Origin of the sequence: Streptomyces sp. HNM0645 (genome assembly GCF_030056615.1) — a bacterium.
Classification (GTDB): domain Bacteria; phylum Actinomycetota; class Actinomycetes; order Streptomycetales; family Streptomycetaceae; genus Streptomyces; species Streptomyces marianii.
On sequence record NZ_JASHLT010000007.1, the window covers coordinates 113,188 to 210,874 of the forward strand.

84 protein-coding genes and 2 riboswitches (1 of these 86 cut by a window edge) are annotated in these 97,687 nt (G+C 72.6%); of the genes, 52 read left to right on the forward strand and 32 right to left on the reverse strand.

Annotated elements, in window-relative coordinates:
* On the forward strand, window positions 1-719 hold the 3' end of the coding sequence (locus tag QMZ92_RS06470; protein WP_283296237.1) for a GMC family oxidoreductase. It extends 1,120 nt beyond the left edge of the window; 719 of the gene's 1,839 nt are visible here — the last part of the coding sequence; its start codon lies beyond the left edge, outside the window; the stop codon is at window positions 717-719.
* Between the two features lie 71 nt (window positions 720-790).
* Here QMZ92_RS06470 and QMZ92_RS06475 read toward each other — a convergent pair whose 3' ends face one another.
* A complete protein-coding gene (locus QMZ92_RS06475) occupies window positions 791-1,879 on the reverse strand; it encodes an LPXTG cell wall anchor domain-containing protein (protein WP_283296238.1) in 1,089 nt (362 codons plus the stop codon).
* A 336-nt stretch (window positions 1,880-2,215) separates the two neighbouring features.
* Between QMZ92_RS06475 and QMZ92_RS06480 the strand changes: the two genes are divergently transcribed.
* Window positions 2,216-3,874 carry a peptidase gene (locus QMZ92_RS06480; protein WP_283296239.1) on the forward strand — a complete coding sequence of 553 codons (1,659 nt, stop codon included), beginning with the start codon at window positions 2,216-2,218 and terminating at the stop codon, window positions 3,872-3,874.
* A gap of 331 nt (window positions 3,875-4,205) precedes the next feature.
* Here QMZ92_RS06480 and QMZ92_RS06485 read toward each other — a convergent pair whose 3' ends face one another.
* A complete protein-coding gene (locus QMZ92_RS06485; protein ID WP_283296240.1) occupies window positions 4,206-4,502 on the reverse strand; it encodes a chorismate mutase in 297 nt (98 codons plus the stop codon).
* 308 nt (window positions 4,503-4,810) lie between these two features.
* On the opposite strand from QMZ92_RS06485, the gene guaA reads away from it, so the two are divergent.
* The 4 genes from guaA to QMZ92_RS06505 all read left to right on the forward strand — a co-directional run bounded on the left by guaA (window position 4,811) and on the right by QMZ92_RS06505 (window position 9,611).
* Complete coding sequence (gene guaA, locus QMZ92_RS06490) at window positions 4,811-6,430, forward strand: glutamine-hydrolyzing GMP synthase (protein ID WP_283296241.1); 1,620 nt, start codon at window positions 4,811-4,813, stop codon at window positions 6,428-6,430.
* A gap of 407 nt (window positions 6,431-6,837) precedes the next feature.
* Window positions 6,838-7,626, forward strand: a complete 789-nt coding sequence (locus tag QMZ92_RS06495) for a class II aldolase/adducin family protein (protein WP_283296317.1) — start codon at window positions 6,838-6,840, stop codon at window positions 7,624-7,626.
* 134 nt (window positions 7,627-7,760) lie between these two features.
* The gene (locus tag QMZ92_RS06500; protein WP_502962001.1) at window positions 7,761-9,002 is read left to right on the forward strand and encodes a hypothetical protein; all 1,242 of its coding nucleotides are present in this window, start codon (window positions 7,761-7,763) and stop codon (window positions 9,000-9,002) included.
* Between the two features lie 90 nt (window positions 9,003-9,092).
* Window positions 9,093-9,611, forward strand: a complete 519-nt coding sequence (locus tag QMZ92_RS06505; protein WP_283296242.1) for a DoxX family membrane protein — start codon at window positions 9,093-9,095, stop codon at window positions 9,609-9,611.
* On the opposite strand, the gene QMZ92_RS06510 is transcribed toward QMZ92_RS06505, so the two are convergent.
* Both QMZ92_RS06510 and QMZ92_RS06515 read right to left on the reverse strand, forming a co-directional pair.
* Window positions 9,518-9,781, reverse strand: coding sequence for a hypothetical protein (locus QMZ92_RS06510; protein ID WP_283296243.1), 264 nt, complete (start codon window positions 9,779-9,781; stop codon window positions 9,518-9,520). The genes QMZ92_RS06505 and QMZ92_RS06510 overlap by 94 nt on opposite strands.
* Entirely contained in the window at window positions 9,768-11,066 is a 1,299-nt protein-coding gene (locus QMZ92_RS06515) for a PspC domain-containing protein (RefSeq protein WP_283296244.1), read from the reverse strand. Before QMZ92_RS06515 ends, QMZ92_RS06510 begins: the two co-directional genes overlap by 14 nt.
* A gap of 161 nt (window positions 11,067-11,227) precedes the next feature.
* Here QMZ92_RS06515 and QMZ92_RS06520 point away from each other — a divergent pair, with 161 nt between their 5' ends.
* The 3 genes from QMZ92_RS06520 (at window position 11,228) to QMZ92_RS06530 (ending at window position 14,630) form a co-directional block, all read left to right on the forward strand.
* Window positions 11,228-12,502 (forward strand): ATP-binding protein, encoded by a 1,275-nt coding sequence (locus tag QMZ92_RS06520; RefSeq protein WP_283296245.1) that lies wholly within the window; start codon window positions 11,228-11,230, stop codon window positions 12,500-12,502.
* Window positions 12,499-13,194 carry a LuxR C-terminal-related transcriptional regulator gene (locus tag QMZ92_RS06525; RefSeq protein WP_138053602.1) on the forward strand — a complete coding sequence of 232 codons (696 nt, stop codon included), beginning with the start codon at window positions 12,499-12,501 and terminating at the stop codon, window positions 13,192-13,194. The genes QMZ92_RS06520 and QMZ92_RS06525 overlap by 4 nt, the downstream gene beginning before the upstream one ends.
* A gap of 296 nt (window positions 13,195-13,490) precedes the next feature.
* Window positions 13,491-14,630 (forward strand): alpha/beta hydrolase, encoded by a 1,140-nt coding sequence (locus QMZ92_RS06530; protein ID WP_283296246.1) that lies wholly within the window; start codon window positions 13,491-13,493, stop codon window positions 14,628-14,630.
* Window positions 14,631-15,000: 370 nt separating this feature from the next.
* Here QMZ92_RS06530 and QMZ92_RS06535 read toward each other — a convergent pair whose 3' ends face one another.
* Entirely contained in the window at window positions 15,001-15,732 is a 732-nt protein-coding gene (locus tag QMZ92_RS06535; protein ID WP_283296247.1) for a hypothetical protein, read from the reverse strand.
* A gap of 781 nt (window positions 15,733-16,513) precedes the next feature.
* Entirely contained in the window at window positions 16,514-17,563 is a 1,050-nt protein-coding gene (locus QMZ92_RS06540; protein ID WP_283296320.1) for a C40 family peptidase, read from the reverse strand.
* A gap of 251 nt (window positions 17,564-17,814) precedes the next feature.
* On the opposite strand from QMZ92_RS06540, the gene QMZ92_RS06545 reads away from it, so the two are divergent.
* Window positions 17,815-18,168, forward strand: a complete 354-nt coding sequence (locus tag QMZ92_RS06545; RefSeq protein ID WP_283296248.1) for a hypothetical protein — start codon at window positions 17,815-17,817, stop codon at window positions 18,166-18,168.
* A gap of 225 nt (window positions 18,169-18,393) precedes the next feature.
* Here QMZ92_RS06545 and QMZ92_RS06550 read toward each other — a convergent pair whose 3' ends face one another.
* Entirely contained in the window at window positions 18,394-19,572 is a 1,179-nt protein-coding gene (locus QMZ92_RS06550) for a C40 family peptidase (protein WP_283296249.1), read from the reverse strand.
* Window positions 19,571-19,739: riboswitch (cyclic di-AMP (ydaO/yuaA leader) on the reverse strand. (Overlaps the previous gene by 2 nt.)
* Before the next feature lie 210 nt (window positions 19,740-19,949).
* Between QMZ92_RS06550 and pcrA the strand changes: the two genes are divergently transcribed.
* The gene (gene pcrA, locus QMZ92_RS06555) at window positions 19,950-22,427 is read left to right on the forward strand and encodes a DNA helicase PcrA (protein WP_283296250.1); all 2,478 of its coding nucleotides are present in this window, start codon (window positions 19,950-19,952) and stop codon (window positions 22,425-22,427) included.
* Window positions 22,428-22,786: 359 nt separating this feature from the next.
* Here the strand turns inward: pcrA and QMZ92_RS06560 are convergent, their stop codons facing one another.
* Both QMZ92_RS06560 and QMZ92_RS06565 read right to left on the reverse strand, forming a co-directional pair.
* Entirely contained in the window at window positions 22,787-24,412 is a 1,626-nt protein-coding gene (locus QMZ92_RS06560; RefSeq protein ID WP_283296251.1) for a M23 family metallopeptidase, read from the reverse strand.
* A 211-nt stretch (window positions 24,413-24,623) separates the two neighbouring features.
* Window positions 24,624-25,583: an esterase/lipase family protein gene (locus QMZ92_RS06565; RefSeq protein ID WP_283296252.1), complete on the reverse strand. Its 960-nt coding sequence runs from the start codon at window positions 25,581-25,583 to the stop codon at window positions 24,624-24,626.
* 409 nt (window positions 25,584-25,992) lie between these two features.
* On the opposite strand from QMZ92_RS06565, the gene icmB reads away from it, so the two are divergent.
* Window positions 25,993-26,400: a coenzyme B12-dependent isobutyryl CoA mutase small subunit gene (gene icmB / locus QMZ92_RS06570; protein ID WP_269732476.1), complete on the forward strand. Its 408-nt coding sequence runs from the start codon at window positions 25,993-25,995 to the stop codon at window positions 26,398-26,400.
* A 320-nt stretch (window positions 26,401-26,720) separates the two neighbouring features.
* On the opposite strand, the gene QMZ92_RS06575 is transcribed toward icmB, so the two are convergent.
* Both QMZ92_RS06575 and QMZ92_RS06580 read right to left on the reverse strand, forming a co-directional pair.
* Complete coding sequence (locus tag QMZ92_RS06575; RefSeq protein ID WP_283296253.1) at window positions 26,721-28,334, reverse strand: DUF5691 domain-containing protein; 1,614 nt, start codon at window positions 28,332-28,334, stop codon at window positions 26,721-26,723.
* 19 nt (window positions 28,335-28,353) lie between these two features.
* Complete coding sequence (locus QMZ92_RS06580; RefSeq protein WP_283296254.1) at window positions 28,354-29,697, reverse strand: SWIM zinc finger family protein; 1,344 nt, start codon at window positions 29,695-29,697, stop codon at window positions 28,354-28,356.
* A 131-nt stretch (window positions 29,698-29,828) separates the two neighbouring features.
* On the opposite strand from QMZ92_RS06580, the gene QMZ92_RS06585 reads away from it, so the two are divergent.
* The 8 genes from QMZ92_RS06585 to sucD all read left to right on the forward strand — a co-directional run bounded on the left by QMZ92_RS06585 (window position 29,829) and on the right by sucD (window position 39,913).
* On the forward strand, window positions 29,829-30,251 hold the full coding sequence (locus QMZ92_RS06585) for an MmpS family transport accessory protein (protein WP_283296255.1): 423 nt from the start codon (window positions 29,829-29,831) through the stop codon (window positions 30,249-30,251).
* A 110-nt stretch (window positions 30,252-30,361) separates the two neighbouring features.
* Window positions 30,362-31,474: an ATP-binding protein gene (locus QMZ92_RS06590; RefSeq protein WP_283296256.1), complete on the forward strand. Its 1,113-nt coding sequence runs from the start codon at window positions 30,362-30,364 to the stop codon at window positions 31,472-31,474.
* Complete coding sequence (locus QMZ92_RS06595) at window positions 31,471-33,858, forward strand: DUF5682 family protein (RefSeq protein WP_502962002.1); 2,388 nt, start codon at window positions 31,471-31,473, stop codon at window positions 33,856-33,858. The genes QMZ92_RS06590 and QMZ92_RS06595 overlap by 4 nt, the downstream gene beginning before the upstream one ends.
* A complete protein-coding gene (locus QMZ92_RS06600; RefSeq protein WP_283296257.1) occupies window positions 33,855-35,045 on the forward strand; it encodes a VWA domain-containing protein in 1,191 nt (396 codons plus the stop codon). Before QMZ92_RS06595 ends, QMZ92_RS06600 begins: the two co-directional genes overlap by 4 nt.
* A 212-nt stretch (window positions 35,046-35,257) precedes the next feature.
* Window positions 35,258-36,133: a hypothetical protein gene (locus QMZ92_RS06605; RefSeq protein WP_283296258.1), complete on the forward strand. Its 876-nt coding sequence runs from the start codon at window positions 35,258-35,260 to the stop codon at window positions 36,131-36,133.
* Window positions 36,134-36,221: 88 nt separating this feature from the next.
* Window positions 36,222-37,175 (forward strand): hypothetical protein, encoded by a 954-nt coding sequence (locus tag QMZ92_RS06610; RefSeq protein ID WP_283296259.1) that lies wholly within the window; start codon window positions 36,222-36,224, stop codon window positions 37,173-37,175.
* A 657-nt stretch (window positions 37,176-37,832) separates the two neighbouring features.
* Window positions 37,833-39,008, forward strand: a complete 1,176-nt coding sequence (sucC, locus tag QMZ92_RS06615) for an ADP-forming succinate--CoA ligase subunit beta (RefSeq protein ID WP_283296260.1) — start codon at window positions 37,833-37,835, stop codon at window positions 39,006-39,008.
* A gap of 20 nt (window positions 39,009-39,028) precedes the next feature.
* Window positions 39,029-39,913: a succinate--CoA ligase subunit alpha gene (gene sucD / locus QMZ92_RS06620; RefSeq protein ID WP_283296261.1), complete on the forward strand. Its 885-nt coding sequence runs from the start codon at window positions 39,029-39,031 to the stop codon at window positions 39,911-39,913.
* Window positions 39,914-40,025: 112 nt separating this feature from the next.
* On the opposite strand, the gene QMZ92_RS06625 is transcribed toward sucD, so the two are convergent.
* Window positions 40,026-41,615, reverse strand: a complete 1,590-nt coding sequence (locus QMZ92_RS06625; protein WP_283296262.1) for a sigma factor-like helix-turn-helix DNA-binding protein — start codon at window positions 41,613-41,615, stop codon at window positions 40,026-40,028.
* A gap of 116 nt (window positions 41,616-41,731) precedes the next feature.
* Here QMZ92_RS06625 and QMZ92_RS06630 point away from each other — a divergent pair, with 116 nt between their 5' ends.
* Window positions 41,732-43,798 (forward strand): cell division protein PerM, encoded by a 2,067-nt coding sequence (locus tag QMZ92_RS06630; RefSeq protein ID WP_283296263.1) that lies wholly within the window; start codon window positions 41,732-41,734, stop codon window positions 43,796-43,798.
* Between the two features lie 912 nt (window positions 43,799-44,710).
* On the opposite strand, the gene QMZ92_RS06635 is transcribed toward QMZ92_RS06630, so the two are convergent.
* The gene (locus tag QMZ92_RS06635; RefSeq protein ID WP_283296264.1) at window positions 44,711-45,550 is read right to left on the reverse strand and encodes a hypothetical protein; all 840 of its coding nucleotides are present in this window, start codon (window positions 45,548-45,550) and stop codon (window positions 44,711-44,713) included.
* 226 nt (window positions 45,551-45,776) lie between these two features.
* On the opposite strand from QMZ92_RS06635, the gene purN reads away from it, so the two are divergent.
* On the forward strand, window positions 45,777-46,394 hold the full coding sequence (gene purN / locus QMZ92_RS06640) for a phosphoribosylglycinamide formyltransferase (protein WP_283296265.1): 618 nt from the start codon (window positions 45,777-45,779) through the stop codon (window positions 46,392-46,394).
* On the forward strand, window positions 46,381-47,961 hold the full coding sequence (gene purH / locus QMZ92_RS06645) for a bifunctional phosphoribosylaminoimidazolecarboxamide formyltransferase/IMP cyclohydrolase (RefSeq protein WP_283296266.1): 1,581 nt from the start codon (window positions 46,381-46,383) through the stop codon (window positions 47,959-47,961). Before purN ends, purH begins: the two co-directional genes overlap by 14 nt.
* A gap of 147 nt (window positions 47,962-48,108) precedes the next feature.
* Here the strand turns inward: purH and QMZ92_RS06650 are convergent, their stop codons facing one another.
* A complete protein-coding gene (locus QMZ92_RS06650; protein ID WP_283296267.1) occupies window positions 48,109-48,687 on the reverse strand; it encodes a hypothetical protein in 579 nt (192 codons plus the stop codon).
* Window positions 48,688-49,047: 360 nt separating this feature from the next.
* Between QMZ92_RS06650 and QMZ92_RS06655 the strand changes: the two genes are divergently transcribed.
* The 3 genes from QMZ92_RS06655 to QMZ92_RS06665 all read left to right on the forward strand — a co-directional run bounded on the left by QMZ92_RS06655 (window position 49,048) and on the right by QMZ92_RS06665 (window position 52,154).
* Window positions 49,048-49,905: a bifunctional methylenetetrahydrofolate dehydrogenase/methenyltetrahydrofolate cyclohydrolase gene (locus tag QMZ92_RS06655; protein ID WP_283296268.1), complete on the forward strand. Its 858-nt coding sequence runs from the start codon at window positions 49,048-49,050 to the stop codon at window positions 49,903-49,905.
* A gap of 5 nt (window positions 49,906-49,910) precedes the next feature.
* Window positions 49,911-50,744 (forward strand): DUF3017 domain-containing protein, encoded by an 834-nt coding sequence (locus QMZ92_RS06660; RefSeq protein ID WP_283296269.1) that lies wholly within the window; start codon window positions 49,911-49,913, stop codon window positions 50,742-50,744.
* Window positions 50,745-51,122: 378 nt separating this feature from the next.
* Complete coding sequence (locus tag QMZ92_RS06665) at window positions 51,123-52,154, forward strand: XRE family transcriptional regulator (protein WP_283296270.1); 1,032 nt, start codon at window positions 51,123-51,125, stop codon at window positions 52,152-52,154.
* A 97-nt stretch (window positions 52,155-52,251) separates the two neighbouring features.
* On the opposite strand, the gene QMZ92_RS06670 is transcribed toward QMZ92_RS06665, so the two are convergent.
* Window positions 52,252-52,395, reverse strand: coding sequence for a hypothetical protein (locus tag QMZ92_RS06670; RefSeq protein WP_283296271.1), 144 nt, complete (start codon window positions 52,393-52,395; stop codon window positions 52,252-52,254).
* A 35-nt stretch (window positions 52,396-52,430) separates the two neighbouring features.
* Here QMZ92_RS06670 and QMZ92_RS06675 point away from each other — a divergent pair, with 35 nt between their 5' ends.
* The 6 genes from QMZ92_RS06675 (at window position 52,431) to QMZ92_RS06700 (ending at window position 61,242) form a co-directional block, all read left to right on the forward strand.
* Entirely contained in the window at window positions 52,431-53,420 is a 990-nt protein-coding gene (locus tag QMZ92_RS06675; protein ID WP_283296272.1) for a malate dehydrogenase, read from the forward strand.
* 617 nt (window positions 53,421-54,037) lie between these two features.
* Window positions 54,038-55,519, forward strand: coding sequence for an aldehyde dehydrogenase family protein (locus QMZ92_RS06680; RefSeq protein ID WP_283296273.1), 1,482 nt, complete (start codon window positions 54,038-54,040; stop codon window positions 55,517-55,519).
* A 27-nt stretch (window positions 55,520-55,546) separates the two neighbouring features.
* Entirely contained in the window at window positions 55,547-57,088 is a 1,542-nt protein-coding gene (locus QMZ92_RS06685; protein ID WP_283296274.1) for a GMC family oxidoreductase, read from the forward strand.
* The gene (locus tag QMZ92_RS06690) at window positions 57,085-58,209 is read left to right on the forward strand and encodes a quaternary amine ABC transporter ATP-binding protein (protein WP_283296275.1); all 1,125 of its coding nucleotides are present in this window, start codon (window positions 57,085-57,087) and stop codon (window positions 58,207-58,209) included. Before QMZ92_RS06685 ends, QMZ92_RS06690 begins: the two co-directional genes overlap by 4 nt.
* A gap of 67 nt (window positions 58,210-58,276) precedes the next feature.
* The gene (locus QMZ92_RS06695) at window positions 58,277-60,244 is read left to right on the forward strand and encodes an ABC transporter permease (protein ID WP_283296276.1); all 1,968 of its coding nucleotides are present in this window, start codon (window positions 58,277-58,279) and stop codon (window positions 60,242-60,244) included.
* A gap of 35 nt (window positions 60,245-60,279) precedes the next feature.
* Complete coding sequence (locus QMZ92_RS06700; protein ID WP_283296277.1) at window positions 60,280-61,242, forward strand: ABC transporter substrate-binding protein; 963 nt, start codon at window positions 60,280-60,282, stop codon at window positions 61,240-61,242.
* A gap of 179 nt (window positions 61,243-61,421) precedes the next feature.
* Here QMZ92_RS06700 and QMZ92_RS06705 read toward each other — a convergent pair whose 3' ends face one another.
* Both QMZ92_RS06705 and QMZ92_RS06710 read right to left on the reverse strand, forming a co-directional pair.
* On the reverse strand, window positions 61,422-62,135 hold the full coding sequence (locus QMZ92_RS06705; RefSeq protein WP_502962003.1) for an isocitrate lyase/phosphoenolpyruvate mutase family protein: 714 nt from the start codon (window positions 62,133-62,135) through the stop codon (window positions 61,422-61,424).
* A gap of 8 nt (window positions 62,136-62,143) precedes the next feature.
* Window positions 62,144-62,641 carry a carboxymuconolactone decarboxylase family protein gene (locus QMZ92_RS06710; protein ID WP_283296278.1) on the reverse strand — a complete coding sequence of 166 codons (498 nt, stop codon included), beginning with the start codon at window positions 62,639-62,641 and terminating at the stop codon, window positions 62,144-62,146.
* A 47-nt stretch (window positions 62,642-62,688) separates the two neighbouring features.
* Here QMZ92_RS06710 and pdxR point away from each other — a divergent pair, with 47 nt between their 5' ends.
* Window positions 62,689-64,125: a MocR-like pyridoxine biosynthesis transcription factor PdxR gene (pdxR, locus tag QMZ92_RS06715; protein WP_283296279.1), complete on the forward strand. Its 1,437-nt coding sequence runs from the start codon at window positions 62,689-62,691 to the stop codon at window positions 64,123-64,125.
* A gap of 185 nt (window positions 64,126-64,310) precedes the next feature.
* Here the strand turns inward: pdxR and QMZ92_RS06720 are convergent, their stop codons facing one another.
* Entirely contained in the window at window positions 64,311-65,189 is an 879-nt protein-coding gene (locus tag QMZ92_RS06720; protein ID WP_283296322.1) for a DMT family protein, read from the reverse strand.
* A 136-nt stretch (window positions 65,190-65,325) separates the two neighbouring features.
* Here QMZ92_RS06720 and QMZ92_RS06725 point away from each other — a divergent pair, with 136 nt between their 5' ends.
* Window positions 65,326-65,604: a hypothetical protein gene (locus tag QMZ92_RS06725; protein ID WP_283296280.1), complete on the forward strand. Its 279-nt coding sequence runs from the start codon at window positions 65,326-65,328 to the stop codon at window positions 65,602-65,604.
* Window positions 65,605-65,617: 13 nt separating this feature from the next.
* Window positions 65,618-66,826 carry a glutathionylspermidine synthase family protein gene (locus tag QMZ92_RS06730; protein WP_283296281.1) on the forward strand — a complete coding sequence of 403 codons (1,209 nt, stop codon included), beginning with the start codon at window positions 65,618-65,620 and terminating at the stop codon, window positions 66,824-66,826.
* A 192-nt stretch (window positions 66,827-67,018) separates the two neighbouring features.
* On the opposite strand, the gene rocD is transcribed toward QMZ92_RS06730, so the two are convergent.
* On the reverse strand, window positions 67,019-68,227 hold the full coding sequence (gene rocD, locus QMZ92_RS06735) for an ornithine--oxo-acid transaminase (RefSeq protein WP_283296282.1): 1,209 nt from the start codon (window positions 68,225-68,227) through the stop codon (window positions 67,019-67,021).
* Window positions 68,228-68,438: 211 nt separating this feature from the next.
* A riboswitch (ZMP/ZTP riboswitch) is annotated at window positions 68,439-68,529 on the forward strand.
* Window positions 68,530-68,559: 30 nt separating this feature from the next.
* On the opposite strand from rocD, the gene glyA reads away from it, so the two are divergent.
* The 3 genes from glyA (at window position 68,560) to QMZ92_RS06750 (ending at window position 72,175) form a co-directional block, all read left to right on the forward strand.
* The gene (glyA, locus tag QMZ92_RS06740) at window positions 68,560-69,837 is read left to right on the forward strand and encodes a serine hydroxymethyltransferase (RefSeq protein ID WP_283296283.1); all 1,278 of its coding nucleotides are present in this window, start codon (window positions 68,560-68,562) and stop codon (window positions 69,835-69,837) included.
* A gap of 627 nt (window positions 69,838-70,464) precedes the next feature.
* Entirely contained in the window at window positions 70,465-71,478 is a 1,014-nt protein-coding gene (gene trpS, locus QMZ92_RS06745; protein ID WP_283296284.1) for a tryptophan--tRNA ligase, read from the forward strand.
* A 109-nt stretch (window positions 71,479-71,587) separates the two neighbouring features.
* The gene (locus QMZ92_RS06750) at window positions 71,588-72,175 is read left to right on the forward strand and encodes a 2'-5' RNA ligase family protein (RefSeq protein WP_283296285.1); all 588 of its coding nucleotides are present in this window, start codon (window positions 71,588-71,590) and stop codon (window positions 72,173-72,175) included.
* A 164-nt stretch (window positions 72,176-72,339) separates the two neighbouring features.
* Here QMZ92_RS06750 and dprE2 read toward each other — a convergent pair whose 3' ends face one another.
* Together dprE2 and dprE1 are read right to left on the reverse strand one after the other, a co-directional pair.
* The gene (dprE2, locus tag QMZ92_RS06755) at window positions 72,340-73,095 is read right to left on the reverse strand and encodes a decaprenylphospho-beta-D-erythro-pentofuranosid-2-ulose 2-reductase (protein WP_283296286.1); all 756 of its coding nucleotides are present in this window, start codon (window positions 73,093-73,095) and stop codon (window positions 72,340-72,342) included.
* Window positions 73,096-73,138: 43 nt separating this feature from the next.
* Entirely contained in the window at window positions 73,139-74,563 is a 1,425-nt protein-coding gene (gene dprE1 / locus QMZ92_RS06760; protein WP_283296287.1) for a decaprenylphosphoryl-beta-D-ribose oxidase, read from the reverse strand.
* Window positions 74,564-74,808: 245 nt separating this feature from the next.
* Between dprE1 and QMZ92_RS06765 the strand changes: the two genes are divergently transcribed.
* Genes QMZ92_RS06765 through QMZ92_RS06780 form a run of 4 tightly spaced genes read left to right on the forward strand, consistent with a single transcriptional unit; the run spans window position 74,809 to window position 77,819 of the window.
* Window positions 74,809-75,441 (forward strand): phosphatase PAP2 family protein, encoded by a 633-nt coding sequence (locus tag QMZ92_RS06765; RefSeq protein ID WP_283296288.1) that lies wholly within the window; start codon window positions 74,809-74,811, stop codon window positions 75,439-75,441.
* Window positions 75,434-76,411, forward strand: coding sequence for a decaprenyl-phosphate phosphoribosyltransferase (locus tag QMZ92_RS06770; protein ID WP_502962004.1), 978 nt, complete (start codon window positions 75,434-75,436; stop codon window positions 76,409-76,411). The genes QMZ92_RS06765 and QMZ92_RS06770 overlap by 8 nt, the downstream gene beginning before the upstream one ends.
* Before the next feature lie 8 nt (window positions 76,412-76,419).
* A complete protein-coding gene (locus tag QMZ92_RS06775; RefSeq protein WP_502962007.1) occupies window positions 76,420-76,911 on the forward strand; it encodes a GtrA family protein in 492 nt (163 codons plus the stop codon).
* Complete coding sequence (locus QMZ92_RS06780) at window positions 76,899-77,819, forward strand: YihY/virulence factor BrkB family protein (RefSeq protein WP_283296290.1); 921 nt, start codon at window positions 76,899-76,901, stop codon at window positions 77,817-77,819. The genes QMZ92_RS06775 and QMZ92_RS06780 overlap by 13 nt, the downstream gene beginning before the upstream one ends.
* On the opposite strand, the gene QMZ92_RS06785 is transcribed toward QMZ92_RS06780, so the two are convergent.
* Window positions 77,767-79,026, reverse strand: coding sequence for a D-alanyl-D-alanine carboxypeptidase family protein (locus tag QMZ92_RS06785; protein WP_349307708.1), 1,260 nt, complete (start codon window positions 79,024-79,026; stop codon window positions 77,767-77,769). The genes QMZ92_RS06780 and QMZ92_RS06785 overlap by 53 nt on opposite strands.
* A 190-nt stretch (window positions 79,027-79,216) precedes the next feature.
* Here QMZ92_RS06785 and QMZ92_RS06790 point away from each other — a divergent pair, with 190 nt between their 5' ends.
* The gene (locus QMZ92_RS06790; RefSeq protein WP_283296293.1) at window positions 79,217-79,462 is read left to right on the forward strand and encodes an SCO4848 family membrane protein; all 246 of its coding nucleotides are present in this window, start codon (window positions 79,217-79,219) and stop codon (window positions 79,460-79,462) included.
* 12 nt (window positions 79,463-79,474) lie between these two features.
* Window positions 79,475-80,932 carry a metallophosphoesterase gene (locus QMZ92_RS06795; RefSeq protein WP_283296295.1) on the forward strand — a complete coding sequence of 486 codons (1,458 nt, stop codon included), beginning with the start codon at window positions 79,475-79,477 and terminating at the stop codon, window positions 80,930-80,932.
* 85 nt (window positions 80,933-81,017) lie between these two features.
* On the opposite strand, the gene QMZ92_RS06800 is transcribed toward QMZ92_RS06795, so the two are convergent.
* From QMZ92_RS06800 to QMZ92_RS06810, 3 genes are read right to left on the reverse strand one after another with little or no spacing between them, the layout of a single operon-like run.
* The gene (locus QMZ92_RS06800) at window positions 81,018-81,848 is read right to left on the reverse strand and encodes a TetR family transcriptional regulator (protein ID WP_283296296.1); all 831 of its coding nucleotides are present in this window, start codon (window positions 81,846-81,848) and stop codon (window positions 81,018-81,020) included.
* An 11-nt stretch (window positions 81,849-81,859) separates the two neighbouring features.
* Window positions 81,860-82,246 carry a thiol-disulfide oxidoreductase DCC family protein gene (locus QMZ92_RS06805; RefSeq protein WP_502962005.1) on the reverse strand — a complete coding sequence of 129 codons (387 nt, stop codon included), beginning with the start codon at window positions 82,244-82,246 and terminating at the stop codon, window positions 81,860-81,862.
* A gap of 19 nt (window positions 82,247-82,265) precedes the next feature.
* Complete coding sequence (locus tag QMZ92_RS06810) at window positions 82,266-82,700, reverse strand: hypothetical protein (protein WP_283296300.1); 435 nt, start codon at window positions 82,698-82,700, stop codon at window positions 82,266-82,268.
* Window positions 82,701-82,833: 133 nt separating this feature from the next.
* Between QMZ92_RS06810 and QMZ92_RS06815 the strand changes: the two genes are divergently transcribed.
* On the forward strand, window positions 82,834-83,664 hold the full coding sequence (locus tag QMZ92_RS06815) for an alpha/beta fold hydrolase (RefSeq protein WP_283296301.1): 831 nt from the start codon (window positions 82,834-82,836) through the stop codon (window positions 83,662-83,664).
* Between the two features lie 64 nt (window positions 83,665-83,728).
* Here QMZ92_RS06815 and QMZ92_RS06820 read toward each other — a convergent pair whose 3' ends face one another.
* From QMZ92_RS06820 to QMZ92_RS06845, 6 genes are all read right to left on the reverse strand, one after another.
* Window positions 83,729-84,196: a hypothetical protein gene (locus tag QMZ92_RS06820; RefSeq protein ID WP_283296302.1), complete on the reverse strand. Its 468-nt coding sequence runs from the start codon at window positions 84,194-84,196 to the stop codon at window positions 83,729-83,731.
* A gap of 131 nt (window positions 84,197-84,327) precedes the next feature.
* Window positions 84,328-85,095, reverse strand: a complete 768-nt coding sequence (locus QMZ92_RS06825) for a succinate dehydrogenase iron-sulfur subunit (RefSeq protein WP_283296304.1) — start codon at window positions 85,093-85,095, stop codon at window positions 84,328-84,330.
* Window positions 85,095-86,849: a succinate dehydrogenase flavoprotein subunit gene (gene sdhA / locus QMZ92_RS06830; RefSeq protein WP_283296305.1), complete on the reverse strand. Its 1,755-nt coding sequence runs from the start codon at window positions 86,847-86,849 to the stop codon at window positions 85,095-85,097. Before sdhA ends, QMZ92_RS06825 begins: the two co-directional genes overlap by 1 nt.
* A gap of 22 nt (window positions 86,850-86,871) precedes the next feature.
* Window positions 86,872-87,345, reverse strand: coding sequence for a succinate dehydrogenase hydrophobic membrane anchor subunit (locus QMZ92_RS06835; RefSeq protein WP_283296306.1), 474 nt, complete (start codon window positions 87,343-87,345; stop codon window positions 86,872-86,874).
* Between the two features lie 8 nt (window positions 87,346-87,353).
* Window positions 87,354-87,734, reverse strand: coding sequence for a succinate dehydrogenase, cytochrome b556 subunit (gene sdhC / locus QMZ92_RS06840; protein ID WP_026165064.1), 381 nt, complete (start codon window positions 87,732-87,734; stop codon window positions 87,354-87,356).
* Window positions 87,735-87,907: 173 nt separating this feature from the next.
* A complete protein-coding gene (locus tag QMZ92_RS06845) occupies window positions 87,908-88,486 on the reverse strand; it encodes a 2-oxo-4-hydroxy-4-carboxy-5-ureidoimidazoline decarboxylase (protein WP_283296307.1) in 579 nt (192 codons plus the stop codon).
* 254 nt (window positions 88,487-88,740) lie between these two features.
* On the opposite strand from QMZ92_RS06845, the gene QMZ92_RS06850 reads away from it, so the two are divergent.
* The 3 genes from QMZ92_RS06850 (at window position 88,741) to QMZ92_RS06860 (ending at window position 91,772) form a co-directional block, all read left to right on the forward strand.
* Window positions 88,741-90,333: a beta-N-acetylhexosaminidase gene (locus tag QMZ92_RS06850; protein ID WP_283296325.1), complete on the forward strand. Its 1,593-nt coding sequence runs from the start codon at window positions 88,741-88,743 to the stop codon at window positions 90,331-90,333.
* 103 nt (window positions 90,334-90,436) lie between these two features.
* Window positions 90,437-91,141 (forward strand): DUF4328 domain-containing protein, encoded by a 705-nt coding sequence (locus QMZ92_RS06855; RefSeq protein ID WP_283296308.1) that lies wholly within the window; start codon window positions 90,437-90,439, stop codon window positions 91,139-91,141.
* Between the two features lie 112 nt (window positions 91,142-91,253).
* Window positions 91,254-91,772 carry a hypothetical protein gene (locus QMZ92_RS06860; RefSeq protein WP_283296309.1) on the forward strand — a complete coding sequence of 173 codons (519 nt, stop codon included), beginning with the start codon at window positions 91,254-91,256 and terminating at the stop codon, window positions 91,770-91,772.
* A 15-nt stretch (window positions 91,773-91,787) separates the two neighbouring features.
* Here the strand turns inward: QMZ92_RS06860 and QMZ92_RS06865 are convergent, their stop codons facing one another.
* On the reverse strand, window positions 91,788-93,455 hold the full coding sequence (locus QMZ92_RS06865) for an FG-GAP-like repeat-containing protein (protein WP_283296310.1): 1,668 nt from the start codon (window positions 93,453-93,455) through the stop codon (window positions 91,788-91,790).
* Window positions 93,456-93,604: 149 nt separating this feature from the next.
* Here QMZ92_RS06865 and QMZ92_RS06870 point away from each other — a divergent pair, with 149 nt between their 5' ends.
* The 4 genes from QMZ92_RS06870 (at window position 93,605) to QMZ92_RS06885 (ending at window position 97,534) form a co-directional block, all read left to right on the forward strand.
* Window positions 93,605-94,282, forward strand: a complete 678-nt coding sequence (locus tag QMZ92_RS06870) for a hypothetical protein (protein ID WP_283296311.1) — start codon at window positions 93,605-93,607, stop codon at window positions 94,280-94,282.
* Between the two features lie 324 nt (window positions 94,283-94,606).
* Complete coding sequence (locus QMZ92_RS06875; protein WP_283296312.1) at window positions 94,607-95,158, forward strand: hypothetical protein; 552 nt, start codon at window positions 94,607-94,609, stop codon at window positions 95,156-95,158.
* Window positions 95,159-95,744: 586 nt separating this feature from the next.
* Window positions 95,745-96,440, forward strand: a complete 696-nt coding sequence (locus tag QMZ92_RS06880; RefSeq protein ID WP_283296326.1) for an RNA polymerase sigma factor — start codon at window positions 95,745-95,747, stop codon at window positions 96,438-96,440.
* Window positions 96,440-97,534 (forward strand): hypothetical protein, encoded by a 1,095-nt coding sequence (locus tag QMZ92_RS06885; protein WP_283296313.1) that lies wholly within the window; start codon window positions 96,440-96,442, stop codon window positions 97,532-97,534. The genes QMZ92_RS06880 and QMZ92_RS06885 overlap by 1 nt, the downstream gene beginning before the upstream one ends.
* The last annotated feature ends 153 nt before the right edge of the window (window positions 97,535-97,687 follow it).

Consider the following 97,687-nt stretch of genomic DNA (forward strand, 5'->3'; position numbering starts at 1 on the left):
AGCCGGTCCGCTACGGCAAGGGCTCCAACGCGATGGGCGGGATGACCGTCCTCCAGGTCCCGTACAGCTCGCGGCGCGTTCTGGGCTGGCTCGCCAACTGCGCCCGGCACCCGTGGCGCACCGTCCGGGCGCTCTCCAACCGCCGCTGGTCGGAGCGGACCATCATCGGACTCGTGATGCAGTCCCTGGACAACTCGCTGACGACCTACCGCAAGCCCAAGGGCGTCGGCAAGGGCCTGCTGACCGCCCGCCAGGGGCACGGAGCCCCGAACCCCGGCCAGATCCCCGAGGCCACGCGCGCCGCGACGCTCCTCGCCGAGGAGATCAACGGTTTCGCCGGATCCAATATCGGCGAGCTGATCGGCACCCCGCTCACCGCCCATTTCCTCGGCGGCTGCCCCATCGGCGCCACGGCGGAGACCGGCGTCATCGACCCGTACCACCGCCTGTACGGCCACCCCGGCATCTCGGTCGTCGACGGCGCCTCGGTGTCCGCGAACCTGGGTGTGAACCCGTCCCTGACGATCACGGCCCAGGCCGAGCGAGCGATGTCCTTCTGGCCCAACAAGGGCGAGTCGGACCCGCGCCCCGAACAGGGCGCCGCCTACGAACGCCTGGCCCCGGTCGCGCCCAAGGCCCCCGCCGTTCCCGCGGACGCCTTCGGAGCCCTGAACCTGCCGTTCCTCGGCATGCCGACGGTCCCGCCGAAGTCGTCCTGACCGCCCCTGAACAGACGAGAGGCGCTGCACCCCCCTCCGAGTGCAGCGCCTCTCTTGCTCGGTGCGGTGCGTTACGCGACGGCGTCGCCCTTGCGGCGCTTCATCGCGAAGACGACACCGGCGCCGGCGACGACGGCGATACCGCCGGCGATGCCGATGGCCGGGAGCACGGAGGAGGAACCGGTCTCGGCGAGGCTGCCGGTGACGGGGATCTCCTTGATCTCACCCTGGGGCCTGGTGTCGGGGCCCTTGTCCCCGGGCTTCTGGTCGCCCGGCTTGGCCTCGCCCGGGTTCTCGTTCGAGGAGCCCGGCTTCAGGACGACGAAGTCCACGACCTGGCCCGCGTTCTCGGCGATGCACTCCTGGCCCTTGACGTCACCGAGGTAGCCGCCCGAGCCGAAGGAGTAGCTGTCGCCTGCCGGAGCGTTCTTGTCGATGGCGAGACGCAGGTCGATCTTCACGAAGTCCTGGGACTTCATGGTCTCGACGCCCCAGAAGTAGTCGCCGGCCCACTCCTCGTTCCCGATGCCAACCCACTCGTTGGTGCCGGGAAGCTTGAACTCCAGGTCGACGTACTTGCTGAGGAACTTGTCCGCGTCCTCGTACTCGTAGTTCTCAACCTCGGCGTAGAAAGCGACCTGCTTGAGGTCGGTCTCCGACTTGTTCGTGATGGTGAGGTTGAACTCCTCGGGGGCGCTGCCCGCGACGATCTTGCCGGGCAGGCCGGAGATCTGGACGTCGAGAGCCTTCTCCTCGAAGTTCTCGTCGACCTCCTCGCAGTACGGCAGGAACTCCTCGTCGTCGCCCGGCTCCTCGTCGGCGTTCTCGTCCTTGCCGGCGTCGTCCTTGGAGGTGTCCTCCTCGGTGGCGTCGTCCTTGGTCGAGTCGTCCTTGCCGGCGTCGTCCTTGGAGGTGTCCTCCTCGGTGGCGTCGTCCTTGGCCGTGTCCTCTTCCGTGGCCGGGTTCTCTGCGTTGTTCGCGTCGTCCTCAGCGGAGGGCGTCTCGGTCTTCGCCGCGTCGTCCTCCGTTGTCGGGGTCTCCGTGTCACCAGTTGAGCCGGCGGTGGACGTCGTGCTGGTGGTGCCGTCAGTCGCGTAGGCGGCCGGCGCCGCCAGGAAGGCGGCAGGGGCTATGACAGCGGTCGCGGCAGCGACAGCCATAGCGCGGCGAAGCTTCATCAAGACCTCAGTGAAGTCCGGCGTGCCGCGTCACGCGGCACGGAGTCTGTGGGGCCCTCCCGGCTATGGGGGTACGGGTGTGGCCGTTGGTTCCGCATGCATGACCTGTGACCAGTGCAATTGGTTGCACAGGAACTCACACAGAATTTATGTGACGCCCGACACAGTGCCGCGGGCATATGGCGGTCGAGGTGCCCGCTCCGCGCGGCGTTCCGATCCGTGATCTGTACATGCACAACCGTGCGCGCCCTCTCCTGGTCGAATCGGCTGCCGTGTCACACGGCCCACAGGATTCCTCCGAACAGGAGGTCGTAGTAGATGAGACGTCGTTCCGTGGATCAGTCCGCACTGCGCCGCACCGCAGCCGGCCTCGCGACGGCCGGACTGCTCGCAGCGGCCGGGATCGGCGCGGCACCCGCGTACGCCGTCGACCCGGTGTTCACGCTCGGCGGGCCGGCCGAGGTGGCGCTGCGGCCGCATCCGGGCAGTGGGGAGCCGCACAGCACGACCGTCGACTTCACCGTGAACAACCCGTCCGAGGACGTGGAGAACGGTGACTTCGACGGCGAGCACACCGTCACGTTCGACCTCAGCGGACTCGCCGGCGTCGCCGACGTCAGGTTCGGCGAGACCGGGAGCTCCGACTGCAGGATCACCGGCACCAAGGGTGTGTGCACGGACTGCGGCGTCTGGGTCGGCCTGAGCAGTGTCGCCGAGCTGGAGGTGTCCGCGGCCAAGGGCGGCGAGATCGGCGCAACCGGTGACATCGAGGTCACCGGCTCCGCCGAGGGCGCGACCTTCACCACCGCCTCGACCCGAATCGTCATCGGCGGTCCGGACCTGGTGATGGAGCCGCTGAACCTCGAGCAGGAGGTCGCGCCGGGCGACGCCCAGCCGGCAAGGATCACCTTCGCCAACGCCGGCACCACCGCCGCCGAGGGCGTCCTCCTCACGCTGATCTACTCGCGCGGCATCGAGATCCCCGAGCGCTACTCCAACTGCGAGTACACCAAGGGCGTCGACGGCTCGTTCGAGACCGCCTACGCGAAGGCGATCTGCGCCTTCGAGGGCACCTTCGAACCCGGCGAGGTGTACGAGCTGTCCCGGCCGCTCACGGTCAAGGCCGCCGAGCACGCCTACATCGAGGACTTCATCCACCGAGTGAACGAGGACAGCCCCGCGGAGCGCGCCGCGCAGCGCACCGGAGCGGCCTTCGACAAGGGTGCGGGCGTCGAGCTCTCGCTGAACAGGAAGACCGTGAAGGCCCGTGCCACGGACCTCGACCCGTGGAACAACCAGCAGGAGCAGCCGATCCGGGCGAGGAACACAGCGGACTTCGCGGCCTACGGCGGGAGCGTCCCGAAGGCCGCCGAAGGTGAGACGGGGACGACGGTCGGCTTCCGCAACAACGGTCCCGCGTGGGTCGGGTACCTCCGTTCCGGCGAGAACATCGGCACCGTCGACGTCACGATCCCGCAGGGTGCCGTGGTCACCGAGAAGCCGGCGAACTGCGACGGCGTGACCTCTGCGGGCGAGGAGCGCGAGAAGCAGCTCGGCGCGCCGCGCTACCTGTGCGCGGTGCCGTCCATCGTGCTGGAGGACGAGAACTTCGCGCTGCCGTTCGCCATGAAGATCGAGAAGGTCGTCGAGAGCGCGACCGGTACCGTCACCGTGCGGAACTGGTACGAGTCCCGGCCGGCGCTGGCATTCGACCCGGTGAAGGGCAACAACACGGCCCAACTGGTGCTGAACGGCAAGGACTCGGGTTCCTCCGCGTCCGGCGGAACCTCCGGCGGTACGTCGGGCGGTTCCACTGCGGGCGGTTCGACCGGTGGAGACGGTGCGCCGTCCACGGGCGGCGCGTCCGGCGAATCGGCCGTGGGCGACACCACGGTCGACGGGGATCTGGCCTCCACCGGCTCCTCGGCCGGATGCGGCCGGTTCCGGGCGTCCCCGGAACCGGCCGCCTTGGGGTGACCGGGCTGCTGTCCCCTGCCGACCGGTCACGCTCGCCGGGGCGAGGTCCCAAGACGTACCTCCGGTACGTCACACGCCCCGGCGGAGCCACGCGTGGATCTTTCCTTCGGGGCCCGCCCCTGGCTGGCACGGACATCGGTACCAACGAAGCGCTCAGGGACCGGACACGGGCCGTACGGGTGAGAGCGCGCCCGTACGGATGTGCGTACAACGTGCGGCGGGAATCCGCGCAGGCACGGCGGCCGCGCACGGCGCGCCCCACCGGGCAACGCGCAGCATCTCCGGGCGGGAACTGCGCGCATCCTGGGGACCACGGCGCACGGCGTACCGTTCAGACGCGGCCGCGGCACAGCTCCAGCAGCGTCATCGCCAGCGCCGTCCCCGGCTTGCCGAGCGCCTCCCTGTAGTGACCGAGCACCTCCATCTCACGCGAGAGGTTCACCCGGCGGCCCCCGGACGTGATCCGGGCCTCCTGGATGACGGCCGAGACGGCCATCCGTTCCTGGATCAGCCCGATGATCCGGTCGTCGAGGGAGTCGATGCGGTCGCGGGCGCCGTTGATCAGGTCCGCGGCCTCGTCGGTGCGGGCGCTGGTGTCGGGACGGGCTGCGGTGTCGGTGGCGGGCACGGAGGCTCCTTGGGTGCAGGCCCCGTACCGACCGGGCCCGGAAACGACAGGACGCCCCGGGCCTTGTCGGCCCGGGGCGCCTGGGAAGTCGCTTGTCAGTTGCTCAAGCAGCACGTCCATGGCAGCCGGCGGGCCGGGTGCCATAGGTAAAGAAGAAGGTCGAGTGCTTGCGCATGGGGGTCAGTATGACCCCCATGCCCCCGCCGGGGCCAACGCGGGTTCGGATGGTGAGACGAAGAGCGGTACCGCGGCGCCGGTAGAATCGACTGACAGAGCCCCCCTCCATCCACCGCCGGAAGGCCGCCGTAGTGTCATCTGCGTCCCCCGCTGCCGCGCCCGACGTCACCAACCCGGACACGACCCCGGACGTGGTCCTCGTTGTCGACTTCGGCGCCCAGTACGCCCAGCTCATCGCCCGCCGCGTCCGTGAGGCGCGCGTCTACAGCGAGATCGTCCCGTCCACCATGCCGGTGCAGGAGATGCTGGCCAGGAAGCCCGCGGCGATCATCCTCTCCGGCGGCCCGTCCTCCGTGTACGCGGAGGGTGCCCCGCGCCTCGACCGTGCGCTGTTCGAGGCCGGAGTCCCCGTCTTCGGCATGTGCTACGGGTTCCAGCTGATGGCGCAGACGCTCGGCGGCACCGTCGACAACTCCGGCGCCCGTGAGTACGGCCGTACCGACCTGCACGTCAGCAAGGCCGGCTCGACGCTCTTCGAGGGCACCCCGGCCGAGCAGCAGGTCTGGATGTCGCACGGCGACGCCTGCTCCGCGGCTCCCGAGGGCTTCACCGTCACCGCCTCCACGGCCGTTGTGCCCGTGGCCGCGTTCGAGAACGACGAGAAGAAGCTCTACGGCGTCCAGCACCACCCCGAGGTGATGCACTCCACCTACGGCCAGCAGGTCCTGGAGCACTTCCTCTACCGCGGCGCGGGCATCGAGCCGACGTGGACGACGGGCAATGTGATCGAGGAGCAGGTCGCCGCGATCCGTGAGCAGGTCGGCGACAAGCGCGCCATCTGCGGACTGTCCGGCGGTGTCGACTCCGCCGTCGCGGCCGCGCTCGTGCAGAAGGCCATCGGCTCACAGCTGACCTGCGTGTACGTCGACCACGGCCTGATGCGCAAGGGCGAGACCGAGCAGGTCGAGAAGGACTTCGTCGCCGCGACCGGCGTCTCCCTGAAGGTCGTCGACGCCGAGCAGCGCTTCCTCGACGCGCTCGCCGGGGTCTCCGACCCCGAGGAGAAGCGGAAGATCATCGGCCGGGAGTTCATCCGAGTCTTCGAGCAGGCGCAGGCCGAGATCGTCGCCGAGGCGGCGGGTGAGCACGGCGAGCAGCCGGTGCAGTTCCTGGTCCAGGGCACGCTCTACCCGGACGTGGTGGAGTCCGGCGGCGGCACGGGCACGGCGAACATCAAGTCGCACCACAACGTCGGTGGTCTCCCCGAGGACCTCGAGTTCGAGCTCATCGAGCCGCTGCGGAAGCTGTTCAAGGACGAGGTCCGGATGGTCGGCCAGGAGCTGGGCCTGCCGGAGGAGATCGTCCAGCGCCAGCCGTTCCCGGGCCCCGGTCTCGGCATCCGTATCGTCGGCGAGGTCACCAAGGAGCGCCTGGACCTGCTGCGCGAGGCCGACTCGATCGCCCGCGAGGAGCTAACCGCCGCCGGTCTCGACCGCGACATCTGGCAGTGCCCGGTGGTCCTGCTCGCGGACGTGCGCTCCGTCGGCGTCCAGGGCGACGGCCGTACCTACGGCCACCCGATCGTGCTCCGCCCGGTCTCGTCCGAGGACGCGATGACGGCGGACTGGACGCGGATGCCGTACGACGTCCTGGCGAAGATCTCGACCCGTATCACCAACGAGGTCGCCGACGTGAACCGCGTCGTCCTCGACGTGACGTCGAAGCCGCCGGGCACCATCGAGTGGGAGTGACCCCCGCTCCGTAGGTCAACACCGACGCCGTCGCTCATACGTTCGGGTGGCGGCGTCGGCGGTCACGGTTGGTAGTCGAGCCGCACCGGTACGCGGGCGCGGGCATCCCGTACTTCTGGCGCGTCGAGATGGCCGCCGACGAACGGCCGGTGGTCCACGTCCTCGAGCTCGACAAGGAGTCGCGCGTCTATGTGCCGGGCGGCACCTCCCGCGACCGGCTCAAGGTCTCCGTCCCCTTCGGCATCGACATCGACCTCGCGGACATCGACCGTCTCCGAGCCGGCCGCCACCGCGGGGCCAGGCCCGTCCCCCACCCCACCTCCCACGTGCGGCCGTGCACCTCCGGTCCCGTGCAAGGTGCGCGCCGTATATGGCCAGTTGGCGCACTCGGAGGTACCTTCCGCGCCATGACCGACATGCCGGAGCCGATACCCGCCGAACGGCTGCACTTCGCCATGCCGCCCGTGCACGAGTCCTTGGCGGATGAACGTGTGTACCGGAAGCAGCGGCTGGCCGGCGCGCTGCGGCTGTTCGCCCGGTTCGGGTACGAGGACGGCGTCGCCGGGCACATCAGCGTGCGGGACCCGGAGGTGCCGGACTGCTTCTGGGTCAACCCGTTCGGGGAGCCGTTCGCCACGATGACGGCAGGCAGGCTGATCCTGGTCAACGGGGACGGACAGGTCGTCCTCGGCACCCGGCACGTCAACCAGGCCGCGTTCGCCGTGCACGCCGCCGTGCACCGGGCCCGGCCCGAGACCGTCGCCGTCGTGCACAGCCACTCCGTCCACGGCCGGGCGCTGGCCGCGCTCGGTGAACTGCTGGACCCGATCTCCCAGGAGGCGTGCGCCTTCTACCAGGCCCACGCACTGTACGACGCCTACACGGGCGTGGCCGTCGACGCGGAGGAGGGCAGGCGCGTCGCGGCCGCGCTCGGCCCGTACAAGGCGGTCATCCTGCGCAACCACGGGCTCCTCACGGTCGGGGACTCGGTCGACGCGGCGGCCTGGTGGTTCGTCTCCATGGAGCGCTGCGCGCAGGTGCAGCTGAGCGCCCGGGCCGCCGGGAAGCCGGTGCTCATCGACCACCGCGACGCGCTCGCCACCCGTGAGCAGCTCGGCGGCGATCTCGTCGCATGGATCAGCTACCAGCCCCTGTGGCGTCGGATCGCCACCGAAGAACCCGAACTCATGTCTTAGTACGTCAATTTGATCGTGCGGAAATCACCCCCGCGCCTGCTTCCCGAGGCTCGCGCAGCCTCGTCCGTACGGCACAATTCCTTTGAATCACGGGTTGGTTGCCGAAGCTGCCTACCGGGGAAGGGTGCGTCGCCGTGGCGGTGCAGGAAGCGGGACAGAGCGTGCACGGCGGTGGATGTACCTGTGGCGACTGCCCGCACGGCAGACGCGAGGGGCACCGGAGGGCCGTCGCCCGGTTCCTGGCCAGGCGCGACGAACTCGCCGGGGGACGCGGGCTGCCCGCCCAGGTCGCCTCCTCCGCGGGCGGCACCCGTCAGTGGATCTCCGACGAGCTGACCGAGTCGGCCCGTGCGGTCGCCGAGCGCAGCCGCGCCGCCGGGGAGTCGTGGCTCACCCGCGTCTGGCGGCGCACCCTGATGGTGCTGTGGGGCTGGGTCGTGCTGCTCCTCCTGGTGCAGGCCGTGACCGCGATCGGCTCCGGCTGGACCGTGGCCCGCACCGCCTGCCTCGCCGCCGCCGTCTGTCTGGCCGGGCTGCTCACCGGGGCGGCCCGGCTCCACCGGGCGCACGGCGGACTGCTCGCACCGCTCGTCGGCGAGGACAACCGGCTGTCGACCTCGCGGGCGGTGGCCGCCGCGTGGGTGTTGTTCGCCGCCTACACCGTGCTGTTCCTGGCGTTCCGGCTCGCCGCGTCGGCCCCCGCCGGACTCGGCCTCGCCCAGGGCGCCGGACTGCTCACGATCACGGCCGCCGTCTCCCTGATCGCCGTCGTCGTCCGCCGTGTCGTCACCGTGCGCATCATCACCCAGCGGCTGCAGAAGGTGGAGGCGGACCGGCCCCGGCCCGCGGACCTGGTGTGTGACGACGCGGGTCGCGGCAGCTTCCCGGACGCCCAGTACGTCCTCGTCGGCGGGGTCGCCCTCGTCTGCGCGACGGTGCTGCTGGCCCGCCGGCCCGACCGGTTGCCGGAGCTGCCGTGGGGTCTGACCGTGCTGGTCCTGGTCTCGGCGGGGGTCTACCTCGCCGGGAAATACGCGGAGGGCGGCCGCCCGGTCGTCCTGTCCGTCGTCCGCGCCAGGGAGCCCGGCGGCTTCGACGGTCCCGTCCGCATCGGCGACGACATCGAGATCCGGGGCGCCGGGTTCGTGCCGCCGGGCGCCGGGAACCCCGACCGGCTCGCGCTGATGACCGTCCGGATCGGCTCGGTCCACGTCCATGTGCCGCTGGTCCCGGTCCCCGGCGGATTCACCAGCCCCAGTGATACGAGCATCACGGTCCCGGTGCCGGCCGAGGTCGAGCCCGGAAGGGTCGAGGTGCAGGTCGTGACGGCGGCGGGTGCCGAGTCGAACCGGATGGCCGTCGACGTCGTGGACTGACCGGGCTGAGCCGTACGGCCGCCGCCCCCGTGTTCACGGGGGCAGGAGGTGGGGACAATCGTCGCAGCCGGGTGAGACACGGAGGCGACGATGACGCATGTGTACCGGACGACGGCGACGTACGCGACCGACGACGTGGGCACCGACTGGAAGGAACGCGCGGCGCGCTACTCGCTGCTGCCGCTGCGGCTGTTCCTCGGAGTGACCTTCGTCTACGCGGGACTGGACAAGCTCCTCGACAGCGCGTTCATCTCCGCGAGCGGTACCGGCTCCATCGGCGAGCTGATGACCAACGTGCGGAACAGCTCCGCCGTGCCCGCGCTCGTGGACATGGCCCTGAAGAGCCCCGAGGGCTTCGGCTACGCGATGGCCTTCGGTGAACTGGCCGTCGGCGTCGGCACCCTGCTGGGGCTGCTCGCGCGGCTGGCCGCCCTCGGCGGGGCGCTGATCTCGCTGAGCCTGTGGCTGACCGTCAGCTGGCAGACCGAGCCGTACTACTACGGGAACGATCTGGCCTACCTGGTGGCCTGGCTGCCGCTGGTGCTCGCCGGCGCCTCCGTGTTCTCGCTGGACGCGGCGATCGCGGAACGGCGCCGACGCAGCCGGTAGTGGACGAAGGTGGCGACGGCGGCGAGGAAGAGGCCGCCGGACATCAGCGGAAGGGCCGTGAACCACGGGGCCTGCCAGGCTCCGGCCGCGTCACCGAGATAGGCCGCGGCGGTCCCCAGGGCCGCCGTGCCCGCGATCAGCCTCCCCGGACGGAACTCATGAAGCAGCACGGGTGACCTCCACCTGTCCGAGCGCGACCGTCAGATCGAGGTCGAGCGTGCCCGCGGGCCCCGCACCGGTGGGCGGAGCGAGCGTATCCGTGCGGTGCCTGTCCGGGGCGACGTCCACGTCGTTCACCGGATCCCCGGGCAGCCGGACGTCACCGACGCCGGCGCGGGCCCGGATCCGCACCGTGGCGTTCGGGGGCAGCACGACCCTCAACCGGCCCGCGCCGACCTCCGCGACGGTGCTCACCGTCCCCTCCGGCGGCACCGCCACCCGGCTCAGGTCGAGCGTGGCCGTGCCCGAGCCCAGCTGGTACCGCGGAGCGACGGCGGCGGCCGTCGCGGGCCGCCACTCCGTCCGCGTCCACTGGGTGCTGATCTCCTCGGGCAGGACGGAGGCACCCGTCAGGAGCACGGCCGTGACCACGGTCAGCAGGACCGTGCCACCGCCGATCCGGCCGAGGAGGCTGCCGACCACCAGGCCGAATCCGAACACGGCGAGCGCGCAGGCGAGCCCGGTCTGCAGGCTGGTGCCCAGCGGCTGCGACTCCCAGGACAGACCCGTGCCGAGACCACCCGCCACCAGAGCGAGCAGGAAGACGGTTCCGGCGATGCCCCGGGGCCCGCGCGGGCGCGGTGACGGGGTGGCGCGGTGCTGCTCGCGGGGCAGTGCGGCGGTGCCCGGCGCGGCGTCGGCCGGCCCCCACAGGTAGCCCGTCGCCACCGGCCCCGTGGTGCCGTCCTTGACGATCGGGTCCCGCCACCAGGACGGGCTGTCGGGTGTCGGGGGCGCCTTGGCCTCCGGTGGGGCCTCCGACACGGCGTGCGCGGTCGCCGCGTCCAGCGGCCCGCCGTCCGGGGCGGCGGTGGTGCGCCGCCGCGACCACACAGCGGCGCCCGCGACGGCGAGCGACAGCAGCGCGGAGAACGCGAGCGTCCCGTCGTTGCCCAGCATCGACAGGAACAGCCCGCAGCCGAGCAGTGCCAGCAGCACGGCGACCAGGGCGGCCCCGTCGACCCGGCCGGACAGGGCGCGCCGCGCCTCGTTCTCCTCCTCGCCCTCCAGCGGGATCAGCAGCCAGGCGAAGCCGTAGAAGATCAGACCGATGCCGCCGGTCACCGCAAGCACACCCGTGGCGATACGGAAGACCACCGGGTCGACGTCGCAGTACCGGCCGAGACCCCCGCAGACCCCGCCGACGACCTTGTGCCGCGCGGTCCGGCGCAGCAGCACTGGCGGGAACCGCGGCTGCGGCGGCGGCGCGGCGGGCGGGGCGGTCGGCTGAGTCATGTCTCCATGGTGGCGGTCCGCCACGGCGGGCGGCAGCCGTCCCGACCCTGGCCCTTCCCTGATTTCGCACCCCGGGGCCCGGCGCGGGACCCCGATGCTCAGGGTCTCTCTCAGGGACGGCCCTGATGTCCCCACGGCCGGGCCCGTGTGACCATCGGGGCATGCCCGTCGCCACCGCCCGTCCGCCCGAGACCGAAGAGCCCGCCGCCCGCAGGCTGTACCGCAGCGCGGAGGGCCGTTGGCTGGGCGGCGTGGCGCGCGGGCTGGCGGGGCACCTCGGCCTGCCGGTGATCTGGGTCCGGCTCGTCTTCCTCGGGCTCTTCATGGCGGACGGCCTCGGCGCGTTGCTCTACGCGGTGTTCTGGATCGCCGTGCCGCTCGGCGTCGGGGGCAGGTCGGCCGAGCCCAAGCCCGTCTTCGAGACGGCACCCGACGGTAGACGACGACTGCGCAAGCCCGACAAGGGGCAGCTGTTCGCGCTGGTCGCCCTGCTGATCGGCGCGGTCGTGTTCGTCGCCAACATCGACCTCGGCGGCCCCGCGAACCGCTACGTCTGGCCGGTGCTGCTGACGGGCGCCGGTGTCGTGCTGGTGTGGCGGCAGGCGGACAACGCCCGTCGGGCGCAGTGGACCGGCGACGAACGGCGCCGCGGACTGCTGCAGCTCGCGCGCGGCCTGGCGGGCGTCGCGCTGGTCGGCATGGGACTGACCGTCTTCGTGGTCGTCCGGGGCTCCGCCGCGCAGCTCGGCAACGTCCTGACCGCCGCCCTGGCCGTGATCGCCGGTGTGGCCCTGCTGGCCGGCCCGTGGCTGGTGCGGATGACCCAGGACCTCTCCGAGGAGCGCCTCATGCGCATCCGCGCCCAGGAGCGTGCCGAGGTCGCCGCCCATGTCCACGACTCCGTGCTGCACACCCTCACCCTGATCCAGCGGAACGCGGACGACGCGGGCGAGGTGCGCCGGCTCGCCCGCGCCCAGGAGCGCGAGCTGCGCAACTGGCTGTACCGGCCGGAGGGCACCGGCAAGGAGGAGGACGAGGAGCCCACCATGCTCGCGGACGCGGTGAAGCGCGCCGCGGCGGAGGTCGAGGACAAGCACGGCGTCCCGCTGGAGGTCGTCGTCGTCGGTGACTGCCCGCTCGACGAGAAGCTGACGGCGCAGATGCAGGCCGCGCGTGAAGCAATGGTCAACGCGGCGAAGTACGGTGGCGAGGGCGGACCCGTACAGGTGTACGCGGAGGTGGAGGGCCGTACGGTGTTCGTCTCGGTGCGCGACCGGGGGCCGGGGTTCGACCCCGACGCGGTACCGGAGGACCGCATGGGCGTACGAGAATCGATCGTCGGCCGTATGCAGCGCAACGGAGGGACGGCGCGCCTGCGGTCGGTGCCCGGCGGAGGCACCGAAGTGGAGCTGGAGATGGAGAGGGCGGACGGATGACCGAGCAGACCGACGCAGCCGAGGGGACGGAGCGCCGGGTACGGGTCGTGCTCGTCGACGACCACCGGATGTTCCGCGCGGGTGTGCAGGCCGAGATCGGCAGGACGGAGGAGACGGGCGTCGAGGTCGTCGGCGAGGCCGCCGACGTCGACCAGGCCGTCACCGTGATCACTGCCACCCGTCCCGAGGTGGTGCTCCTCGACGTCCATCTGCCCGGTGGCGGCGGCGTGGAGGTGCTGCGCCGCTGCGCAGGACTGGCAGCGGCCGCCGAGCGCCCCGTCCGCTTCCTGGCGCTGTCCGTGTCGGACGCCGCCGAGGACGTCATCGGCGTGATCCGCGGCGGCGCACGCGGCTATGTGACGAAGACGATCACCGGTGCCGATCTGGTCGACTCGATCTTCCGGGTCCAGGAGGGCGACGCGGTGTTCTCGCCGCGGCTGGCCGGATTCGTCCTCGACGCGTTCGCCTCGACGGACGCGCCTCCTGTGGACGAGGACCTGGACCGGCTCACCCAGCGCGAGCGCGAGGTGCTGCGGCTGATCGCCCGGGGCTACGCGTACAAGGAGATCGCCAAGCAGCTCTTCATCTCGGTGAAGACGGTGGAGTCGCACGTCTCGGCGGTGCTGAGGAAGCTGCAGCTGTCGAACCGGCACGAGCTGACGCGCTGGGCGACGGCACGACGGCTGGTCTGAGCCCGCGAGCCCCGGCGGGCACCACGCGGCCGGTGAGGACCCGGCCGGGTACGACGGGGCAGGCGAGGACCACCGGGCGGGACGGGGTCGTCGCGGTCCGCCGGACGAGACGACCGGTCGGCGAGGCGTACGGGCGGCGGCGACGGGACGCGCGCCCGCGCGGCCGGCCTGCGCCTCCAGCCTGCACCGGGCCCGCTCACCCCGTGTCCACGAATCCGGCATGAGGCGGATGTGTGACGAAAACGCCCCGCGTACGCGGCAACCGGGGAGGGGTCCGCTCCCTCTAACCGTCCGTGATGAGCTTGACCGGTACCTCCTTCTTCGTGACCTCGATCGTGCTGGCCGCGGTCGCGGTGCTGCTGCCGCTGGTCCTGTGGAGCAGGGTGCGCGGCCCGGCCCTGGTGCGGGTCGCCGTCCGGCTGGCGATGCTCGGCTTCGCGCAGGCGACCGCGCTGGTGGCCGTGTTCGTCGCCGTGAACAACAGCAACGGTCTGTACGGCAGTTGGGAGGACCTGCTCGGCACGGGCGACCACGTCGAGGCCGCGTCCGACCTCGGAACGGACGGACTGGGCGGGGTGCGCTTCGCCGACCTCCCCAAGAGCAGGGTGACGTTCGGACGCGTGACCGATCCGCTCCTGGGCGAGGGCGTCCAGGTCACCGAACTCACCGGGCAGGTGTCGGGCGTCCGCGGCGAGGTCTACGTCTGGCTGCCCCCGCAGTACGACGAACCCGCCTACCGGAACACGAAGTTCCCGGTCGTCGAACTGTTGCCGGGGTACCCGGGGTCGGCGAAGGCGTGGTTCGCCACGCTCGAGGTGCAGGAGCAGTTGCGGCCGCTGATGGAGAGCGGAGAGATCGCCCCGTTCATCCTCGTCGCCCCGCGCACGACCCTGCTCGGCCGGGTCGACACGGGCTGCGCGAACATCCCGGGCCGGATCAACGCCGACAGCTGGCTGAGCGTCGACGTCCGCAGGATGGTGATGGACAACTTCCGTGCCATGCAGCGCCCGGAGGGCTGGGCCGTGGCCGGCTACTCGGCGGGCGGACACTGTGCGGCGAAGCTCGCCGTCGCCCACCCGGACCGCTACGGCGCCGGGGTGAGCCTGTCGGGCTACAACGACCCGGCAGCCGAGAAGGCGTCGCTCGCGGGCTGGGACGGGGAACTGCGCCGCGCCAACGACCCGCTCGCCATCCTGCGGTCCGCGACGACGCCGCCGCGCACCGCCCTGTTCGTCTCCGGCGCACGCGGCGACGGCTTCGAGTCGGGCCTCGCACTGCGTTCCGCCGCCATGCCCCCGACGACGGTCGAGGTTGTCGAGATCGGCGGTGCGCACGACACGGGCGAGTGGCGGCGGCAGGTCCCCGACGTCTTCTTCTGGCTGACCCGCCAGGTCGGCTACGAGCGAGGGACGACGCCGTCGGCGGCGGGCCGCTGACGGCCGCGCGCCGCTGCGACCTCACCCCCGGCCGTGTCGGCGAGACGGATCCGACTCTCAGCATGCGCCCAGTGGCCGCTCCCGTGCCCGCGCTGCCCCTGACCTGCACAGACACGCCAGCGATCAAGACTTCAGCTGCCGTGTCGGTGAACTCGACACCCCGTGATCACCGGAAGCCGTGCCTGCACGCGTATCCGTCACCCGTCACGAACCGCTCACCGTCCCCGACTTGGGACGTCGGGTCCGTACCCGCGGCTCCAGGGCCGACCGGGAGAACGACGGAGCCCTGGACGCCCCCACCTCGACTCCAGCGACAGCGATCACATGTGAAGATGTCGCTGGAGTCGAGGGTCGGCCGATGCGGCACCCCTTACTGCAGCTGCTGCCTCAAAAGCTTCTCGTCCTTGTGCGCCACAACGAATTTTCCGCTGTCGTCCTCGACCCACGCCGTAAGGCCGGCATCATGGGCCCACCCTGTCAGCGCCACGACCTTTTCGATGTCCTTATCGGTGTACTTCTCTCCCCGGTAGATGAAGGAGTGACCTGTCTTTCCGTGGGATTTCGCCACAACGCCAAGCAGCTTGAAGATGCCGATGGTGTGCGCTCTTTTGTCGAACTTGCTTGGAGGTCCAACCACTCCGAGGCCGTTATCGGACAGTACGTCGGCCTTGATCGTGGCTGATTCGTCCTTTTCCCCGCCGCTGGTCTTGGCGTATATGTCGGGATCGCGGTCGTCGAAGGTACTGCTGAACTTCTTCCCGACCCAGTCCGGCAGCCACTTGGAGTTCGCGCGCTGTCCGTTGATCGCGGCGGCGGCGGCAAGCTCCTTATCCGCGCCACCGTCCTTGACTCTGTCGCCGACTAGCTTAGTCTCCAAGAGCCTTTCGGCGAAAACTTTCCATGTGGTGAACTCTAAGTCTTCCTGCCTGTGCTGCCCGAAGAACTTCCCCACCCTTTCTTGTGCTAGTGCGGCATTGTCCACTGACTCCTGCTTTGTCCACCCTTTCTCGTCCCCCATGTCAATCACGGCATCGTGTACATTCTGGGACGCCGTGCTGATGTTGCCGCCTTGCAGTTCGACTCCTTGGACCTTGATCGGCATGAGAGTCTCCTTTCGTCTCACCTTGCAGCCGCGCGTGCGCGTGTCGCAGGCACGGCACTTGTGGGGTGTTTCCCGGTCCCGGCGATGTCTGTTGTGCGCGGGGGTCAAGGCGTATGCATGTTCACGACTGGCCGACCCCGGTAACATCTCAACTCGGGTATATGGAAAGACCGTTGGGACACCAAGAAGCGTAGGTGGGCACTTCTGCCGCGTCCAGCGACGTCGAGAAGCTGTGTGAAATTTGAGGTTACCGTTGGGTAGTTCGGCGGTAGGGTCCTGCCGTTCCCACCCGGTACTCGAAGTCCCCACGCAGCGCTCCCGGTTGACCGAGCTGCCGCGCACGACCGTGCCGTACGCCAGGGCGATTCGGGGGCTGGCACGGTGACGTGTGACCTCCCTCTCAGCCCCGCCGCTTCGATCCGTGCATGCGTTGGGTAGGCGGCCGGCGAACTGGACGGAGCTGGAACGGCGCAACCGCTGGGCACTGGCCGAGGCGCTGGGGCATGGCGGGCCGCACAGGCTGCAGCACTTCCCCTCCCGCGGCACGGGACCGCGACCTGGCCCGGGACCTCGCGGCCCGGTCGGCCGGTGAACTCACCCGTGTGGAAGCGGTGTCAGGGCGCTTGCCCCCTGATCGATCTGCGAGATCTGCTTTCGTGGCGGGACCTGGAGCGGTGCTGTGCCGAATCTCCCGAATGTACCCGGTACGGGGACGACTCTCCGCCTTCCGACGCACTGCATCCGACGCAGCGCGCCGGTCCCCGGGGTCGCGGGACAGCCCTCAGGCGATACGCGTCGCTCCCGCGTAGGGCATCTGGTCGATCGGCGCGATCCGTACGGGCGCTCCCGGACGAGGGGCGTGGATCATCCGGCCATCGCCGATGTACAGCCCCACGTGCGAGACGCCGGAGTAGAAGAACACCAGGTCTCCCGGCGCGAGCCGGGACCGCGGCACCCGCTGTCCCGCGTTGATCTGGGTGTACGTGGTACGCGGCAGCGCGACCCCGGCGGAGCGCCAGGCGGCCTGGGTCAGCCCCGAGCAGTCGAAGGCGGACGGCCCCGTCGCGCCCCAGACGTAGGGCTTGCCGAGTGCCCCGTAGGCATAGGCGACGGCCTGTGCGGCACGGGGGTTGGGCGCGTCGACGGCGGGCGCGGTGCGGACCGTGGCGCGGTCCGCACGGCCCGTGGCGGTGCCGTCCCGGCCGGCGTAGGCGGCGCGCTGCTCGGCGGTGAGGCGTGCCAGCAGGGCCTCGGCCGCGGCCAGCTTCTTCCGTACCTCCGCGCGGTGGTGGGCCACGCGTGCCCGCTGCTCCTCGAGCTCGGCGAGCCGCTCACCGGCCTCGGCGCGCACCTGCTCGAGCTCCCTCATCTGCCGCCGCACCGCGGCGAGGGCCGCGGCCTGGCGGTCGCCGACCCGCTCGGTCAGCTCGGCGCCCGCGAGGTATCGCGCCGGGTCGGAGTCGAGGACGAGCCGCAGGGCGGGATCGAGGCCGCCCGCCCGGTACTGCGCCGTCGCGAAGGAACCCAGCGCGTCGCGGGAGGCGTTCAGGCGCTCCGTGCGCCGGGCGGCCTCGTCACGGAGTTCCCCGGCCTCCCTCCGTGCCGTATCGGCCTTCTCCTTCGCCCCGTTGTACTCCTCGGTCTCGGCCTCCGCCTCCTGGTAGAGCCGGTCAGCCCCGGCCCGGACCTCGTCCGGAGCGGGCACCGGCTCGGCGTGCCCGGCGCCCTCGAAGGCGGTGGCGGTGGCCGCACCGGCGAGCGCGAGAGTGGCGGAGAGGCGTGCGGCGGTTCCGGGAAGCGTGCGCTGCCTGGGTTTGCGGTGCGCTGCCACGAGGGCCTGTCCTTCCGTAGGGGCCCGCCGGTACGGGTACCGGCGGCGGACCGCACAGGGGGAGCGGCCCGCCACCGGCTCTTCCGGCGGGGGCGGTCGGCAGCCGTCCGGGTAACGGACGGTGGTGAAGCCGGCCACCTGGGTGAGGACGCTAGAGCTCCCGGTCACGGAGAAGTGGCACCATGAACGGAATTGGCATGAGATGGACCGCCCGGGTTCGCTTTGGGACCGTCCGGCTAGGCTCCGGTGCCATGGACGTACTCATCAATGTCTTCGTCGCCCTGCACATCATCGGTATCGCGGCGCTGCTCGGCGGCTTCCTCACCCAGATGAAGGCGATGGGGGCGGGGACGGCGCGCTTCACCCCCGGGATGCTGCACGGCGCGCTGACCATGCTGGTGACGGGCGTGGCGTTGGTCGGACTGAACCAGGCGGACGACCAGCCCGTGAACAACCTCAAGATCGGCATCAAGCTCGCCGTGCTCCTGGTGATCCTTGCCCTGGTCTACGTCAAGCGGGACGAGGAGACCGTGGACAAGGGGCTGTTCGGGGCGGTCGGCGGCCTGACCCTGGCGAACGTCTTCATCGCGACCCTCTGGACCTGAGTGGTCCGGAGCCCCCGGGCGTCCCGCCCGCGGCGGCGGCATCACGGCCGCGCGGCCCCGAGCCGCCCGGGAGCCTCCGTGACGGACCGGGCCCCGGGACCGGTCTCCGCCGCACCGCCCTCCCGTACACGGCTCGCGCCGCAACCCCCCTCTTGCGAAGGGCCTTGTGGCGCGAGTCCGTGACTCCGCGAGTGCGGCGGTGCGGGTCTCCGGCCCGCGTGAACGCTACGCGGGCCGGATGCTGCTGTGGATCGGCATGTAGTAGATCGACTCCTCGCGGACGTTCGCGCCCGGCTTGGGGGCGTGGATCATCTTGCCGTCACCGATGTAGATCCCGACATGGCTGATGTCGTCGTAGAAGAAGACCAGGTCACCCGGGAGCAGGTCGGCCGTCGCCACACTCTGTCCGGCCTTCACCTGGTCCCAGGTGGTCCGGGGCAGGTCGACGCCCGCCGCGCGCCAGGCGGCCTGGGTGAGCCCGGAGCAGTCGTACGAGCTCGGGCCCGTCGCACCCCAGACGTACGGCTTGCCGATCTGGGCCCGCGCGAAGGACAGCACCTTCTCGGCCTTGGCCGCGTACGTGCCGCCGGTCGTTCCGGAGACCGTCCCCGTGCCGGTGTCCGTGCCGGTGCTGGTGTCCGTGCCCGCCTGTTCCCGCTCCTCCCGCTCACGCTCCTGGAGCTGCCGCTCGGCCTCGGCCTCGGCCTCGGCCTCCGCCTTGGCCCTCGCCTCGGCCTTCCGGCGGGCCTCCTCCTCCTTCTTGCGCTCGAGTTCGGCGAGCCGTGCGCGCTCCTCGGCGGTCAGCTGCGACAGCAGCTCCCGCGCCTCGGCGAGCTTCTTCTGGACGGCCTGCTTCCTGACGCGCAGCGAATCTTGCGAGTCCGTGAGCGTCTCCAGGCTCCTGGTGGCCTGGGCGCGTTGCTTCGCCGCCTCGGCCCGCTGGGTCTCGTAGTCGGTGACGGCGCCGCGCTGCTGTTCGGTCAGCCGGTCCATCAGTTGTGTCTGGTCGGCGTAGGACTGAGGGTTGTCGGCGAAGAGCAGCGCGGCGGTCGGGGTGACGGCGCCGGTGCGGTACTGGGCGGTCGCGTACGAACCGAGGGCGCGCCGGGACTCGTTGAGGGCCTCCGTGCGCTCGGCGGCCTCGTCGAGGGCCCGGTCCACCTTGCGGCGCTGCTGCTCGGCGGCCTCCTTCGCCTTGTTGTACTCCTGGGTCGACGAACCAGCCTGGCGGTAGAGGTCGTCGACCTTCTTCTGGACTTCCTCGATGCTGGGCTTCGGATCGGCTGTCGCATTCTGTGCCGAGAGGAGCGAGACCCCCGCTATGGCGGCCGTCGTGATCCCGACGGCAGGTGTGTTCGTACGTGTGCGGCTGCGCGGCTTGCGGTGCGACGCCAAGGCCGGCATCTCCTTCCGTGGAACGCCTACCGGGTTAGCTGTCGGGTTCGGACGGAACGGAAGGTTTGCCCTACGGGCCAGGTGAAACCAGGCCCGATTCACCCCGGTTGTGCTTGTGAGTGGGTCCCCGGTTCCGAACTCCTCTGTGAGGGGCACGGATTCGGCGCGGCTGCCCGGCCGGCGTGGTTCGCCGAAGGGGGTACGGGCCGCCTGGGCGAGCACGCTAGCCAAAGTGTGGTGCTGCTGTGAAGGAGAGTGGTCGATTTGCCCGATACATTTCCGTGACCTTGGCACTATGTGTCCGTGTCATGACTGGAGGTGTCCGATGGTGATTCCCGCGAAGGCGGCGGCGGGCCGTCGGTGGGGCCGCCTAGACTCGGAGAGCGATGAGCAGCCTCTTTGACGACAGTTTCCTGGCGGACCTCCAGCGCACCGCGGCCCCGGAGGAGCCCCCGCCACCGGAGGACGACGAGCACCTGCCCGCGGACGAGGTCCCGCACGACCTCTTCGAGGGCAGGTTCGACGCGCCCCCGTCCGGTGACACCCACTACCGCAACGGTGCCCCGCGCCCCGCCATCGACCCGGCGGCCCTGCTCGACGGGCTGAACGAGCAGCAGCGCGCCGCCGTCGTCCACACGGGATCGCCGCTGCTCATCGTCGCCGGCGCCGGCTCCGGCAAGACCCGGGTGCTGACCCACCGGATCGCCCATCTGCTGGCGACCCGCGACGTCCACCCCGGCCAGATACTGGCCATCACGTTCACCAACAAGGCCGCGGGCGAGATGAAGGAGCGCGTCGAGCACCTCGTCGGCCCGCGCGCCCGCGCCATGTGGGTCTCCACCTTCCACAGCGCGTGTGTCCGCATACTGCGCCGCGAGAGCAAGCGGCTCGGCTTCACGTCGTCCTTCTCGATCTACGACGCCGCCGACTCCAAGCGGCTGATGGCACTGGTCTGCCGCGATCTGGACCTCGACCCGAAGCGCTACCCGCCGAAGTCGTTCAGCGCCAAGATCTCGAACCTGAAGAACGAGCTGATCGACGAGGAGGCCTTCGCCGACCAGGCAGGCGGGGGTGACTCCCAGGCCGAGGGCTCCGGGGGAGGTTTCGAGAAGACACTGGCCGAGGCGTACCGGATGTACCAGGCCCGCCTGCGCGAGGCCAACGCGCTGGACTTCGACGACATCATCATGACCACGGTCCATCTGCTCCAGGCGTTCCCGGACGTCGCCGAGCACTACCGGCGCCGGTTCCGTCACGTCCTCGTCGACGAGTACCAGGACACCAACCACGCCCAGTACACGCTCGTGCGCGAGCTGGTCGGCACGGGCTACGACGACCTCGGCCCCGCCGAACTGTGCGTGGTGGGTGACGCCGACCAGTCGATCTACGCGTTCCGCGGCGCCACGATCCGCAACATCCTCCAGTTCGAGGAGGACTACCCGGACGCGACCACGATCCTGCTCGAGCAGAACTACCGCTCGTCCCAGACGATCCTCTCCGCGGCCAACGCCGTGATCGAACGCAACGAGAGCCGCCGTCCCAAGAACCTGTGGACGAACGCGGGCGCCGGAGCGCAGATCACCGGCTACGTCGCGGACACCGAGCACGACGAGGCCCAGTTCGTCGCCGACGAGATCGACCGGCTGACGGACGCGGGCGAAGCCAGGGCCGGCGATGTGGCGGTCTTCTACCGGACCAACGCCCAGTCCCGTGTCTTCGAGGAGATCTTCATCCGCGTCGGCCTGCCGTACAAGGTCGTCGGCGGTGTGCGTTTCTACGAGCGCAAGGAGGTCCGGGACGTCCTGGCGTACCTCCGGGTCCTCGCCAACCCCGAGGACAACGTGCCACTGCGGCGGATCCTGAACGTCCCGAAGCGCGGCATCGGCGAGCGCGCCGAGGCGATGATCGACGCGCTCGCCCTGCGGGAGAGGATCACGTTCCCGCAGGCGCTGCGCCGCGTCGACGAGGCGTACGGCATGGCAGCCCGCTCCGCCAACGCCGTGAAGCGCTTCAACACGCTCATGGAGGAGCTGCGCACGATCGTCGACTCGGGCGCGGGCCCCGCGGTGGTGCTGGAGGCCGTGCTGGAGCGGACCGGCTATCTCGCCGAGCTGCAGGCCTCCACCGACCCCCAGGACGAGACCCGTATCGAGAACCTCCAGGAACTCGCGGCGGTGGCCCTGGAGTTCGAGCAGGGGCGCGGCGCCGAGGAGGGGGCGGGTACGCTCGCCGAGTTCCTGGAGCAGGTCGCGCTCGTCGCCGACTCCGACCAGATCCCCGACGAGGACGAGGAGGGCAGCGGCGTCATCACGCTGATGACCCTGCACACGGCGAAGGGCCTGGAGTTCCCCGTCGTGTTCCTCACCGGCATGGAGGACGGCGTCTTCCCGCACATGCGGGCGCTCGGCCAGACCAAGGAACTGGAGGAGGAGCGCCGTCTGGCGTACGTGGGGATCACCCGTGCCCGTGAGCGCCTCTACCTGACGCGTTCCTCGATGCGCAGCGCCTGGGGCCAGCCCGCCTACAACCCTCCCTCGCGCTTCCTCGAGGAGATCCCGGACGCACACCTGCAGTGGAAGCGGACGGGCCCGGTGGCGGCGCCCGCGGGGCCGACGTCCGGCATCGCCTCGGCGCTCTCGTCGTCCCGGTCCCGCTCCGGCCCGTCGGGCTTCGCCACGCGGCGGACGACGGACAAGCCCGTGATCACCCTGGCCGTGGGGGACCGCGTCACCCACGACCAGTTCGGACTGGGGACCGTGACGGCGGTGACGGGCTCGGGCGCTGACGCCCAGGCGACGATCGACTTCGGCGACGCCAAGCCGAAGCGGCTGCTGCTGCGGTACGCGCCGGTGGAGAAGCTCTGACGGGCTGAGAACCGGTCGGAATCCGGAGCGATCCGCAGGGACACGGCGTGCCGCGGGGTGCCGCGGGGCTCTGCGGCGGGCGCCTGCGCGGCACCTGAGCGGGCCGGTGCACCGCCCACCGCAACGCGCGCAGGTGCGATGGGCGGCGCCGGCTCGACCTGACGGGTGCGGGCGGCCCGGGGTGGGGCGTGAACCGGCGGGCTCGGCAGGCCCTGAGGGTTGCGGCCGTGGCCGACGGACTCGCGCGGGGCCGGCGGTGCGCCGGTCCGGGAGCGGGCCGAGGGCTCACGTGCGGTCGCGGAAAGCGCACGACGGGCCGGGTGGTTCGGGCCGGGGCGTACGTACGGGCGCCCGCCGGATCAGGTCGGGCTGAGACCGTGGCTGCGCAGCCACGACAGCGGGTCGATCGCGGCCCCTCCGCCGGGCCGTACCTCGAAGTGCAGATGTGGACCGGTTGAGTTGCCCGAGTTGCCCGAATAGGCGATGACTTCACCGGCCTTGACCTTGCCGGAGCGGATCTTGGTGCTGCTCAGATGGCAGTACCAGGTCTCCGTGCCGTCCGCGGCGGTGACGATGGCCATGTTGCCGTACGCGCTGTTCCACTGCGTCCGCACGGTGCCGTCGGTCGCGGCCATCACCGGCGTCCCGTACGAGACGGGGAAGTCGATTCCGGTGTGCATGGACATCCAGTTGACACCGGCCTGGCCGTAGTAGGCGCTGAGTCCGCGCTGGGCGACGGGGAGGGCGAACTTGGGGCGCAGCCGCTCGCGGAGGGCGGCTTCCTCCTCGCGCTTCTTGCGCTCCGCCTCCTGGCGCGCCTTGAGGTCGATGCGTTCCTGGGTCCGGCTCGCACGGTCGCCGAAGTCACGGACGTCGGCGTTGAGCGCGGCGAGCTGGGTGTCGAGGGCGTTGTTCGCGGCGACCGGCTTCACGGACGACGCATCGGCTGCCGTGACCGCGGTGTTGGCGTCCTTCTGCTGCTCGCCGTCGGTGAGTCCGCCGACCGAGGCCGCCGCGACACCGGCGACCCCCATCACGCAGACGGAAGGCACGGCCACGGTGAGGAGTGCTGAACGCTTGGCGGGAGTGCGGCGGCGGCCGCGGGCGCCGCCGGCCCTGCGCACGGGGCGGGCCGAGGCGGCGGAGGGGAGGGTGACGGCGGGTGCCGCGACGGTGGCTGCGCCGGCGATCAGCTCGGCTTCGTGGTCGTGGCCTGAATCCGGCTCCCCGTCGTGCGCGTCCGATGCCGCCGGCCGCTCCGGCTCGTACTCGGAGTATTCCGAGCGATCGGAGTGCTCCGCCGCGGAGTCGATCGCGGCCTCGCCGCCGAAGCCGGGCTCGGCTCCGTGCTCGGCTTCGGTTTCGTAGCCGGACGCGGTGCCGGGCTGCGTCTCGTGGGAGGTGCCGAACTCGGCTGCGGGGGTGAGCTGTTCGTGGGCGAAGGTCCCGGCGGGGTCGTGCTGCTCGCCGTACCCCGGGTACTCGGAGTGCCCGGTTCCGGGCAGCTGCCCGGTGTGGTCGCCGTACTGCGGGTGAACGGCGGTGGCGTCAGCGCCGGCCGAGTTCCACGCGGTGGCGTCGTAGGCGCCGGTCTCGTACGACGTCGCCGCGCCGTAGCCGGCCGTGGTCCACTGGCCGCCCGTGTCGTAGGTCTGCGCCGCGCTCTCGAACTGCGTCGCGGTGAACTGCCCCGCCTCGTTCCAGGCGTTGGCGTCCCACTGGCCGGTGGCGTCGTACTGCGCGCCGTCGAAATGCGTTGCGTCGTACTGCTGCCCGTACGCATGCTGGGCGTCGCCGTAGACCTCGTGGCCCGTGGAGGAGGCGGAGGACCACTGCGTCGCGTCGTACTGGCCGCTGTCGTACTGGCCGCCGTGGGTGAGGTGACCGTCCTCGTGACCGCCCGGCATGACGCCGAAGAGCGGGTCGGTGTCGAAGCTGCCGGTGGCGTACGCGTCGTACCCGGCGTGGGGGTGCTGGTCGTTCACCAACTTCTCTCTCGCCTCGGCAGCAGGACCAGGGTCTGGGGGCCGTCCCGAACGGGGGGTCCCAGAGGCAACGCAGTGGCGCGACTGTACCCGGCGGTATGCGACGCCGACAATCTTCGGAAGGTTTTGGTGAAGCGGGAAACGGGCATTCGGCCGTGTTTCGGCGGACTGCGGGCAGAGCTTTGGCCTTACGTTCGATCGTTGTTCGACTTCACGCCACGGAAACGGCGCCGGGCGACTCGGCTTCCGCACCGGGCGCCTCGAGTGCCTCGCGGATGCCCGCCGCGACCGCCGGATGGACCGGGAGTGCCAGATGGCCGATGCCGCTCACGTGGACGTTCCGCACGATCAGATCCGGATGCTCCAGCCTTGCGGTCTCCAGCGGCACCATGATCTGGTCCAGATCGCTCCAGAAGCTGACGAACCTGGTCCGGCAGCCAGGCGCGGGCGCCCGCAGCTCCTCGATCACGGCGGAGTCCGGGCGCATCTGGCGCACGATGGGGTGCGCGCTGGCGAGCGGGGCGACGCGCGTGCCCGCGTGGGGCGTGCCGAGGGTGACGAGCGTCCGGACCCGCCGGTCGCCGCCGAGCCGCTGGACGTAGTACCGCGCGATGAGACCGCCGAGGCTGTGGCCGACGATGTCGACCCGTTGCCGGCCGGTGCGTGTGCAGGTCTCCTCGACATGGCGGCCCAGCAGCTCGGCGGCGGTCCGGATGTCGCATGTCAGCGGTGAGTAGTTGAGCGACTCCACATGGCGCCCGCCCTGGCGTACCAGGCACCGCCGCAGCACGACGAACACGGACCGGTTGTCCACGAAGCCGTGGAGCAGCACGGCCGGCGGATACGGGGATGACTGCGCGGGGAGCGCGGCGAGCGTCGGAAGCTTGTGGGAGTCCGGGGAGTCCGGGGAGTCCGGGGAGTCCGGAGGGGCGTCGGGTGTCCCGGCGTCAGGGGAGCCGGGGAGCGTTGGTCCGTCGGCGTGCGGGGTCGTGCCGAGGTGCGAGGGTCCGTCGGGGTGCGGTGATCCCGCGGCGGGTCCGGGCGAGCGACGCTCCGGAAACAGGCCCGAGGGGTAAACGATCATGCGCGCGGTGAGGATGGCCAGCTCCAGGGCCGTGGCGCGCAGCAGGGCGACCGACATCCTCAGCGGCAAGAGCGGCAGGAACCCCATGGCCCGACCTCCCGACTGGCGCACGGGGTCGCGGCTCCGTCCCCCGTGTGCCCTCATGGGGCTGCCCACGGCGCCGACCGCCGGGCCGCGCGGCTGGCGACACGGTGATCACGGCGACCGAACAGCGGCTCCCTCGCGGCGTCCCGACCGCGGCCCGAGGTCCTCCGGCGGGTACGGCGCGTAGCGAATATGTCCCATGTGTGATTTCCCCCTCGCCGTCCACCGCGAAACGACTGCTTGCGGGATGCTGTAGATCTGTAGATAACGTTCGTTCACCTCCCGGGCCCGCGTCGGCACGGGCCTGGCACGGGATCCGTGCCAGGACGGCACACAGCGCGTCGATCGGGGCGGCTGGGTGCCAATGAGGGCACAGTGCCCATGGCGGCACAGTCGGTATGTGGAGGCAGTGATGGGTGTGACCGGTCCGATCCGCGTGGTGGTGGCCAAGCCGGGTCTCGACGGCCACGATCGCGGCGCGAAGGTGATCGCACGAGCCCTGCGGGACGCCGGTATGGAGGTCATCTACACCGGGCTGCACCAGACCCCCGAGCAGATCGTCGACACCGCGATCCAGGAGGACGCCGACGCGATCGGCCTCTCCATCCTCTCCGGCGCGCACAACACGCTCTTCGTGAAGGTGCTCGAACTGCTCAAGGAGCGGGACGCGGAGGACATCAAGGTCTTCGGCGGCGGGATCATCCCCGAGGCGGACATTCCTCCGCTGAAGGAGAAGGGCGTCGCGGAGATCTTCACTCCGGGAGCGACGACGGCGTCGATCGTCGACTGGGTCAACGCGAACGTCCGCCAGGCGGCGTAGGCACGCACGGCGGGACGCGGCGGCTTCCGCGGGTCCGGCCCTTCCGCTGCCCTTCGGCCGGCGGATGTTCCTCCGCACCTGGGGGCGGCGACGTGGCCGTGCCCTTGGCCTTTCGGTGCCGGCGGCCGCGCCGGAGTGCTTCGGCGCGGGGCCGGGTGCCTCGCCCGGTACGGAGGTGCCCCCACGGAAGCGCGGCGTGTCGCCGCCGCGCGTGGAACGAAGCCCCGGGCACCGCCCGCGGGGAGGCGGTGATCGCGGTGCCCTTCCCGGAGGTACGGCCCCCGGGCGCCGCGGGCGGAGCACCACCGCGCCCGCCGCGATCAGCGCGGCTGCGCCGACAGCTCGGCGTGCATCTCCGCGCGGAGCCTGAGCGTCGAGACCAGTCGCCGGAAGGCTTCGGACCAGTAGCTGCCCGCCCCCGGTGACGCTCCTTCGGGCTCGTCCGGGATGGCGGTGAGGAGTTCCAGCCGGCTCGCCTCGACGGGATCGAGGCAGCGCTCGGCGAGGCCCATGACACCGCTGAAGCTCCACGGGTAGCTCCCCGCGTCCCGTGCGATGTCCAGCGCGTCGACGACGGCGCGGCCGAGCGGCTCCGCCCACGGAATCGCGCAGACACCGAGCAGCTGGAACGCCTCGGACAGTCCGTGCGCGGAGATGAACCCGGCGACCCACCCGGCTCGCTCCGCCGCCCGGAGCGTCGCGAGAAGCTTGGCCCGCTCGCCGAGCGAGGACGTCCCGGGGCCGGTCGCGGGCGGCTGGGAGGGCGCCCCCAGCAGTGCCCGGGCCCACTGCGCGTCGTGCTGCCGCACAGCGGCCCGGCACCAGGCGGCGTGCAGCTCGTCGCCCCAGCCGTCGGCGACCGGCAGCGCGACGATCTCCTCCGGCGTCCGCCCGCCCAGCCGCTCCGGCCAGGTGGCGAGCGGGGCCGCCTCCACCAGCTGCCCTAGCCACCAGGACCGTTCGCCGCGTCCGGAGGGGGCGGTCGGGACGACCCCGTCACGCTCCATCCCGGCGTCGCACTCGTGCGGGGCCTCGACGGCGACCGTCGCGACGGCCGCCGTGAGGTCCAGGCCGACGCAGCACGCCGCGCGCGCCGCCATCCGCCCCGCGAGCGCGGAGCCCGGCAGAGCGGACAGCAGCTCGGCGGCCGTCGCCCGGACGTTGCGGCTGCGGTCGGACAGGGCCTGGTCCAGGAAGGGCTCGTCCGCGTCGGAAAGTCCGGTGCGCAGCGAATCCAGGAACAGCAGCCGGTCCTCCGCGCGCTCGGTCGGCCAGGTCTCCGCCAGCAGTGCCACCGCGGCTGCCGGGTCGTGGGCGCGCAGCGACCCGAGCAGCGAGACCCGTTCCGCGAACAGGCCCTCCTCCCACAGCCGGCGGACGGCCCGGCCGTCCCCCGGCGCCGGCAGGGCGGTGCCGGGCGCCGTGCCGCGGAGGGCGAACTTCCACTCGGGGTTGAGGCCGGCGAGCCAGCTGCCGCGCGGGCCGGCGAAGCGCAGCGCCGGGGCCCGCAGATCGGTGCGGGCGCGGGCGGCGTCCAGCAGCGCGGGCAACGCGGACGCCGGGGCGCGGTAGCCGCGCTCGTTGGCGGCGGCGAGCCACTGCGGCAGGAGCTCCGTCAGATCCGGCGCGGCTCCCCGCCGCCCTCCGGAGCCCGCGGGGGCGGCCCGGTCCGCGAGCAGTACGGCCAGCCGCCGGCGGGCCGGTTCGGGCAGCTCCCGCCGGTCGTCCGGCGGCGCGGGCTCCGGCCGGGGCCGGGCCGCCGCGGGCCGCAGTCCGGCTCGCCGGCGTACCGTGTGCACCGCGGCGGCGTCGAGCAGAGCGACGGGCGCCTCGCGGCCGGGCGCCAGGACGTCGGCCGGCAAGGTGCGCCGGTCGGTGCCGAGCAGCGCGGAGGTGACGAGTTCGTCCCAGGCGTTCGTGCGGATGCTGGACATCAGGGCCTCCGGGGGCGTTTCAGGTGAGGGTGACCGTCTCGGGGCTGTCGCCGGACCAGGCGGCCAGCGGTGTGAAGCCGCGGTGGCCGCACTCGCCGAAGACCGTGACCGGGCCGCCGCCGGAGAGCGCGACGAGCCTCCACGACCCGGGCCGGGAACGTGCTGCCGGTGTGAGCGGCAGTGCCTGCGGCCCTGCGGCGTCGGCCAGTTGCCAGCCGTCGTCCGAGGGCACCGGCACGACGTCCTTCAGAGTGACCGGCCACGAGTCCAGCCAGGGGTCGTCGCGCAGCGCCTGCCCGTACGCGGCGAGCGCGTCCGCCGCGGAGCCACCCGGTGGCGGTGCCTTGACGGGCATCGGGGTACCGAACCGCTCGCGCAGTTCGGCCCGCAGCTGTCCCGCGCCTCCGTGCGGCACGATCTCGGCGTCGATCACGAGCCCCGGGGGCAGGGCGAGCTGCGGTGCCCGCCCGGCCGCGCCGAAGGAGAGGAGCAGGGCCGTGCGGCCCGTCTCCCGGCCGTGCAGCCAGACCCGGCGGGTGGTCAGTCTGGCGTCCGCGGAGTCGTACTGCGCGAGGACCAGCCAGTCGTCCCGGACCGCGGGGCCCTCGGCGGGCGCGGTCAGACCGACCCGGGCGCGCACGGTGGCGGCGAGCGACTCCGGAAGCCGGTCCATCTCGAGCCATGCGCGGTCGAGGAGGTGCACCAGCGCGGCCTCCTCCAGCAACCGCACCGGCCAACCCCGACCGGAACCGGGTATGGCACCCAGTTCCCTGACTCGCGCGGCCAGCCCGGGGGCCTGGGCGTCGACCATGCGGGCGGCGGTCTCCTCCCACAGGCCGTACCCGGGCCGCTCCGCGGAGGCCAGTCCGCCCCGCAGCAGGTCCGCGAGCCGCTGCTCCAGCTCGGTCGCGCCGGCGGTGATCCGGGCAGCCCTGCGCTCCGCCCTGCGTCTGGCGGCCTCCGGGTCGGCTGGCCTCGCGGGCCGGTCCTCCGCGGCACCGCGCTCCGCCGCCGCCCGCCCGCGGCGGTCCGCGAGCCACTCGCCGGCCCAGCCCGGTACCTCGACGTCCCCGACGGCTTCCGCGCCGCCGGCCCAGAGCAGCAGCAGCCCCAGCGCGTGCTTGCACGGGTACTTCCGGCTCGGGCAACTGCACTTGTACGCCGGGCCGGTCGTGTCCACGACCGTCTGGTAGGGCTTGCCGCCGCCGCCCTCGCACAGCCCCCAGACGGCACCGGTGCCGCTGCTGCCCGTACCGGACCACGCTGCGGCCGCGCCGAGTTCGCCGCCCGCCTTGCGTGATGTGGCGTCAGGAGCCAGGGCCAGCACCTGTTCCGCCGTCCAGCGCTCCCCCTGCTGATTCATGGGGACGACGCTAGGGGGCGGCACTGACAGTCGTTGTGACCTGGTGGTTCACCGCGTCGGCGACGACTTGACCTTGTCTGCTCCTTGCGATTCGCTGCGGATCGCCAACCGACGATCCAGGGGGGATCCGCATGAACAGAAGCGTCCGTACCGCCGTGTGCGCACTCGCCGCAGCCGGCCTCGCCGTCGGCCTCACCGCCTGTTCCGGGGCCGCGGACAAGGCCGTCGACCAGGTCGACAAGGCGGTGAGCGAGACGTACCAGGTCACGTACGAGGTCACGGGTAAGGGCGTCGACTCGATCGACTACCACGCCGACGGTGGCACGGCGATGGAGCCCGAGATCGAGACCGTGCGGAAGCCCGAGCTTCCGTGGAAGAAGACCGTGACGCTGAAGGGCGTCATGCCGCCCGCCGTCATGCCGGTCGCGGTGGACGCCGCGGGCGCGGAGGTCACCTGCTCCATCACGTACAAGGGCGAGGTCATCAAGGAGTCGAAGGGCGAGGGGATCGCGACCGCCGGCGGCTGTGTCGCGGTCTCGCCGATCGCCCGGTAACACCGCTCACAAGCCGTTGACTTCGGCCTCCGGCTGCGGAAACGGGCCGTTGTCAGTGGTGTGGTGCACGGTGGGTCCCACACCCGGTCGAACGATCTGGAGGGGGATCCATGACCGTGCCCGAAACCACCGCGGAGTCCGGCGCCCCGGCCCTGCGCCCGCACGCCGAGGCCGCGTTCGCCGGCGAGCTCGCGGCACTGGCCGCAGCGGACGACCGGCCGCGTCCGGCCCGCTGGCGGCTCTCGCCGTGGGCCGTGGCCACCTATCTGCTCGGCGGCACGCTGTCCGACGGCACGGTGATCACCCCGAAGTACGTGGGCCCGCGCCGGATCGTCGAGGTCGCCGTCACGACGCTCGCCACCGACCGGGCGCTGCTCCTCCTCGGTGTGCCCGGCACGGCCAAGACCTGGGTGTCCGAGCACCTGGCCGCGGCGGTGAGCGGGGACTCCACGCTGCTGGTGCAGGGCACGGCCGGCACTCCGGAGGAGGCGGTCCGGTACGGGTGGAACTACGCCCGGCTGCTCGCCCACGGCCCGAGCCGCGACGCCCTCGTGCCCAGCCCGGTGATGCGGGCGATGGCCGACGGCATGACCGCGCGGGTCGAGGAGCTCACCCGCATCCCCGCGGACGTGCAGGACACGCTCATCACGATGCTGTCGGAGAAGACCCTCCCGATCCCGGAGCTGGGGGAGGAGGTTCAGGCGGTCCGCGGGTTCAACCTCGTCGCCACCGCCAACGACCGCGACCGCGGCGTCAACGACCTGTCGAGCGCGCTGCGCCGCCGGTTCAACACCGTGGTCCTGCCGCTGCCCGCGACCGCCGAGGCGGAGGTCGACATCGTGTCCCGCCGCGTGGACCAGATGGGTCGTTCGCTGGATCTGCCGGCGGCGCCCGAGGGCGTCGACGAGATCCGCCGGGTCGTCACGGTCTTTCGCGAACTGCGGCAGGGCGTCACGTCGGACGGGCGCACCAAGCTCAAGTCCCCCTCGGGGACGCTCTCCACCGCGGAGGCGATCTCCGTCGTCACCAACGGGCTGGCCCTCGCCGCACACTTCGGCGACGGAGTGCTGCGGCCCGGCGACGTGGCCGCCGGGATCCTCGGGGCCGTCGTCCGCGACCCGGCGGCGGACCGGACGGTCTGGCAGGAGTACCTGGAGACGGTCGTCCGCGAGCGGGACGGCTGGAAGGACTTCTACCGAGCATGCCGAGAGGTGAGCGCATGACGACGCCGACGGCGCACCCGCCCCGGGCGGCCGCGGACTCCCGTCGCCCGGACCGGCTGCGGCCCTGCGCGGGGCCGATGGTGCTCGGCGTGCGGCACCACGGCCCGGGGTCCGCCAGGGCGGTGCTGGCCGCGCTGGACGCGGCGGAGCCGCGAGCCGTGCTGATCGAAGGACCTCCGGAAGGGGACGCGTTGCTGCCGCTCGCGGCCGACGAGGCCATGGTGCCGCCCGTGGCCCTCCTCGCCCACGCCGTGGACGATCCGGGACGCGCCGCGTTCTGGCCGTTCGCCGAGTTCTCCCCTGAGTGGGTGGCGATCCGCTGGGCGCTGGCGCACGACGTGACCGTGCGGTTCATCGACCTGCCCGCCGCGTACTCCCTGGCCGCGGCCGCCGACCCCTCGTGGGGCGACGAGGAGGACGTCGTGGCCGGCGAGGAGCCGACCCTCCGTGTCGACCCGATCGGAGCGCTCGCCGAAGCCGCCGGGTACGACGACCCGGAGCGCTGGTGGGAGGACGTCGTCGAGCACCGCGGCGAGCCGGACCCGAAGGACCGCGCGGGTCCGGCGGACGGCGTTCTCGCGCCGTTCGCCGCCATCGGCGAGGCCATGGCCGCCCTCCGTGAACGGTACGGACACGGGGGGCACCCCCGCGACCTCCTCCGCGAGGCCCATATGCGGATCCAGCTGCGGGCGGCGCGCAAGGAGTTCGGGGACGAGGTGGCCGTCGTCTGCGGTGCCTGGCACGCGCCGGCGCTGACGGCCCGGTCGACCGCCACCGCGGACCGCGCCCTCCTGAAGGGCCTGCCGAGGGTCAGGACCGAGACGACCTGGGTGCCCTGGACCCACCGCAGGCTCGCCCGCCTGGGGGCGCCCCCCGGGCGAGGCTCCGGGGGAGGATACGGCGCGGGCGTCGAATCGCCCGGCTGGTACGCCCACCTCTTCGGCGCCCCGGACCGGCCTGTCGAACGCTGGATGACCAAGGTGGCCGGGCTGCTCAGGGAGGAGGGCCGGATGGTGTCCTCCGCCCATGTCATCGAGGCGGTCCGGCTCGCCGGGACGCTCGCGGCCGTGCGCGACCGTCCGCGGGCGGGACTGGGCGAGACGACCGACGCGGTCCGGGCCGTGATGTGCGACGGCTCGGACGTGCCCCTGGCCCTGGTCCGGGACAGGCTGGTCGTCGGGGACGTCCTCGGCGAGGTCCCGGACACCGCGCCCGCGGTGCCGCTGCAGCGCGACCTGGCCCGCCTCCAGCGCGGTCTGCGGCTCAGACCGGAACCGGCCGAGCGGGAGCTGGAGCTCGATCTCCGCAAGGCCAACGACGCGGCGCGCAGCCGGCTGCTGCACCGGCTGCGGCTCCTCGGCGTGGGTTGGGGACGCCCGGAGGCGGGCCGCGGTTCGACCGGCACCTTTCGCGAGACCTGGCGGCTGCGCTGGGAACCCGAAACGTACGTCAGGGTCGCGGAGGCGGGCGTCTGGGGCACCACGGTGCTCTCCGCGGCCACCGCCAAGGCCGAGTCGGAGGCCGTCTCGACGACGGCGCTGGCCGAGGTCACGTCCCTCGCCGAGCGCTGCCTTCTCGCCGAACTCCCCGACGTGCTGCCGGTGGTGATGAGGGCACTCGCGGACCGGGCCGCGCTCGACGCGGACGTGGGCCGTCTCGCGGACGCACTGCCGGCGCTCGCCCGCTCGCTGCGGTACGGGGACGTGCGTGCGACGGACACCGCCGCACTCGGCGAGGTGGCGGCCGGACTCGCCGAGCGCATCTGCGTCGTGCTGCCGCCCGCGTGCGCCGGACTCGACGCCGACGCCGCGGCCGGGTTGCGCGTCCGACTCGACGCAGTGCACTCCGCGATCGGACTGCTTCCGCAGTCCCGGGAGCTGGGCGGCCGGTGGGCGGACGTGCTGCGCAGGCTCGCCCTGCGGGACACCGTGCCCGGGCTGATACGGGGGCGTGCGGCCCGGCTGCTGCTGGACGACGGCCGTCTCGCCGAAGGGGAGGCGGCACGGTTGATGGGTCTCGCCCTGTCGCGGGGTACCGCGCCCGCCGACGCGGCCGCCTGGATCGAGGGCTTCGCCGGCGGTGCGTCGGGGGGCGGGATGCTCCTCGTCCACGACGAGCGCCTCCTCGGCCTCGTCGACGCCTGGCTGACGTCGGTCGCGGCCGACGCCTTCACGGACGTTCTCCCGCTGCTGCGCCGCACGTTCTCGGCCTACGAGCCGGGTGTGCGCCGCACCCTCGGCGAGCTGGCGCGGCGGGGTCGGACCGCCGGGGGGCCGGTGCGCGCGGAGACCGGGGTGCCGGGGTTCGGGGCCGGTACCGACGAGCGACGCGCCGACGCGGTGCTGCCCGTGCTGCGGCTGATTCTGGAGGGGGAGCGGGTATGAGCGCGCCGGACGCGGCGGCGGACTCCGCGGTGGCGGGGAGGGCGTCCGACGAGAGGCTGCGACGCTGGCGGCTGGTGCTCGGCGGGGGACCGGCGGACGGCACGGGCCGCGCTCTGACGGGCACGGACGCGGCCATGGACGACGCGTTGTCCGCGCTCTACGGAGCCGGCGACGGCAAGGAGCGGCGCGCCGGCAGGCGTTCGGCCGGACTGGAGGGCTCCGCGCCGTCCGTCGCACGCTGGCTCGGAGACATCCGTACGTACTTCCCGAGTTCCGTGGTCCAGGTCATGCAGCGGGACGCCATCGACCGGCTCGGACTGTCCACGCTGCTGCTGGAGCCGGAGATGCTGGAGGCCGTCGAGGCGGACGTCCATCTCGCCGGCACGCTCCTGTCGCTCGACAAGGCGATGCCGGAGACGACCAAGGAGACCGCCCGCATGGTCGTCCGGAAGGTCGTCGAGGACCTGGAGAAGCGGCTGGCGACGTGCACCCGCGCGACCCTCACGGGCGCGCTCGACCGCAGTGCGCGCACCAGCCGGCCGCGGTACCGGGACATCGACTGGGACCGCACGATCCGGGCGAACCTCGCGAACTACCTGCCCGAGCACGGCACGGTGGTGCCCGAGCGGCTCATCGGCCACGGCCGTGCATCGAGGTCGCTGAAGAAGGACGTCGTCCTGTGCATCGACCAGTCCGGGTCGATGGCGGCGTCCGTCGTCCACGCCGCGGTGTTCGGCGCGGTGCTGGCCTCGATGCGGTCGATCGAGACCCGGCTCGTCGTCTTCGACACCGCGGTCGTCGACCTGACGGACCGGCTGGACGACCCGGTGGACGTCCTGTTCGGCACCCGGCTCGGCGGCGGTACGGACATCAACCGCGCGCTGGCGTACTGCCAGTCGCAGATAACCCGACCCGCCGACACCGTCGTCGTGCTGATCAGCGATCTCTACGAGGGCGGTATCCGAGACGAGATGCTGAAGCGGGTGGCGTCGATGAAGGCGTCGGGGGTGCAGTTCGTCGCCCTGCTCGCCCTCTCCGACGAGGGAGCGCCCGCGTACGACCATGACCACGCGGCGGCTCTGGCGGCCCTGGGCGCCCCGGCGTTCGCGTGCACGCCCGACCTCTTCCCCGAGGTCATGGCGGCCGCGATCGAGAAGCGGCCGCTGCCGGTGCCGGCCGGCATATGAGAGCGGACACCAGGTCACCGTGCATACCGGACAAGGCGACTCATCGGTAACAAGGGACTTGCGTAACCCCGGGAGCCTCGTGCGAGCATCGTCACCGTCGCCCCGGAGGGGCATGTTCCGCAACTGGGAGGGCTCGCCCCATTTCGACTGCCACCGCTGCTGAGACCCCTGCCGCCGGGCGCCCCGCGCGCCGCGCGGCCGGGCGTCATGCGGTGCGCGCCGCAAAGGCGTTGCTCCTCCTCGGCGGGCTCGTGGTGCTGGGGTTCGTCCTCGGTGGCCAGGCTCACGCGGTGGAGCGGCCCGGGGTGCCCGCAGGGGTGCCGTCGGCAGGCTCCGCCGGTCCGGTGCGCCAACTGAACGACGACACCCGGTCGGTTGCCGGGGAAGCGGTGAACGGGACGCTGCGTCTGGTCACCGAGCGCACCGAGCGCACCGAGCGCGACGTGGTGCGGCCGGTCGCCGAGCCCGTGGTGGAGCAGGTCGTCCGGCCCGTCGCGCAGCCCGCTGACGATGCGGTCACCGAGGCGACGGAGTCCGTCGGCGACGTGGTCGGCGAGGTCGTGGAAGGCACGGCCGCACGGCCGTTGCCCGCCCCGGCGCCCGGATTGCCCGGCGCGGGCCCCCGGCCCGTCCCCGGACTCGACCTGACCGGTGGCGGTGTGCAGTACGGCCCTCAGACCGGATTCCCGGCCGGTCCCCGGCCCGGCGTCACCCTGGCGGAAACGCCCGGAACCGAGCGGTCCGCCGCCACCGCGCGCTGCTCGGGTCCCGTGGGCCTCCGGCAGTTCGGGCCCTTCCATGACGCCCGTGCGCTCGCCGACGCCGCCCGCGACGACCGTTCGCCGATCCTGGCAGGCGGCCCCGGCGACGTCCCGTTCCCGCGGTACCCGGGCCGTTCCCCGGCCGCGCCGCACGGCGCCGCCGTGCTGCAGACCGCCGGCGACAGCCACCCGCCCCGCCCCGGTGACCAGCCCGCAGCCTGGTTCCAGGACGCACCGGCGTCCACGCTCCTGCCCGGTTCCGGGCAGCCCGAGGCCGCTTCCGGTGTGCCCGACCGCCGGCGCGAGATTCCCGAGTTCCCCGGATAGGGCAGGCCGATCCCCCTGCCCTTGACCTGCCGCGCGGGGGCGGAGCAGGTCTGCCCTATCCCTCGGAACCCGAAGGACTTTCCCGATCATGAACAAGAACATCCGCCGCTCCATAGCCGTCGCCGCCGGCGCCGCGGGCATGTGGGCCGTCGGCACCGCCACCGCGTCCGCCGACGAACTCCCCTCGCTCTCCCTCTCCACCGCCGACAAGGCCACGGACTCCGTCGAGGACACGGCCGCCGAGGTCGCCGAGGCACCGGCCGCCGCCGCAGGCAAGGCCAAGGCCGCGGGGGCCACCGCCGCCACCGCCGGACAGGCGGAGGACGTCGTGCGGGAGGGCGCCCAGGCCCCGGTCCGCACCACCGCGGACCAGGCCCGTCAGTACGCCGGGAGCGAGGTGGCCGAAGCCGGCGACGAGATCGACTACCTCTTCGGCCCGCTGTCCTCCTTCGCGCCGGAGCTGGTGGACCGGGCCCCGGCCACCGTCCAGGGCCACGTCCGGGACGCGGTCGCCCATGCCACCCCCGTCGCCGAGGAGGCGGCGCAGGACGTCCTGCCCCCCATCGCCGGCCGCGCGGTCGACGGTGTGCTTCCGGTGGCCGGCCAGGCGGTCGGAGACGCCGGCGGGCTGGCCACGGGCGTCGCCGGCGATGTCGCGCCCTTCGCCGACGGCGTGCTCTCCGCGGTCCAGCCCTTCGCGGGCGACGTTGCCGGAGAGGTCCAGCCCTTCGCCGGGGGCGTCGTCGGATCCGTTCAGCCGCTCGTCGGGACCGTCGTGGACCACGTCCAGCCGGTCACCCACGGGGTCGGCGGCAGCGCCGGCGAACGGCGTCTTGGGCGACGTGACGCCGTTCGCCGGCGGCGTGGCGTCCGGGGTCCGGCCGTTCACGCAGGACGTGTACGGCACGGTCGCCGCTTCCCCGGTCGCCGGCAACGCCGCCGCCGGTGCGCAGGGCGCGGCGGACACGATCACCCCGGGATATGTCGACTCCCTCGGCCGCTACGCGACGCAGGGCTTCTGAACGGCGAAGTCCACCGGTGACCGGCGGGTCACGTGCTTCGGCGGGCGGTCCCCATTGGGGTGGGGGCCGCCCGTCCCCGTCCCCGTCCCCGTGTCCGGGTGCGGACGCGGGGACGGGGACGGCAGGCGCGCAGGATGAGAAGGAGCGGCTCATCGGGCGCACGCGTACGCACGAACGCCCGGGTGCGCGCCGGAAGGAGGGCCCACCCATGACACACCACAAGCCGAACCGAGCGGTCGAGGGCGGCCCGGACCACGGCCATGGCAGGGGAATGCCCCGGCGGCCCGACGAGGACGCGCTCGAACAGCGCACGGCGCGCGACCGGGCGGAAGCGGGTCTGCCGCCGCGTCCGTGGGCATCATCGAGCGCCGTGCCCGTACGCTCCGCGGGGGTCGTGAGCGCTCGGTGCCCGGACCGTGCCCGGCGCGTGGCCGTCCCGTAACCGGGGGTCCCGCGGCGCGCGCGATCTGTGACCGGTATCACCGCTCGGTTGTGATCTGCGATTTAGGGAGCCACGGCTCACGGGGATAACCTGCGAGACGGACATGCCGCGTGCCCGGACACCGTGTACGCCTCCCCAGTGACTGCGCAGTCACGTTGCCCTTCGCGGCACGCCCACGCAGACAACGAACCGCGAATCACTACTGCGACGATTAGAAGCAAAGGGACGGACGCGCGTGGACCTGTTCGAGTACCAGGCGAGGGACCTCTTCGCCAAGCACGGTGTACCGGTGCTGGCCGGTGAAGTCATCGACACGCCTGAGGCGGCGCGCGAGGCGACCGAGCGACTGGGCGGCCGTTCGGTCGTCAAGGCGCAGGTGAAGGTCGGCGGCCGCGGCAAGGCCGGCGGCGTCAAGCTGGCAGCCACGCCGGACGAGGCCGTCGCCCGCGCGACGGACATCCTCGGCATGGACATCAAGGGCCACACGGTCCACAAGGTGATGATCGCCGAGACGGCTCCCGAGATCGCCGAGGAGTACTACGTCTCCTACCTCCTCGACCGCACCAACCGCACCTTCCTGGCCATGGCCTCGGTCGCGGGCGGCATGGACATCGAGGAGGTCGCCGCGACGACCCCCGAGAAGCTCGCCAAGATCCCGGTCGACGCCAACGAGGGCGTCACCGCCGAGAAGGCCCGCGAGATCGTCGAGGCCGCCCGGTTCCCGGCCGAGGTGGCCGAGCAGGTCGCCGAGATCCTGGTGACCCTGTGGAAGACCTTCGTCGCGGAGGACGCCCTCCTCGTCGAGGTGAACCCGCTCGCCAAGGTCGCCGACGGCCGTGTCATCGCCCTGGACGGCAAGGTGTCGCTGGACGCCAACGCCGAGTTCCGCCAGCCGGAGCACGAGGCGCTCGAGGACAAGGCGTCGGCCAACCCGCTCGAGGCCGCCGCCAAGGCCAAGGGCCTCAACTACGTCAAGCTCGACGGCGAGGTCGGCATCATCGGCAACGGCGCGGGTCTGGTCATGTCGACCCTGGACGTCGTCGCGTACGCCGGTGAGAAGCACAACGGCGTCAAGCCCGCCAACTTCCTCGACATCGGCGGCGGTGCCTCCGCCGAGGTCATGGCGAACGGCCTGGAGATCATTCTCGGCGACCCGGACGTCAAGTCCGTCTTCGTCAACGTCTTCGGCGGCATCACCGCGTGCGACGCGGTCGCCAACGGCATCGTGCAGGCCCTGGAGCTCCTCGAGGCCAAGGGCGAGGCCGTGACGAAGCCGCTGGTCGTGCGCCTCGACGGCAACAACGCGGAGCTGGGTCGCCAGATCCTCGCGGACCGCAACCACCCGCTCGTCGAGCGTGTGGACACCATGGACGGCGCGGCCGACAAGGCCGCCGAGCTGGCTGCGAAGTAAGGGACGAGGGACACCACACCATGGCTATCTTCCTCACCAAGGAATCCAAGGTCATCGTCCAGGGCATGACCGGCTCCGAGGGTCAGAAGCACACCAGGCGCATGCTGGCCTCCGGCACGAACGTCGTCGGTGGCGTGAACCCGCGCAAGGCGGGCACGACCGTCGACTTCGACGGCTCCGAGATCCCGGTCTTCGGATCGGTCAAGGAGGCCGTCGAGAAGACCGGCGCCGACGTCACCGTCATCTTCGTGCCGGAGAAGTTCACCAAGGACGCGGTCATCGAGGCGATCGACGCCGAGATCGGTCTCGCCGTCGTGATCACCGAGGGCGTCGCGGTCCACGACACCGCGCAGTTCTGGGCGTACGCCGGTGCCAAGGGCAACAAGACCCGGATCATCGGCCCGAACTGCCCCGGTCTGATCACTCCCGGCCAGTCGAACGCCGGCATCATCCCGGCCGACATCACCAAGCCCGGCCGCATCGGTCTCGTGTCCAAGTCCGGCACGCTGACCTACCAGATGATGTACGAGCTGCGCGACATCGGCTTCAGCTCCTGCGTCGGCATCGGCGGCGACCCGATCATCGGCACCACCCACATCGACGCCCTGGCCGCCTTCCAGGCGGACCCGGACACCGACCTGATCGTGATGATCGGCGAGATCGGCGGCGACGCCGAGGAGCGTGCGGCCGACTTCATCAAGGCCAACGTCACCAAGCCGGTGGTCGGTTACGTCGCCGGCTTCACCGCGCCCGAGGGCAAGACCATGGGCCACGCCGGCGCGATCGTCTCCGGCTCCTCCGGCACCGCACAGGCCAAGAAGGAGGCCCTGGAGGCCGCGGGCGTGAAGGTCGGCAAGACGCCGACCGAGACCGCCGAGCTGGCGAGGGAGATCCTGCTCGGCTGATCCCCTGTCGCGGCCACGACGGCCGCCGCTGCGGACCGGCATGCGACTGGGCCCGCACCCCGGACTTCCGGGGTGCGGGCCCAGTCACGTTCCCGGGCGCGTGCGGCGGGGATCAGCGGGCCAGGGGGACGAGGCGCGCCGGCCCGGCGCCGGGGTGGGAGTGGAGCTGGACGCGGAGGCGGTAGTCCTCCTTCGACCACGGCTCCGGGCCGCTCTGCGGAGGCACCCCGCCGACCCGCTCGCCGGGCGCCTGCGGCGGCTCGTAGTGGTCCTCGGTGACGGCCATGGTCACGGCGGCGGCACCGAGGATCAGGACGGTCAGTCCGATCGCGGCGCGCGTCCAGAGCTCGGCACGGCGCTCGCTGCCGCCGCGCACGTCGCGGGCCGAGGCGATCCGGGGTGTGGAGAGGTTCGCCACCAGATCGCTCAGCTCGTGCTGGAGCGCCTCGGGTTCGGCCAGCTCGGGGATCTGCTCGGCGATTGCCGCGCGGGCGTGCAGCAGCCGGTTCGCGGCGGCGGGTGTGCTCGCCTCGGTCTCGGCGGCCGTTTCGGGGAGGTCGAGGCCCAGACCGTCGTACAGGAGCAGCGCGCGGCGGTACGACGGCGGCAGCCCGAGCACCGCCTCGCGGAGCGTGCGCCCGCCGGGGTACGCGACCGAGGCGGGGCGGGCCGACGAGACCGGGTCGTGGCGGCGGTGGGCGCGGCGCAGGCGGTGCCAGGGCGACATGGCGTACTCGTACGCCGCCGCCCGCACCCAGCCCGCGGGGTCCCGGTCCACGGCGACCTCGGGCCAGCGCTGCCACGCCAGGTGGAAGGCACGTTCGACGGCCTCCCGCGAGAGCGACTGCCGACCGGTGAGCAGCAGCGTCTGGCGGGCGAGACCGGGGGCGGCGCGGGCGTACAGCTCGTCGAACGCCTGCTCAGCGGTGAGCGCGGCCCCGTCCCGGGCGGGCGGACGCGCGCAGGGTTCTGCGGGACGGCCGCCGGCCGCGGCCTCCATCGGGCCCGCCGGTCCGGCGGCGGCCGCGTGCCGGGCCGCCGCCGGGGCTTCGGTGCGCTCGACCGGGGCCTGGGCCGGGGCCGTCGCGGGGTAGGGGCGCGGGGGTTCGAGGGGAGGGGGTGGTGCGGCGTTCCCGGGCCGGACGGCGGGCGCCTTCCGGGACCCGGTGGCGGGGGCCCCGGCCGGGTATTCGGCGGCGGGATCGCCGGAGGTGCGGGTGGCGGGGCTTGCGGCGGTGGCGTCCCCGGAGGTGGTGCCCGGGGTGTCTGGCCCGGCAGGGGCGTTCCCGGACGGTTCCTTCCGTCCGGTGGGCCGGCCTTCGCCGGGCCGGCGATCCGGTGCGGACGAAGGGTTGCCGGACCGCTGCTCGTCCCTCCGATCCGCCCCGTCCCTCCGATCCGCCCCGTCCCTCCGATCCGCCCCGTCGGACGGCCGGGCCCCGCCCTCGTCCCCGGGCGTGGACTCGCGAGCCGAGAGCTCGGCCTCGTAGATGGCGAGCAGTTTGGCGTACGCCTCGCGCTTGCGGCCGCGAGGGTCGCTGCGGCCCGTCTCCCAGGACCTGATCGTCGCTCTGGTGACGCCCAGGGCCTCCGCGAGCTGCTCCTCGGACAGCGCCTTGCCCTCGCGCAGCCTGCGGCGTTCCCTGGGTGAGGGCAACGGAGGCGCGGCCGCTTCGGTGCTGTCCGAGGTGCTCTTCGTCATGAAGACCTCTCCGGGAGGGCGTACTGGTCCGGAAAGTACATAAGCGTATTTTTAGCGACACAGCGAGCAATCTCCTGTTACGCGGATAAAGCGCGTGTCGTTGGCAGCATGGCCGCGTGACCCAGACGACCGATCGCGGCGCCACGCGCGTGGCCGTGCAGGGCGGCCGGTCCGCGCCCGCGATGCCCCTGATGCGCGGGGCGATCGCCGCGGGCCTCGGGCTCGGCGCACTCGCCGCGCTGGTGACGGTGATGTGGATCAGCTCCCCGTACCCGGACAGCGGACCCGACGGAGCGCTCCACGCCGCCGCCGGCATGTGGCTTCTCGCCCACGGGACCGAGCTGATCAGATCCGAGACGCTCTCCGAGGTGCCGGCCCCGGTGGGCCTCGTCCCGCTGCTGCTCACGGCACTGCCGGTGTTCCTGGTGTACCGGGCCGCCCGCGATGCCGTCGAGACGGCGGAGCGCGGGCGGCAGCCGTCCGCGTCCGCGGCGGTCCTCGGCGTGAGCAGCGGATATCTGGTGGTGGCGGTCGGCGCGGTGCTCTACTCCCGGAGCGGTGAACTCGCCGCGGAACCGCTCAGCGCGCTGCTGCACGTACCCGCGCTGGTTGTGATCACGGCTGCGGCCGGCGTCTGGACGGCGTACGGGTGCCCGCTCGGGCCGCTGCCCCGCTGGGTCCCGGAAGCCGCTCGGATCGCGCTGGCCCGCTCGTGGGTGATCGTGGCGTTCCGGGCCGCGGGCCGCACGGTCGTGGTGCTGGTCGGCGGCGGAGCCCTGGTCGTCGGCGCCTCGCTGGTGGTGCACGCGGGTGCGGCACAGGAGGCGTTCGTGCGGCTGGCCCACGACTGGCAGGGCAGATTCGCGCTGCTGCTGCTCGTGCTGGCGCTGATGCCGAACGCCGCGGTCTGGGCGGCTGCCTACGGACTGGGCCCGGGTTTCGTGCTCGGTACGGGCGCGGCGGCGACACCGCTGGGGCTCGCGGGTACGCCGGCGCTGCCGCCCTTTCCCCTGCTCGCCGCGGTACCGCTCGACAGGGCGGGCATGCCGCTGGGCCTGGCCGCGACGGTGGTGCCGGTCGCGGCGGGGCTGACGGTGGCCTGGTGCACTGCACCGACGGCCGAGTCCCCGGAGGCGGAGGCCCGGGGCGCGGGCGCTTCCGTCACCGGCGGCAGCACCCCAGGCGCCGACGCCGGCGCAGCCGCCGGGCGGGTACCGGTGAGCCGCGGCGAGACCGCGCTCACCGCGGTGCTGGCGGCGGCCGTGTGCGGGGCTCTCATGGCCGGCCTGTCGGCGGCTGCCGGCGGGGCGCTCGGCACGGGTGCCCTGGCCTCCTTCGGTCCCGTCTGGTGGCTCGCGGGCCCGGCCGCGTTCCTCTGGACGGCCGCCGTGGGTGTGCCCGTCGCCCTTGCCCTCCGCGCCTGGCGCTTCCGCGACGCCGACCGTCGGCTGAGGGTCCCTCGCTGGCGGGCCATCAAGCAGGCGTCGGGCGGGCTGATGGCGGCGTTCCCGTTCCCGTCCCCCGGCGCGCCGGCGTCCCCGGCCGGGCCGACTCCGCCGGCATCCGCGGCGCCACGGAAGTCCGACGGGCCGTCCGTGCCCGGAGCCGGGCCCGGGGCGCGGGCCGTGTCCGGAGCCGATGCCTCGCCCGGGGGGACGGGTCCGTCCGGCGCGGCGGACGAGGCCGGACCGCCGACGAAGGCGCCTCCGGGTGCCCGGACGGGCCCGCTTGCCTGGCCCGCGATGTCCGTCGGAGGCCCCGGGATCAACGGCGGCGTCTGGGACGAACTGCCGCCCGTCCTGGCGATGCCGGGCCCCGCGCCCGCCGCCCGCGCGCCGGGGCCGCCGGCTCCCGGTTCCTCGCCGGCCGCATCCACCGCCGGTTCCTCGCCGGCCGCACGCGGTTCCACACCGGGGCCGCCGGCTCCCGACCCCGGGCCAGTGCCGGGCGCGCCCGCCCCGAGCCCCGGTGCGGGCCCGCCGTCCGGAGCCGTACCCGCCCCGGACGGCGGGCCGGGAGCCGGAGGTCCGCCCGCACCCGGTCCCGTGGGTCCCGTCGGCGGCAGCGGACTCGGTAGCTGGCCGGGTCTCCCCGGTAGTGGGGGGACGCGCGGGTCCGATGGTTCGGCGCCGGCGGATCCGTCTGCCGAGCCGGGGGCCTCGGAGGGTGCGGCCGCCACGTGACGGGTGTCCGGCGGCCGGCCGGGTCTCCCCGGTAGTGGGGGGACGCGCGGGTCCGCTGGTTCGGCGCCGTCGGATGCGTCTGCCGAGCCGGGGGCCTCGGAGGGTGCGGCCGCCACGTGACGGGTGTCCGGCGGTCGGCCGGGTCTCCCCGGTAGTGGGGGGACGCGCGGGTCCGATGGTTCGGCGCCGTCGGATCCGTCTGCCGAGCCGGGGGCCTCGGAGGGTGCCGCCGCCACGTGACGGGTGTCCGGCGGTCGGCCGGGTCTCCCCGGTAGTGGGGGGACGCGCGGGTCCGATGGTTCGGCGCCGTCGGATGCGTCTGCCGAGCCGGGGGCCTCGGAGGGTGCCGCCGCCACGTGACGGGTGTCCGGCGGTCGGCCGGGTCTCCCCGGTAGTGGGGGGACGCGCGGGTCCGATGGTTCGGCGCCGTCGGATGCGTCTGCCGAGCCGGGGGCCTCGGAGGGTGCCGCCGCCACGTGACGGGTGTCCGGCGGTCGGCCGGGTCTCCCCGGTAGTGGGGGGACGCGCGGGTCCGATGGTTCGGCGCCGTCGGATGCGTCTGCCGAGCCGGGGGCCTCGGAGGGTGCCGCCGCCACGTGACGGGTGTCCGGCGGTCGGCCGGGTCTCCCCGGTAGTGGGGGGACGCGCGGGTCCGATGGTTCGGCGCCGTCGGATCCGTCTGCCGAGCCGGGGGCCTCGGAGGGTGCCGCCGCCCCGCGGCTGCGGGTACGGAGCGAAGGTCGTCCGCGCGTCCCGTGCGGGCGGCCGTGTGACGCCGTCCGGCGAACCCGTGGCCGCTGCCGCGGCCGCGACGCACGAGCTGGCAAAGCGGGTACGCACCAGTCCGGGAGGACCGCCGCTCGCGCCCCTCGCGCTCGGCTCCGAGTCGGCTGCCGCCTCGCCCGCGGGCGGCTACTCCTTGACGCCGATGACGCCGCGCAGCGGTTCCGGAAGGCGCTCGTTGCAGGAGATCTGGCCGGCCTTCGTCAGCGAGTCCGCAACGCATGTGTAGAAGTCGCGGTACACCAGCTGCATCGTGAACGTCATCGCCACGATCGTGAGTGCGATCCCGGCCATCACCAGTCCGCTCACCGCGGCCGTGACCTGCGGTCGGCCCGCCGGCTGCCCGGGCGCCCGGGAGGCCGGGGCCGTCGCGGCCGACGCGTCACCCGGCGTCGTGCGGCGGGACTTGGAGCGGAGCGAGCTGCCGCCCCAGTAGATCGCCAGGGCCCCGAGAAGAAGGGCGATCTCGGGGAAGTCGAACAGGGCGAAGAAGAAGGCCCACATACCGCCGAGCAGCGCGTACCGGGCGCGGCGCTGGACCGGGTCCGTCGGATCCCAGCGCAGGCCGGTGCCCTGGCCGGGGCCGCCTTCCGGGCCGCCCCCTCCACCCTGGCCGCCCCCTCCACCCTGGCCGCCGCCTCCGCCCTGGTTGCCCGGCCGGCCTCCGAAGCCGCCCGGGGAACGGCCCGGCTGGCGGCTGCTCCACTGGCTGCCCCAGGGCGTACGCCCGTCCTCCGGTTCGCCCTCGTCACCAGGGCCGTGCCCGTCCCCACCCGAGGAGTCGTCCCCCGACCCGTGCCGCGGCTGCCACGGCCGGTCCGGCGAGCCCTCCGGCGGAGGCGCGAACGGATTGCTCTCGTCCTTGGGCGACTCCGTGGGCTCCGTGGACTGGCGGTCCCGCAGCAGCAGGGAGCCCCGCTCGGCGGCGAGCGGGAGGCGGAGTGCCGTGCGGCGGCGTCGGTCCGGCATGGTGGTGAACGTCTTCCCCTCTTGTACCTCGGTACGCGGGTACTCCGTCTGGGACGGGCCCTGCCCCCCAGACGCTACCTCCCGGCCCAGCCCCCGTCCCGCGGGGGCCGCTCGGTGTGCCGGTATCGTTGCTGACGGTCGACGGCTTCGTAGAGTTCCCCTATCGCCGGACTCTTTTCATTCGTACGACCATACAAATACGAACCACAACGCGAAAAGAGTCCCTGTGGCTGCCGCCCGCCTCGTCGTCCTGGTCTCCGGATCCGGCACCAACTTCCAGGCGCTGCTCGACGCCATCGGCGACGATCCCGAGGGCTTCGGTGCCCGGATCGTGGCCGTGGGCGCGGACCGGGACGGCATCGCCGGCCTCGAGCGGGCCCGCGCGGCCGGGATTCCCACCTTCGTGTGCAGGGTCAAGGACCATGCGACCCGTGAGGAGTGGGACCGCGCGCTGACCGGGGCCGCGGCCGCGTACGAGCCCGATCTCGTCGTCTCGGCCGGCTTCATGAAGATCGTCGGCAAGGACTTCCTCGCCCGGTTCGGCGGCCGGTTCGTGAACACGCACCCCGCTCTGCTGCCCAGCTTTCCCGGTGCCCACGGTGTGCGCGACGCGCTCGCCTACGGGGTGAAGGTCACCGGGTGCACCGTCCACTTCGTCGACGACGGCGTCGACACGGGGCCGATCATCGCCCAGGGCGTGGTCGAGGTCCGCAACGAGGACGACGAAGCCGCTCTGCACGAGCGCATCAAGGAAGTCGAGCGCCAGCTGCTCGTCGAGGTCGTGGGGCGTCTGGCCCGCAACGGCTACCGCATTGAGGGACGAAAGGTTCATGTCGGTGAATAAGCCCATCCGTCGCGCGTTGATCAGTGTCTACGACAAGACGGGGCTGGAGGAGCTCGCCCGGGGGCTCCACGAGGCTGGCGTCGAGCTCGTCTCCACCGGTTCCACCGCGGGGAGGATCGCCGCGGCCGGGGTCCCGGTGACCAAGGTCGAGGAGCTGACCGGCTTCCCGGAGTGCCTGGACGGCCGCGTCAAGACGCTGCACCCTCGCGTGCACGCCGGAATCCTCGCCGACCTCCGCCTCGACGCGCACCGCGAGCAGCTCGCGGAGCTCGGCGTGGAGCCGTTCGACCTGGTGGTCGTCAACCTGTACCCGTTCCGGGAGACCGTCGCCTCGGGAGCGAGCCCCGACGAGTGCGTCGAACAGATCGACATCGGCGGCCCGTCGATGGTCCGCGCCGCAGCCAAGAACCACCCCTCGGTCGCGATCGTCACCAGCCCGGCGCGCTACCCCGACGTGCTCACCGCGGCCGCCTCCGGCGGCTTCGACCTCGCCGCACGCAAGCGCCTGGCCGCCGAGGCGTTCCAGCACACGGCCGCCTACGACGTGGCCGTCGCGTCCTGGTTCGCCTCGTCGTACGCCCCGGCCGACGCCGCGTCCGACGGCAGTTCCGCCACGGGCGCTTTCCCCGACTTCCTCGGCGCCACGTACCGGCGCTCCAACGTCCTGCGCTACGGCGAGAACCCGCATCAGAACGCCGCGCTGTACGTCACCGAGGAGGGCGGCGGGCTCGCCCAGGCCGAGCAACTGCACGGCAAGGAGATGTCGTTCAACAACTACACGGACACGGAGGCCGCCCGCCGTGCCGCGTACGACCACGCCGAGCCGTGCGTGGCCATCATCAAGCACGCCAACCCGTGCGGCATCGCGATCGGCGCGGACGTCGCCGAGGCTCACCGCAAGGCCCACGCCTGCGACCCGCTGTCCGCGTTCGGCGGGGTGATCGCGGTCAACCGCCCGGTGTCGGTGGCGATGGCCGAGCAGGTCGCCGACATCTTCACCGAGGTCATCGTGGCCCCGGACTACGAGGACGGCGCCGTCGAGGTGCTGGCCCGCAAGAAGAACATCCGCGTGCTGCGCTGTCCCGACGCCCCGTCAGCGCCGGTGGAGGTCAAGCCGATCGACGGGGGCGCGCTGCTCCAGGTCACCGACCGGCTCCAGGCCGACGGCGACGACCCGGCCGGCTGGACCCTGGCCACGGGCGAGGCGCTGTCCGCGGACGAGCTCGCCGAACTCGCCTTCGCCTGGCGGGCCTGCCGCGCGGTGAAGTCCAACGCGATCCTCCTCGCCAAGGACGGGGCGAGCGTGGGCGTCGGCATGGGCCAGGTCAACCGGGTCGACTCCGCGAAGCTCGCCGTCGAGCGTGCGGGCGAGGAGCGGGCGGCCGGGGCCTACGCCGCCTCCGACGCGTTCTTCCCGTTCCCCGACGGACTGGAGATCCTGACGGGCGCCGGTGTCAAGGCCGTCGTCCAGCCTGGCGGTTCGGTCCGTGACGAGCAGGTCGTCGAGGCGGCGCGCAAGGCCGGTGTGACGATGTACTTCACGGGCACGCGTCACTTCTTCCACTGAGGGGTCCCGGCGACGCACCGTCTCGCCTGCCGCAGACATGACAGACCGAAGGCCGTAACGCCCGCTCATCGGCGGGGGTTACGGCCTTCGTGCGTGCAGCCCGGTCGCCCGGGACGGACCGGTTCGGTCCTCCGGGCCGGAGGGGGATCAGTAGCGCGGGCGGTTGAACCACGCGGAGGCGCTGCTGTTGACCATCGCGGCGAGGATGATGCCGCCGATCGCCAGACCGATGACGCCGCCGACCGCGGAGCTCGTCTCGCCGCCCGCGAAGTTGGTGAGGCTGCCCAGGATGAAGAGGGAGGCGTAGACGATGGTCGTCACCCGCACACCGTTGCCGCCCTTGGCGAACTTGACACCCAGGACGATCGCCCAGGCCGCGAAGGCCAGGAGGATCAGGACGACGACGAACCCGAGACCGGCGAGCGGGCCGGTCTGCTCGCCCGCTCCCACGGAGTCGGCCACGTCCTGGGCCGCGGCGATCGCGAAGGCGGCGACGATGCCGACGATGATCTGCAGACCGGCGACGATGAAGAGCAGGACGCGGGCGGTCTGCATCAGGCCGGGCATGGACAAGGGGGCGCCGGGATGACCGCCACCGTAGGGCTGGACGGGCGGGGCCTGGGGGTAGCCGTAACCGGGCTGGGGCTGCTGCTGGCCCTGCGGGTAGCCGTAGCCCGGCTGGCCCTGCTGCTGGCCGTACGGGTTGTTCGGGTCGCCGAAGCTCATGGCGGGTTTCCTCCGTCGGGGTTCTGCGGGGACGACGCGGTCCTGACGGAGGAACGTCACATCTGACTAAGCGGTCTGCCCCCCGACACTGCCCGCGGTACTGCGCGGCTCATCGTCGTATTACCGTCGACTTCTTGTCCAGTCGATATGCCGATGTGTTGTGCAAGTGCAACCTCGTGTACCGCTCAGCGAACCGTGCGGCGGTATGCCGGGAGGATTCCGGGGATGGCCGGCGCGAACTCCTCCGGCGCGAACTCCTCCGGTGCGAACTCCTCCGGAGCGGGGACGGCGGAGCGGAGCACGGCGGCCCGAGCGGAACCTGATTGGAACCGGGGCGGGGTCATCCGCGAGGATGGGGGTATGACCGCCCAGATTCTCGATGGCAAGGCCACCGCGGCCGAGATCAAGTCCGAACTGGCCGCCCGCGTGGCGGCGCTCAAGGCCAAGGGGTCCACGCCCGGCCTCGGGACCGTCCTGGTCGGTGACGACGTCGGCAGCCGCAAGTACGTGGCCGGCAAGCACCGTGACTGTGCGGAGGTGGGCATCGCCTCCATCCAGCGCGAACTGCCGGAGACCGCCACGCAGGAGGAGATCGAGGCGGTCGTCCGCGAGCTGAACGAGAACCCGGAGTGCACCGGTTACATCGTGCAGCTGCCCCTCCCGAAGGGCATCGACGAGAACCGGGTGCTGGAGCTGATCGACCCGTCGAAGGACGCGGACGGCCTGCACCCGATGAACCTGGGCCGTCTGGTGCTGAACGAGCCCGCCCCGCTGCCGTGCACGCCGAACGGCGTGATCCGGCTGCTGCGCCGGTACGAGGTGGAGCTGAAGGGCGCGCACGTCGTCGTCGTGGGCCGCGGCACCACCATCGGGCGTTCCCTGCCGCTGATGCTGACCCGCCGCTCCGAGAACTCCACGGTCACCCAGTGCCACACCGGTACACGGGACCTCTCCTCGCATCTGCGGCAGGCCGACATCATCGTGGCCGCCGCGGGCTCGGCCCACCTGGTCCGTCCCGAGGACGTCAAGCCGGGCGCCGCCGTGCTGGACGTCGGCGTCAGCCGCGACGGCAACGGGAAGATCGTCGGAGACGTCCACCCGGACGTGGCGCGGGTCGCCGGCTGGCTCTCGCCGAACCCGGGCGGTGTCGGCCCGATGACCCGCGCCATGCTCCTCGTCAACGTCGTCGAGGCGGCCGAGCTCGCAGCCGCGGTCTGAGATCCATGGACACCCCGGACAACCACGCGGACTCCGCGGCCGGCCGCCGGCCGGCTCGCGCGGACGGCTCGTCCCGCGGCCCGCGGGACGAGCCGGCGGGTGCCCCGGGCACGCCCGGTACGGCCCCGCCGGCGAACGGCGCCGAGCGTGCGGACCGGTCGGCACCCGGCTCGAACGGCACCCGGCCCGAAGCGGCGGGCGAGCCCGCACCGCCGAACGGCGAGGGCGCCTTCCGGCGTGACCGCGGTGCACCGGACGGCTCCGCCCCTGCCGCGGACCGCGCCGCGCCGAACGGTTCCGCGAACGGCGTGACCGGCGTCGCCGACCGCGCGGACCGGACGGCGACCGGTGGCGGGGCCGCTGCCACCGGGGAAGGGCCGTCGAAGGACACCCGTCGGGAGCCGGCGGAGGACCCGGCCGGCGCGGGCGAGCGGGCCACGAGCAGGTCGCGTCGCCCGCCCGCCGTCACCCGGGACACCGCACGTCCGGAGGGCGGCGGACGCGCCGCCCCCGGTGACGCTCCGGCGCCCGCGCGTCAGTGGCCGCTGCTGACGGTCCTCGGGCTCGCGGCGCTCGGTCTGCTGATCGTCGGCACGGACCCGTTCGAGCAGGCGTTCAGGGTTGGCACGATGCTCGTCGGAGTCGCGCTGCTGACCGGCACGGTACTGCGCCGGGTGCTGCCGTCCGTGGGCATGCTGGCGGTGCGCTCGCGCTTCACCGACATGGTCACGTACGGGCTCCTCGGCACCGTCATCGTGCTGCTCGCCCTGATGGTCCAGCCGCAGCCGTGGCTGGAGATCCCGTTCCTGGAGGAAGCGGTCCGCTTCACCGTGCGGTAGTGGGCCCCGTCGGCCCGGCCCCGCGGGCGAGGGCGGCCGTCCCCTCCCCCGAGGAGGACGGGCGCCGTCGCCTGGTCCAGGGTCATGCACGCGCCAAACAGCCACAAGGGAACACGGGAGCCTGTGGCACGGAAGTGACCGTTCCGCCATGGTGTGATCGTCGGCAACGGATGCGAGACTGAGGCCGGCTTTCGGAACGGCGGCGCACGCGGGGTACGGCATCGTCCCGAACGCCCCCGTGCGCCCCGGCGCCAGGAACTGTCATCCTGGCTTCGCGCATCCCTCCGGGTAGTCCACGCGACGAGGACCCGGAGGCGTGGCGGGGGCACCACTGCGCGGGGCACATCAGGCACGTACTCGGGGGACAAGGGGGAGGCAATGCCTCGTTGGAAGGCGCTACCGGAAGAACTCGATCCGCAGGTACGGGAGTTCGCGAGCCAACTGCGCAGGCTCGTCGACCGCAGCGGGCTGAGCATCGCAGCGGTCGCTGACCGGACCGGCTACAGCAAGACGTCGTGGGAGCGCTTTCTCAACGGACGGCTGCTCGCGCCCAAGCGCGCGATCGTCGCGCTCGCCGAGGTGACCGGCACCAATCCGGTACACCTCACGACCATGTGGGAGCTGGCCGAGCGCGCCTGGAGCCGTGCCGAGATGCGCCACGACATGACGATGGAGGCCATCCGGATATCCCAGGCGCGGGCCGCGCTGGGCGAGTCCGGACCGAACGGGCCGGCGGCCCCGGGCGGCCGCGCCGGCGGATTGACCACCGCAGCGCCCGACGGTGACGGTCCGCGCGACCGGCCTCACGTGCCCGCCCAGCCCGGCAGCGGGCCGGGACGGGCCGGGAAACCGTCGGGGTCCTCGTATTCCGGTGCCTCCGCCTCGCCGGGCGGTCGGGGCCGGGGGAGGGGACGGCGCGGTACGACGGTGTTCGTGGCCGGGCTCGTCGGTGCGCTGCTGGTGATCGCGGCAGCGGTGCTGCTGGCCGACCTCGGCGGTGGCGGTGACGAGCCGGGCGGCGACGTGGCCAAGTCGCCCTCAGCGGCCCCGACGACGCAGGCGCCGGAGCTGCCCGCGGGCGTGAAGTGCGCCGGCGCCGACTGCACGGGTCAGGACCCCGAGAACATGGGGTGCGGCGGACAGTTCGCCACGACCGCTTCCCGGGCGACCGTCGGCACCGCCGTCGTCGAGGTGCGCTACAGCAGGACCTGCGGCGCCGCCTGGGCTCGGATCACCCAGGCCACACCGGGCGACAAGGTGCGGATAAGCGCCGGCGGGGAAAGCGAGGACGGACTCGTCAACGCGGACAAGGACGCCTACACCCCGATGGTCGCCGTGGCCGCGGAGTCCGAGGCGAAGGCGTGCGCCACGCTGACGACCGGCACGGAGGGCTGCACGGCGGAGCAGTAGCCCGCTCCAGTGAGCCGCACCACAAGGGTCCGGGGGTTCCGGGTGGCCCGGGTCGGATAGCCTGACCGCTGGATATCTCTTCACGTCGAGAGATCGATCACCGCGATCGGTGCCGTCGGTGCCAATCGGCGCGGACCGGTCCCACCCCGGCGCCGCATGCGTCGATCACGCCGATCACGCCGATCGCGTCGATCGCGGCGGTGCCGATCACTACGGTGGAGATGTCCAGCACCTGGGGCACGGAGCCCCACCGCCAGCTGTCTTACGGAGATCGCCATGACCCGCACTCCCGTGAATGTCACCGTCACCGGCGCCGCCGGCCAGATCGGCTACGCGCTGCTCTTCCGCATCGCCTCGGGCCAACTGCTCGGCGCGGACGTGCCGGTCAGGCTCCGCCTCCTCGAGATCCCGCAGGGGCTGAAGGCCGCCGAGGGCACGGCGATGGAGCTCGACGACTGCGCCTTCCCGCTGCTGCAGGGCATCGACATCACCGACGACCCGAACGTCGCCTTCGACGGTGCCAACGTGGCGCTGCTCGTCGGCGCCCGGCCGCGCACCAAGGGCATGGAGCGCGGTGACCTGCTGGAGGCCAACGGCGGCATCTTCAAGCCGCAGGGCAAGGCCATCAACGACCGTGCCGCGGACGACATCAAGGTTCTCGTCGTGGGCAACCCGGCCAACACGAACGCGCTCATCGCGCAGGCCGCCGCCCCGGACGTGCCGGCCGAGCGCTTCACCGCGATGACCCGCCTCGACCACAACCGCGCGCTGTCGCAGCTGGCCGCCAAGACCGGTGCCCCGGTCTCCGAGATCAAGCGCCTCACCATCTGGGGCAACCACTCCGCGACCCAGTACCCGGACGTCTTCCACGCGGAGATCGCGGGCAAGAACGCCGCGGAGGTCATCGACGACCAGGCATGGCTGGCGGACACCTTCATCCCGACCGTCGCCAAGCGCGGTGCCGCGATCATCGAGGCCCGTGGTGCCTCCTCGGCCGCCTCCGCCGCGAACGCCGCGATCGACCACATCCACACCTGGGTGAACGGCACGGCCGAGGGCGACTGGACCTCCATGGGCATCCCGTCGGACGGTTCCTACGGCGTCCCGGAGGGTCTGATCTCCTCCTTCCCGGTCACCTGCAAGGGAGGCACGTACGAGATCGTCCAGGGCCTGGACATCAACGAGTTCTCCCGCACCCGCATCGACGCGTCGGTGAAGGAACTGGAGGAGGAGCGCGAGGCGGTCCGCGGCCTCGGTCTCATCTGACGTCCGGTACCCGGTCGAGCGCCTGTGGGGCGCCGCGCGATCGCGCGGCGCCCCACAGGCGTTTTCCGTTGCCGTCCGTGCCGGGCCGGCCCCGCACGTGGGCCGCGGCGTCGGGCGGCGGCAGCGTGTGCTCGGCGGCCGGCGGTCATCCGGAAGCGGCAGCCGGCCCGGGAGCAGGCCCCGGAACAGAACAGTCCCCGGTGATCCGGACGATTTCCTGCGGACCGGTCGTCGCCGGTCCCGCTGGTCCTCGCTCTTCTCGCCGGGGGCCTAGCCAGAGCCGAGGGGGTCACGCCCGTCGGCAAGACGTCTCTTCCGAGGGAGTGCGGCTCTCTGCGGTTTTCTGGTGTAAAGAACAGTCTCCTCCCGATTTGACGGAAGTCAAGAGCGGTTGGAGGCGGCCCGATCCGTGGGTGCGGGTGCGCGTCCACCGGGCGTTGCCCTCCCGGCACCCCGACTCACCGTCCGTGACGAGCCGGACGGAGATCTGCCCCGGAGAGTGACACGCGTTACTTCCGGCCACCCGTCGCGCATGCTTTCCGCCCTCCGGGGCAGGCGATCCGCTCGCCAGTCCTTGCTGGTGAGAGACATAACGGGAATGGAAGGCCAAACGCGACGTGTCGGCACAACTGACCATCCACGTGGCCGGGGAATGGCGCAAAGCCGTCTCCGGCGCCACGCGCGAGATCCTCGACCCCGCTGACGCCACGCCCTTCGCGGTCGTGGCGGAAGGCGGGGCCGAGGACACCGATGCCGCGATCGCCGCCGCGCGCCAGGCGTTCGACGAGGGGGAGTGGCCCCGTACGCCGGTGGCCGAGCGGGCGGCGCTGCTGCGCCGGGTCGCCGGACTGCTGGAGCGGGACCGCGAGGAACTCGGGCGGCTGGAGAGCCGCGACGCCGGAAAGACCGTGGAGGAAGGCCGCGTCGACGTCGACTGCGTCGCCGACGCCTTCCGCTACTTCGCCGACCTCGTCGTCAACGAGAACGGCCGCGTCGTGGACGCCGGCTCGCCGGACGTCCACAGCGTGGTCGTGCACGAGCCGGTCGGCGTGTGCGGTCTGATCACGCCGTGGAACTACCCGCTGCTGCAGGCGAGCTGGAAGATCGCGCCCGCCCTGGCGGCCGGCAACACCTTCGTCGTCAAGCCGAGCGAGATCACCCCGCTGAGCACCGTCGCGCTGATCCGGCTGCTGTCGGAGGCCGGGCTCCCGGACGGCGTCGCCAACCTCGTCACCGGCCCCGGCGACCCGGTCGGCGCCCGCCTCGCGGAGCACCCCGACGTCGACCTCGTCTCCTTCACCGGCGGGCTCGCCAGCGGCACCAAGGTCATGCGGGCCGCCGCGGACAGCGTCAAGAAGGTCGCCCTGGAGCTCGGCGGCAAGAACCCCAACGTGGTGTTCGCCGACGCCTGCGCGGACGACGAGGGCTTCGACACCGCCGTCGACCAGGCGCTGAACGCCGCGTTCATCCACAGCGGCCAGGTCTGCTCCGCCGGCTCCCGCCTCATCGTCGAGGAGTCCCTCCGCGACCGTTTCGTCGCCGAGCTCGCCCGCCGAGCCGAACTGATCCGGCTCGGCCGCGGCACGGACGACGGCGTCGAGTGCGGACCGCTCGTCTCCGCGCAGCAGCTGGCGAAGACCGAGGAGTACGTGGCCTCCGCACTCGCCGAGGGGGCGGTGCTGCGCGCCGGCGGCAAGCGCCCCGACGGGCCCGGGTACTTCTACCGGCCGACCGTCCTCGACCGCTGCGACCGCACCATGCGCGTCGTGCGTGAGGAGGTCTTCGGCCCGGTCCTCACCGTCGAGACCTTCCGTACCGAGGACGAGGCCGTCGCGCTCGCCAACGACACCGAGTACGGGCTCGCCGGCGGCGTCTGGAGCGGCGACGCCGGACGGGCCCGGCGGGTGGCCGCACGGCTGCGCCACGGCACCGTCTGGATCAACGACTTCCACCCGTACCTGCCTCAGGCGGAGTGGGGCGGATTCGGCAAGTCCGGCATCGGCCGGGAGCTCGGCCCGGCCGGGCTCGCCGAGTACCGCGAGACCAAGCACATCTATCAGAACCTCGCCCCGCGCCCCGTGCGCTGGTTCGCGGGCTGACCACGGCGAGCAGGAGCAACCACCACCATGACCGAGCACGACTACGAGTACGACTATGTCGTCGTCGGGGGCGGCACCGCAGGATCGGTGATCGCCTCCCGCCTGACGGAGGACCCGGATGTCACCGTGGCCGTCATCGAGGGCGGCCCGAGCGACGTGGACCGCGAGGACGTCCTCACCCTGCGCCGCTGGATGGGCCTCCTCGGCGGGGAACTCGACTACGACTACCCCACCACCGAGCAGCCGCGCGGCAACTCCCACATCCGGCACAGCCGCGCCCGGGTGCTCGGCGGCTGCTCCTCGCACAACACGCTGATCGCGTTCAAGCCGCTGCCGTCCGACTGGGACGAATGGGCCGAGGCAGGGGCGGACGGCTGGGACGCCGCAGCGATGGACCCGTACTTCGGCAAGTTGCTCAACAACGTCGTCCCGGTCGACGAGGCCGACCGCAACGCCATCGCCCGGGACTTCGTGGAGGCGGCCCAGTCGGCGCTCGGCGTACCGCGCGTCGAGGGCTTCAACAAGAAGCCGTTCCACGAGGGCGTCGGATTCTTCGACCTCGCGTACCACCCCGAGAACAACAAGCGTTCGTCGGCGTCGGTGGCCTACCTCCACCCGGTGATGGACGAACGGTCCAACCTCACCCTGCTGCTGGAGACCTGGGCGTACCGGCTGGAGCTGGACGGCACCCGGGCCCGCGGTGTGCACGTCCGCACCGGGGACGGCGAGGAGCGGCTGGTCCGGGCACGGCACGAGGTGATCGTCTGCGCCGGGGCCGTGGACACCCCGCGGCTGCTGATGCACTCCGGCATCGGGCCCAAGGGCGATCTGGAGGCCCTCGGCATCCCCGTGGTCCACGATCTGCCGGGTGTCGGTGAGAACCTGCTCGACCACCCCGAGTCGGTGATCGTCTGGGAGACCCACGGGCCGATCCCGGAGAACTCGGCGATGGACTCGGACGCCGGTCTGTTCGTGCGCCGCGACGACGACGAGCGCGGCCCCGACCTGATGTTCCACTTCTACCAGATCCCGTTCACGGACAACCCGGAGCGGCTGGGCTACGAACGGCCCGCGCACGGCGTGTCGATGACGCCCAACATCCCCAAACCGCGCAGCCGCGGCCGCCTCTACCTGACCAGCGCGGACCCCGAGGTCAAGCCCGCGCTGGACTTCCGGTACTTCACCGACGAGGACGACTACGACGGGCGGACCCTGGTCGACGGCATCCGGATCGCCCGGGAGATCGCGAAGTCCGAACCGCTGGCCGGCTGGCTGAAGCGGGAGGTCTGCCCGGGGCCGGAGGTCACCGGCGACGAGGAGCTGAGCGAGTACGCGCGCAAGGTCGCGCACACGGTCTACCACCCGGCCGGCACCTGCCGGATGGGCTCCCACGCCGACGAACTGGCCGTGGTCACCCCGGACCTGAAGGTCAGAGGGCTCGAAGGAATCCGGATCGCCGACGCGTCCGTCTTCCCGACCATGCCGGCCGTCAACCCGATGATCGGGGTGCTGATGGTCGGCGAGAAATGTGCGGATCTGCTGACGCCGACGGGAAGTGAGGCACGATGAACGGCGACACCAAGGAAACGACCGACACCGGCACCGAGGCCGGCGGCACCGCCGGCGACAACGGCGCGGTGCACCCGGAACCGCCCGTGTTCGAGGTGCGCGGCCTGTGGAAGGTGTTCGGTCCCAAGGCCGACCGCGTGCCCGCTTCGGCCGAGCTCGCCGGGCTGAGCCCCGCCGAGCTGCGCGAGCGCACAGGCTGCACGGCCGCCGTCCGGGATGTCGGCTTCGACGTGCGCAAGGGCGAGGTCTTCGTCGTCATGGGCCTCTCCGGCTCCGGCAAGTCCACGCTCGTGCGCACGCTGACCCGGCTGATCGAACCCACCTCCGGCTCGATCTCCATCGACGGCGAGGACGTGCTCTCGATGGACAAGACACGCCTGCGCGAGCTGCGCCGGCACCGCGCCTCCATGGTCTTCCAGCACTTCGGCCTGCTGCCGCACCGCACCGTCCTCGACAACGTCGCCTACGGGCTGGAGATCCAGGGCATGGGCAAGGCCGAACGGCGCGCCAAGGCCGCCGAGGTCGTCGCCAAGGTCGGCCTCGGCGGGCTGGAGGAACGCCGTCCGGGACAGCTCTCCGGCGGTCAGCAGCAGCGCGTCGGCCTCGCCCGCGCCCTCGCCGTCGACCCCGAGGTGCTGCTCTTCGACGAGCCGTTCAGCGCGCTCGACCCCCTGATCCGCCGCGACATGCAGGAGGAGGTGATCCGGCTGCACCGCGAGGAGGGCCGCACGATGGTCTTCATCACCCACGACCTGAACGAGGCGCTGCGCCTCGGCGACCGGATCGCCCTGATGCGGGACGGGCGCATCGTCCAGCTCGGCACCCCCGAGGAGATCGTCGGCTCGCCCGCCGACGACTACGTACGGGACTTCGTCCGCGACGTACCGCGCGAGCAGGTCATGACCGTCCGCACGGCCATGCGCCCCGCAGACGACCCGGCCGGGGCCGAGCACCTGCCCGCGGTCGCTCCGGGCGCGACGGTCTCCGAGGCGATCGAGGCGGTCGCCCGCTCCGGTGGCCCCGTCCGCGTGGTCGAGGGCGGACGCTGCCTGGGCGTGGTGGACCACGCCGCGCTTCTCGCGGTCGTCGCGGGCGTTCCGGCGCAGGGGGTGGCGGCATGAGAGAGGCCGTCCACGCGGGGTGCCGCCCCGCGCGCGAACCCGCCGCCGGCACCGGGAGGTGGGGCCGGTGAGCGCCACCGTCACCACCGTCTCCAAGGCGGGCCCCACCGCGGGCGAGGCACGGACCGGGGAGTCCGGCGGCCTGCGCGACGCCGTACGGCGCCGTCGCAAGCTGCTCGCGGGCGGCGGCGTGCTCGCCGCGCTCCTCGTGCTCGGCGCCGTCCTGCTCGGCGGCGGTGGCTGGCCCGCCGGGCTGACCGCCGACATATCCGGGCCGCTCGACGCGGCCAACGAGTGGGTCGTCGACAACCGCGACACCCACCCGCTCTTCCTGTACTTCCTGCTGCACCTGTCCAACACCGCCACGGACGCCGTCAACGGGGTCTACCAGGGGCTCGACGCCCTCGGCTGGCTCGGTGTCATGGCCGCCGCCGTACTCGTCGCCTGGCGGTCGGCCGGACTGGGCCGGCGGGGGCTGCGCGTCGCGCTGACCGCGTTCGGTGCGTTCGCCGTCTGCGGACTGCTCGGGATGTGGGACGCGACGCTGCTCACCATCGCGCTGATGGTGGTGTCCGTCGCGATCGCGGCCGTGCTGGGCGCGCTGATCGGTCTCGCCGCGGGTCTCTCCGACCGGGTGGACCGGGCCCTGCGCCCGGTGCTGGACACCATGCAGGTGATGCCGGCCTTCGCGTACCTCCTGCCGTTCGTGCTCGTCTTCGGTACGGGGACGCCCGCCGCGCTGTTCTGCACCGTCATCTACGCCGCCCCGCCGATGGCCCGGCTCACCGCGCTCGGACTGCGCGGGGCCGACCCGGCGGCGCTGGAGGCGTCCGTGTCGCTCGGCGCGAACGGCCGGCAGCGCCTGTGGACCGCGCGACTGCCGCTCGCCCGCAGGCAGATGCTCCTCGGCCTCAACCAGACGATCATGATGGCGCTGTCCATGGTGGTCATCGCCGCGCTCGTCGGCGCCGGCGGTCTCGGCGAGGAGGTGTACTCGGCACTGGCGACCACGGACGTCGGCAAGGCGTTCGCCGCGGGGCTGCCGATCGTGCTGATCGCGGTCTGGCTGGACCGCACGACGGCGGCCGCGGGCGACGGCACCGGCACACCGGGCGCCGCCGGGAGCTGGCTGCACGGCGGCCGGGCCTGGGCACTGGTGGCGGCCGCGGTGGCCGCCGCGGCGGCCGTGCGCACCACGACCTGGCCCGACACCTGGACGTACGACATCTCCACGCCCGTCAACAAGGCGCAGGAGTGGATCACCACGAACCTGACCTTCACCGAGGTCTGGGCGCGCGAGTTCACGCTGTGGGTCCTCAACCCCCTGCGGGACGGACTGGTCTGGCTGCCCTGGTGGTCCGTCCTGCTGCTGGTGGCCGCCGCGGCCTGGCTCGTCGGGGACTGGGTCTCCGCGGTCACCGCGACCGCGGCGATGGCTGCCATCGGCGTGCTCGGCGTCTGGGCCAAGTCCCTGAACACGCTCTCGCAGGTGCTGGCCGCGCTGGTGCTCACACTGGTGCTCGGCTTCCTCGCGGGCGTGCTGTGCGCCCGCGCCAAACGCCTGGAACGATGGGTGCGGCCGCTGCTGGACGCCATGCAGACGATGCCGCAGTTCGTGTACCTCATCCCGGTCGTCGCGCTCTTCGGCGCCACCCGCACCTCGGCGATCGTCGCGGCCGTCGTGTACGCGCTGCCCGCCGTCGTGCGCATCACCACCCAGGGCCTGCGCGAGGTCGACCCGGCCGCCGTGGAGGCGTCCCGCTCGCTCGGTGCCTCCACGCGCCAGCAGCTCCTCGGCGTCCAGCTGCCGCTGGCCCGTCCCGCACTGCAGCTCGCCGTCAACCAGGGCGTGGTGCTGGTGCTCGCCGTGGTCGTGGTCGGCGGGCTCGTCGGTGGAGGCGCGCTCGGCTACGACGTGATCAAGGGCCTGTCCCGGGGCGAGATGGGCCTCGGCATGACCGCCGGAATCGCGATCGTCTGTCTCGGGTTCGTCCTGGACCGTGTCACCCAGCGGACCTCCCGCACCCCCCGTTGACCCCACCCCCTCTCAGAACACTCGACAGGAGCACCATGCGCACCGTAAGAACCTTCCGTACCGCCGTGGCCGTTGCCGGAGCCCTCGGCGTCCTCTCCCTCACCGCCTGCGGAGCCGCCGAGACCGGTAAGAGCAACACGGCCGGCGGCGACAAGACCGTCAAGCTGACCGTGCCGTCCTGGGTCGGTGCCCAGGCGAACGTCGCCGTGGCCAAGCAGATCCTCGAGAAGGAGCTCGGCTACAAGGTCAAGACCCAGCAGATGGGCGAGGTCCTCGCCTGGGACGCGCTCTCCAAGGGCGACATCGACGCGATCCTCGAGGACTGGGGCCACCCCAAGGAGGAGAAGCAGTACGTCGACACGAAGAAGACCGTCGTCAAGGGCGGCGACCTCGGCGTCACCGGGCACATCGGCTGGTTCGTCCCCAAGTACTTCGCGGACGAGAACCCCGATGTGACGGACTGGAAGAACCTCAACAAGTACGCCAAGGAGTTCAGGACCGCGGAGAGCGGCGACAAGGGCGAACTGCTCGAGGGCTCGCCGGACTACGTCACCAACGACGACGCGATCATCAAGAACCTGAAGCTGAACCTGAAGACCAAGTACGCGGGCTCCGAGGCCGCGCAGATCACCGCCATCAAGAAGTACGCGGCGGCCAAGAAGCCCTTCATCACGTACTGGTGGACCCCGCAGTGGCTGAACGCCCAGATCGACATGGTCGAGGTCAAGCTGCCGGAGTACAAGGAGGGCTGCGACGCCGACCCGGAGAAGGTCGCGTGCGCCTACCCGAACACACCGCTGCAGAAGTTCCTCAACGCGGACTTCGCGAAGGAGGGCGGCGAGGCCGCCGAGTTCCTGAAGAACTTCAAGTGGACGACCGAGCAGCAGAACGAGGTCGCGCTGATGATCGCCGGCGAGAAGATGTCGCCGGAGGCCGCGGCCGAGAAGTGGGTCAAGGAGAACGAGGCCACCTGGAAGGCGTGGCTCCCCAAGAAGTGACGCGGAACCGACGGGGCCCTCGGGCCGCGTCGGCCGGGCCCCGGGCGCGGTGCGCGGCCCCTGCACGTCAGGGCCGGGCACCGCGCCCGGCCGCGCTCCGGTCCCGCCCGGTGAGGCGCGGGACCGGCCGGCTCGGGGCGGACCGTGCCGGGCGTTTCCGCTCGTGCGCGCGCCGGCGGTCAGCCGCGCAGCTCCGCCGCGCGCTCGCTCAGTACGTCGAGCGTCCGCGGGAGGAAGCCGGGGCCGAAGGTGACACGGGTGGCTCCCGTACGCCCCAGGGCCGGGACGCCCGGGCCGCCGGGTGACTTCACGGCGTTGATCGGGCCCGTGACCTCCCGGCGCAGCCGCGCCGGCGCGTCCGCCGGAGCGGCGATCGGATGGACGCAGTCCGCTCCCGCCGCCACGCACGGCTGTGCCCGCTCGATCGCGGCCCCGGGGCCGGGCACCCCGCGCAGGAACATGTCGACGCGCGCGTGGACGAACAGCGCGTCGCCCGCCTCCGCCCGGACCTCCGCCGGGCGGTCCGCCCGTCGCCGCGGGTCCACGAGCGTCCCGCCGGGCCCGGAGTCCTCCAGATCGATCCCTACGGCGCCGGTCCCCAGGACGCGCCACGAGTTCCCGCACCGGCAGGCCGTACCCCGTCTCCACGTCCGAGGAGACGGGGACGTCCACGGCCCGGACGATCGGGGCGACCGCCGCGAGCATCCCGCCCGGCGGCGTCCGCCCGTCCTCGTCCCCAGTGACGCGGCCACGCCCGCGCTGGGCGTGGCCGGCGCGGGGAAGCCCGCTTCGGCGAAGACCCGTGCGCGGGCCGCGTCCCACGGTCCGGACCGGACCAGAGGGTCCTCGGGTGCCCGTCCGTGGTGCAGGTCGCGGAAGTCGTCCACGGACATCGCGGCACTCAGCGCTTGTACTGGCCGGGCGTGTAGTGGCCGGGCGCCATCCGCGTCGTCACGGCGAAGCGGTTCCACGTGTTGATGACGGCGATCGCCGCGATCAGCTGCGCCAGCTCCGCCTCTTCGAAGTGCTTCGCGGCCCTCTCGTACACCTCGTCCGGGACGAACCCGTCCGTCAGTACCGTCACGGCGTCCGTCAGCTCGATCGCCGCGATCTCCCGCGCCGTGTAGAAGTGCCGCGACTCCTCCCAGGCGCTCAGCTGGATGATCCGGTCCACCGACTCGCCCGCCGCGAGGGCGTCCTTGGTGTGCATGTCGAGGCAGAAGGCGCAGTGGTTGAGCTGGGACGCGCGGATCTTCACCAGCTCCAGCAGCGTGGGGTCGACCCCACGCCGGGCGGCCGCGTCCAGCCCGACCATGGCCTTGTACACCTCGGGAGCGTGCTCGGCCCACTTCATGCGCGGGCTGTGCTCGTGGTTGAAGTCGTTGTCGGTCTCAGTCATGCCGTCGACGGTACGCGGAACATGGCACATCGCTATGGTCCATTTCCATGACGAACGACTGGGCCACTTTTCGATCCGGCGCGGGCGCCGACCTCCATGTCGAGCTGCGCGGCACCGGCCTGCGGACCGGGCTGATGGACGCCCTGCGGGACGCCGTCCGCAGCGGCAGGCTCGCCCCCGGCACCCGGCTGCCGTCCTCGCGGACGCTCGCCGCCGACCTCGGCATCGCCCGCAACACCGTCGCCGAGGCCTACGCGGAACTCGTCGCCGAGGGATGGCTCACCGCCCGGCAGGGCTCGGGCACGAGGGTGGCCCGGCGCGCCGCCCCGAGCAGGCCGGCACCTTCGCCGCCGCGCCCAGGACCGGCGCGCGGCCGCCCCGCGTACAGCCTGATGCCCGGATCGCCGGACCTGGCGTCGTTCCCGCGCGCCGAGTGGCTCAGGGCGGCCCGTCGTGCGATCACGGCCGCCCCGCACGAGGCCTTCGGCTACGGCGATCCGCGCGGTCGCGTGGAACTGCGCACCGTCCTCGCCGACTACCTGGCCCGGGCCCGTGGCGTCTACGCCGACCCGGAGCGCATCGTGATCTGCTCGGGTTACGTCCACGGTCTGATGCTGCTCGGCTCGGTGCTGCGGGCCGGCGCGCCGTCGGCCGGCCTCAGGGGCCGGGTGACGGAGGTGGCGGTCGAGGCGTATGGGCTCGACATCCACTGGGAGCGGCTGACCGACGCCGGCCTGCGGCTGTCCCCGCTGCGCTTCGACGAACGCGGCACCCGCACCGGCGATCTCGTCTCCTCCAAGGGCGCGGGAGCGGTCCTGCTGACGCCCGCGCACCAGTTCCCCATGGGGGTCGCACTGCCACCGGACCGGCGCACCGCCGTGGTCGACTGGGCGTGCGGCACGGGTGGACTGATCCTGGAGGACGACTACGACGGGGAGTTCCGCTACGACCGCCAGCCCATCGGCGCCCTCCAGGGACTGGACCCCGAGCGGGTCGTGTACCTCGGTACGGCGAGCAAGTCCCTGGCGCCGGGGTTGCGGCTGGCGTGGATGGTCCTACCCGAGGCACTGGTGGGCTACGTGGCCGCCGCGAAGGGGGTGTCGGACTGGTCCTCGGGCTCGCTCGACCAGCTGACCCTGGCCGAGTTCATCTCCTCCGGTGCCTACGACCGCCATGTGCGGGCCATGCGGCTGCGCTACCGCCGCCGCCGCGACCAGCTCGTCGACGCGCTCGCGGAACGCGCTCCGGGCATCCGGGTGAGCGGCATCGCGGCCGGGATGCACGCGGTGCTGGAACTCCCGCCGGGCACCGAACGCGCGATCGTCCAGGCCGCCGTCTGGCAGGGCCTCGCCGTGGAGGGCCTCGGCCGCTTCCGGCACCCGGCCGCCCCACCGGGCCCGGACGCTCTCGTCGTCGGCTACGGCACCCCGGCGGACAGCGCGTGGTCGGGGGCACTGGACGCGTTGTGCCGGGTGCTTCCCTGACACCGCTGACGCCCCTGACGGGCTTTCAGGCGCAGGACCCGGGCGCGACCGCCCGGCCCGGTCGGACCGCCGGCCGGCGCACCGGAAGGACCCGGTGGAGAGCCTGACCGCCTGAATCCGGACGGATGTCCTGACGCCCCTGCCGCACGGCCGGGTGCCGGGCCTCCTGATCGCCCGGGGCCGGGTCAGTCGCGGTCGCGGTCGCGGTCGCCGGGCAGGCCGCCGGAGGTGCGGGACGGCGACGCCGCGGCCGGGAGCTCGCCGAAGCGGGCCAGCGTCAGCGCGCCGGCCACGGAGACGGCGAAGCCCAGGACCGCGAGCCAGGCCAGGCCCTCGCGGGTGCGGTCACCCAGCCAGACCACGCCCACGGCGGCCGGGGCGATGGTCTCCGTGAGGACCATCCCCGCCGTGGCCGTGGTGACGGAGCCGTGTGCGAACGCCGAAGTGAGCAGCAGGAACGCCGCCGCGCCGCCGAGCAGCAGCGCGTACAGCGCCGGATCGGTGAGCGAGGGCTGCTCCAGCAGTCGGACCGCCACTTCCGGTACCCCGAAGCCGAGCCCCGCGCACACCCCCAGCGCCAGCGCGCGCGAACGGCCGGGCAGCCGGCCGGCGGCGGCGCCGCACAGCAGGACGCCGGCTCCCGTGCCGAGCAGTGCCCATTCCAGCCAGGGCGGTGCGGACGCCCTGCCTTCCGGCCCCGAGGCGAGCCCCAGCATCGCGAGCCCCGCGCAGACCACGACGACAGCCGTCCACTCCGTCCGGCTCAGCCGCACCGCCAGCACGCGCGTGGCCAGTACCGCGGTCACGGCCAGACTCGCCGCCATCGCCGCGCCGACCGCGTAGATGGGGATCAGCAGCAGCGCCACGATCTGCAGCGCGAAGCCCGCCCCGTCGAGGGCGAGTCCGACGAGGTAGCGCCACTGGCGCACCGCGCGCACGAACAGTGCGGCGTCCACCCCCGCGCGGGACGCCCCCTCGTCCTGGCCGGCTGCCGCCCGGGCCGCCACGGCCTGGAGGACGGTGGCCGTGCCGTAGCAGACCGACGAACCCAGGGCGCAGAGCATTCCAAAGATCACAAAACGACTCTAGACGTGGAGGGTTCGCGGACCCGGTTACGGACTTCCGGAGGCGCCCTCTAGTCTGTCCGGCGGCCGGTCGTCCGGCTGGAAACGTCCGAACGCCGAGGGGGAGGCCCGGAGGATGGCACGTCGCAGGCTGAGGTCGAGCACGGTGGTGCTCGGCGGTATGGGAGTGCTCGCGACGGCGATCACGTCGTGCGGTTCGGAGCCCGACAGGCGCTGCGTCGACCCCGTCACCCGCGAGGTGCTGCCGAGCTACGAGTGCGACGACAAGAGCAGCGGAAGCGGCACCTACTACTACGGCGGCAGCAAGTCCAACGGCAGGGTGTCGGGCGGCAGTTTCGACAGGGCCGTAGTGGAGCGCGGCGGCTTCGGCTGCTCCGGCTCCGGCGGCGGCTGAGCGGTCCGGCGGCATGGAGCGACACACCGTCGAACCCCGCAGCGGCTGGCAGCGGATCGTGGAGGAGCAGGGTCTCGTCTACCCCCTCACCCGCTATCCGGACGGTTCACTGCGGCCGTACTGGGACGAGAGCGCCTACTACGCGTTCTCGCTGGCGGAGGTCGAGGCGCTGGAGGAGGTCGTCGAGGAACTGCACGCCATGTGTCTCGACGCCGCGGCCCACATCGTGGCGCACGACCGCTTCGCGGACCTCGGCATCACCGACCCCCGGCTGGCGCGCCTCGTCGCCGAGTCCTGGCAGCGGCGCGCCGAACTCCCCTCCCTGTACGGGCGGTTCGACCTTCGTTACGACGGCTCCGGGCCAGCCAAGATGCTGGAGTACAACGCCGACACCCCCACGTCGCTGGTGGAGGCGGCCAGCCCCCAGTGGTTCTGGATGGAGGACCGTTTCCCGGGTGCCGACCAGTGGAACTCGCTGCACGAGCGCCTGGTCGACGCCTGGAGGCGGCAGGCCCCGCTGCTGCCGCCCGGCCCGCTGCACTTCGTGCACTCCGACGGCGACGAACTGGGCGAGGACCTGATGACGGTCGCGTATCTGCGCGAGACCGCCCAGCAGGCCGGGCTGACCACCGAGGCACTGTCCGTGGAGCAGATCGGCTGGGACCGGCTGGCGGGCCGTTTCGTGGACGAGCGGCTCCGCTTCATCCGCAGCTGCTTCAAGCTGTATCCCTGGGAGTGGCTGACGACGGACCGCTTCGGCCCGCACGTCCTGGACACCCTGGACAACGGCGGCGGCACCGGCAGCACCTGCTGGATCGAACCCGCCTGGAAGATGCTGCTCTCCAACAAAGCGCTGCTCGCGGTGCTGTGGGAGCTCTACCCCGGGCATCCGAACCTGCTGCCCGCCTATCTCGACGGCCCGCGCGAACTCGCCGCCTCCACCGGCTGGGTCGCCAAACCGCTCCTGGGCCGCGAGGGCTCGGGCATCACGGTCCACGAGCCGGGAACGGCGCCCGGGGTGCGCGACGAGCCCTGCTGCTACCAGCAGTTGGCTCCGCTCCCCGATCTGACGGCGCCCGAGGGCGACGGCTCCGGTGGGGGGAACCGCGTGGTGCTCGGTGCCTGGGTCGTCGAGAACGAGGCGGCCGGACTCGGCATCCGCGAGTCCGCCGGGCTGGTCACGGACGAGTACGCCCGCTTCCTGCCGCATGTGATCCTCTGACGGGAGGAAGCGCCGGCCGGGCGGGTTCCTCCGACGGGCGGAATCCCCCGCCGGGCGGAGCCGTCTGGGCGTGGGCGAAGGCGCCGCTCGGACGAGGCGGTGGCCCCGGGCCCTGCCGGCCCGGGGCCACCGCCCGTCGATCACGTCCCGGTCAGGCCACGCCGCCTCCCGGACCTCGCTCCCGCGTCCCGCTCACTGGCCCGCCAGCACCGAGCGAAGCTGGTCGAGGCCCCAGTCCAGGTCCTCCTTGCTGATCACGAGCGGCGGCGCGATCCGGATCGTCGAGCCGTGCGTGTCCTTGACCAGGACACCGCGGTCCATGAGCTTCTCGGAGATCTCCCGGCCCGTGCCGTGCGAGGGGGCGATGTCGACACCGGCCCACAGCCCGCGCCCGCGCACCGCCTCCACCGCGCCGCCGCCCACCAGCAGCCCGAGTTCTTGGTGCAGATGGTCGCCCAGTTCGCTCGCCCGCTGCTGGAACTCGCCGGTGCGCAGCATCGTGACCACCTCCAGCGCCACCGCGCAAGCCAGCGGATTGCCGCCGAAGGTCGAGCCGTGCTCGCCGGGCCGGTAGACCCCGAGGACCTCGGAGGAGGACACCACCGCCGACACGGGCACGACACCGCCCCCGAGGGCCTTGCCGAGGACGTACATGTCGGGGACGACACCCTCGTGTTCGCAGGCGAACGTCCGTCCGGTGCGGCCCAGACCGGACTGGATCTCGTCGGCGATGAACAGGACGTTTCGCTCGCGGGTCAGCTCCCGTACCCCGGCGAGGTAGCCGGCCGGCGGCACCAGCACCCCGGCCTCGCCCTGGATCGGCTCCAGCAGCACCGCCACCGTGTTCGCGCTGCACGCGGCCTGCAGGGCGGTGAGGTCGCCGTACGGCACGATCTCGAAGCCCGGCGTGTACGGACCGAAGTCGGCCCGGGCCTCCGCGTCCGTGGAGAAGCTGATGATCGTCGTCGTGCGGCCGTGGAAGTTGTTCGCCGCGACGACGATCTTCGCCTGGCCGGGCGGGACGCCCTTGACCTTGTAGCCCCACTTGCGGGCCGTCTTCACGGCGGTCTCGACCGCTTCCGCCCCGGTGTTCATGGGCAGCACCATCTCCATGCCGCACAGCTCCGCGAGCTGGGTGCAGAAGTCGGCGAACCGGTCGTGGTGGAACGCCCGAGAGGTCAGCGTCACCCGCTCCAGCTGGGCCTTCGCGGCGTCGATCAGGCGCCGGTTGCCATGGCCGAAGTTGAGCGCCGAGTACCCGGCGAGCATGTCGAGGAAGCGGCGCCCCTCGACGTCCGTCATCCACGCACCGTCCGCCGTCGCGACCACGACGGGCAGGGGGTGGTAGTTGTGGGCGCTGTGCGCCTCCGCGGAGGCGATGGCTCTCTCCGTTGCAGACACGGGGTCTCCGTTCGTACGGCGGCGTGGGTCCACTGCGGCGTGGTCGCCCGATCGGACCGGGGTCGGGCTGCGTGCCTCCCTTTTCTATCGTCGCTCGCCCACTGTATGAAGAAACATCGGGCTTCCGGTGCGGTCCGCCGGAGACCTTCCCGTTTCCCCGGCGTTCGTGAACCCGTGGCCGTGCCCCGGGGCCACCACCAGTAGGGTGGACGGTACGCACGGCGACTGGCGTACGCGGAACGAACCGCGGGGAAGCCGTGTGCGGCAGAACCTGCGAGGTGCCGCCCGCCTGGGCACCCCCGGACGCACCCGCCATCTGTCCGGAGGACGCCATGCCCGCTCCCGCCACGCCCGCCCGCCATCCCGCGCTCACCGCAGCCGATCCCGAACTGGCCGCGCTCGTGGGGGCCGAGGAGCGTCTGCAGGCCGACACCCTGCGGCTCATCCCCAGCGAGAACTACGTCTCCCGGGCGGTGCTGGAGGCCTCCGGCACCGTCCTGCAGAACAAGTACAGCGAGGGTTACCCGGGGCGCCGCTACTACGAGGGCCAGCAGAACATCGACCGGGTCGAGCGGCTCGCCGTCGCCCGCGCGAGGTCCCTCTTCGGCGTCGAGCACGCCAACGTCCAGCCCTACTCCGGCTCCCCGGCCAATCTGGCCGTCTACCTCGCCTTCGCCGAGCCCGGCGACACCGTGATGGGCATGGCCCTCCCCATGGGCGGCCACCTCACCCACGGCTGGGGCGTCTCGGCCACCGGCACGTGGTTCCGGGGCGTCCAATACGGCGTCCGGCGGGACACCGGCCGCATCGACCTCGACGAGGTGCGTGAACTCGCCCTCGAGGAACGGCCGAAGGTCATCTTCTGCGGCGGCACCGCCCTGCCGCGCACCATCGACTTCGCCGCGTTCGGGGAGATCGCCCGCGAGGCGGGCGCCGTCCTCGTCGCCGACGTCGCGCACATCGCCGGCCTGATCGCCGGTGGCGCCCACCCCTCGCCGGTCCCGCACGCCGACGTGATCTCCACGACCACGCACAAGACGCTGCGCGGCCCGCGGGGCGCCATGCTGATGTCCCGCGAGGAGCACGCCAAGGCCATCGACAAGGCCGTCTTCCCCGGCCTCCAGGGCGGTCCGCACAACCAGACCACCGCCGCCATCGCCGTCGCCCTGCACGAGGCGGCCCAGCCCTCCTTCCGCGACTACGCCCACGCCGTCGTCGCCAACGCCGAGGTCCTCGCCGAGGCCCTGGTCGCCCGCGGCTTCGAGCTGGTCTCCGGGGGCACCGACAACCACCTGGTGCTGATGGACCTCACGTCCAGGGACGTTCCGGGGAAGGTCGCGGCACAGGCCCTGGACCGGGCGGGGATCGTGGTCAACTACAACACCGTCCCCTACGACCCGCGGAAGCCCTTCGACCCCTCCGGCATCCGCATCGGCACCCCTTCCCTGACGTCCCGCGGCCTCACCACGGAGCACATGCCGGCCGTCGCGGACTGGATCGACCGCGGGGTGGCCGCCGCCCGCAAGGGAGACGAGGACGCCCTGGCCGCGATCCGGGCCGAGGTCCGCGACCTGATGTCGGCCTTCCCCGCACCCGGCCTGCCGGCCTGACCCGACGGTCGCTCCCGCGTCCCCGTCGCATCCCCTCCCCTCCGCCCCGCCCCGCGCCCCTGCGCGGTCGTCCCCGCCCCGGTCGGGCGTGGCGCGGTCGGTGCGGCCGTCCTCGCGCCGGTCCGGGCGGGTGCGGGCGTCCATGGGCGGTCGGGCGGCGCGGAGGCGCGTGGTCCGGATCCGCCGCGGCAGCCGGGCCGGCCGCGTCCGGTACCGGCGGCTCCGGCCGCCCGGCCGCCGCGCTCCCCGCCCGGCGGGCTCCCGCATCCGCACGGCCGACCGCACTGTGTTCCTCGTCTCACCGACCCCGATCCGAGGCAGCCACGGCCGGCAGGCCGCGCCGTCCGGAACCGGTCGGCGGCCGGTACGCCCCGAAGAAGGCGGACGGCACCGCGTCCTCCGCGTCGGAGCCGGCGCCGCGGGCCACCGCCGCGCGCGGCGCCACCGGTGTCCGCGTGCCCCGGCCGCGCATGCGCCCCGGCTTCGGAACGTACGCGCGCGATCGCCCCTGCCCCGTCGACGAGGGCCGGAGTGCCCTCCGGGGTGTCCTCCCGCCCGCACCCACGATGCACCGCGCACCGCCGATCGGTTCCCGACCTGTCCGCGCCACCTGAGACAATGCTGAGCATGGCCTCTGAACGTCCTCGTGTGCTCTCGGGAATCCAGCCCACCGCCGGCTCGTTCCACCTCGGCAACTATCTCGGCGCGGTACGACAGTGGGTCGCCCTGCAGGAGACCCACGACGCCTTCTACATGGTGGTCGACCTGCACGCGATCACGGTCCCGCAGGACCCGGCCGAGTTGCGCGCCAACACCCGTCTGGCCGCCGCCCAGCTGCTCGCCGCGGGCCTCGACCCGGAGCGCTGCACGCTGTTCGTCCAGAGCCATGTGCCCGAGCACGCCCAGCTCGGCTGGGTGATGAACTGCCTCACCGGCTTCGGCGAGGCCTCGCGCATGACGCAGTTCAAGGACAAGTCCGCCAAGCAGGGCGCCGACCGGGCCACCGTCGGCCTCTTCACGTACCCGATCCTCCAGGTCGCCGACATCCTGCTGTACCAGGCGGACCAGGTGCCGGTCGGTGAGGACCAGCGGCAGCACATCGAGCTCACCCGCGATCTCGCCGAGCGGTTCAACGGCCGATTCGGACGGACCTTCACGCTCCCCGAGCCGTACATCCTGAAGGAGACGGCGAAGATCTACGACCTGCAGGACCCGCAGATCAAGATGAGCAAGTCGGCGTCCACCCCCAAGGGCCTGATCAATCTGCTCGACGAGCCGAAGGCGACCGCGAAGAAGGTCAAGAGCGCCGTCACCGACACCGACACGGTGATCCGCTTCGACCCGGCCGAGAAGCCCGGCGTGAGCAACCTGCTCACGATCCTGTCCACCCTCACCGGCACCAGTGTCGCGGAGCTGGAGCAGCGGTACGAGGGCAAGGGCTACGGCGCGCTCAAGACCGACCTCGCCGAGGTCATGGTCGACTTCGTCACCCCCTTCCGGGCGCGCACCCAGGAGTTCCTGGACGACCCGGAGACGCTGGACTCGCTGCTGGCCAAGGGCGCGGAGAAGGCCCGTGCGGTGGCCGCGGAGACCCTCGCGCAGACGTACGACCGGGTGGGATTCCTGCCCGCCAAGCACTGAGGACGGCGGTTCCGCCGGGCACCGGAGCCAAGGGCCCTGGCGGGACCACGGCCGCAGGCGTCACACTGGCGCCATCGCAGACGACCCAGAACCCGGATGAGGAGAACACGTGGGGACCGTAACGCTCGGCGTTTCGATCGCGGTCCCGGAGCCCTACGGCAGCCTGCTCCAGGAGCGGCGCGCGGGCTTCGGGGATCCCGCCGCGCACGGCATCCCCACGCACGTGACCCTGCTTCCGCCCACCGAGGCCGACGAGTCGGTGCTGCCCGAGGTCGAGGCGCATCTGACGAGGGTCGCGGCGGTCGGCCGGGCGTTCCCCATGCGGCTGTCCGGCACGGGCACGTTCCGCCCGCTGTCGCCCGTGGTGTTCGTCAAGGTGGTCGAGGGCGCGGCGGACTGCACCCTGCTCCAGCAGCGGGTGCGCGACGATTCGGGACCGCTCGTGCGCGAGCTGCAGTGGCCGTACCACCCGCATGTGACCGTCGCCCACGGCATCGCCGAGGAGGCGATGGACCGGGCGTACGAGGAACTGGCCGGCTACGAGGCCGCGTGGACCTGCACCTCCTTCGCCCTCTACGAACAGGGTGCGGACGGGGTGTGGCGCAAGTTGCGCGAGTACGCGTTCGGCGGTGGCTCCGCGCCGGGTGTCCCGCCGCAGGGCGCCCCGGTCGACGCACCGGCCCCGACGCGCCAGTGATCCCGCAGCCGCCGCGCTCCCGATGACCGCGGGGGCGGGGCGGCGCGGCGCGGACGAAGGCCCGGACCGGGGCGCCCCGGCTCACGGCACCTCCAACGCGGCGGACGGACCCGGCCACGGTGCGCTGGGGCGGGCCGGGGCCTTCGGGTGGGACCGCCGACCGCTCAGACCGGGAGGCGGCGGAACAACGGCCGGGGGACGTGCCGCAGCGCCGACATCACCACCCGCAGTACCCCTGGGACCCACACGGTCTCGGAGCGCCGCCGCAGCCCCTTCTCGATGGCCTGCGCCACCTGGTCGGGCGTCGTGGCCAGGGGCGCCTCCACCAGTCCCGCCGTCATCCTCGACCGCACGAAGCCGGGCCTGACGACCATCACGTGCACGCCCGTGCCGTGCAGGGCGTCGCCGAGCCCCTGGGCGAAGGTGTCGAGCCCCGCCTTGCTGGAGCCGTAGATGAAGTTGGCCCGCCGGGCCCGCTCGCCCGCCACCGACGACAGCACGACGAGTGAGCCGTGCCCCTGTGTCTGGAGTGCACCGGCGCAGATCAGTCCTGAGGACACCGCTCCGGTGTAGTTGGTCTGGGCGACGCGGACCGCGTCGAGCGGCCGGGCCTCGTCGTGCGCCTGGTCGCCCAACACGCCGAACGCGAGCAGCACCATGTCGATGTCGCCCTCGGCGAAGACCTTGCCGAGGGCCTCCTCGTGCCCGCTCGGGTCCAGGGCGTCGAAGACCACGGTGCGTACGTGGGCGCCGAGTTCACGCAGTCCGTCGGCGGCGGAGTCCAGCGCGGGGGAGGGGCGGCCGGCCAGCCAGACCGTACGGGTTCGGCGGGCCACCAGCCTTCGCGCGGTGGCCAGGCCGATCTCCGACGTGCCGCCGAGGACGAGCAGGGTCTGGGGAGTGCCGAAGGCGTCCTTCATGGTGCGTGCTCCTTGCGTCACATGGGTGCTGGGCCGGACGAGGTCACAGGGACAGCCGGCGGGACAGGTCGGACACGAACACCCCGCGCGGGTCGAGCCGTGCGCGCAGCGCCCGGAAGCGGTCGAGGCCCGGGTACATCACCGACAGCAACTCCGGCCGCAACCGGGAGTCCTTGGCCAGATAGACCCGTCCGCCGCAGTCGGCCACCACCTGGTCGAGCCCGTCCAGGAACGGGCCGAGGCCCGGCAGCCCGGCCGGTACGTCCAGGGCGAGCGTCCAGCCGGGCATCGGGAACGACAGCCAGCCCGGGTCGCCCTCGCCGAACCTCTTCAGCACGGCGAGGAACGACGGGCATCCGTGCCGGGCGACGCGCCGCACGATCGCGCGCAACGCCTCCTCCTGCCCGTGGCCGACCACGAACTGGTACTGGACGAACCCGCTCCGGCCGTAGACGCGGTTCCAGTGCGGAACGCCGTCGAGCGGATGGAAGAAGGCCGGGATGCTCTGCAGCTGCCCGCGACGCGCGCGGGGTGCGCGGCGGTACCAGAGCTCGTTGAAGAGGGACACGGAGGGACGGCCGAGCAGCCCTTCGGGGACGAAGGCGGGCGCGGAGGGGAACTGTCGGGGGCGGAACTCCAGCGGCCGGCGCCGAGCGCGCGCCGGGAGCGCGTCCAGTGGCGCGTGTTCCCCGCGGGTGAGGACCGCGCGGCCCGTCGACGCCCCGCGCGCGACCAGGTCGATCCATGCGACCGAATAGCGGTGGCGGTCGTCATGGGCGGTCAGACGGGCCATCAGATCGTCGAGGTCGCCGGCGCGCTCGGTGTCCACCGACATCAGCGACGTCTCGACGGGGTGCAGCCGGATGGTGGCGGAGAGGACGACGCCGGTCAGGCCCATGCCGCCGGCCGTCGCGTCGAAGAGCTCGGTTCCGGGGACCACCGTGCGCACCTCGCCGTCCGCGGTCAGCAGTTCCAGCGAGAGGACGTGGCGGGAGAAAGACCCGGACACATGGTGGTTCTTGCCGTGGATGTCCGCGCCGACGGCGCCGCCGACCGTGACGTAGCGGGTCCCGGGCGTCACCGGTACGAACCAGCCGAGCGGCAGCAGCACCTCCATCAGCCGGTGGAGGCTGACCCCCGCGTCGCAGACGACGACCCCGCCGTCGGCGTCGATCGTGCGGATGCGGTCCAGGCCGGTCGTGTCGAGGACGGCCCCGCCCGCGTTCTGCGCCGCGTCGCCGTAGGCCCGGCCCAGCCCGCGGGCGATGGTGCCGCGGTTGCCGCATCGGCGCACGGCCGCCACGGCCTCCTCGTGCGTCCGGGGACGGACCAGCAGTGCCGCGGAGGGTGCGGTACGCCCCCATCCGGTCACCGGCACCGGCAGATCGCCGTCCCGGCCGGACGGGGGCGCGGGCGAGGTCGGGGCGGCGTGCTCGGCAGGGACGACGGGGACGCACTCGGCAGACATGCGCGCGACGGTATCGCCCCTTACGGATGATTTGCCTTCAATGTCCCTGACTCGCCGAAACGGGTGATTAAACGGGTGTCACAAAATATGANATGCGCGCGACGGTATCGCCCCTTACGGATGATTTGCCTTCAATGTCCCTGACTCGCCGAAACGGGTGATTAAACGGGTGTCACAAAATATGACCGCAAGATTCGGCCCCACATTGAGAAGAGTCGTTCCTGGTGCATCGAAAGGGGCGGCAGATGCGAGACGCCGAAGGCACACCCCGGCCGGAACGGAGGGACCCGCGGGATCCGCAGGTCCCGCGGCCCGGGCGCAGGCAGGGGCCGGCGGGCTGGACCGCCGCCGAGCGGCGGCTGCTGGCCGTGCTGCGCGGCTGCGGCGACGAACCCCGGGTCGCGGCGGTGGCCCGCGCGCTCTCGCACGGCGGTGAGCACGCCGCGCTCTGGCTGGCGGGCGGCCTGGTCTGCGCGGCGGCCGACCGCGAGCGGCGCGACGGCTGGCTGCGGGGCACCGCGCTGATCGCCGCCGCCCATCTGACCAGCATGGGCGTCAAGCGCCTGGTGCGGCGTCCCCGGCCCCTGCTGCCCATGGGCGAACCCCTCGTACGCACCGCGGGGCGGCACTCCTTCCCCAGTTCGCACGCCGCCTCGGCGGCCGCCGCCGCCGTGGCCTTCGGGGTGCCGCATCCGGCCGGCCGTGTGCTGGTCCCGCCGCTCGCCGCCGCCATGTGTGTGTCCCGCCTGGTCGCCGGGGTCCACTACCCCACCGACGTGGCCGCGGGGGCGCTGCTCGGGGGGCTGCTGGCGCACGGCGGAACGGCCTGGCTGCGGGCCGCGGGAGGGTGCCGGCCCGGCGGGGGCCGCCGTGTCTGAGCGCAGCACCGCACTGCTGGAGCAGCCGGGAGAGCCCGGACGGCCGCCGCTGCCGCCCGGCGGGTCCGGCCGCGGACGGCGGCGTCCGCTGAGCCTGCCGATCGGTCTGGTCAGGACCGCCAGGCCGCGCCAGTGGATCAAGAACGTGCTCGTCGGGGCGGCGCCGGCTGCGGCCGGGGAGCTGGTGTCCCGGCAGACCGCCGGCCAACTCGGCCTCGTCTTCGTACTGTTCACGGCCGCCGCCTCCGCCGTCTATCTGATCAACGACGCGCTGGACGTGGAGGCCGACCGCGCGCACCCCGCGAAGTGCCGGCGCCCGGTGGCCCGCGGGGACGTGCCGGTGCCCGTCGCCTACGGCGCCGGGGCGCTGCTCGCAGTCGCCTCGACCGCCGCCGCGGCCGTCCTGTGCAACGCCATGACGGCCGCGCTGCTGACGGCGTACGTGGTGATGCAGATCGCCTACTGCGTCCGGCTCAAGAACGTCCTCGTCGTCGATCTCGCCATCGTCACCACGGGGTTCCTGATGCGCGCCATGGTCGGCGGGGTGGCGCTGTCCATTCCGCTGTCCCGCTGGTTCCTGATCACCACCGGCTTCGGAGCGCTCTTCATGGTGGCCGCAAAGCGCTATTCGGAAGCCGTCGAGATGGAGGGCTCCGCCGGCGCGACCCGGGCCCTGCTCACCTCGTACACGACGGGCTACCTCCGCTTCGTGTGGCAGCTCGCGGCCGGTGTGGCGGTCCTCGGCTACTGCCTCTGGGCGCTGGAGGACGGCGGGAGCGCCGACGGCTCGCTGCTGCCGTGGCGCCAGCTCTCGATGATCGCGTTCATCCTGGCCGTGCTGCGGTACGCGGTCTTCGCCGACCGGGGGGCCGCGGGCGCACCCGAGGACGTCGTCCTGCGCGACCGGCCGCTCGCCGTCATCGGACTGGCCTGGCTGGCGATCTACGGTATGGCGGTCGCGGGACTGTGACCGAGCCGCTGCACCGGCCGCCCCTCCACCGCCCGCTTCCCCGCCCCCGGACCGGCGCGCCGGACGGGCGGGAACTCGTCTCGTTCCTGGTCGTCGGGTGCTGCGCCTACGCCGTCGACCTCGTGCTCTTCCTGTTGCTCCGCGGCCGGTTCGGCTGGGAGCCGCTGACGGCCAAGGCGCTGTCCTTCCTCGCCGGCTCCACCGTCGCCTACCTGGGCAACGCGCTCGGTACCTACGGCGGCCGCGGGCGGGCCCGGCGGGTCTCCTGGCGCGACTGCGCCGCCTTCTTCGGGGTCAACACGGTCGGAGCCCTCGTCCAGCTGCTCTGCCTCGCCGTCTCCCACCACGTCCTCGGCTTCACCTCGGCCCGCTCCGACACCGTGTCAGGTCTGGGCGTGGGGATGCTCCTCGCGACCTGTCTGCGCTTCTGGGGGACGCGGACGTTCGTCTTCGGATCAACGGAGCAGGTCGGGGGAAGGCGTAGGCCATGGACTGGCTGACCCGGCTTCCCGTCATCGGACCGCTCGCGCAGCGGCTGATGCGGACGCACGCATGGCGCTCGTACGAGAAGCTCGACGAGGCGCGCTGGACCCGGCTGGCCGCGGCGATCACCTTCATCAGCTTCCTCGCGCTGTTCCCGCTGATCACCGTCGCCGCCGCGATCGGTGCCGCGCTGGTGGGCAAAGAGCGGCTGAAGGCTCTGCAAGGCAGGCTGACCGAGCAGGTACCGGGCATCTCCGACCAGCTCGACCTCGGCGCGCTGGTGGACAACGCCGGCACCGTCGGGCTGATCGCCGGTGCGCTGCTGCTGCTCACCGGCATCGGCTGGATCGGCTCGATGCGGGAGTGCCTGCGGGTCGTCTGGGGCCTCGACGACAAGGGGGAGGGCAACCCGCTGGTCCGCAGGGGCAAGGACGCGGTGGTCCTGCTCGGCCTCGGCGCCGTGGTGCTGGCCTCGTTCGCCGCGTCGGCGCTCGGGTCCAGCGCCGTCGGCTGGACCGCGGACCAGATCGGCATCGACCGCGACGGGGCGGGCGGTGTGCTGCTGCGGGCCGCCGCCCTCGCGGTCGCGGTCGTCGCCGACTTCCTGATGCTGCTGTACGTCCTGACGCTGCTGCCCGGCGTCCATCCCCCGCGCCGCCGGCTGATCGTGGCGGCACTGATCGGGGCCATCGGTTTCGAGCTGCTGAAGCTGCTGCTCAGCGGCTACATCTCCGGTGTGGCGGCGAACTCGATGTACGGCGCTTTCGGCGTGCCCGTCGCCCTGCTGCTCTGGATCAACTTCACGGCGAGGCTGCTGCTGTACTGCGCCGCCTGGACGGCCACGGGCAGCGGCTCCGGTGCGGAGGAACCCGTCAGCGGCGAGGCAGACGACGGGCCAGGTCCGGCAGCGGCCAGCGCCGGTTGACCAGGAACCCGGCGATCGCGAGCAGCACCAGCGCGACGATGGCGACCGAGACTGCGATGCCCGCGCCGGTGGACTGCCCGTGGGCGGCGGCGGACGCCTCGCCCGGGCCGTGCTGGTTCTGCCCGCCCTCGTCGCCGGTCGGCGAGGGCCCGTCGGAGTCGCCCGACGCGCCCGTGTCCGCCGACTTCGGCGGCACCAGCTCGCCGACCGGCTCCACCTTCCCGGCCGCGGCGAAGCCCCAGTCGAGCAGCCGGGCGGTCTCCTTGTAGACCGCGTGGCCCTCCTTCGACGACGGGTTCATCACCGTGACCAGCAGCACCTTGCCGTTGCGTTCCGCCACCCCGGTGAAGGTGGATCCGGCGAGCGTGGTGCTGCCGTTCTTCACCCCGGCGATGCCCTGGTACGGGGCGACGCCGAAGTCACCGGTCAGCAGCCGGTTGGTGTTCTGGATCTGGAACGACTCGCGCTTCTTGCCCGGCTTCTGCTCGCCCGGGAACTGGGCGCGGGGGGTCGCGCAGTACTCCCGGAAGTCCTTCTTCTGCAGACCGCTCCGGGCGATCAGGGTCAGGTCGTACGCGCTCGACACCTGGCCCTTCTCGTCGTATCCGTCCGGCGTGACGACGTGGGTGTCGAGGGCCTGCAGCTCCTCCGCGTGCTCCTGCATCTCCTGCACGGTCCGTGGGATGCCGCCGTTCATCTCGGACAGCACGTGGACCGCGTCGTTCCCCGAGCGGAGGAACACCCCGAGCCACAGGTCGTGGACGGAGTAGGTCTGGTTCTCCTTGATGCCCACGAGGCTGCTGCCCACGCCGACGCCGTCGAGCTCGTCCCGGGTGACCGTGTGTTTCTGGTCCTTGGACAGCTTGGGCAGCACCGTGTCCGCGAAGAGCATCTTCAGCGTGGAGGCGGGGGGCAGCCGCCAGTGCGCGTTGTGCGCGGCCAGCACCTCGCCGCTCTCGGCGTCCGCGACGATCCAGGACCGGCCCGTCACACCCTTGGGGAGGACGGGTGCGCCCGCCGCGAGCCTGACCTGGGTGCCGGGCCTGCCGAGCTGCGCGCCGCCGACCGTGGACATCACCGACGGGGGGTTGGGCGCCTTCTCGTCCCGGGTGCCTGCCTTGGCCGCGGCGGACGCGGGTACGGCGGTGAGCGCGGGCAGCAACGCGGCGGCGGCGACCGTCAGTGCGGTTTTCCTCAAGGCAGACACGGACGAGAACGTACATGGAGTCGACGACGGCTCCGACACCGGCCGGGTGACCCGCCGCGAGCTCCGCCGGTACAGCCCAGCCCGGCCCGAGGCGGACGCCGAGGCTCCGGTTTCCGCGGGCGCGGACCCGGCGTCCGGTGGCACCGCACCCCGCCGCTCCGGTGCAGGGGACTGCGGCGATACTGAGTCCATGAAGCTCAGTCGCCCCGTCTCCTGGTTCCTGCTCGCGTTCGGGGTGTGGAGCTGGGTCATCTGGGTCACTTTCGTCAAGAACCTGTGGCAGGACGCGAGCGGCCTCGCCTTCGACGACGCCGGTGACCCGACTGCGTACTTCTGGGTCCATCTGCTGCTCGCCGTCACGTCCTTGCTCCTGGGGACGGCCGTCGGGGTCATCGGGTTCCGTGGCGTACGCGCATTGCGCCGCGACCGCGAATAGGGGAACGGTTCCGTGCTGGTCGTCCTGCTTGTGATCGCTGCCGTCGTCACCCTGCTGGTGACGGTGCACTGGTACGTCTGGCGTCGCCTGGTCCGCGACACGACGGCCGGGCCCGGCGCGGCCCGCCGCGCGGGCACGGCGGCCGTGATCGTGCTGCCGCTGCTCACCGTCGGCGCGTTCGTCTCCAGCCGGGCCGGCGCGCCCTTCCGGCTCCAGCAGACATTCGCGTGGCCGGGCTACCTCTGGCTCGCCGCGCTGCTGTACCTGACGCTCGCCCTGGTCGCGGGCGAGGCCGTCCGCCCCCTCCTGCGCCGTGCCCTGGCCCGCCGCGCGGCGGGCCGTGCACCCGGGATCCCGCCGACCGGGGTCGACACGTCCCCGTCCGCCGCCGCGTCCGCGGACGCGGCGGCCCAGTGTTCGGACAGCCGCCCGTCCGGCGGCGCGACCGCCGGCTCCGCGACTGCCGCGGACCCTGACTCGTCCGACGCCGGACCGGGAACGACGACCGCGGTCGCCGCACCGGCCGAGGAGACGCCGGGCGGAACCGCTCGCACCGACGGCCGTCCGGCTCCCGACGCTCCCGACGCTCCCGACGCTCCCGACGCCCCGTCGGCCGGCCCGCCGGAGGACGGGGCGTCGGCCGGAATGTCGCGCAGGCTGTTCGTGGCGCGGATCGTCGGTGGGGCGGCGGTCGCCGCGGCCGCGGGCACCGTCGGCCACGGGACGTACGGCGTCCTGCGCGGACCGAGTGTGAAGCGCGTCACCGTGCCGCTCGCGAAGCTCGCGCGAGGCACGCACGGCTACCGGATCGCGGTCGTGAGCGACATCCACCTCGGGCCGGTCCTGGGCCGCGCCCACACCCAGCGGATCGTGGACGCGATCAACGCCACCCAGCCCGATCTCGTCGCCGTCGTCGGGGACCTGGTCGACGGCAGCGTCGCCGACCTCGGAAGCGCCGCCGAACCCCTCGCCGGGCTCCGCGCACGCGACGGCTCGTTCTTCGTCACCGGCAACCACGAGTACTTCTCCGGCGCCGACGCCTGGGTCGACCATGTGCGCGAGCTCGGACTGACCCCCCTGCGCAACGACCGCGTCGAGATCGCCGGCTTCGACCTCGCCGGGATCGACGACGTGGCGGGCGAACGCGAGGGCCAGGGGCCGGACTTCGCACGGGCGCTCGGCGACCGTGACCGCAGCCGTGCCGCCGTGCTCCTCGCCCACCAGCCGGTCGTCATCCACGAGGCGGTGCGCCACGGAGTGGACCTCCAGCTCTCCGGCCACACCCACGGGGGCCAGCTCTGGCCCGCCAACTACATCGCGGACCTGGCCAATCCGACCCTCGCGGGTCTGGAGCGGTACGGCGACACCCAGCTCTACGTCACGCGCGGGGCCGGCGCCTGGGGACCGCCGGTGAGGGTCGGAGCCCCGTCCGACATCACCGTGGTGGAGCTCGCCTCCCGCGAGACCTGACGGTCACCGGGACCCGTACCGCTGCGGCAGCGGAAGGACTGCGCCCCGCCGGCCCGTGCCGACCGTGCGAGCCGCCCGGCCGGGTTCACGCCGTCGTCCCGCGCTCCCGGCGGCGCCCCCTGCCCCGGCCCTCCTTCGGGTTCCTGCCGCCGTCCGCGGCGGGGGCCTTCCGGTCCGCCTTCCGCACGGGCATGCCCGAGGCGGCCATGCCCGCGGCCGTCGGCATGAAGTCCCGCAGCAGCTCGTGGGTTTCCTGCACGAGGGGGCGCAGGACGCGGAACCGGGAGAGCGAGACCGCCCGGGCGGTGACCGGCGCGAGCCGCTCGACGAGCCGGCGGCTGTTGGCGCAGCCCTCGGAGCGGTCGTAGACCCAGAACAGGACGAGCCCCATCTGCTGGAGCCAGAGCAACCGCGGGAGGGCGTCGGCCAGTTCGGGGTCGACCTTGACGGAGGCCCCGGACAGCACCTGCCGGTGGACGTCGATGGCCGCCTCCCGCGGGCCCTCCGACTCCGGGGAGAAGGGGCTGAGCGGACTGTCCGGGTCGGCCGCGTTCTTGAAGAACTGGGACGCGAACTCGTGGTACGGCTCGGCGATGTCCAGCCAGCCGAGAAGGACCCCCCGGACACGTGCCGCGAGGTCCTTCTCGCCGCTGTCCAGGACCTCCGCGACGGCTGCCCGGTGCTGCTCGGCGATCCGGTCGTAGAAGCCCTGGACGAGGTGTTCCTTGGAGGAGAAGTAGTAGTAGGCGTTTCCCACGGAGACCCCGGCCTCCTGGGCGATGGCCCGCATCGTCGTCTTGTCGTAGCCGCGCTCCTGGAAGAGCCGGAGGGCGGTCTCGAGGATGAGGGTGCGGGTCTGCTCGCTCTTCGCGGGCTTTCCGGCCCGGTCCTGCTTCTCGTCCGTCACGTCGTTCACGGTGAGTGAGCCTAGCCGGGCGGGACCGGGACCTCGCACCGCCCTTCGCAGGAGGCGGCCGTCATCTCGCGGTACTTGGCCGCGGCGAGGACCGTCACCTTGGCGAAGGGCTGCCCGGCGGGGGTACTCAGCCAGTGGGCCTTGGGCCGGTGCTCGGCCAGCGCCCAGAGGCAGACGATCCAGGCGGAGGCGGCCCGGTAGACCTGGCCCCGGTCGCCGACCACCGTGATCTCCCTCAGGGTGCTCTCGTGGTCGAGGGCCGGGAAACGGCGCCTGGCCTCCGCGGACGCCGCCGGTACGAGGTCCAGCGGGACGAGCTGCCGCTGCCGCAGCAGCCAGTGGCGAAGATGGACGCAGAGCGGGCACTGTGCGTCGTACAGCACGGTCAGCCGCTGCACGGGGACTCCCACGGTCCGCTCACACACCCGTCGCGGGCGCGTCCCAGGGACCCTTGTCCGCCGCTCCGGTCCAGCCCTGCGGCGGAACCGGCGGGGTCTGCTCGCGCTCCATCACACCCCGCCGGCGGATCTTGCTGAGCACGTAGACGTTGGCGAGGTGCATCACCCCGAGGACGAGCAGGACCACTCCGAGCTTCACCGAGAGCGCCTCGAACAGCCGGCGGGCGTCGGCCACGGCGTCGTCCTGGCTGAGGTAGAGGGCGACGAAGCCGAAGTTGACGAGGTAGAAGCCCACCACCAGCAGATGGTTCACGGCGTCCGCGAGCTTCTCGTTCCCGTGCAGGACGTCGGAGAGGAAGATCCGTCCGTTCCGGCTGAGCGTACGGGCCACCCAGATGGTGAGCGCGACGCCGATCAGCAGGTAGACGACGTACGCGACGACAGTGAGGTCCATTCCCCACCCTCCTTTGAACGTGTTCAAAAAGTCTCGTCGAGGACTGTAGTCCTCTTCTTGAACGTGTTCAAGTCGATTCGGGGCGCGGGAGAACGACGGGCGCCGCCCGCTCGTGGCCCGTATGGTCGGACGGATGACCGTTGCTCACGATGTGGCGGGGGACGGCCCCGCGGTGGTGCTCCTGCATTCCTCGGTCTGCGACCGCCGGATGTGGGAGGATCAGCGGGACGCGCTGGCGCGGGCCGGGTACCGGGTCGTGTGCCCCGACTTCCGGGGCTTCGGCGACACCCCGGCCGAGGCGGTGCGCCCCTACCGCGACGCGGACGACGTCCTTGCTCTTCTGGACACGCTCGGAATCGGGCGCGCGGCCTTCGTCGGCGCCTCGTTCGGAGGCGGGGTCGCCGTCGAGATCGCCGCGAGCCGACCGGACCGGGTGACGGCGCTCGCCCTGCTCTGCACCGTGCTGCCCGGCCATGAGCGGGGGCCCGGCCTGCTGGCCTTCGACGAGGAGGAGGACCAACTACTGGGCGCGGGTGACCTCGACGCGGCCGTGGAGCTGAACGTGGCCACCTGGCTGGGCCCGGAGGCCGGCGAGGCCGTACGGGGCCGCGTACGGGCCATGCAGCGGCACGCCTTCGAGATCCAGCTTGCGGCGGACGCCGAGGCCGAGGCGGAACAGGCAGGTGCGGAGTCCGTGGACGACGACGAGCCCGCCGTGGATCCGGCCGCGATCACCGCCCCCGCCGTCGTGGTCTCGGGCCGTCACGACCTCGACGACCTCCGGGCCGTGTCCGCCCGCCTCGCCGGGCTGATCCCGGGAGCCCGCGCCGTGGAGCTTCCCTGGGCCGGGCATCTCCCCGCACTGGAGCGTCCGGCCGAGGTGGCGGATCTGCTCCGGGACTTCCTGAGCGACGGCGTCCTCCACCGCGACGGCGCCGCCACGCCGGTGCCACCCACCGTCTGACGCACTCCCGGCACGGCCCGCCCGGCCGTGCCCGGACCGGAGCTGACGGGGGCGGACAGGTGTGTCAGGCGCTCAGCGCACGGGCGTGGTTGATCCGGTCCATGACCCAGTACAGGGTGTCCGGGCCGGTCGCCGGGATCAGCGTCGTGTGATGGCGGCCGCCGCTGGTGACGCCGACCTGGATGCAGCCCGTCGTCCGCCGCTCCTTCATGAGCAGGAAGAGCAGCCCGAGGAGGCAGAAGACCGCGAAGACGACCGCGAGCACGACGCCGACGGTGGGGATCCGCTCCTCCGTGCGGGACATGTCCGTCACGTTCCACACCGCCCCCTTGAGCGGCAGCGTTCCGCTCGGGGTCACGATGGAGTCCTGGAGGACGACGATGTCACCGACCGCCAGCAAGGGGACGCCGGGGCCGCCCGGATGTGCGAGCGGTGCCGGGACGAAGCCGTGGCCGTACCCGGGCGCGCCCGGCGGCTCCGCCGGGCCCCACTGGTAGTCGCCGCCGTCCTGGTAGGGGTTCGGCTGGTTCATCGGTCCCCGCTCTCGCATGACAGAAGCTGGCACGGCACAAGCACGCGTGACGGAAACACACAGGGCAAGGGCCCGTTCCCGTACGGCGAGCGTACAGAAACGGGCCCTTGACGGAGCATCCGACCCTTCGCTCAGAAGCGGCGGGTGATCAGCGCGCGCTTGACTTCCTGGATCGCCTTGGTGACCTCGATGCCACGCGGGCAGGCGTCCGTGCAGTTGAACGTGGTGCGGCAACGCCACACGCCGTCCTTGTCGTTGAGGATCTCCAGACGCTGCTCGCCCGCCTCGTCGCGCGAGTCGAAGATGAAGCGGTGCGCGTTGACGATCGCCGCCGGGCCGAAGTACTGCCCGTCGTTCCAGAACACCGGGCAGGACGACGTGCACGCGGCGCACAGGATGCACTTGGTGGTGTCGTCGAAGCGCTCGCGGTCCTCCGCCGACTGCAGCCGCTCGCGCGTCGGCTCGTTGCCCTTGGTGACCAGGAACGGCATGACGTCCCGGTACGCCTGGAAGAACGGCTCCATGTCCACGACCAGGTCCTTGAGGACCGTCAGGCCCTTGATGGCCTCGATCGTGATGGGCTTCTCCGGGTTGATGTCCTTGATCAGCGTCTTGCAGGCGAGCCTGTTCTTGCCGTTGATCCGCATCGCGTCGGAGCCGCAGATGCCGTGCGCGCAGGAGCGCCGGAAGGTCAGCGTGCCGTCGACGTCCCACTTGATCTTGTGGAGACCGTCGAGCACGCGCTCCTTCGGGTCGATCTCGATCCGGAAGTCCTCCCAGACCGCCGCGTCCGAGATCTCGGGATTGAAGCGGCGGATCCGGAAGGTGACCGTGATGTACGGGGAGGAGGGGGAGGAGACGGACTCTGCCTCCACCTTGTCCATGGTCGGGGTAGCCATCAGTACTTACGCTCCATCGGCTGGTAGCGGGTCTGGACGACGGGCTTGTAGTCGAGACGCACGGTCTCGGTGCCGTCGGCGCCGACCTCGCGGTACGCCATGGTGTGGCGCATGAAGTTGACGTCGTCGCGGTTCGGGAAGTCCTCGCGGTAGTGACCGCCGCGGGACTCCTTGCGGGCCAGGGCTGAGACGGCCATGACCTCGGCCAGGTCGAGCAGGTTGCCCAGCTCGACGGCCTCCAGCAGATCCGTGTTGTACCGCTTGCCCTTGTCCTGGACGGACACGTTCTTGTAGCGCTCGCGCAGTTCGGCGATCTTCTCGACGGCCGTCTTGATGGTCTGCTCCGTACGGAACACCATCACGTTGGCGTCCATCGTCTCCTGCAGCTCACGGCGGAGTTCCGCGACGCGCTCGCCGCCCGTGGAGTTGCGCAGGCGCTCGACCTGCTCCTCCACGAGGGAGGCCGGGTTCTCCGGCAGCTCGACCCACTCGGCCCTCGCCGAGTAGTCGGCGGCGGCGATGCCGGCCCGCTTGCCGAAGACGTTGATGTCGAGGAGCGAGTTGGTGCCGAGGCGGTTGGCGCCGTGCACCGACACGCAGGCGACCTCACCCGCGGCGTACAGGCCCGGCACGACGGTGGTGTTGTCCGCCAGGACCTCACCCTCGACGTTGGTCGGGATGCCGCCCATGGCGTAGTGCGCGGTCGGCTGGATCGGGATCGGGTCCGTGTAGGGCTCGATGCCGAGGTACGTACGCGCGAACTCGGTGATGTCCGGGAGCTTGGCGTCCAGCTGCTCCGGCGGGAGGTGCGTCAGGTCCAGGTAGACGTGGTCGCCCTCGGGGCCGCAGCCGCGGCCTTCGCGGATCTCCGTGTAGATGGAGCGGGAGACGACGTCGCGGGATGCGAGGTCCTTCATGACGGGCGCGTACTTCTCCATGAAGCGCTCGCCGTCCTTGTTGCGGAGGATGCCGCCCTCGCCGCGGGCTCCCTCGGTGAGGAGGATGCCCATGCGCCAGATGCCCGTCGGGTGGAACTGGAAGAACTCCATGTCCTCCAGCGGCAGGCCGCGCCGGTAGCAGGCCGCCTGGCCGTCACCGGTGAGCGTGTGCGCGTTGGAGGTCACCTTGAAGAACTTGCCGGTGCCGCCGGAGGCGTAGATGACGGCCTTCGCCTGGAAGACGTGGATCTCGCCGGTGGCCAGCTCGTAGGCGACCACACCGGCCGACTTCCTGACGCCGTCGACCTCGGTGATCAGCTGGTCGAGGACGTAGAACTCGTTGAAGAACTCCACGCCCTCCTTGACGCAGTTCTGGTACAGCGTCTGGAGGATCATGTGGCCCGTACGGTCCGCGGCGTAGCAGGACCGGCGGACCGGGGCCTCGCCGTGGTTGCGGGAGTGGCCGCCGAAGCGGCGCTGGTCGATGGTGCCCTGCGGCGTCCGGTTGAACGGCAGGCCCATCTTCTCCAGGTCGAGGACGGCGTCGATGGCCTCCTTCGCCAGGATCTCGGCGGCGTCCTGGTCGACCAGGTAGTCACCGCCCTTGACCGTGTCGAAGGTGTGCCACTCCCAGTTGTCCTCCTCGACGTTCGCCAGCGCGGCGGCCATGCCGCCCTGCGCGGCGCCCGTGTGGGAGCGGGTCGGGTACAGCTTCGTGAGCACGGCGGTACGGCTGCGCTTCGTCGACTCGATGGCGGCGCGCATCCCGGCGCCGCCGGCGCCGACGATGACGGTGTCGTACTTGTGAATCTTCATGGTGTGGAACCTCAGCCCCGTCCTAGCGGATGTTCGGGTCGAAGGTGAAGATCACCAGCGTGCCCAGAAGGATGGTGAACACCGTGGCGGTGTACAGCAGGCCCTTGAGCCACAGACGCGTGTTCGGCCGCTCGGCGTAGTCGTTGATGACGGTACGCAGGCCGTTGGCGCCGTGCAGCATCGCCAGCCACAGCATCAGCAGGTCCCAGACCTGCCAGAACGGGTTCGCCCAGCGGCCCGCGACGAACGCGAAGCCGATCTTGGAGACACCGCCGTCCAGGACGAGCTGGATCAGCAGGTGGCCGATGACCAGGACGACGAGGACCACGCCGGAGAGGCGCATGAAGAGCCACGCGGCCATCTCGAAGTTGCCGCGGGTCGACCGCGGGGTCCGTCCCGTCCGCTTGCGCGGGGGCTCGATGTACGGCGCGGGGTTGTCGGGGCCGTAGGGGGCGCCTTCGACGGCGCCGATCGCGGAAGAGGTCTCAGCGGACATGTCTGGCGTCAGCTCCCGAACAGTTCACGTGCGGCGTGGCCGAGCACCGGGTAGACGGCACCGGCCATCAGGACGACCCAGATGCCCATCACGGTCCAGAGCATCTGCTTCTGGTAGCGCGGGCCCTTGGACCAGAAGTCCACGGCGATGACGCGAAGGCCGTTCAGCGCGTGGAAGAGGATGGCGGCCACCAGGCCGTACTCCAGCAGCGCGACGATCGGCGTCTTGTACGTCGCGACGACCTCGTCGTACGCCTCGGGGGAGACGCGGACGAGAGCGGTGTCCAGCACGTGTACGAACAGGAAGAAGAAGATGAGGACGCCGGTGACTCGGTGAGCCACCCAGGACCACATACCTTCCCGGCCGCGGTACAGCGTTCCAGCCGGCACGGAAAAACCCTCCGGGAGCGGGGATTGGAGCCGGCCGCCAGCGTCCTACCAAGGTGACAGCTCTGTCGGTCTGGCCCGGCCGGGTACGGTCCACCGGCCCTCGCCATCGTAGCGACGACTTGTCGGATCCCTCGCCCGGGGTCCGCTGGTGTGATCAAACAGGCACGGACGGGCTATCGGGGCGGCCGCCGCGGGGGGCCGGAATCGGGGCGTCCGGGATGATTGGCCACGACATGTGCCAGCCGGGCCCGGGCGAGGCGGCGCAGTTCGTCGGCGGCGACCGCGCGCTCCTCGTCCGGATCGTTGGCGAGTCGTGAGCGGATGCCGGCCAGCACATGGTCGGGCTGCTCGTCGGCCCGGAAGCCGTCCAGGCAAATCACGAAGGCGTGGCCGAAGCTCGCCTCGTACGCGGCGTGCGCGGCGCGCAGGGCGGTGTGCGCGGCCGCCGGGGCGGCGGGGTGCAGCCCGGACGAAGACTCCGCGGCCAGCGCCTCGTCCAGGTCGGCGGCGGCGAGGTCGTAGCTGGCCTCGTCGGCGGCGGCGAGCAGGGCGCTGAGGTCGGGATAGGGGCGGTGGGCGGCGACGCGCCGGGCCCAGCGGTCGCTCCCGCAGCAGCTGAGGAGGGTCGCCGTGGTGGGGGCCGCCGGGGCGGTGTTGAAGCGCTCCAGACCGGGCAGGTGCGCCCCGGCGGCCGGGCGCGGCCCGGGGACGGGTGCCGGGGAGGCGGGACCGGCGGGGGCGGGGATCCGCACCGCCGGGGGAAGCGTGGGCGGTCGCCGCGGGAGGCCGGTGTGCGATTCGCTGGACAGCGTGGGCTCCGGTGCGACTGGGAAGCGTGGGGTGGTTGAGCTGCAACGCTATCGAGGCGCGCCAGAAGGTGTCCGATAGATGCGTGATTTTCACCCGGACGGGAGAGTTTCGGTGCGCACCGTAGACGACGCCGGGGTGAATCACCCGATTAGGCTTTGTTCGTCATACTTCTTCACGAGGAGGAGGTTTTTTCGTGATGTGGCACTCCCGGAGAGTGCGGCGCGCGGCCCCGGTCGTCGCGGCCGCCGCGGCGCTGTCGGCGGTCGTCTCCTGCGGCGCCGGCGGCTCCGCAGGCGCCGAGCGGGCCCAGGGCACGCCCCGGGCGGAGGCCGCTCCGACCCCCTCCCCGACGAAGACGTACCCGCTCTCGACGGCCCCCCGCACGATTCCCGCCGTGCGCGCACACGAGGCCGCCCGCGGGCCGGGCTGGCGCCCGGCGGCGGGCAGCGCCGTCGTGGTCGCCAAGGGGAGCGAGGCGCTGGCGGACGAGGGCCGGCTGCTGGCCGGGGAGCTGAAGACCGGCTTCCGCAACAGCGGGCCCGTGAAGGCCGGTGACATCGAACTGTCGCTCGACCCTGCCGGCGGGGGCGCTCCCGAGTCGTACACGGTCACCGTGCGCGACGACCGCGTCCGCATCACGGGGTCGGACGAGGCCGGCGTCTTCTACGGCACCCGCACTCTGAAGCAGGCCGTCCGTTCCGGTGGCGCGATGCCCGAGGGCGTCGTCCGCGACCGGCCCGACCGGCCGCAGCGCGGTCTGAACCTCGACATCGCGCGCAAGCACTTCACCCCCGGCTGGATCGAGGCCCGGCTGCGGGAGATGGCCGACCTCAAACTCAACGTGCTCGGCCTGCACTTCTCCGACGACCAGGGCTTCCGGATCGCCTCCGACACCCACCCCGAGGTCGTCTCCCGGGAGCACCTCAGCAAGGCCGAGGTGCGCAGGATCCTCGCCCTCGCGCGGAGTCTGCACATCACCGTCGTGCCGGAGATCGACTCGCCCGGGCACCTGGGCGCGGTCCTGCGGGCGCACCCCCGGCTCCAGCTGCGCGACGTCCAGGGCGTGCCCCGGCAGGGCGCCATCGACATCTCCGATCCGGACTCCGCGCGGATCGTCGACGACCTGCTGCGCGAGTACTCCCGGCTCTTCCCCGGCCGCTGGTTCCACGTCGGCGCCGACGAGTACCAGGCGCTGACCGTGCGCGACCCCCAGGCGTCGTACCCGCAGTTGGCCCGGGCTGCCGAGCGGAGGTACGGGCCGAACGCCACGGTGCGGGACCTGGCGACGGGCTGGCTCAACGACCGGGCCGCGGTGGTGCGTGCCGCGCAGAAGCAGCCCAAGGCGTGGAACGACGGCTTCTTCCGCGGCGGTGCGGTCTCGCCCGACAAGGGCATCGAGGTCGAGTACTGGACCGGCAAGGAGATCGGGGCCAGGCCGCCGGCCGAGTACCTCGCCGAGGGCCGCAAGGTCGTCAACCTCAACGACGAGTACCTCTACTACGTGCTCGGCGAGCCCAACGAGTTCACGTATCCGACGGGCCGGCGCATCTACGAGGAGTGGACGCCGCTCGTGCTGCGGGGCACGGCTGCCGTCCCCGAGCGCTACTCGGACCAGATCCTCGGCGGGCGCCTCGCGATCTGGGGCGACCGCGCCCAGGCACAGACCCAGGACCAGGTGGCGGCGGGCATCCGCATGCCGCTGCGCGCGGTGTCCCAGAAGCTGTGGACCCCGGGACGGCCCGCGCTCACGTGGGCGCAGTTCAACGCGCTGGCGGACAGGCTCGGCTGAGGCTAGGGTCCGGAGGCCGACCGTTCTCGTACGGTTGTTCACCGTGCCGCCCTGGGGAGGGGGCGCGCCCGGAGTCTCCGTGTCCCGTGGGGGGAACCTTTTCATGACGTATGCGCCCGCTCCCGTGCCGCCGGCGGCCGCTCCCGGCCGTGCACTCCGCTCGCCCGTCGGGCTCTCGTACGCCGTCACCGTGCTGCTCGGCGTCGTCGTCGTGGTCGACCTCCTGATCATCGCGGCCTCGCTCAACATGCGGTCGTTCCTGAGCGGCGTCACCTCTGGCACGGCCGACTTCGACGAGGACGCGGCGAGCCGCGCCGACTACGCGATGGCCGGATCGAGTGTGCTGTACGTCGCCGCCGTGGTGGCGGCGGGCACGCTCTTCATCGTCTGGTTCCACCGCGTCCGGCAGAACGCGGAGGTCTTCGCGCCCGACACCCAGCGCAGGACCCCGGGCTGGGCGATCGGCGCCTGGTTCATCCCCATCGCCAACCTGTGGATCCCGCGGGGCATCGCCGCCGACGTGCTGCGCGCGAGCCGCACCGACCCCTACGGCGGCGAGGCGAAGGGCCGCGGCCTCCTCAACGCCTGGTGGGGCGTCTGGGTCTGGTCGACGGTCTTCGACCGGTACGCGAGCAGGACGTACGACAAGGCCCAGGACGCCGAAGCGATCCACGACGCGGCGGCGCTGGTGCTGGCCGGCGCCGGGTTCGACATCGTCGCCGCGGTGCTCGCCGTCCTCTTCGTCCGCAGGCTCACGTCGATGCAGCACGCGAAGGCCGTCGCGGGGCGGACCGTGCCGTCGGCCTGAAGCCCGGACGAAGCGGGAACATTCGCATGGTTATTCGGCCATCCGAGTGACGATTTTCGGCCACTCGGCGCTGTTAGTGACGTACTGCGAACGCACAGTCGGGGAGGCGTCGATGGGCCTGGTGCAACTGATCGCGGAAGCGGACGAGCGGAGCCTGGCCGCGAGCGGTCTCGCGTGTCTGGATCGCTGCCAGCCCCTGCTCGACGAGGAGCCCGACGTGCTGCGGCTCCTGTGGGCGGGTATCTCCGGGGGCGAGGAGGGCTGGGCCGGGCAGCTGGCCGTGGCGAGGGCGGCACTCGACGAGACGCCCGTCGACGACGCGTCGAGCGAGGCGTGGGCACCGGTGCGGAGGATGATCGCCGCCGCCCCGTCAGAGTGGGCCACCGGACCGCTCGGCGAGTGGGCGAGGGCGTGCTCCGACCTCGCGCTCGAACTGCACCGGGAACTCGACCCTTCCGGTGGCGCCGGAGGTCCGCTCGTGGCCGGCGAGGAGCGTCGCCAGATCCAGATCCTCGAGATCCTCGCCGGCAGTCCGGACGGCGCCGCCCTCCGCCGCGCCCTGGACCTCTCGACGGAGGGTCGGCGTGTGTTGCGCGCGGCTCTGTCCCGGCGGGCGAGGGCCCAGGGGTGAGCCGTCCGCGGCGTTTCACCCGGCGGGCGCGGCCGGCTCGTTCCCGGGGACGGTGAGCCCCAGCGGCCCGCCGCTCGCGATCACGTCGGGACCGGCGAGGAGATCCGCGTACCCGTCGTCGTCCAGGTCCTGCGCGGTCAGCGCCCCGGCGTCCGCACCCACCGTGAGGGAGGGTGCGCCTGCCGTGCTCAGACCGGTGGGCGAGCCGTGGTACGTCACGATCCCCCGCCCGGTGGACACGGCCAGGTCGTCGTACCCGTCGCCGTTCATGTCGCCCGAGGCGAGGGCGGTCCCGCCGGCGCCCATCAGGACGGTCGGCGAGGCGGTACGGCGTCCGCGCTCGGAGTTGCTCAGCACGACGAGCGGGGTGGCACCCTCCGGTGTGCGGTAGGCGACGGCCAGATCCCGGTCCCCGTCCCCGTCGAAGTCGCCGCCGACGGAGTCCTGCTCCTCGGCGCCGTCCGGTACGACGGCCGCCGCCTCGGCCCCGGGGTCCCGCGGCCAGGGCATCCCTGAGGCGTCCGGATCGCCCGGCCCCTCGCCCCGTGCCGCGCCGGCCGTGCGGATCGCGGGCAGAACGGCGTACAGATGACCGCCGGGGCACTCGGTCGGGTACGCGTCGCGGTGCCCCGGCAGGCGCGGGAGCGTGACGCGCTGCCCGCGCCGGAACTTGCCGTTGTCCACGGACGCCGTGAGCGTCGTGGTCCCGTCGAGGGCCAGCCCGTAGAGGCCGAGCTTCCAGGAGGCGACCCTCATGACGGCGTCGCGGACCGCGGGCGTGGTGGTGGCCGTGCTGTAGTCGCCGATCACGGACACGCTGCTCGTGTCGATGTTGAAGCCGTACGTGTGGGCGCCCTGGACCGGCCGGTCGACGCCGCCGGCCCGGCCCTCGAAGATCCTGCCGCACCTGTCGACCAGGAAGTGGTAGCCGATGTCGTTCCAGCCCTGGCCCTCCACGTGATAGGTGAAGATGGCTCGGACGATCGCGGGCGAGTCGGCGCACTGGTATGTGTTCGACCCGGCGGTGTGGTGGACGAACACCGCCTTGGTGGTGGAGTTGTAGGTGGGCGGCCCACCGACCTCGGACTCGTCCGCGCCCCAGCCGGCCCGTGTGGTCATCGCCGGAGCGTCCGCAGGCGCCTCCGCACGGGCCGACGGCGGGGCCGGGGCGCCGCCCTGCGGGTCCACGAGTTCCACCCGCAGCCCACGGGGCAGCGACGCCCCCTCGGCCCGCAGCCGCACACCGTCCGACGGTCCGGTCCACAGCGGCCGGCTGCCCGCCCGCAGCCCCGCGGAGTCCTCTCCGGGGCCGGTCTCGGGCGTCCGCACGTCGAAGTCGAGCGTGTGCCAGGGCGACCAGACGCCGGTACGGCTGTCCCGGGTGCGGACCTCGACGGTGCCGCCGAGCTCCGCGTCCGGGTCGTCCCAGGTGACACCGACCAGGCTGAACGGTTCGGTGGCACGCGCCGGGAGCTCACGCCGCTCCGGGTCCGTGCCCGGTACGGGCACGCTGTGGACCTCGCCCGAGCCGGGCGGGCCCGGACGGTGCGCCGGGGAAGCGGCGGACGGCCCGGGGGAGACGGACGGGGAGCGGGGGGCCGAGGGGGGAGCGGCGGCCGTGAGCCCGGTGAGACAGACGGCGGCGGTGCACGCGGCGGTGAAGGCCACGGGGCGGCATCTCATGGGGCCGGAGCATAAGGAGGCGGCGGGCATATGGTGTGCAATGACGCTACGACCGTGACGGTGACGCCCGGAATGAACGGGTGATTGACGGGCTGTCCGAAAACGATTGCCCCGAACTCCCGTTTCCCGGGCATTGGTACGGTCCAGTCATGGCCGTTGATCGCGCGTCAGGTGTGTCAGACGCATCAGAGGAACCGACGAGAACGCCCGTCACCGCCGACGACGTGCAGCACGCCGTCAGGCTGGCGCTCGCCACCCTGCGGGCCGGCCTCGGCGCCGACTGGGAGGCCAGGGCCGGCGCCCTGGAGTGGACCTGCTGGGAGACCGTCGAGCATCTCGCCGACGACCTCTTCGCCTACGCCGCCCAACTGGGCCCCGAGTCCCCGCCGCTGGACGACGACATCCCCTTCGACTGGATGGCGCGCCGGGACGGGGGACCGGCGAACGTCACCTTCGCCGACCGGGCCGCCGGCCCCCGGGGCCTGCTCCGGATGCTCGACGCCTGTGGCGGGATGCTCACGGCGATGGTCCGCACGGCCCCCGCGGAGGCCCGGGCGTACCACACCTTCGGGACGGCCGACGCCGAGGGCTTCGCCGCCATGGGTGTGGTCGAGACCCTCGTCCACACCCATGACGTGGCCCAGGGCCTCGGCCTCGGCTGGTCCCCGCCGGCGGGCCTCTGCGCCCGCGTCCTCGCCCGCCTCTTCCCCTACGCCCCGACGGACACGGACCGCTGGGACACCCTCCTCTGGGCGACGGGCCGCGGCGAACTGCCGGGCCGCAAGCGCCTGGAGTCCTGGCGGTGGTACGGCGCGGTTCCCGGGTGACGTCCACGGGCCCGGCCGGGGCGCGCGTCCGAAACGGGTTGCCCGGCCCGGTCCCGCCGGGCCCCGGTGGCACGGGGACCGCGGTGTCGCGCACCGGCACCCGGGGCCCTCACGGCCGGGCTCCGGAGTGCACGGGCAGATGTGCGCCGCTCTGAATGTCCCTGCGGTCGGCTTCACTTGGTCGCCCCGGACCTGCGAGGCGCGGCGCATACGAACGAAACGGGCCGTCGGCGCCGCGGTGGCGCCCGAAACGTACGCTCAGGGGGGGTGGCGCCTTCACGCCGGACGGGAAGGACGGGAAGGACGGGAATGGAATACGGTCGTGTGACGGGTGGACGTGTGCTCCGCCGGCGTTCCTTCCGGGTGCTCGCCGTACTGGTCTTCGCCCTGGTCGGCGGCGCATCGGCACTGGCCTTCCATGACGCGCTGTGGAGGGGGGAATCGGACGGCTGGATGGCGGCGGCGCTGCTGCTGGCGGCCGGATCGTTCTGCTACCGGGTCACTCGCTCCCGGGTGCACGCCGGTGAGAGTTCCCTGATCGTGGTCAATCCGCTGTTCAGCCATGAAGTGCCTTACGCCTCGATCCACAGGATCGAGGTCAGCGGGTCCGGGAGCCTGACGGTGCTCCCGAAGGAGAGGGTCGCGGACACCGAGGGCGAGGGGTACCTCGTGGTCGGTTTCGCGGGCTCCCTGCTCGACCGCGTCTTCAAGACCTCCGACAAAGCGGCCGCCGAACTGAAGAGGTACCGCAGCAGGGGTCGACGTGCGCCGGGGGCGGACGGTCCGATACGTCGGAGGCTGGTCGCCGACGTCGTCGCGGACGGGATGCTGCTGACGGCGGCGGTCTGCGCGGTGCGGTTCCTGACACTGGGGTAGCCGGTCCCCTCGGCCGAGGCCGGTGCCCGCCGACGGGCGCCCGCGGTGCCGGTCCTGCGAGCCTCGGACTGCCGGTGGGCTGCGGCGGATTTGCGCGACTGCCCGGAGCGCGAAGTGAAGCCGGCGCGCATTCGTGGACACGGCGACGGCGTTCGTTCGGTCGCGGGAGCCCAGGTAGGGGCCCCGGTCGGTCGACTCGTCGTTCCCGGGCGGCGTGACGGGTGCCCGGGCGCCGGACGCCCGGCCGGCGCCGGGAGGGTCGGGCGGGCCCTGGGCGCGTTGGCCACGGCTGGTGGTCGAAGAGGCCCCGCACCCGGGCAGTGCCCGGTCGGAGCGGGCCGACGTGAGACGACCGGGGCCGCCACCCCCCACAGGAGAGGCCCCGGCCGTCGTCCGCCGGGGCCGCGCTGCGGCCCCGTACTCCTCTCAGCGCCGCAGGTGCGTTTTCTGTCACACCGCAGGCCGCCGCAGAATGTTGCAGGTTGTACAAGACGTGGACGCGGCACCCGCGGAGGACGTAGCGTGGCGCTGCGCGCTGGGCTGTGCGACGGTGGTGACCAGCCGCGATGACGAACGGGTAGTGGGAGTGCTGGGGGACGACGCGGAGCTGACCGCCGCGGTGAGCGCGGCGCAGGACGGGGACGAGGACGCCTTCCGGACTGTGTACCGCGCCGTTCACCCGCGGCTGCTCGGATACGTCAGGACGCTGGTCGGCGAGCCGGAGGCCGAGGACGTGGCGTCCGAGGCCTGGCTGCAGATCGCCCGGGACCTCGACCGGTTCAGCGGTGACGCCGACCGTTTCCGCGGCTGGGCGGCGCGCATCGCCCGCAACCGCGCCCTCGACCACATCCGGATGCGCGGCAGGCGCCCCGCGGTCGGCGGGGACGAGACCGAGCTGACCGGGAAGCCCGCCGAGTCCGACACCGCCGGCGAGGCCATGGAGGCCATGGCGACCGGCCGGACCATGGCCCTGATCGCCCAGCTTCCCCAGGACCAGGCCGAGGCGGTCGTGCTGCGCGTGGTCGTCGGCCTCGACGCGAAGACCGCGGCGAAGACCCTGGGCAAGCGGCCCGGCGCGGTGCGCACCGCGGCCCACCGGGGGCTGAAGAGGCTCGCGGAGCTGCTCGGGGCCGAGCACGGAGCGGAGCACGGAGGAGCGTCCGAGACTCCTGGGCGCGGTACCGAACTCGGCGCGGTACCGTCGCCGCGCACTGTTCGCCCCGGTGCGGCGCGCTCCACCGGTGTGACGCATTCGCGTCTGCGGACGCAGAAGGACATGTGATGGCCGACGAGCGTTACGAATGGCTCGATCAGGAGGCGGCGGAGCGGTTGCTCCGCGGTGAACCGGTCGAGCCCGTCGGCGTTGACGCGCGGCACCAGGCCCTTCGGCTTGCCGAGCTGCTCGGCGACGCGCGCGCCCAGGAGCCCGTGACCGAGCCCCTCAGGGGCGAGGACGCCGCGCTCGCCGCGTTCCGCAAGGCACGTGACGGAGGCGGGGCGGAGCTCCTGCCGACGGTGCGGCTGACACCGGAGGCCCGGCCGGTCTCCTGGGGCCGGCCCCTGCGCTGGGGGCTGGCCGTCTCGCTGGCGGGATTCGCGGTGGGCGGCGTGGCCGTCGCCGCCGGGGTCGGGGTGCTGCCGACGCCGTTCGGCAGTCCTCAGCCGGCACCCGCCTCCTCCGTCCCGGGTGCCGTCACCCCCGGGCCGGTCACCTCCGAGTCCCCGCCCGACGAGCTGCGCAGCGACCTGCCGTCGCCCGCGGACAGGCCCTCCTCGCCGAGCGCCCCCGCGGCCCCGGGCGGCACCGACACTCCGGACGGCCCGGGGGACGGGCCGGGCGCCGGTCCGGGGCGGGACGAGTCCACCGCGCCGCACGACGGCACGGACGGGAACACCAACAGCACGGACTGGTACCGCAGGACGGTCGACGCCTGCCGCGACTACCGCAACGGCACGCTGGACGAGGAGCGCAAGCGCAAGCTGGAGGCCGCGGCGCAGGGCACGGACCGGGTGAAGCGGTTCTGCGACCGGATGCTGTCCGTCGACGGCAGGGGCGACGACGGCGGCGAGGGCGGCGGTGACAGCGGCGGCAACGGTGACGGCGGCCAGGGCGGCGGGGACGACGGCGACGACGGCGACGACGGCTCCGGTCCGGGTGGCTTCCCCCGCTCCCCGTTCCTGCCCCCCACCTCCGTGCGCCCCGGTCCCGTCGAGCAGCCCTTCGTGCCGCCGACCGGCGTACGCCCCGCGTTCCGGCCCGCAGCGCCGGGTGCGCCCGTCTCCGGGCCGTCGCTGCCCGGAACCTCCGACGCTCTCCTCGTCGGCGGCCGGCTGTCCGTGGACGCCGTGCGTACCCTTTCGATCGCAACGCTCTGACGCGTAAATAGCAGCAGGTCAGGGTCGGTGTGGGCAGCATTGGACGCCCGGTGGCCGTGGGGTCGCCGGGTGTCCGGGGTCGTCGGTCAGGCTGGCTGCTCCCTCGGGTTGAGGGTGACGGTGTAGCCGAGCTGGTTGAGCTGGTTGATCGCG

Excerpts from the sequence above, each read along its gene's own strand:
- QMZ92_RS06625 (WP_283296262.1), bottom strand. The coding sequence starts at position 41,615 with ATGACGAAGAGCACCTCGGACAGCACCGAAGCGGCCGCGCCTCCGTTG.
- purH (WP_283296266.1), top strand. The coding sequence starts at position 46,381 with ATGTCGGTGAATAAGCCCATCCGTCGCGCGTTGATCAGTGTCTACGAC.
- QMZ92_RS06525 (WP_138053602.1), top strand. The coding sequence starts at position 12,499 with ATGACCGAGCAGACCGACGCAGCCGAGGGGACGGAGCGCCGGGTACGG.
- glyA (WP_283296283.1), top strand. The coding sequence starts at position 68,560 with ATGCCCGCTCCCGCCACGCCCGCCCGCCATCCCGCGCTCACCGCAGCC.
- QMZ92_RS06790 (WP_283296293.1), top strand. The coding sequence starts at position 79,217 with ATGAAGCTCAGTCGCCCCGTCTCCTGGTTCCTGCTCGCGTTCGGGGTG.
- QMZ92_RS06635 (WP_283296264.1), bottom strand. The coding sequence starts at position 45,550 with ATGCCGGACCGACGCCGCCGCACGGCACTCCGCCTCCCGCTCGCCGCC.
- pdxR (WP_283296279.1), top strand. The coding sequence starts at position 62,689 with ATGACGAACGACTGGGCCACTTTTCGATCCGGCGCGGGCGCCGACCTC.
- QMZ92_RS06725 (WP_283296280.1), top strand. The coding sequence starts at position 65,326 with ATGGCACGTCGCAGGCTGAGGTCGAGCACGGTGGTGCTCGGCGGTATG.
- QMZ92_RS06660 (WP_283296269.1), top strand. The coding sequence starts at position 49,911 with ATGGACACCCCGGACAACCACGCGGACTCCGCGGCCGGCCGCCGGCCG.
- trpS (WP_283296284.1), top strand. The coding sequence starts at position 70,465 with ATGGCCTCTGAACGTCCTCGTGTGCTCTCGGGAATCCAGCCCACCGCC.
- QMZ92_RS06535 (WP_283296247.1), bottom strand. The coding sequence starts at position 15,732 with ATGCCGATCAAGGTCCAAGGAGTCGAACTGCAAGGCGGCAACATCAGC.
- QMZ92_RS06520 (WP_283296245.1), top strand. The coding sequence starts at position 11,228 with ATGCCCGTCGCCACCGCCCGTCCGCCCGAGACCGAAGAGCCCGCCGCC.
- QMZ92_RS06565 (WP_283296252.1), bottom strand. The coding sequence starts at position 25,583 with ATGGGGTTCCTGCCGCTCTTGCCGCTGAGGATGTCGGTCGCCCTGCTG.
- QMZ92_RS06720 (WP_283296322.1), bottom strand. The coding sequence starts at position 65,189 with ATGCTCTGCGCCCTGGGTTCGTCGGTCTGCTACGGCACGGCCACCGTC.
- QMZ92_RS06835 (WP_283296306.1), bottom strand. The coding sequence starts at position 87,345 with ATGTCCGCTGAGACCTCTTCCGCGATCGGCGCCGTCGAAGGCGCCCCC.
- QMZ92_RS06810 (WP_283296300.1), bottom strand. The coding sequence starts at position 82,700 with ATGGACCTCACTGTCGTCGCGTACGTCGTCTACCTGCTGATCGGCGTC.
- QMZ92_RS06825 (WP_283296304.1), bottom strand. The coding sequence starts at position 85,095 with ATGGCTACCCCGACCATGGACAAGGTGGAGGCAGAGTCCGTCTCCTCC.
- QMZ92_RS06675 (WP_283296272.1), top strand. The coding sequence starts at position 52,431 with ATGACCCGCACTCCCGTGAATGTCACCGTCACCGGCGCCGCCGGCCAG.
- QMZ92_RS06870 (WP_283296311.1), top strand. The coding sequence starts at position 93,605 with ATGGCCGTTGATCGCGCGTCAGGTGTGTCAGACGCATCAGAGGAACCG.
- QMZ92_RS06865 (WP_283296310.1), bottom strand. The coding sequence starts at position 93,455 with ATGAGATGCCGCCCCGTGGCCTTCACCGCCGCGTGCACCGCCGCCGTC.
- QMZ92_RS06690 (WP_283296275.1), top strand. The coding sequence starts at position 57,085 with ATGAACGGCGACACCAAGGAAACGACCGACACCGGCACCGAGGCCGGC.
- QMZ92_RS06545 (WP_283296248.1), top strand. The coding sequence starts at position 17,815 with ATGGACGTACTCATCAATGTCTTCGTCGCCCTGCACATCATCGGTATC.
- QMZ92_RS06590 (WP_283296256.1), top strand. The coding sequence starts at position 30,362 with ATGACCGTGCCCGAAACCACCGCGGAGTCCGGCGCCCCGGCCCTGCGC.
- QMZ92_RS06700 (WP_283296277.1), top strand. The coding sequence starts at position 60,280 with ATGCGCACCGTAAGAACCTTCCGTACCGCCGTGGCCGTTGCCGGAGCC.
- icmB (WP_269732476.1), top strand. The coding sequence starts at position 25,993 with ATGGGTGTGACCGGTCCGATCCGCGTGGTGGTGGCCAAGCCGGGTCTC.
- QMZ92_RS06585 (WP_283296255.1), top strand. The coding sequence starts at position 29,829 with ATGAACAGAAGCGTCCGTACCGCCGTGTGCGCACTCGCCGCAGCCGGC.
- QMZ92_RS06860 (WP_283296309.1), top strand. The coding sequence starts at position 91,254 with ATGGGCCTGGTGCAACTGATCGCGGAAGCGGACGAGCGGAGCCTGGCC.
- QMZ92_RS06530 (WP_283296246.1), top strand. The coding sequence starts at position 13,491 with ATGAGCTTGACCGGTACCTCCTTCTTCGTGACCTCGATCGTGCTGGCC.
- QMZ92_RS06580 (WP_283296254.1), bottom strand. The coding sequence starts at position 29,697 with ATGAATCAGCAGGGGGAGCGCTGGACGGCGGAACAGGTGCTGGCCCTG.
- pcrA (WP_283296250.1), top strand. The coding sequence starts at position 19,950 with ATGAGCAGCCTCTTTGACGACAGTTTCCTGGCGGACCTCCAGCGCACC.
- QMZ92_RS06820 (WP_283296302.1), bottom strand. The coding sequence starts at position 84,196 with ATGAACCAGCCGAACCCCTACCAGGACGGCGGCGACTACCAGTGGGGC.
- QMZ92_RS06575 (WP_283296253.1), bottom strand. The coding sequence starts at position 28,334 with ATGTCCAGCATCCGCACGAACGCCTGGGACGAACTCGTCACCTCCGCG.
- QMZ92_RS06665 (WP_283296270.1), top strand. The coding sequence starts at position 51,123 with ATGCCTCGTTGGAAGGCGCTACCGGAAGAACTCGATCCGCAGGTACGG.
- QMZ92_RS06650 (WP_283296267.1), bottom strand. The coding sequence starts at position 48,687 with ATGAGCTTCGGCGACCCGAACAACCCGTACGGCCAGCAGCAGGGCCAG.
- dprE2 (WP_283296286.1), bottom strand. The coding sequence starts at position 73,095 with ATGAAGGACGCCTTCGGCACTCCCCAGACCCTGCTCGTCCTCGGCGGC.
- QMZ92_RS06765 (WP_283296288.1), top strand. The coding sequence starts at position 74,809 with ATGCGAGACGCCGAAGGCACACCCCGGCCGGAACGGAGGGACCCGCGG.
- QMZ92_RS06815 (WP_283296301.1), top strand. The coding sequence starts at position 82,834 with ATGACCGTTGCTCACGATGTGGCGGGGGACGGCCCCGCGGTGGTGCTC.
- QMZ92_RS06850 (WP_283296325.1), top strand. The coding sequence starts at position 88,741 with ATGTGGCACTCCCGGAGAGTGCGGCGCGCGGCCCCGGTCGTCGCGGCC.
- QMZ92_RS06610 (WP_283296259.1), top strand. The coding sequence starts at position 36,222 with ATGAACAAGAACATCCGCCGCTCCATAGCCGTCGCCGCCGGCGCCGCG.
- QMZ92_RS06550 (WP_283296249.1), bottom strand. The coding sequence starts at position 19,572 with ATGCCGGCCTTGGCGTCGCACCGCAAGCCGCGCAGCCGCACACGTACG.
- dprE1 (WP_283296287.1), bottom strand. The coding sequence starts at position 74,563 with ATGTCTGCCGAGTGCGTCCCCGTCGTCCCTGCCGAGCACGCCGCCCCG.
- sucD (WP_283296261.1), top strand. The coding sequence starts at position 39,029 with ATGGCTATCTTCCTCACCAAGGAATCCAAGGTCATCGTCCAGGGCATG.
- QMZ92_RS06515 (WP_283296244.1), bottom strand. The coding sequence starts at position 11,066 with ATGACTCAGCCGACCGCCCCGCCCGCCGCGCCGCCGCCGCAGCCGCGG.
- QMZ92_RS06685 (WP_283296274.1), top strand. The coding sequence starts at position 55,547 with ATGACCGAGCACGACTACGAGTACGACTATGTCGTCGTCGGGGGCGGC.
- QMZ92_RS06475 (WP_283296238.1), bottom strand. The coding sequence starts at position 1,879 with ATGGCTGTCGCTGCCGCGACCGCTGTCATAGCCCCTGCCGCCTTCCTG.
- QMZ92_RS06705 (WP_502962003.1), bottom strand. The coding sequence starts at position 62,135 with ATGTCCGTGGACGACTTCCGCGACCTGCACCACGGACGGGCACCCGAG.
- QMZ92_RS06710 (WP_283296278.1), bottom strand. The coding sequence starts at position 62,641 with ATGACTGAGACCGACAACGACTTCAACCACGAGCACAGCCCGCGCATG.
- QMZ92_RS06780 (WP_283296290.1), top strand. The coding sequence starts at position 76,899 with ATGGACTGGCTGACCCGGCTTCCCGTCATCGGACCGCTCGCGCAGCGG.
- QMZ92_RS06480 (WP_283296239.1), top strand. The coding sequence starts at position 2,216 with ATGAGACGTCGTTCCGTGGATCAGTCCGCACTGCGCCGCACCGCAGCC.
- QMZ92_RS06885 (WP_283296313.1), top strand. The coding sequence starts at position 96,440 with ATGGCCGACGAGCGTTACGAATGGCTCGATCAGGAGGCGGCGGAGCGG.
- QMZ92_RS06600 (WP_283296257.1), top strand. The coding sequence starts at position 33,855 with ATGAGCGCGCCGGACGCGGCGGCGGACTCCGCGGTGGCGGGGAGGGCG.
- QMZ92_RS06655 (WP_283296268.1), top strand. The coding sequence starts at position 49,048 with ATGACCGCCCAGATTCTCGATGGCAAGGCCACCGCGGCCGAGATCAAG.
- QMZ92_RS06595 (WP_502962002.1), top strand. The coding sequence starts at position 31,471 with ATGACGACGCCGACGGCGCACCCGCCCCGGGCGGCCGCGGACTCCCGT.
- sdhA (WP_283296305.1), bottom strand. The coding sequence starts at position 86,849 with ATGAAGATTCACAAGTACGACACCGTCATCGTCGGCGCCGGCGGCGCC.
- QMZ92_RS06505 (WP_283296242.1), top strand. The coding sequence starts at position 9,093 with ATGACGCATGTGTACCGGACGACGGCGACGTACGCGACCGACGACGTG.
- QMZ92_RS06495 (WP_283296317.1), top strand. The coding sequence starts at position 6,838 with ATGACCGACATGCCGGAGCCGATACCCGCCGAACGGCTGCACTTCGCC.
- QMZ92_RS06730 (WP_283296281.1), top strand. The coding sequence starts at position 65,618 with ATGGAGCGACACACCGTCGAACCCCGCAGCGGCTGGCAGCGGATCGTG.
- QMZ92_RS06855 (WP_283296308.1), top strand. The coding sequence starts at position 90,437 with ATGACGTATGCGCCCGCTCCCGTGCCGCCGGCGGCCGCTCCCGGCCGT.